The 104,466-nt window shown below is 62.5% G+C and carries 100 protein-coding genes, 2 pseudogenes and 1 riboswitch; of the genes and pseudogenes, 53 read left to right on the top strand and 49 right to left on the bottom strand.

Going from position 1 to position 104,466, the window contains the following annotated elements; genetic code table 11:
• On the top strand, positions 1 to 1,443 hold a 1,443-nt coding region (gene ftsH / locus AC3WLP_RS15140; RefSeq protein ID WP_103340198.1), incomplete at its 5' end, for an ATP-dependent zinc metalloprotease FtsH.
• A gap of 28 nt (positions 1,444 to 1,471) precedes the next feature.
• Positions 1,472 to 1,897 carry a potassium channel family protein gene (locus AC3WLP_RS15135; RefSeq protein ID WP_088513168.1) on the top strand — a complete coding sequence of 142 codons (426 nt, stop codon included), beginning with the start codon at positions 1,472 to 1,474 and terminating at the stop codon, positions 1,895 to 1,897.
• Positions 1,898 to 1,904: 7 nt separating this feature from the next.
• Here the strand turns inward: AC3WLP_RS15135 and AC3WLP_RS15130 are convergent, their stop codons facing one another.
• Together AC3WLP_RS15130 and AC3WLP_RS15125 are read right to left on the bottom strand one after the other, a co-directional pair.
• Positions 1,905 to 4,280, bottom strand: a complete 2,376-nt coding sequence (locus tag AC3WLP_RS15130; RefSeq protein WP_088513169.1) for a phosphoketolase family protein — start codon at positions 4,278 to 4,280, stop codon at positions 1,905 to 1,907.
• 329 nt (positions 4,281 to 4,609) lie between these two features.
• A complete protein-coding gene (locus AC3WLP_RS15125; protein WP_012052284.1) occupies positions 4,610 to 5,170 on the bottom strand; it encodes an Hsp20/alpha crystallin family protein in 561 nt (186 codons plus the stop codon).
• A 190-nt stretch (positions 5,171 to 5,360) separates the two neighbouring features.
• On the opposite strand from AC3WLP_RS15125, the gene AC3WLP_RS15120 reads away from it, so the two are divergent.
• The gene (locus tag AC3WLP_RS15120) at positions 5,361 to 6,095 is read left to right on the top strand and encodes a hypothetical protein (protein WP_017148343.1); all 735 of its coding nucleotides are present in this window, start codon (positions 5,361 to 5,363) and stop codon (positions 6,093 to 6,095) included.
• Here the strand turns inward: AC3WLP_RS15120 and AC3WLP_RS15115 are convergent.
• On the bottom strand, positions 6,064 to 6,795 hold the full coding sequence (locus AC3WLP_RS15115) for a cyclic nucleotide-binding domain-containing protein (protein ID WP_029611845.1): 732 nt from the start codon (positions 6,793 to 6,795) through the stop codon (positions 6,064 to 6,066). The two genes, AC3WLP_RS15120 and AC3WLP_RS15115, sit on opposite strands and share 32 nt — an antisense overlap.
• Before the next feature lie 224 nt (positions 6,796 to 7,019).
• Between AC3WLP_RS15115 and AC3WLP_RS15110 the strand changes: the two genes are divergently transcribed.
• Both AC3WLP_RS15110 and AC3WLP_RS15105 read left to right on the top strand, forming a co-directional pair.
• Positions 7,020 to 7,589 (top strand): GNAT family N-acetyltransferase, encoded by a 570-nt coding sequence (locus tag AC3WLP_RS15110; RefSeq protein WP_004374572.1) that lies wholly within the window; start codon positions 7,020 to 7,022, stop codon positions 7,587 to 7,589.
• A 16-nt stretch (positions 7,590 to 7,605) separates the two neighbouring features.
• Positions 7,606 to 7,869 carry an erythromycin esterase family protein gene (locus AC3WLP_RS15105; RefSeq protein WP_371919690.1) on the top strand — a complete coding sequence of 88 codons (264 nt, stop codon included), beginning with the start codon at positions 7,606 to 7,608 and terminating at the stop codon, positions 7,867 to 7,869.
• Positions 7,870 to 8,018: 149 nt separating this feature from the next.
• Here AC3WLP_RS15105 and AC3WLP_RS15100 read toward each other — a convergent pair whose 3' ends face one another.
• From AC3WLP_RS15100 to AC3WLP_RS15085, 4 genes are all read right to left on the bottom strand, one after another.
• On the bottom strand, positions 8,019 to 8,711 hold the full coding sequence (locus tag AC3WLP_RS15100; protein WP_088513170.1) for a phosphoribosyltransferase: 693 nt from the start codon (positions 8,709 to 8,711) through the stop codon (positions 8,019 to 8,021).
• 63 nt (positions 8,712 to 8,774) lie between these two features.
• A complete protein-coding gene (locus AC3WLP_RS15095) occupies positions 8,775 to 9,281 on the bottom strand; it encodes a hypothetical protein (protein ID WP_004577369.1) in 507 nt (168 codons plus the stop codon).
• A gap of 158 nt (positions 9,282 to 9,439) precedes the next feature.
• Entirely contained in the window at positions 9,440 to 10,807 is a 1,368-nt protein-coding gene (locus AC3WLP_RS15090) for an MBL fold metallo-hydrolase RNA specificity domain-containing protein (protein WP_004374564.1), read from the bottom strand.
• Positions 10,798 to 11,724, bottom strand: a complete 927-nt coding sequence (locus AC3WLP_RS15085; protein ID WP_088513171.1) for a universal stress protein — start codon at positions 11,722 to 11,724, stop codon at positions 10,798 to 10,800. The genes AC3WLP_RS15090 and AC3WLP_RS15085 overlap by 10 nt, the downstream gene beginning before the upstream one ends.
• A gap of 182 nt (positions 11,725 to 11,906) precedes the next feature.
• Between AC3WLP_RS15085 and AC3WLP_RS15080 the strand changes: the two genes are divergently transcribed.
• Positions 11,907 to 12,455 (top strand): GNAT family N-acetyltransferase, encoded by a 549-nt coding sequence (locus AC3WLP_RS15080; RefSeq protein ID WP_088513172.1) that lies wholly within the window; start codon positions 11,907 to 11,909, stop codon positions 12,453 to 12,455.
• 29 nt (positions 12,456 to 12,484) lie between these two features.
• Here AC3WLP_RS15080 and AC3WLP_RS15075 read toward each other — a convergent pair whose 3' ends face one another.
• Positions 12,485 to 13,411 (bottom strand): universal stress protein, encoded by a 927-nt coding sequence (locus tag AC3WLP_RS15075; RefSeq protein WP_004577372.1) that lies wholly within the window; start codon positions 13,409 to 13,411, stop codon positions 12,485 to 12,487.
• A 539-nt stretch (positions 13,412 to 13,950) separates the two neighbouring features.
• Here AC3WLP_RS15075 and fnrC point away from each other — a divergent pair.
• Positions 13,951 to 14,772, top strand: coding sequence for a Crp/Fnr family transcriptional regulator FnrC (gene fnrC / locus AC3WLP_RS15070; RefSeq protein WP_088513174.1), 822 nt, complete (start codon positions 13,951 to 13,953; stop codon positions 14,770 to 14,772).
• A complete protein-coding gene (locus AC3WLP_RS15065; protein ID WP_047602804.1) occupies positions 14,757 to 15,995 on the top strand; it encodes an MgtC/SapB family protein in 1,239 nt (412 codons plus the stop codon). Before fnrC ends, AC3WLP_RS15065 begins: the two co-directional genes overlap by 16 nt.
• Before the next feature lie 39 nt (positions 15,996 to 16,034).
• On the opposite strand, the gene paaX is transcribed toward AC3WLP_RS15065, so the two are convergent.
• Entirely contained in the window at positions 16,035 to 16,958 is a 924-nt protein-coding gene (gene paaX / locus AC3WLP_RS15060; protein ID WP_004374548.1) for a phenylacetic acid degradation operon negative regulatory protein PaaX, read from the bottom strand.
• 77 nt (positions 16,959 to 17,035) lie between these two features.
• The gene (gene paaY / locus AC3WLP_RS15055; protein WP_004374546.1) at positions 17,036 to 17,635 is read right to left on the bottom strand and encodes a phenylacetic acid degradation protein PaaY; all 600 of its coding nucleotides are present in this window, start codon (positions 17,633 to 17,635) and stop codon (positions 17,036 to 17,038) included.
• Positions 17,636 to 17,981: 346 nt separating this feature from the next.
• Between paaY and paaF the strand changes: the two genes are divergently transcribed.
• The 16 genes and pseudogenes from paaF (at position 17,982) to AC3WLP_RS14975 (ending at position 33,890) form a co-directional block, all read left to right on the top strand.
• Positions 17,982 to 18,755 carry a 2,3-dehydroadipyl-CoA hydratase PaaF gene (gene paaF, locus AC3WLP_RS15050; protein ID WP_019751537.1) on the top strand — a complete coding sequence of 258 codons (774 nt, stop codon included), beginning with the start codon at positions 17,982 to 17,984 and terminating at the stop codon, positions 18,753 to 18,755.
• A 34-nt stretch (positions 18,756 to 18,789) separates the two neighbouring features.
• Complete coding sequence (gene paaG / locus AC3WLP_RS15045; RefSeq protein ID WP_088513176.1) at positions 18,790 to 19,581, top strand: 2-(1,2-epoxy-1,2-dihydrophenyl)acetyl-CoA isomerase PaaG; 792 nt, start codon at positions 18,790 to 18,792, stop codon at positions 19,579 to 19,581.
• Positions 19,582 to 19,583: 2 nt separating this feature from the next.
• Entirely contained in the window at positions 19,584 to 21,101 is a 1,518-nt protein-coding gene (gene paaH / locus AC3WLP_RS15040; RefSeq protein WP_088513177.1) for a 3-hydroxyacyl-CoA dehydrogenase PaaH, read from the top strand.
• On the top strand, positions 21,094 to 21,534 hold the full coding sequence (gene paaI / locus AC3WLP_RS15035; RefSeq protein ID WP_012052299.1) for a hydroxyphenylacetyl-CoA thioesterase PaaI: 441 nt from the start codon (positions 21,094 to 21,096) through the stop codon (positions 21,532 to 21,534). Before paaH ends, paaI begins: the two co-directional genes overlap by 8 nt.
• Positions 21,527 to 22,747 (top strand): 3-oxoadipyl-CoA thiolase, encoded by a 1,221-nt coding sequence (gene pcaF, locus AC3WLP_RS15030; protein WP_010954159.1) that lies wholly within the window; start codon positions 21,527 to 21,529, stop codon positions 22,745 to 22,747. The genes paaI and pcaF overlap by 8 nt, the downstream gene beginning before the upstream one ends.
• A gap of 121 nt (positions 22,748 to 22,868) precedes the next feature.
• Complete coding sequence (paaK, locus tag AC3WLP_RS15025) at positions 22,869 to 24,188, top strand: phenylacetate--CoA ligase PaaK (RefSeq protein ID WP_088513232.1); 1,320 nt, start codon at positions 22,869 to 22,871, stop codon at positions 24,186 to 24,188.
• Between the two features lie 226 nt (positions 24,189 to 24,414).
• The gene (gene paaA, locus AC3WLP_RS15020; protein ID WP_004374531.1) at positions 24,415 to 25,404 is read left to right on the top strand and encodes a 1,2-phenylacetyl-CoA epoxidase subunit PaaA; all 990 of its coding nucleotides are present in this window, start codon (positions 24,415 to 24,417) and stop codon (positions 25,402 to 25,404) included.
• A gap of 25 nt (positions 25,405 to 25,429) precedes the next feature.
• Entirely contained in the window at positions 25,430 to 25,711 is a 282-nt protein-coding gene (gene paaB / locus AC3WLP_RS15015; protein ID WP_004374528.1) for a 1,2-phenylacetyl-CoA epoxidase subunit PaaB, read from the top strand.
• 8 nt (positions 25,712 to 25,719) lie between these two features.
• Positions 25,720 to 26,478, top strand: coding sequence for a 1,2-phenylacetyl-CoA epoxidase subunit PaaC (gene paaC / locus AC3WLP_RS15010; protein WP_088513178.1), 759 nt, complete (start codon positions 25,720 to 25,722; stop codon positions 26,476 to 26,478).
• Entirely contained in the window at positions 26,465 to 26,998 is a 534-nt protein-coding gene (paaD, locus tag AC3WLP_RS15005; RefSeq protein WP_004374513.1) for a 1,2-phenylacetyl-CoA epoxidase subunit PaaD, read from the top strand. The genes paaC and paaD overlap by 14 nt, the downstream gene beginning before the upstream one ends.
• Before the next feature lie 15 nt (positions 26,999 to 27,013).
• The gene (paaE, locus tag AC3WLP_RS15000) at positions 27,014 to 28,090 is read left to right on the top strand and encodes a 1,2-phenylacetyl-CoA epoxidase subunit PaaE (protein ID WP_088513179.1); all 1,077 of its coding nucleotides are present in this window, start codon (positions 27,014 to 27,016) and stop codon (positions 28,088 to 28,090) included.
• 152 nt (positions 28,091 to 28,242) lie between these two features.
• Positions 28,243 to 28,551, top strand: a complete 309-nt coding sequence (locus AC3WLP_RS14995; RefSeq protein WP_004374508.1) for a DUF485 domain-containing protein — start codon at positions 28,243 to 28,245, stop codon at positions 28,549 to 28,551.
• Positions 28,542 to 30,110: pseudogene (locus AC3WLP_RS14990) on the top strand (cation acetate symporter); the annotation flags it as partial. The gene AC3WLP_RS14995 and the pseudogene AC3WLP_RS14990, both read left to right, overlap by 10 nt.
• A gap of 39 nt (positions 30,111 to 30,149) precedes the next feature.
• Complete coding sequence (locus AC3WLP_RS14985; RefSeq protein WP_088513180.1) at positions 30,150 to 31,382, top strand: OprD family porin; 1,233 nt, start codon at positions 30,150 to 30,152, stop codon at positions 31,380 to 31,382.
• Between the two features lie 37 nt (positions 31,383 to 31,419).
• Positions 31,420 to 33,474, top strand: coding sequence for a phenylacetic acid degradation bifunctional protein PaaZ (gene paaZ / locus AC3WLP_RS14980; protein ID WP_088513181.1), 2,055 nt, complete (start codon positions 31,420 to 31,422; stop codon positions 33,472 to 33,474).
• Positions 33,475 to 33,719: 245 nt separating this feature from the next.
• Positions 33,720 to 33,890 carry a hypothetical protein gene (locus tag AC3WLP_RS14975; RefSeq protein ID WP_178085904.1) on the top strand — a complete coding sequence of 57 codons (171 nt, stop codon included), beginning with the start codon at positions 33,720 to 33,722 and terminating at the stop codon, positions 33,888 to 33,890.
• Positions 33,891 to 33,968: 78 nt separating this feature from the next.
• Here the strand turns inward: AC3WLP_RS14975 and AC3WLP_RS14970 are convergent, their stop codons facing one another.
• Both AC3WLP_RS14970 and AC3WLP_RS14965 read right to left on the bottom strand, forming a co-directional pair.
• A complete protein-coding gene (locus AC3WLP_RS14970; protein ID WP_004374494.1) occupies positions 33,969 to 34,238 on the bottom strand; it encodes a DUF6555 family protein in 270 nt (89 codons plus the stop codon).
• A gap of 166 nt (positions 34,239 to 34,404) precedes the next feature.
• A complete protein-coding gene (locus AC3WLP_RS14965) occupies positions 34,405 to 34,614 on the bottom strand; it encodes a con-10 family general stress protein (protein WP_012052306.1) in 210 nt (69 codons plus the stop codon).
• Between the two features lie 235 nt (positions 34,615 to 34,849).
• On the opposite strand from AC3WLP_RS14965, the gene AC3WLP_RS14960 reads away from it, so the two are divergent.
• On the top strand, positions 34,850 to 35,248 hold the full coding sequence (locus tag AC3WLP_RS14960) for an NUDIX hydrolase (RefSeq protein WP_012052307.1): 399 nt from the start codon (positions 34,850 to 34,852) through the stop codon (positions 35,246 to 35,248).
• A gap of 1 nt (position 35,249) precedes the next feature.
• Here AC3WLP_RS14960 and AC3WLP_RS14955 read toward each other — a convergent pair whose 3' ends face one another.
• Entirely contained in the window at positions 35,250 to 35,801 is a 552-nt protein-coding gene (locus AC3WLP_RS14955; RefSeq protein WP_012052308.1) for an ATP-dependent Clp protease proteolytic subunit, read from the bottom strand.
• Positions 35,802 to 35,925: 124 nt separating this feature from the next.
• Here AC3WLP_RS14955 and AC3WLP_RS14950 point away from each other — a divergent pair, with 124 nt between their 5' ends.
• The 5 genes from AC3WLP_RS14950 to AC3WLP_RS14930 are packed head-to-tail and all read left to right on the top strand — an operon-like array spanning position 35,926 to position 40,345.
• A complete protein-coding gene (locus tag AC3WLP_RS14950) occupies positions 35,926 to 36,978 on the top strand; it encodes a DUF72 domain-containing protein (protein ID WP_080754545.1) in 1,053 nt (350 codons plus the stop codon).
• The gene (locus AC3WLP_RS14945) at positions 36,975 to 37,748 is read left to right on the top strand and encodes an endonuclease/exonuclease/phosphatase family protein (protein ID WP_088513182.1); all 774 of its coding nucleotides are present in this window, start codon (positions 36,975 to 36,977) and stop codon (positions 37,746 to 37,748) included. Before AC3WLP_RS14950 ends, AC3WLP_RS14945 begins: the two co-directional genes overlap by 4 nt.
• The gene (gene clsB, locus AC3WLP_RS14940) at positions 37,745 to 38,947 is read left to right on the top strand and encodes a cardiolipin synthase ClsB (protein WP_088513183.1); all 1,203 of its coding nucleotides are present in this window, start codon (positions 37,745 to 37,747) and stop codon (positions 38,945 to 38,947) included. Before AC3WLP_RS14945 ends, clsB begins: the two co-directional genes overlap by 4 nt.
• Positions 38,947 to 39,900 carry a lysylphosphatidylglycerol synthase domain-containing protein gene (locus AC3WLP_RS14935; protein ID WP_088513184.1) on the top strand — a complete coding sequence of 318 codons (954 nt, stop codon included), beginning with the start codon at positions 38,947 to 38,949 and terminating at the stop codon, positions 39,898 to 39,900. Before clsB ends, AC3WLP_RS14935 begins: the two co-directional genes overlap by 1 nt.
• 28 nt (positions 39,901 to 39,928) lie before the next feature.
• Positions 39,929 to 40,345 (top strand): hypothetical protein, encoded by a 417-nt coding sequence (locus AC3WLP_RS14930; RefSeq protein ID WP_012052313.1) that lies wholly within the window; start codon positions 39,929 to 39,931, stop codon positions 40,343 to 40,345.
• Between the two features lie 90 nt (positions 40,346 to 40,435).
• On the opposite strand, the gene AC3WLP_RS14925 is transcribed toward AC3WLP_RS14930, so the two are convergent.
• Positions 40,436 to 40,660, bottom strand: a complete 225-nt coding sequence (locus AC3WLP_RS14925; protein WP_017148353.1) for a metallothionein — start codon at positions 40,658 to 40,660, stop codon at positions 40,436 to 40,438.
• Positions 40,657 to 41,121 carry a hypothetical protein gene (locus AC3WLP_RS14920; protein WP_012052314.1) on the bottom strand — a complete coding sequence of 155 codons (465 nt, stop codon included), beginning with the start codon at positions 41,119 to 41,121 and terminating at the stop codon, positions 40,657 to 40,659. The genes AC3WLP_RS14925 and AC3WLP_RS14920 overlap by 4 nt, the downstream gene beginning before the upstream one ends.
• Before the next feature lie 127 nt (positions 41,122 to 41,248).
• Here AC3WLP_RS14920 and ligD point away from each other — a divergent pair, with 127 nt between their 5' ends.
• From ligD to AC3WLP_RS14895, 5 genes are read left to right on the top strand one after another with little or no spacing between them, the layout of a single operon-like run.
• Positions 41,249 to 43,750, top strand: coding sequence for a DNA ligase D (ligD, locus tag AC3WLP_RS14915; protein ID WP_088513185.1), 2,502 nt, complete (start codon positions 41,249 to 41,251; stop codon positions 43,748 to 43,750).
• Between the two features lie 40 nt (positions 43,751 to 43,790).
• Positions 43,791 to 44,834 carry an acyl-CoA dehydrogenase family protein gene (locus tag AC3WLP_RS14910; protein WP_088513186.1) on the top strand — a complete coding sequence of 348 codons (1,044 nt, stop codon included), beginning with the start codon at positions 43,791 to 43,793 and terminating at the stop codon, positions 44,832 to 44,834.
• Complete coding sequence (locus AC3WLP_RS14905; RefSeq protein ID WP_012052317.1) at positions 44,831 to 45,586, top strand: PIG-L deacetylase family protein; 756 nt, start codon at positions 44,831 to 44,833, stop codon at positions 45,584 to 45,586. Before AC3WLP_RS14910 ends, AC3WLP_RS14905 begins: the two co-directional genes overlap by 4 nt.
• Positions 45,587 to 45,597: 11 nt before the next feature.
• Positions 45,598 to 46,197, top strand: a complete 600-nt coding sequence (locus AC3WLP_RS14900; protein ID WP_012052318.1) for a class I SAM-dependent methyltransferase — start codon at positions 45,598 to 45,600, stop codon at positions 46,195 to 46,197.
• A complete protein-coding gene (locus tag AC3WLP_RS14895) occupies positions 46,194 to 46,853 on the top strand; it encodes a glycosyltransferase family 2 protein (protein ID WP_012052319.1) in 660 nt (219 codons plus the stop codon). The genes AC3WLP_RS14900 and AC3WLP_RS14895 overlap by 4 nt, the downstream gene beginning before the upstream one ends.
• A gap of 21 nt (positions 46,854 to 46,874) precedes the next feature.
• On the opposite strand, the gene ku is transcribed toward AC3WLP_RS14895, so the two are convergent.
• The 10 genes and pseudogenes from ku to AC3WLP_RS14845 all read right to left on the bottom strand — a co-directional run bounded on the left by ku (position 46,875) and on the right by AC3WLP_RS14845 (position 55,580).
• Positions 46,875 to 47,696, bottom strand: coding sequence for a non-homologous end joining protein Ku (ku, locus tag AC3WLP_RS14890; RefSeq protein WP_004576232.1), 822 nt, complete (start codon positions 47,694 to 47,696; stop codon positions 46,875 to 46,877).
• A gap of 85 nt (positions 47,697 to 47,781) precedes the next feature.
• On the bottom strand, positions 47,782 to 48,369 hold the full coding sequence (locus tag AC3WLP_RS14885; protein ID WP_012052320.1) for a phosphorylase family protein: 588 nt from the start codon (positions 48,367 to 48,369) through the stop codon (positions 47,782 to 47,784).
• A 56-nt stretch (positions 48,370 to 48,425) separates the two neighbouring features.
• Entirely contained in the window at positions 48,426 to 49,532 is a 1,107-nt protein-coding gene (locus AC3WLP_RS14880) for a carboxylate-amine ligase (protein WP_012052321.1), read from the bottom strand.
• Positions 49,533 to 49,538: 6 nt separating this feature from the next.
• Positions 49,539 to 50,492, bottom strand: a complete 954-nt coding sequence (locus AC3WLP_RS14875) for a methyltransferase (RefSeq protein ID WP_088513187.1) — start codon at positions 50,490 to 50,492, stop codon at positions 49,539 to 49,541.
• Positions 50,492 to 51,823, bottom strand: coding sequence for an iron-containing redox enzyme family protein (locus AC3WLP_RS14870; protein ID WP_088513188.1), 1,332 nt, complete (start codon positions 51,821 to 51,823; stop codon positions 50,492 to 50,494). The genes AC3WLP_RS14875 and AC3WLP_RS14870 overlap by 1 nt, the downstream gene beginning before the upstream one ends.
• A gap of 18 nt (positions 51,824 to 51,841) precedes the next feature.
• Entirely contained in the window at positions 51,842 to 52,039 is a 198-nt protein-coding gene (locus AC3WLP_RS14865) for a hypothetical protein (protein WP_014756700.1), read from the bottom strand.
• A gap of 58 nt (positions 52,040 to 52,097) precedes the next feature.
• Positions 52,098 to 52,223: pseudogene (locus AC3WLP_RS14860) on the bottom strand (con-10 family general stress protein); the annotation flags it as partial.
• Between the two features lie 204 nt (positions 52,224 to 52,427).
• Positions 52,428 to 53,711: an NTP/NDP exchange transporter gene (locus AC3WLP_RS14855; RefSeq protein ID WP_060545164.1), complete on the bottom strand. Its 1,284-nt coding sequence runs from the start codon at positions 53,709 to 53,711 to the stop codon at positions 52,428 to 52,430.
• Between the two features lie 4 nt (positions 53,712 to 53,715).
• Positions 53,716 to 54,627, bottom strand: a complete 912-nt coding sequence (locus tag AC3WLP_RS14850; RefSeq protein WP_088513189.1) for an aldo/keto reductase — start codon at positions 54,625 to 54,627, stop codon at positions 53,716 to 53,718.
• A gap of 89 nt (positions 54,628 to 54,716) precedes the next feature.
• Positions 54,717 to 55,580: a Dyp-type peroxidase gene (locus tag AC3WLP_RS14845; protein ID WP_088513190.1), complete on the bottom strand. Its 864-nt coding sequence runs from the start codon at positions 55,578 to 55,580 to the stop codon at positions 54,717 to 54,719.
• A 184-nt stretch (positions 55,581 to 55,764) separates the two neighbouring features.
• Here AC3WLP_RS14845 and AC3WLP_RS14840 point away from each other — a divergent pair, with 184 nt between their 5' ends.
• The gene (locus tag AC3WLP_RS14840) at positions 55,765 to 56,658 is read left to right on the top strand and encodes a bile acid:sodium symporter family protein (RefSeq protein ID WP_012052327.1); all 894 of its coding nucleotides are present in this window, start codon (positions 55,765 to 55,767) and stop codon (positions 56,656 to 56,658) included.
• Positions 56,659 to 56,692: 34 nt separating this feature from the next.
• On the opposite strand, the gene AC3WLP_RS14835 is transcribed toward AC3WLP_RS14840, so the two are convergent.
• The gene (locus AC3WLP_RS14835) at positions 56,693 to 57,160 is read right to left on the bottom strand and encodes a sterol desaturase family protein (RefSeq protein ID WP_004576241.1); all 468 of its coding nucleotides are present in this window, start codon (positions 57,158 to 57,160) and stop codon (positions 56,693 to 56,695) included.
• Positions 57,161 to 57,557: 397 nt separating this feature from the next.
• On the opposite strand from AC3WLP_RS14835, the gene AC3WLP_RS14830 reads away from it, so the two are divergent.
• Together AC3WLP_RS14830 and AC3WLP_RS14825 are read left to right on the top strand one after the other, a co-directional pair.
• Positions 57,558 to 58,271 carry an MgtC/SapB family protein gene (locus AC3WLP_RS14830; RefSeq protein WP_017148355.1) on the top strand — a complete coding sequence of 238 codons (714 nt, stop codon included), beginning with the start codon at positions 57,558 to 57,560 and terminating at the stop codon, positions 58,269 to 58,271.
• 17 nt (positions 58,272 to 58,288) lie between these two features.
• On the top strand, positions 58,289 to 58,792 hold the full coding sequence (locus AC3WLP_RS14825; protein ID WP_088513191.1) for a GNAT family N-acetyltransferase: 504 nt from the start codon (positions 58,289 to 58,291) through the stop codon (positions 58,790 to 58,792).
• Positions 58,793 to 58,835: 43 nt separating this feature from the next.
• Here AC3WLP_RS14825 and AC3WLP_RS14820 read toward each other — a convergent pair whose 3' ends face one another.
• Positions 58,836 to 60,404, bottom strand: a complete 1,569-nt coding sequence (locus AC3WLP_RS14820) for a sensor domain-containing diguanylate cyclase (RefSeq protein ID WP_088513192.1) — start codon at positions 60,402 to 60,404, stop codon at positions 58,836 to 58,838.
• 152 nt (positions 60,405 to 60,556) lie between these two features.
• On the opposite strand from AC3WLP_RS14820, the gene AC3WLP_RS14815 reads away from it, so the two are divergent.
• Both AC3WLP_RS14815 and AC3WLP_RS14810 read left to right on the top strand, forming a co-directional pair.
• Positions 60,557 to 61,057 carry a DUF4142 domain-containing protein gene (locus AC3WLP_RS14815; protein ID WP_088513193.1) on the top strand — a complete coding sequence of 167 codons (501 nt, stop codon included), beginning with the start codon at positions 60,557 to 60,559 and terminating at the stop codon, positions 61,055 to 61,057.
• A gap of 8 nt (positions 61,058 to 61,065) precedes the next feature.
• A complete protein-coding gene (locus AC3WLP_RS14810) occupies positions 61,066 to 61,317 on the top strand; it encodes a hypothetical protein (RefSeq protein ID WP_004374436.1) in 252 nt (83 codons plus the stop codon).
• A gap of 122 nt (positions 61,318 to 61,439) precedes the next feature.
• Here AC3WLP_RS14810 and AC3WLP_RS14805 read toward each other — a convergent pair whose 3' ends face one another.
• Positions 61,440 to 62,426 (bottom strand): DNA-binding protein, encoded by a 987-nt coding sequence (locus tag AC3WLP_RS14805; protein WP_014756691.1) that lies wholly within the window; start codon positions 62,424 to 62,426, stop codon positions 61,440 to 61,442.
• A 235-nt stretch (positions 62,427 to 62,661) separates the two neighbouring features.
• Here AC3WLP_RS14805 and AC3WLP_RS14800 point away from each other — a divergent pair, with 235 nt between their 5' ends.
• The 4 genes from AC3WLP_RS14800 to AC3WLP_RS14785 all read left to right on the top strand — a co-directional run bounded on the left by AC3WLP_RS14800 (position 62,662) and on the right by AC3WLP_RS14785 (position 66,964).
• Complete coding sequence (locus AC3WLP_RS14800) at positions 62,662 to 64,134, top strand: hypothetical protein (RefSeq protein ID WP_012052332.1); 1,473 nt, start codon at positions 62,662 to 62,664, stop codon at positions 64,132 to 64,134.
• A gap of 159 nt (positions 64,135 to 64,293) precedes the next feature.
• Positions 64,294 to 64,899 (top strand): helix-turn-helix transcriptional regulator, encoded by a 606-nt coding sequence (locus AC3WLP_RS14795; RefSeq protein WP_012052333.1) that lies wholly within the window; start codon positions 64,294 to 64,296, stop codon positions 64,897 to 64,899.
• Positions 64,900 to 65,018: 119 nt separating this feature from the next.
• Entirely contained in the window at positions 65,019 to 66,020 is a 1,002-nt protein-coding gene (locus tag AC3WLP_RS14790; RefSeq protein ID WP_012052334.1) for a threonine/serine dehydratase, read from the top strand.
• Positions 66,017 to 66,964, top strand: a complete 948-nt coding sequence (locus AC3WLP_RS14785; RefSeq protein ID WP_014756687.1) for an ornithine cyclodeaminase family protein — start codon at positions 66,017 to 66,019, stop codon at positions 66,962 to 66,964. The genes AC3WLP_RS14790 and AC3WLP_RS14785 overlap by 4 nt, the downstream gene beginning before the upstream one ends.
• 13 nt (positions 66,965 to 66,977) lie before the next feature.
• Here AC3WLP_RS14785 and codA read toward each other — a convergent pair whose 3' ends face one another.
• From codA to AC3WLP_RS14760, 5 genes are all read right to left on the bottom strand, one after another.
• Positions 66,978 to 68,219: a cytosine deaminase gene (gene codA, locus AC3WLP_RS14780; protein ID WP_012052336.1), complete on the bottom strand. Its 1,242-nt coding sequence runs from the start codon at positions 68,217 to 68,219 to the stop codon at positions 66,978 to 66,980.
• 4 nt (positions 68,220 to 68,223) lie between these two features.
• Entirely contained in the window at positions 68,224 to 69,441 is a 1,218-nt protein-coding gene (locus tag AC3WLP_RS14775) for a PucR family transcriptional regulator (protein ID WP_088513194.1), read from the bottom strand.
• A complete protein-coding gene (codB, locus tag AC3WLP_RS14770; RefSeq protein ID WP_014590990.1) occupies positions 69,438 to 70,703 on the bottom strand; it encodes a cytosine permease in 1,266 nt (421 codons plus the stop codon). The genes AC3WLP_RS14775 and codB overlap by 4 nt, the downstream gene beginning before the upstream one ends.
• 228 nt (positions 70,704 to 70,931) lie before the next feature.
• A complete protein-coding gene (gene tenA, locus AC3WLP_RS14765; protein WP_012052339.1) occupies positions 70,932 to 71,597 on the bottom strand; it encodes a thiaminase II in 666 nt (221 codons plus the stop codon).
• The gene (locus tag AC3WLP_RS14760) at positions 71,594 to 72,241 is read right to left on the bottom strand and encodes a TenA family protein (RefSeq protein ID WP_004374380.1); all 648 of its coding nucleotides are present in this window, start codon (positions 72,239 to 72,241) and stop codon (positions 71,594 to 71,596) included. The genes tenA and AC3WLP_RS14760 overlap by 4 nt, the downstream gene beginning before the upstream one ends.
• Before the next feature lie 78 nt (positions 72,242 to 72,319).
• Positions 72,320 to 72,434, bottom strand: a riboswitch (TPP riboswitch).
• Between the two features lie 241 nt (positions 72,435 to 72,675).
• Between AC3WLP_RS14760 and AC3WLP_RS14755 the strand changes: the two genes are divergently transcribed.
• The 4 genes from AC3WLP_RS14755 to AC3WLP_RS14740 all read left to right on the top strand — a co-directional run bounded on the left by AC3WLP_RS14755 (position 72,676) and on the right by AC3WLP_RS14740 (position 80,560).
• Positions 72,676 to 76,071, top strand: a complete 3,396-nt coding sequence (locus AC3WLP_RS14755) for an Ig-like domain-containing protein (RefSeq protein ID WP_088513195.1) — start codon at positions 72,676 to 72,678, stop codon at positions 76,069 to 76,071.
• Between the two features lie 55 nt (positions 76,072 to 76,126).
• Positions 76,127 to 77,110, top strand: coding sequence for an SCO family protein (locus tag AC3WLP_RS14750; protein WP_019751634.1), 984 nt, complete (start codon positions 76,127 to 76,129; stop codon positions 77,108 to 77,110).
• A gap of 81 nt (positions 77,111 to 77,191) precedes the next feature.
• Positions 77,192 to 79,519: a putative bifunctional diguanylate cyclase/phosphodiesterase gene (locus tag AC3WLP_RS14745; protein ID WP_014756682.1), complete on the top strand. Its 2,328-nt coding sequence runs from the start codon at positions 77,192 to 77,194 to the stop codon at positions 79,517 to 79,519.
• A 60-nt stretch (positions 79,520 to 79,579) separates the two neighbouring features.
• Positions 79,580 to 80,560, top strand: coding sequence for a site-specific integrase (locus tag AC3WLP_RS14740; protein WP_012052344.1), 981 nt, complete (start codon positions 79,580 to 79,582; stop codon positions 80,558 to 80,560).
• On the opposite strand, the gene AC3WLP_RS14735 is transcribed toward AC3WLP_RS14740, so the two are convergent.
• Positions 80,550 to 81,590 carry an SMP-30/gluconolactonase/LRE family protein gene (locus AC3WLP_RS14735; RefSeq protein WP_088513196.1) on the bottom strand — a complete coding sequence of 347 codons (1,041 nt, stop codon included), beginning with the start codon at positions 81,588 to 81,590 and terminating at the stop codon, positions 80,550 to 80,552. The two genes, AC3WLP_RS14740 and AC3WLP_RS14735, sit on opposite strands and share 11 nt — an antisense overlap.
• A 127-nt stretch (positions 81,591 to 81,717) precedes the next feature.
• On the opposite strand from AC3WLP_RS14735, the gene AC3WLP_RS14730 reads away from it, so the two are divergent.
• Positions 81,718 to 82,617: a LysR substrate-binding domain-containing protein gene (locus AC3WLP_RS14730; RefSeq protein WP_088513197.1), complete on the top strand. Its 900-nt coding sequence runs from the start codon at positions 81,718 to 81,720 to the stop codon at positions 82,615 to 82,617.
• Between the two features lie 19 nt (positions 82,618 to 82,636).
• Here AC3WLP_RS14730 and AC3WLP_RS14725 read toward each other — a convergent pair whose 3' ends face one another.
• Entirely contained in the window at positions 82,637 to 83,776 is a 1,140-nt protein-coding gene (locus AC3WLP_RS14725) for a glycerate kinase (protein WP_088513198.1), read from the bottom strand.
• A gap of 141 nt (positions 83,777 to 83,917) precedes the next feature.
• The gene (locus AC3WLP_RS14720; RefSeq protein WP_014756678.1) at positions 83,918 to 85,015 is read right to left on the bottom strand and encodes a sugar diacid recognition domain-containing protein; all 1,098 of its coding nucleotides are present in this window, start codon (positions 85,013 to 85,015) and stop codon (positions 83,918 to 83,920) included.
• A gap of 163 nt (positions 85,016 to 85,178) precedes the next feature.
• On the opposite strand from AC3WLP_RS14720, the gene AC3WLP_RS14715 reads away from it, so the two are divergent.
• The 4 genes from AC3WLP_RS14715 to AC3WLP_RS14700 all read left to right on the top strand — a co-directional run bounded on the left by AC3WLP_RS14715 (position 85,179) and on the right by AC3WLP_RS14700 (position 90,479).
• Positions 85,179 to 86,507 (top strand): MFS transporter, encoded by a 1,329-nt coding sequence (locus tag AC3WLP_RS14715; RefSeq protein ID WP_088513199.1) that lies wholly within the window; start codon positions 85,179 to 85,181, stop codon positions 86,505 to 86,507.
• A 175-nt stretch (positions 86,508 to 86,682) separates the two neighbouring features.
• Positions 86,683 to 88,203, top strand: a complete 1,521-nt coding sequence (locus tag AC3WLP_RS14710; RefSeq protein WP_088513200.1) for an FAD-dependent oxidoreductase — start codon at positions 86,683 to 86,685, stop codon at positions 88,201 to 88,203.
• Positions 88,204 to 88,275: 72 nt separating this feature from the next.
• Positions 88,276 to 89,286, top strand: coding sequence for an aldo/keto reductase (locus tag AC3WLP_RS14705; protein ID WP_088513201.1), 1,011 nt, complete (start codon positions 88,276 to 88,278; stop codon positions 89,284 to 89,286).
• A gap of 95 nt (positions 89,287 to 89,381) precedes the next feature.
• On the top strand, positions 89,382 to 90,479 hold the full coding sequence (locus tag AC3WLP_RS14700) for an alkene reductase (RefSeq protein WP_047602856.1): 1,098 nt from the start codon (positions 89,382 to 89,384) through the stop codon (positions 90,477 to 90,479).
• Positions 90,480 to 90,521: 42 nt separating this feature from the next.
• On the opposite strand, the gene AC3WLP_RS14695 is transcribed toward AC3WLP_RS14700, so the two are convergent.
• The 13 genes from AC3WLP_RS14695 to benR all read right to left on the bottom strand — a co-directional run.
• Positions 90,522 to 91,502 (bottom strand): LLM class flavin-dependent oxidoreductase, encoded by a 981-nt coding sequence (locus tag AC3WLP_RS14695; RefSeq protein ID WP_088513202.1) that lies wholly within the window; start codon positions 91,500 to 91,502, stop codon positions 90,522 to 90,524.
• A gap of 100 nt (positions 91,503 to 91,602) precedes the next feature.
• Positions 91,603 to 92,514, bottom strand: coding sequence for a LysR family transcriptional regulator (locus AC3WLP_RS14690; RefSeq protein ID WP_004374343.1), 912 nt, complete (start codon positions 92,512 to 92,514; stop codon positions 91,603 to 91,605).
• A 68-nt stretch (positions 92,515 to 92,582) separates the two neighbouring features.
• Complete coding sequence (locus AC3WLP_RS14685) at positions 92,583 to 93,662, bottom strand: metal-dependent hydrolase (RefSeq protein ID WP_088513203.1); 1,080 nt, start codon at positions 93,660 to 93,662, stop codon at positions 92,583 to 92,585.
• Between the two features lie 74 nt (positions 93,663 to 93,736).
• Positions 93,737 to 94,987: an OprD family porin gene (locus AC3WLP_RS14680; RefSeq protein WP_088513204.1), complete on the bottom strand. Its 1,251-nt coding sequence runs from the start codon at positions 94,985 to 94,987 to the stop codon at positions 93,737 to 93,739.
• Positions 94,988 to 95,041: 54 nt separating this feature from the next.
• Positions 95,042 to 96,241, bottom strand: coding sequence for a benzoate/H(+) symporter BenE family transporter (locus AC3WLP_RS14675; RefSeq protein WP_088513205.1), 1,200 nt, complete (start codon positions 96,239 to 96,241; stop codon positions 95,042 to 95,044).
• 145 nt (positions 96,242 to 96,386) lie between these two features.
• On the bottom strand, positions 96,387 to 97,301 hold the full coding sequence (gene catA, locus AC3WLP_RS14670) for a catechol 1,2-dioxygenase (protein WP_004576272.1): 915 nt from the start codon (positions 97,299 to 97,301) through the stop codon (positions 96,387 to 96,389).
• Between the two features lie 29 nt (positions 97,302 to 97,330).
• Positions 97,331 to 98,659, bottom strand: coding sequence for an MFS transporter (locus AC3WLP_RS14665; protein ID WP_004576273.1), 1,329 nt, complete (start codon positions 98,657 to 98,659; stop codon positions 97,331 to 97,333).
• Between the two features lie 57 nt (positions 98,660 to 98,716).
• On the bottom strand, positions 98,717 to 99,478 hold the full coding sequence (locus tag AC3WLP_RS14660) for a 1,6-dihydroxycyclohexa-2,4-diene-1-carboxylate dehydrogenase (protein WP_012052358.1): 762 nt from the start codon (positions 99,476 to 99,478) through the stop codon (positions 98,717 to 98,719).
• Positions 99,479 to 99,671: 193 nt separating this feature from the next.
• Entirely contained in the window at positions 99,672 to 100,682 is a 1,011-nt protein-coding gene (gene benC / locus AC3WLP_RS14655) for a benzoate 1,2-dioxygenase electron transfer component BenC (protein WP_012052359.1), read from the bottom strand.
• A gap of 72 nt (positions 100,683 to 100,754) precedes the next feature.
• Positions 100,755 to 101,240 carry a benzoate 1,2-dioxygenase small subunit gene (benB, locus tag AC3WLP_RS14650; RefSeq protein ID WP_004374327.1) on the bottom strand — a complete coding sequence of 162 codons (486 nt, stop codon included), beginning with the start codon at positions 101,238 to 101,240 and terminating at the stop codon, positions 100,755 to 100,757.
• Positions 101,237 to 102,595 carry a benzoate 1,2-dioxygenase large subunit gene (gene benA / locus AC3WLP_RS14645; RefSeq protein ID WP_004374325.1) on the bottom strand — a complete coding sequence of 453 codons (1,359 nt, stop codon included), beginning with the start codon at positions 102,593 to 102,595 and terminating at the stop codon, positions 101,237 to 101,239. The genes benB and benA overlap by 4 nt, the downstream gene beginning before the upstream one ends.
• Positions 102,596 to 102,720: 125 nt before the next feature.
• Entirely contained in the window at positions 102,721 to 103,533 is an 813-nt protein-coding gene (locus AC3WLP_RS14640) for an RHS repeat-associated core domain-containing protein (RefSeq protein WP_088513206.1), read from the bottom strand.
• A 93-nt stretch (positions 103,534 to 103,626) separates the two neighbouring features.
• Positions 103,627 to 104,466: benABC operon transcriptional activator BenR (gene benR, locus AC3WLP_RS14635; RefSeq protein ID WP_103340201.1), on the bottom strand; the 840-nt coding region annotated here is incomplete at its 5' end.

Below are 104,466 nucleotides of genomic sequence, written 5' to 3'. Positions count from 1 at the left end.
GGGTTGATGGGGGTGGGCAAGTCGCGTGCGCGGGTCTATGTCGAACACGACACCCAGGTGACTTTCGCCGACGTGGCCGGTATCGACGACGTCAAGGGCGAGCTGACAGAGATCGTGTCCTTCCTGAAAAACAAGGCGTGGTATGCGCGCCTTGGCGCCCATGTGCCCAAGGGCACGCTGCTGGTAGGCCCACCCGGCACCGGCAAGACCCTGGTCGCCAAGGCCATCGCCGGGGAAGCGGCGGTGCCATTTTTCTCGATCTCCGGCTCGGAGTTCGTGGAGATGTTCGTGGGCGTGGGTGCCGCCCGGGTGCGTGACCTGTTCGACCAGGCCCGCCAAGCGGCGCCTTGCATCATCTTCATCGATGAGCTGGATGCCCTGGGCAAGATGCGCGGCGTCGGCAGCTTTGGTGGCAATGACGAGAAAGAGCAAACCCTCAATCAGTTGCTCGCCGAGCTTGACGGCTTCGACCCACGGGAAGGCGTGGTGCTATTGGCAGCGACCAATCGCCCGGAAGTGCTGGACCCGGCGCTGCTGCGTGCCGGGCGCTTCGACCGGCAGATTCTCATCGACCGGCCCGACCGCAAGGGCCGCCTGGCGATCCTGAAAGTCCACCTGCACAAGATCATCTACAAGAACGACCTGGACTGCGAGCGGATTGCCGAGATCACCCCGGGCCTGACGGGCGCCGACCTGGCCAACCTGGTCAACGAGGCTGCCATCGTTGCCACCCGGCGGTCCAGCCAGTGGGTCGAGTTGCAGGACTTCACCGCTGCGGTCGAGCGACTGGTGGCGGGCATCGAGCGCAAAGGCAGCGTATTGCGCAGCGACGAGCGCCAGGTGGTGGCGTACCACGAAATGGGCCATGCCCTGGCCGCCAGTAGCCTGCCGGCGATGGACCCGGTGCACAAGGTGTCGATCATTCCCCGCGCCGCGGGTTCACTGGGCTACACCCTGCAACGGCCGACCGATGACCGCTACCTGATCAGCACGCAGATGCTGCGTGACCGCCTTGTCGTGCTGATGGCCGGGCGCGCCGCCGAGCACCTTGTGTTCGGCCAGGTCTCCACGGGGGCCGCCGACGACCTCGGGCGCGCCACCGATATCGCCCGCCAGCTGGTCACCCGCTTCGGCATGAGCCCGGTACTGGGCCAGGCGGTCCTTGAGCGCCAGCAAGCCGGCTATCTGGGTGACTCGCTGTTGCGTCAGGAGCGCAAGGACTACTCGGAGCAAACCGCGCGCGAAATCGACCTCGCTGTCCGCGGCTTGCTCGAAGAAGCCTATGGCCGCGCCCGGGCTTTGCTGGAGCAGCGCCGCGACGACCTGGATGCAGGCGCGCGTCTGTTGCTGGCCAAGGAGACCATCACCCCCGAAGAATTCCCGGCGTTGCAATCACAAGCCAATGAGCCCGCCACCTATGTGCTGGTCGATGCCACGAAATGAACCGCCGATCCTGGCCAGGGTACCTGCGATGCTCTTTGTCACGCTGATCAATATGCTGGTGGTGATCCTGGTGGTGATCATTCATTACGAATGCCTGCTGCGCCTGAATGACTGGCTACCTCGGCTCAAGCTCTGGAGCCGCTTTCGCATCGTCGCAGGCGTGTTCGGCGCGCTGCTGGCCCATGCCCTGGAGGTGTGGTGTTTTGCCTTGGCCTATTACCTGATGGCCCATGCCCCAGGCTGGGGTACGCTCAGCGGCAATTTCGACGGCAGTTTCCTGGACTGCGTGTATTTTTCCTTCACCACCTACACCACCATAGGCTTCGGCGATATCGCCCCCACTGGCCACCTCAAGTACCTCACCGGCCTGCAGGCGCTGACGGGCCTGGTGCTGATCACCTGGACCGCCTCGTTCCTGTTCCTGGAAATGCAGAAGTACTGGAAGGCCAAGTAAGGCGGGCTCAGGCTCGCGACGCTGATGTCCAGCGCCATTGCGCAACTTCAGGCATGTCTTCGCCATGTTCGATGAGGTAGAGCTTGTGCTTCTCCATCGTGGCCCAATAGCGGGCGCGGGCCTGTTCGAGCTGGGGCTGCAAACGTGGCACGCGCTCGAACACATCGAGCAGCAGCTGGTAGCGGTCCAGATTGTTGATGACTGCCATGTCGAACGGCGTGGTCGTTGCGCCCTCTTCGCGAAATCCCCGGACATGAAACCGTTGCGGATTGGCGCGTTTGTAGATTAGGCGGTGGATGAGCGCCGGATAGCCGTGGAAGGCAAAGATGACCGGTCGATCTTCGGTAAACAGCCCTTTGAAATCGCTGTCGGACAGCCCGTGAGGGTGCTGTTGCGACAGTTGCAGCGCCATGAGGTCAACGACATTCACCACCCTCACACGCACGTCTGGAGCCTGCTTTTGCAGCAGTGTAACCGCCGCCAGTACCTCCAGTGTCGGCACATCGCCCGCGCAGGCAAGCACCACCTCGGGCATCTCGTCATCATGGCAGGCCCAGCCCCAGCGCCCTATACCTGATTGGCAGTGCACGGCGGCCGCTTCGCAATCGAGCCATTGCCACTCCATCTGCTTACCGGCAACGATCACATTGATGTACCCACGGCTGCGCAGGCAATGCTCAGCCACCGACAACAGGCAGTTGGCGTCAGGTGGCAGATAGATCCGCGCAAGGTTGGCCTTCTTGTTTGCCAGCAGGTCGAGCAAGCCCGGGTCCTGGTGCGAGAAACCATTATGGTCCTGCCGCCAGACATGCGAAGTCAGGAGGATATTCAATGAGGCGATCGGCTTGCGCCAAGGCACCTCGGCAGCTGTCTTGAGCCATTTGGCATGTTGGTTGATCATCGAATCGACGATATGGATGAAAGCTTCGTAACAGGAAAACAGGCCATGGCGGCCCGTCAGCAGGTACCCCTCAAGCCAGCCCTCGCAGATGTGCTCACTGAGGATCTCCATGACCCGCCCCTGTGCCGAAAGGTGTCTATCATCGCTGGCCCGAGCATCCAGCCACACCTTGTCGGTCACCTCAAATACCGCATCCAGACGGTTGGACGCCGTTTCGTCAGGGCCGAACAGGCGGAAATTCTGCGACGCAATGCTGTTCTTCATGACATCGCGTACATAACCACCCAGCACTCTGGTCGCCTCGGCCCGCACCTGACCAGGGCCCGGCATCGGCACGCAGTAATCGGCGTAGTGCGGCAAATCCAGGGCCCGCAATAAGAGACCGCCGTTGGCATGGGGGTTCGCGCTCATGCGTCGCCGGCCAGTTGGGGTCAGCGCGGCCAGCTCAGGCAACAACGTACCCTGTGCGTCAAAAAGCTCATGGGGACGGTAACTTTCCAGCCATTGTTGCAGCTGCATCAGGTGCGGCGGTTTGTCAAGGTCCGCCAACGGCAACTGATGGGACCGCCAGGTGCCCTCTACGCGTTGCCCATCCACGTACCTGGGCCCCGTCCACCCTTTGGGGGTACGAAGAATCAGCACCGGCCACAAGGGCCTGTCGACGACCTGCGGGTCTTCGGCATGCCGCGCGAGGCGCTGGATCTGGCTGATCTTCTCGTAGATGACATCCAGCGTCCTGGCCAACGCGCGATGGACCTCCATCGGCTCGTCACCCTCGACAAAATACGGATCATAGCCATAGCCATACATGAGGCTGGTCAGCTCCTCCTCGCTGATCATCGACAGCACGCTGGGGTTGGCGATCTTGTAACCGTTCAGATGCAAGATGGGCAGCACCGCGCCGTCGCGGGCGGGGTTGAGGAACTTGTTGCAGTGCCAGCTGGCAGCCAGTGGCCCGGTTTCGGCCTCACCATCACCAATGACGCACGCCACGATCAGTTGCGGATTGTCCAGGGCGGCACCATAGGCATGGGCCAGCGAATAGCCCAGTTCGCCCCCTTCGTGAATGGAGCCAGGCACATGGGGGCCGACATGGCTGCCAATGCCATAAGGCCAGGAAAACTGCCGAAAGAGCCGGGCCATTCCAAGTGCGTTGCGCTCGACCGATGGGTTGAGCTCGGTGTAGGTACCGTCGAGGTATGCCTGAGCGACCAGGGCAGGACCGCCGTGGCCAGGCCCCGTGACGAACAGCACATTGAGGCTGTACTGGCGAATCAACCGGTTCAGATGGGTATAGACGAGGTTGAGCCCCGGGGAAGTCCCCCAGTGGCCCAGCAGCCGAGGTTTGACATCGGCCAAGGTCAAGGGCCTGGTCAACAAGGCATTGCCCTGCAGATAGATCTGGCCAACGGTGAGGTAGTTCGCCGCCCGCCAATAGGCATCCAGGCTTTCGAGCTCTTCAGTACCGGGGAAATCACTCATGCCAGCCTCCTTTCATAATCGCGCACGGGGCGCTCAAAGGTCTTCGCCGCGAAGATCTTCCTCCCGCCGGCTCTGTTGACGGATCAGCAGTCACAGTTCGTACAGGTGGTCCGACAGCAGGCCCATCAGGTCGTCCGCCGTGGCGATTCCGACCAGCAGACCGAGATCATCGACGACCGGAATGCGTCGGACAGTGGCGCGCCGCGGCATAGATGGAGATACCGGGTAATGCGGTGACCACGTCCCGTTTGCAGTATTTGCCAATGGACATCATGGGCTACCTCCACAGGCGGAGCCTCCTTGCTCCTCGATGCAGTGAGGGTGGGTGATCATTTACCGCTCTTGATCGGAATCACCTTTTCCGGATGGATGGCTTCGGCACGTTTGGGCAGGTGCACCAGCAGCACGCCCTTGTTGAACTGGGCGTCGATTTTCTCGGCGTCGACTCCACGGGGCAGCTGGAAAACCCGTTCGAAGCTGCCGTAATGGCGCTCGGACAGGTGATATTCCTTGCGTTTTTCGTCCACTTCTTCCTTTTTCTCGCCCCGGATCAACAGGTTGCCATTGACGAGCTTGATCTCGATATCCTTGGCATCCACGCCAGGCAACTCGGCGCTGATGCGGTACTCCTCGGCCAGCTCGCTGATGTCCATGGCCGGCATGCCGTGGGTGAACAGGTCACGCCGCCAGAAAGGTTCGACATCGAACGGTGTGTGGCTGAACGGCATGCGCATCGGCCGCCGTCCAAAATCCTCGAACAGGCTGTCGATCTGATGGCGCAATTGCTGGAAGGGCCGCCACAGCTCCGAAGGTTCGACGCTGGGCGGCGAAGCTTTGGTTGGCTGGGGGGCGGCGGGGGTAACAGGCACTTTCTTGGCAACTTCTGACATGGCGACCTCCTCGAATGAGTAATGCCTCCCAGGGAGACGCTTCGATCATGCGCCGTGGGGCAGCAGCCCATTTGACCTTTATCAACAACGTGAAGTCCCTGCCGCCCGCTGGTTTGATCCTGATCAAAGTGCCGGATTGCCCACGGTCTAGGCTGATTACAGCAAGTCATCCTTACAGTGCGAGGCAGTCATGGACCGCGAGGGTGCCAGCGTTCGCTTGCTCCAGACATTGCCCGGCCTGGGTATCCAGCAATTCGTGCGCCTGGCCCTTTGCAGCCAGCCATGCGGCGAGGCAATGGCTGGCCAGTACTGCGTGCTCAGTGGTCGTACCGAGTGCTGGCCGTGCAGTTACGTGACCCTACCTGGCGTGGCCGGGCAATTTATCGTCAGCACCCAGAGCGCGCAGCCCGTGGGCCGTGCGGGGGAGCTGCTCGACTATTCCGGGCCGCTTGGCAGCGCTTGGCCGTTGCCCCTGCAAAGCACAAGGTTGCTGGCCATCAGTCGCGCCGACGGCCTGCTGCCGTTGTTGGGTGCGCTGGATGAGATTCGCTGCTGGCTGCCCTGGTTACAATTGCAGCTGTCACATGACGGCATTGCGGCCGAACTGCTGCCAGACGATTGTCGAACCTGGCTGTCGGCACTGTCGCCATTGTCGCGTGACTACAGCAGTGGCTGGTGGCAGACCAGGCATTTGCTGACCACTTTCCGCCCGGACACGGTGTACTGTTGCGCGCCGCCACAGGTGGCGCGCCAAGTGGCACGGTTGTGCTGGCAAACTGGCGTAGCCGCGCAGCGTATCTGGATACGCACAGACCATGTGTCACGCCCGATCTGGGTGGGGCACTCCCCCGAAAGCTGGCCTGTGCAACGCTATGACCGGGTGCTTGCCGCGCTCAAGTGGGCTCCTCCAGGCGGGTCAGGTTGACCAGGCCTTGCATGTCGATGAGCCTGACCTCACGCCCGGCGCACAGCATGAAACCTGCATGGACGAAACGGCTGAACAGTCGGCTGACCGTTTCCTGCGTGAGGTCCAGGTAGTTGGCGATATCACCACGGGACATGGGCAGGTTGAACACATCAGCCTGCAAGCCTCGCGCCTGGTAACGCGCGGACATGCCCAGCAGGAAGATCGCCAACCGCTGTTCGGCACGCCCATGGCAGCAGCGCAGGTGCTCGTCCTTGCCCTGGATCCCCAGGCTGAGCATGTGCAGCAACTGATAGCGCAGCCCTGAAATCTGGCCGGACAGGTCCACCAGTTGGTCCAGCCTGATGGCGCAGACCAGCGAGACTTCCAGGGCAACGGCAAAGCTTCGGTAACAACTGGCACCAATAGCGTCCAGCCCGAGCATTTCCCCCGGCAGGAGAAAGCCAATCACCCGCTCGGTGCCCTCGGCATCGAGCAGAAAATTCTTGATCGCCCCGGAGCGCAAGGTATACACGTGCTCCATGGGTTCATTGGCCTTGAACAGGTACTCACCCCGCTTCAACGGCCGGTTACGGCGGACAATTCGCTCCAGCTTGGCCACTTCGTCGGCACTGAGGCTGGCTGCCAGGCAAAGCCGGCTCAACGAGCACGCAAGGCACTTGACCTGGAGCTTTGCTCCCATTTCCGCAGGGCCTGACATGAGGATGCCTCTGCTTTTTTGCAGGCGTGTATCTATTGAAGTTAGCGGTTCCACTAAACGTTAGCGGTCTGTCCGACCAAGGGTTGGACGCTACCCCCGGCTATACCCGCTTTTTTCTATCGGTTTGACAAGTCATGTGGGAAGCAATTGACAACTGTCAAGTCAGCGATGGGCCCGCTGCCGAAACTGAACTTCCTTGTTCATTCGACATAGAGGACATTGCCATGGCGCCCGCCGAGACTTCCCGTGAGCATAAAACGCCTTCGTTCCCAAAACCTTCGGGTGAATACTGGATCGAAGCCCTTGAAAACGGCGTTCACGTATTGATCAGGCCCTTGCAAGCCCAGGACCGAGAACGCGAAAAAGCCTTCATCGAACGGCTGTCGCCCGAATCGCGGCATTTCCGCTTCCTGTGCCAGCTCAGGGAGCCCGGTGAAGCCATGCTCGACCAGCTGATGAAGGTCGACCAGGATCGCCAGGCGGCTTACGTCGCCCTTGCCCACGTGGATGGCGAATTGCAGGAAGTGGGCATTTCCCGCTACGCCACTGCTAGCGGCAAGGACGAGTGTGAGTGTGCCGTTACCGTCATGGACAGCTGGCAGCACCATGGCTTGGGTCGCCTGCTGCTCAAGCACCTGGTCGACCATGCCCGGGCCAAGGGCTTGCGGCAGATGTATTCGGTTGATGCAGCAGCCAACCAAGCGATGCGCGAGCTGGCCAAAGCGGCGGGGTTCACCACCGTCGCTGACCCGGATGATCCCAGCCAGGTCATCCACCGGCTCTCCCTGATCTGAACCCTGGGCCGTCGCACTGACGGGTCAATGCGCGGCGGCCCGATTACGGGAGGCTCTCCATGAGCGGCCCTTCGAAGACATTGATGGAAAAACTCTAACTCGAACGCGCCATCGGCGTCGCCCCGAGAGCGAACGGCTGAGCCACTACTTCGAGGCGGTGCTGGCCGAGCAGTTCGATGCGCTGCTCTGGTTCGAACAGACCCAGCCAGTGACTGCCCTGCCCTTGCCGAAACAACAGCACCTTGAGCCTGAGGACGAAACCTATCCATTTGGTGTATGAGCCTCGGCGAAGCGCTATCAGGCGGATACGCGCTGCAGGGACTTCACAAACCCGTCGCCGGCAAGCGCAGTGGCCCCCGTGCCTGCACCGAACAAGCCGATGCGCAACTTGCCAGCTTCATCGTCTGCGTGCGAACTTCACCCCTGCGCTCAGTCATGGGGGGCACTCCGGCAAAGTGCTTGCTGATCAGCTTGCGCCATGAGCGTCATGACTTCCTCGTCCGACGTCTGCGGGAAATCCTGGTACCAATAGCCAACCGAGACCATCCGCTCAGGCACGCGCGGGCACACCAGCTCATCCACTTCACCGTACAGCGCTTCGAGCGTTTCTGGCGGTGCGACCGGGACGGCGACGACGATTCGCGCCGGTGACTGGGCTCGTGCAGCCTGTATCGCCGCCCTCATCGTGGCACCGGTCGCCAGGCCGTCATCAACGAGAATCACCACCTGATCCTTGAGTTGCTGGGCTGGCCGCCCTCCCCGGTAAGCCCGCTCGCGCCGCGCCAGTTCCTCGGTTTCCCTGGCAACCACGGCGTCGAACACCGCGCGATCTACCGGATAGGCCCGCAACATGTCGTCATTGAGGAAGGTTACTCCGCCGCTGGCTATCGCCCCCATGGCGAACTCGGGTTGAAACGGCATACCGAGCTTGCGCACCATCAGCAGGTCCAGGCGAACGTTGAGGGCAGTCGCGACTTCATAGGCCACCGGAACACCACCACGCGGCAGTGCAAGCACGATCACGTCGGGCCTGCCGGCATACCGGGCCAGTGGCTCTACCAGGCAACGTCCAGCCTGGGTACGGTCGACAAACACAGTTGGCAAGGCAAGATCATGGGACATGAACACCTCCCGCGCCGCGATGGGCGCCGGTCATTTCAGCTGCCGATGGAGCCGTTGATGGCTTCAAGGCGTGGCTGCACGCCCCGCCTCGGGCAGCAGGTCGAACTGCGCGAGGCAACGCTGCTCATCAGCAGGAGTCAGCGCCTTCAGACCGCTCACTTCCTGCATGGGCGTTTCGAACAGGGCCAGGCGCAGCACCCCATTGCGCTCCAGAAAGGTCTGTGCCAGGCACGTGCACACGGGTTTGCCGACCAGCGCAGCAAGCTTGTCATCCTCAGGCACCTCCACCTGGGCCTGCAGGTTGGCCGTGCAATTTTCTACAATCTGCGCCACGGAGCGCCCCGCCAGCCACACGGTGCCAGCACCGAGTAGGACCAGGAGCAGCAACACGCTTATCAACGTGTTCGATTCCCGGGTGATTGAACGCAGCAACGCCAGCCTGGCCTGCCAACCCGTCTGCTGGCCATTGAAAATGGCCTTGCCGACCGTGCGCTTGACGCCCCGCTGCACCGCCCATCCCAGCGCGACACTCAACGCCAGCAGGCCAAGGAGTACCGCCGGATCACGCATGGGCATGCGCCAGCTAGCGCTTAAGGCGCGATAGACGGACGCGGCGACGAGTAAAGCGACGATAGTCACGATCCAACCCAGGCTGCCCCTGGGCCTATGCAACCAGGCCCGCAGTTTCGCCCTTGCTTGTGTACTCATGATTCACCTCCCACGCCCGGCTAGCGCACAGGGTCGATGGCAACCGTTTCCTGATACTCAGGTACGCACACCTGCCAGCCGAGTTCAAGGCTGATTCGCCGCCGCAAGGTGTCGGCAGCGTGTGGCTCGCCATGAATGACATAGGTCTGACGGGGGGGCCGGGTGAACCCGCGCAACCATTCCATGATTTCATCGGCATCGGCGTGCGCAGAAAGATTCTCCATCGCATGCACCTGTGCACGGATGGGCACATCCTCGCCGTGCAACCGCACACTGTGGGCGCCCGCGACGATATCGGCACCCCGCGTCCCCCCGGCTTGAAAGCCCGAGAACAGAATGCTGTTGCGTGGGTTGGGGGCCAGCGCCTTCAGGTGGTGAAGCACCCGTCCGCCGGTCGCCATGCCACTGGCGGCGATGATCACTGCGGGCTCGCGCAGCTGGTCCAGGTGCCTGGACTCATCGACTGTCCGGACGATGTGCGTGCCTCTGCACATGGCGGCGCACTCGGCTGCGGTCAGCCGATGTTCACTGCGGTACTGCTGGTACAAGGCGGTGGCGTCGGTGGCCATCGGGCTGTTCAGGTAGACCGGGACATCAGGGATCAACCGGTCGCGCTTGAGCGTGTACAGGTAATACATGAGCAGTTGGGCACGGCCGACGGCGAACGAGGGTACCAGGGTAATGCCGTGGCGCAGGAGCGTTTCGTTGATGACCTTGGCCAGGTACTGCTCGGTCGATTCGGCGGGATGCTGGCGGTCCCCATAGGTAGACTCGATCAACAGCACGTCCGCCGTCCTGACCAGCTCAGGCGCACGCATGATCGGATCCTGAGGGCGGCCGAGGTCACCCGAAAACAGCACGGTCTGCCCTTCGGCGCTGATCTGGACCGTGGCTGCCCCCAGAATATGTCCGGCGGTACGCAACAGTAACTCCATGCCCTCGGCGATCATGGTCACCTGATGTAACGCCACGGGCCGAAACAGTGCCAGGGCACGTTTGGCATCCTGCTCGGTATAGAGCGGTTGCGCCGGCGCATGCTTGGAGTAACCGTGGCGATTGGCATGTTCGGCCTGCTCTTCCTGCAGCCGTGCACTGTCGAGCAGGAGGATTTCCGCCAAGGCGCACGTCGCCGGCGTGGCGTAGATCGGCCCGCGGTAGCCTTCCCGAACCAGCACCGGTAGATAACCGCTGTGGTCAAGGTGGGCGTGGGTCAGCACCACCGCATCAAGCGCCCGCAGCGCCGGGGGCAGTGGCTGCCAGTTGCGCAGGCGCAGTTGCTTGAAACCCTGGAAGAGTCCGCAGTCGACCAATACCCGCGTGCTGTCACGGGTCAACAGGAATTTGCTGCCGGTCACGGTGCCGGTGCCGCCAAGAAATGTCAGTTGCATGGCCAAGGCTCCCAACTTTCGGCTATTTGGGGATGAACGGCGAGCACGCTGCACGGTGGGCGGCTGACGATACGCTCGGTGGTGTCTCCCAACAGTTTGTCCAGGCCTTTGGGTTGCACCACGCCCATCACCACCGCGTCGATGTCCAGGGCCGCGACCTGTTCACGGATCACCTGTACCGGGCCTCCTTCCATGAAATGTCGGCGGTCAGGTGCGACGCCTTCGGCATCGGCCAGCGCTTCGAAAGGTTCCTGCAGTGCCTCGCGCATCTCGTCGATCCACGCCTGGGTGACATTCATGTCCGAGGCAAATACCCCTGCCAGATTGTAGGCCGATAGCAGATGCAGGTGCGCGTCACACTGCAACGCCAGCGCCTGGGCAGCACGAACCAGACCACGATTGAAGCACGCCTGAACGGCAGGCGTCTCACTGAACGCCGTATCCACTGCGACCAGCACACGCCGCGGCAATGAGATGGCCCCCGCCGGCACGAAATGGCTGACGCCTTTGAAACCTCGCATCAGCGCACAATCCAGTGGGGTGCCGAACACGCGCACCAGGGCCGACGCGGCTTCGCTGTCCTTGATGACCATATCGGGCTGCAGTTCACTGATGTAATCGATCGCCTGGCTGCGGATATCCTCCGCATTCAGGCTGTCGACCGTCAGCGTTATACCGCTGCCGCGATGCCGCTCGACCAATCCCGTCAACTGAACGCGATAGTGCTCGTACTGGCGCTTGATATCGGCCTCGTTCAGCCGCTCTTCGCGCAGAAGGTGCTCCTCGCTTGGCTCGAACAAGCCCAGTACATGCACGCTGGCGCCGCTGACATGCGCCAAGGCAAGGGCTCTGCGCAAAGCGGCGGAATGCGGTTCTACCTCGGTCAGCAGCACCAGCAATTGTCGATATTGCCCCATGGTGAACCTCCGCGCTTTCGTGAGTGGGTGTGATGCTGACGATATTCCGCGCACAGGACCGCTGCTGCTTGATGCAGATCAGAAAACCGCTACCCAGGCTGAACTTGATGATTGTCAGAACCGAAACGGCCCGCCACGTTAAAACGGCTGCACCAGGTACTGATCAAGCAACGGGAGGCGTCATGAACGGGCAGCAAACAGCACAGCCACAGACCTGCGAACACTGGGTCGAAAACCTCGAGGACGGTTCGGCGGTGCTGATCCGCCCACTGCGCGAAGAAGACCGCGAACGGGACAAGCGTTTTCTGAGCACCATCGCTTACGAATCACGGCGTTTTCGTTTCATTGCCGGGCTCAGCGGCGGCTTGCCTAGCTTGGACACGCAAGACATGCCCGTGGACTATCACCAGCGCATGGCCTATGTCGCCTTGGTTCATGTAGACGGTCAATTGCAACAAATCGGCGTCAGCCGCTATGCAGGCATACCTGGCAGTCAGCGGTGCGAATGTGCTGTGGCGGTCAGCGAAGACTGGCAGCGCAAGGGGTTGGGCAAGCGCCTGATGCAACACCTGATTGAAGCCGCACGACGCAATGGCTTTCAGTGCATGGTCTCCAGGGATCTGGCCAGCAACTATGGCATGCACCGGCTGGTCAAGGCACTGGGCTTCACCTCAAGATACCCTGGCGGGGATTTGAGCGAGATCCTGCACGAACTTGACCTGCGGCCTTGAAAAAACAAGGCCCTTGCGGGCCTTGTGCTTCAGCCTTTGGAGCGTTCTGGAGAAATCACCAGCACACTGCTGGACAACCGATGCAAAACGCGCTCGGCAGTACTGCCGATGAACCAGCCGATGCCATGGTGGTGATAACTGCCCATGACCAATACGTCGATATCATTGTTATCCATGAACATGGCCAGGGCCTTTGCCGGGTCGCCGATGCGCATATGGCGGTGTTCGACGGCGATCCCGTTGCGTTCGGCAAGCTCTTGGAAGGCAGCGCTCTGAACGTCATGCAACGTCTGGGCACGGTTCGAATCGAACAGGAACGAATGTTCCCGGCTGCCGCCGGCGTCCAGGTACATGGAACCCAAGTCGTAGGTGTACAGCAATTCGATCTGGGCATTGCACTGCAATGTCAGCTTCAGCGCTTCGCTGATGATCTGGTCGTTGAAACCTTCAAACTGATCCTCAGGCCTGGACAGGTCCACCGCCGCCAGAATCCTGCGTGGCAACGCATGGCTCGCCTTGTGTACCAAGTGTAAGGGTATTCGCGTTTCGCGCAGCAACTGGATATCCAGCGAGGTGAACATTGCGCGCATCCACCAAGGTTCATGCTCAAGCTCTTTGATCAGCATGGCAAACGGTTGCTCACGCAAGTGTATCAGGATCTCATTCAAGGGCTGCTGCACCCACACCACTTCGGTTGTGACGGTGACGCCATTGCGCCGCATCGGCAACGCCTGGGTTTCCAGCCATGCGCGGTGCTGCTGCACGTAACCCTCGCGCATGACTGCGAGCGCTTGATCATTCACCAAGCCCGCCGTGGCAAGCCCTTCCACGTAGTCGAAAGCGACGATGTGCAGCGCCATCCCCTTGGCCTTGGCCAGCGCAGCGGCCCGGTCATAGGCCGGGGTTCGGCGCATCAGGGGGGAGGCGATCAGCAGCAATCTTTGCGGAGTTTCCATGGCACACCTCTGAGGTTGCGATACGTACGTAAAGCATCTGTCACCTACGTGTTGCGAACTTGATGTTTATCAACTGGAGGCACCTACCGACCAGTGGCATTGCCCATGGCGCAAGAACTTGACGCGGATCAATACCTCGGGACTTCGCCGGCGCACCCTGTACCCAGATCACAGCCACTTCAGGCCCCGCAGGCGTGCCATGGCGACACCGCCCTGAGTTTCACCTGCACTGCCGGCAGGGACGCCTTCATTCTGCATTGTCTACCGATACATGCTTTGGAGGCCCTGATGAACGTTTACGTCGAGAAGCACACAGAGCAGGGACGCTGTTGGGTACACATGGATGACTGGCGGGTGGGTTTCAGGACGGCTGCCGAAGCCGAGCGGTTTGTTGAACGGCTTACAAGCCGCCTCAATGCCCCCCACTCGCGTGACATGCTTGCAGATTGGTCGCCCCATACCGGGGTGACCGTCGGGCTCGGTGCGCGTCATGGCGCAGGGGCCCAAAGCGGCCTCCAAAATGCGAAGGAGGCCTGAAAATGCCTGGCCAGCTGAAGGTCACCCTGCTCGACTCACCCAACGCATTGTCCAAGGCAAACCCTATTCACCTGAAACCGCTGGTGAACCACTGCATGGATTGCCGGGTCAGCGGCCTGTGCCTCCCCACGGGTCTGCCGGTTGACGACAACAGCTGCCTGGGCGCGTTGATAGGCCCACGCATGCGCATTCGCAAGGGTGCCGCGCTGTTCAATGCCAACGATCCGCTGACCATGCTCTATGCCGTACGTTGCGGCAGTTTCAAGACCAGCCTGAACACCGCCGAGGGGCAAGGCGTGGTGATCAACTTCTGGATGCCGGGGGATGTACTCGGCCTCGATGCCATTGCCACAGAGCACCATGTCTGTGACGCCATTGCCCTGGAAGACAGCGAAGTCTGCCCCGTCCCCTATCGTCGCTTGCAAACCCTGGCGCGTGAGTTTCCGGAGCTGCAGCAGAGCCTTAATCGCTTGATGAGCCGCGAGATCGTGCGTGAGCACGGGCGCGTGCTGATGCTGTGCAACCTGACAGCAGAGCAGCGGCTGGCCAGCTTCCTGGTGGGGCTCTCCAGACGCTTCGTCAGCCGCGGTTACTCTGCCCATGGCTTCATGTTGCGCATGTCTCGTGAAGACATGGCTTCGTACCTGGGGTTACGCCTGGAAACCGTGTGCCGATCCGTCGCCCGTCTGCGCGCGCTGGGTATCGTCGACCTGCATGGCAGGTTGGTAGAAATTCTCGATATGCCTGCACTCATGGCACTGGAACAAGGTGGCGGGGAATGTGAGGTCAAGGTCCCGCTAAAGGCACCATGCTCGACGCCTTGAATGTTGGCCACGGCGCTGTGGCGCTGGGTATCGGCATGCTGGTGGGGCTGGAGCGCGAGCGTAAGAAGGGGCGTAACGAAGACCACGCGGCCGCCGGACTCAGGACCTTCGCCATCACTGCATTGCTGGGCTACGTCAGCATGTTGCTGGCCGGTGCGGTGCTGGTCGCGGTTTCGAGTCTGGGCCTGGTGCTGATGCTCTGCATGCACTACCGCAGACATGCCGATAAAGACCCTGAAGTGACCAGTGAAATTGCCCTGCTGCTGGTGCTGACACTCGGAGCGCTCAGCCACCATGAGCCTGAGCTCGCCGCAGCGGTGGGCGTGGTGCTCACCGTGCTGTTGGCGCTGCGACGCGAACTGCATCATTTCGTGCTGCAACAATTGAGCGAGGAAGAGCTGCGCGATGGCCTGATGTTGTCCACGGTGGCCTTGGTGGTACTGCCGCTGACACCGGACCAGTTTCTAGGCCCCTACAACATACTCAACCCGCGCACGATTTGTAACCTGGTGGTCTTGCTGATGGCCGTGGGTGCTTTAGGACACATCGTCATGCGCCTGATGGGACCTCGCTATGGCCTGCCCTTGAGCGCGATCGCATCGGGCTTTGCTTCAAGTTCTGCCACCATTGCCCTGCTTGCGCACCGCGTCAGACAGCAAGGCGCTGCTGCCAGGCCATTTGCCGGCGCTGCCGTATTGTCCAATCTCGCCAGCATCACCCAATTTGCACTGGTGCTGAGCATCGTCGACCGTCGCTTGCTCGACCCTTTCTGGTCATCGATCGCGCTGGGGGCACTGGTCACACTCGTGTATGGCGTGCTTCTGCTAGCCCCTTGGCGTGCTGCTCATGGAGGATCCGCCACACATCCGGGTGATGGCGCGTTCAGTCTCTGGACAGCACTGGCGATCACCGCTGCAATAACCGGCATCGCCTTGTTCTCGGCATTTCTGCTTCAGCTTCTGGGCCCCAATGGCGTCAATCTCGCGGCTTTCGTCGGCGGCCTGGCCGATGCTCATGCGGCCACGGCCTCGATCGCCTCGTTGGTCGCTGCCGGACGAATCAGTGCGAATGAAATCGTCATACCGGGGTTGCTCGCATTGACGGGGAACACATTGAGCAAATGTGTTCTGGCCTTGAGCAACGGAGGTTTCAGCTTTTCGCGATACCTCATTCCAGGGCAACTGCTCATCCTGGGGGCAATGTGGTTGGGGTTGCTCCTGTAAGGACACAAGAACTGCCTGCTGGTAGTAGGTGACTTACCCTCAAGCCAACCCGCCAAAACGCTTGTAGAAACTCTCACTCACATCCGGCAATGGGCCATCTGCTGTTTCCAGTGCTGCATTCAACCATTCTTCGGCTTTGGCAAACACCAGTCGGTAGAGGTTACGGCACAACTGCCGCGCAGCCCTTCCCTCCCAGTCCCCTGGCAGCAGCTCGTCGGGCAGTTGCGGGTCGCGCAGCAGCAGGCGGCGGTACTCGTGAATCAGCAGCGTGCGTGCCAGGAAGCAATCTTGAGCATCCAGCAACGGCTGCTCTTTCAAACCTTGCCACAGCGGCCTGAACAGCTGGATAAACTCGCTGTATTGCTGCCCCAGTTCGTCGATACGCCAGCTTTCCCGCACCTGGGCGCGCATCGCCTTGGACGCGAGCACCTCCTGGGTGTGGGTGTCGAAGACGATACTGTCGTCGCCGGCCTCAAGGTCACGCAACGTGGCCACCAGGTCGGCACGGTCTGCCCGTGGGCAACCCAGCAGGTTCGGCGCCATGACACCAAACCCCTGCCACTCCAGCTCTTCACGCACGGCCTTGCGTTTACCCGCCTCGAGTTGCGACAGCAACACCAGCGTCCAGGCCCCGTCCCAGGCTGGCTGGCTTGGGCTATAGACGCGCTTGAAAGCTTTTTCGAAACGCCGACGGCCAGTGCCTGTCAGGCTGTAATAACTGCGTCGACCCACCTTTTCTGCAGTGAGCCAACCTTCTTTGGTCAGGCGAAAGATCGACGTGCGAATCAGCCGTTCATTGATGCCGATCGGTTCCAGCAGGTTGATCAGGCTACCGAGCCAGACTGTACCGCCGTGCGGTTCGATGGCATCGCCGTACAACGTGATGATCAGGGAACTGGCACGGATCGGCGTCTGTTCCTGAAAACGGGTGATCAAGTGGTTCAGTGGGGCAAGAGTGCTCATGGGCGAACTGTGCGCGGATAAAGCACCGACTATACCTGTGCGGCGGGCCGCCTGGCCATTGCGTGTCGCTGCCAGGCTCATGCGCTCGCCTGGCCCTTGGGCCTGACCCCGGTGTCTTCCATGCGCGGGCGTCCCGGCTCTGCCTCGGCCAGCGGCGGGCATTCGACCATGCTGTTCATGCAGCGCTGCGCCAGGTGCTGGTACTCCGCCGTCCCGCGCTGTTTCCAGGCCAGCTCCTGATCGGTCAGTGGGCGTTTGACCTGGGCTGGCGACCCCATCACCAGGCTCTGCGCCGCGCATTCGAAGCCTGCCTTGACGAAGGCAGTGGCCGCGACAATGCAACGTGGTGCTACATGGGCGCCATCCATCACCACGGCGTTCATACCGACCAACGCGTCTTCGCCCACTCGGCAGCCGTGCAGCACGGCGCCATGGCCGATGTGCCCGTTACGCTCTACTACGGTGTCGCCACCCGGGAAACCGTGCATCACGCAGGTGTCCTGCAAGTTGGCGCCCTCCTCCAGCACGATGCGGCCGAAATCGCCCCTGAGCGATGCCAGTGGGCCGATGTAGCAGCGGGGGCCAACGATGACGTCGCCGATCAGGACTGCACTGGGGTGCACGTAGGCTGTCGGGTGAACCACGGGCGTCAGGCCGTCCAGTCGATAGCAAGGCATGGCATCACTCCTGAAATGATTTGAAATTTCTTTCGATCTTGTATCAGAAGCTGTTTGGTCGTCAATCGTGTATCACTTATGTTGATTTGATTCTGCCAGGCAAAAACCAGCCTTAAATACCAGAAAATAACGAGATGAACCGATTCTTCTGCAGGCATTGCTCTGCGGCTTTGGCCGCTGGAAAATAAAAAAGAGATACGCGAATGCGTTTTGAACCTTGCATTGATGTATCACATAGAGCATATACTGATCTCACCTGGTCGTGATCCCGCATTACGCCCCTGCAAACAATTCCAAAAAATGCCGGCCACGCGATGTGCCGTGCGTACAGCCAGAGGAACCCGACATGCCGCGATATATCGATGTGCAGGCGCCCGAACACGGCGTTCAGCTCATTACCCTGCAACGGCCCGAGGCCTTGAATGCCCTGTGCACCGAGCTACTGGCAGAACTGGCTGCTGCGCTGCAGGCTGCCGGGGACGACGAGCATGTCCGGGCCGCAGTGATTACCGGCAGTGCCAAAGCATTCGCCGCAGGCGCCGACATCCGCGAGATGGCTGATCGCGACCTGGTCGGCATCCTCAATGACCCGCGCGTAGCGCATTGGCAAAGCATCGCCGCATTCGCCAAACCGCTGATTGCCGCAGTCAACGGCTATGCCCTGGGTGGCGGCTGTGAACTGGCAATGTGCGCCGACATCGTCATCGCCGGTACCGACGCCCGTTTCGGCCAGCCGGAAATCAACCTTGGCATCATCCCCGGTGCTGGCGGCACCCAGCGCCTGTTGCGTGCCGTCGGTAAGCCGTTGGCCATGCAGATGGTGCTGACGGGGGAAGCCATCACTGCCCACCGCGCCCAGCAGGCCGGCCTGGTCAGCGAAATCACCCAGCCCGAACTCACCGTAGAACGCGCCATGCAGGTTGCCCGCAGCATCGCCGCCAAAGCGCCGCTGGCCGTGCGCCTGGCCAAGGAGGCGTTACTGAAGGCCGGTGATACCGACCTGGCCAGCGGCCTGCGCTTCGAGCGCCATGCCTTCACCCTGCTGGCTGGCACCGCCGACCGCGATGAAGGCATCCGCGCCTTCCAGGAAAAGCGCCAAGCCCGTTTCCAGGGGCGCTGATCATCATTCTCTCGACTGACGGAGCGAGTCTGTCATGACTTTCCAGCACATCCTGTTTTCCATCGAGGACGGCGTTGCCTTCCTTTCATTGAACCGCCCCGAGCAGCTGAACAGCTTCAATACGGCCATGCATCTGGAGGTGCGCGAAGCGCTCAAGCAAGTGCGCCAAAGCAGTGACGCGCGGGTGCTGCTGCTGACGGCTGAAGGCCGCGGCTTCTGCGCCGGGCAGGACCTGTCCGACCGCAACGTTGCCCCAGGCGCCGAAATGCCGGACCTGGGCCAATCGATCGACACGTTTTACAACCCGCTGGTACGCACCCTGCACGACCTGCCTTTGCCGGTGATCTGTGCGGTCAACGGCGTGGCGGCCGGTGCTGGTGCCAACATTCCCTTGGCCTGCGACCTGGTGCTGGCCGCCCGCTCGGCCAGTTTCATCCAGGCCTTCTGCAAGATCGGCCTGGTGCCGGACTCCGGCGGTACCTGGCTGCTGCCGCGCTTGGTCGGTATGGCCCGGGCCAAGGCGCTGGCCATGCTGGGCGAGCGCCTTGGCGCCGAACAGGCCGAGCAATGGGGGTTGATCCACCGCGTGGTGGATGATGCCGCGCTGCGTGACGAAGCCCTCACCCTCGCCCGCCAGCTCGCCGCCCAGCCCACCTACGGCCTGGCACTGATCAAGCGCAGCCTCAATGCCAGTTTCGACAACGGTTTTGAGGCGCAGCTGGAGCTGGAGCGCGACCTGCAGCGCCTGGCCGGGCGCAGCGAGGACTACCGCGAAGGCGTAAGCGCCTTCATGAACAAACGCACGCCAGCCTTCAAGGGGCGCTGAACATGGGCGCACTCGCAAGCAATGTGCAGGTGGCGGTGATCGGTGCCGGCGCCATGGGCGCCGGTATCGCCCAGGTTGCGGCCCAGGCCGGCCACCCCGTCAAGCTCTACGACAACCGCCCGGGTGCGGCCGCCCAGGCGGTGACGGGTATCGATCGCCAACTGGCCCGGCTGGTGGACAAAGGAACGTTGCTGGCCGCTGAACGTGAAGCGATCAATGCCCGCCTGTGCCCGGTCGATACACTCGACGCCTTGGCAGATGCCGGCCTGGTCATTGAAGCCATCGTCGAAAACCTGCAGGTGAAGCAGGCGTTGTTCGGCCAGCTCGAAACCCTGTGCGCAGCCGACTGTATCCTTGCCAGCAACACTTCGTCACTGTCCATCACCAGCCTCGCCGCTGGCCTTGAACGCCCGCAGCACGTGGTGGGTATGCACTTCTTCAACCCGGCACCGCTGATGGCGCTTGTCGAGGTGGTGTCGGGCCTGGCAACCGACCCGGCAGTGGCCGCATGCATCTACGCCACTGCCCAGGCCTGGGGCAAGCAGCCGGTCCACGCACGCTCTACACCGGGTTTCATCGTCAACCGTGTAGCGCGGCCGTTCTATGCCGAAAGCCTGCGCCTGCTACAGGAAGGTGCCGCCGATTGCGCCAGCTTGGATGCGCTGATGCGTGACGCTGGCGGCTTTCGCATGGGGGCGTTCGAGCTGACCGACCTGATTGGTCATGACGTCAATTACGCTGTCACGTGTTCAGTATTCGATGCTTTCTATGGCGATTTCCGCTTCCAGCCTTCGCTGGTGCAGAAGGAACTGGTGGACGCCGGTCGCCTGGGGCGCAAGACCGGCCAAGGCTTCTATCGCTATGCCGAAGGCGTCGAGCGTCCGCAGGCGGCCGAACTGCACAGCTTCGCCGGCGCAGAGGCCTGCGTTGTCGAGGGCAACCTGGGGGTGATGCAGCCGCTGGTCGAGCGGCTTCGCCAAAGCGGCATTGCCGTGACCCAACGCGCCGGTAGTGGCTTGATTCAGGTGGGCGATGCCACCCTGGCCCTGTCCGATGGCCGCCTGGCCAGCCAGCGTGCCCGCGAAGACGGCCTGCGCAACCTTGTGCTGCTCGACCTGGCGCTGGACTACAGCAGCGCCACCCGCCTTGCCATCAGTTGGTCCGCCGATACCACTGACAGCGCCCGCGACCAAGCCGTAGCCTTGCTGCAGCGTGCCGGCCTGAAAGTGACCGGTGTCGCCGACCTGCCCGGCCTGGTGGTACTGCGCACCGTGGCAATGCTCGCCAACGAGGCCGCCGATGCGGTGCTTCAGGGCGTCGGCAGCGCCGCCGACATCGACCTGGCCATGCGCGCCGGCGTCAATTACCCGTGCGGCCCGCTGGCCTGGGCGGCGAACATCGGTATTGCCCATACCCTGCGCGTGCTCGACAACCTGCAGCGCAGCTACGGCGAAAGCCGCTACCGCCCTTCCCTGCTGTTACGTCGCTGCGAAGCCAAAGGAGGCACCCTGCATGACTGAAGTGGAACTGGCACAAGCCTGTGCCGACGCCATGTACGCCCGCGACCCGGCCACTCAGGGCCTGGGCATCAGCCTGCTGGATGCTGGCCCAGGCCGGGCCAGCTTGCGCATGGCGGTACGTGCCGACATGATCCAGGGGCATGGCACCTGCCATGGCGGTTTCCTGTTCGCGTTGGCCGATTCGGCGTTCGCCTTCGCCTGCAATAGCTACGACCAGGCCACGGTGGCGCTGGGCTGCACCATCGACTACCTGGCCCCGGCGCTGCGCGATGACGTGCTCACCGCCCACGCCAGCGAAGTCAGCCGCAAAGGCCGCACCGGCCTGTACGACGTGCGTATCGACAACCAGCGTGGTGAGCTGGTGGCGATGTTCCATGGCAAATCCTACAAAGTGCGCGGCACCGTGCTGGCGCAGGAGACGCAAGATGAATGAACCGACCCACGCCGATGCCTTGATCATCGACGCCGTGCGTACCCCCATTGGCCGCTATGCCGGGGCCCTGAGCAGTGTGCGCGCCGACGACCTGGCGGCCATCCCGCTCAAAGCCTTGATCCAGCGCCACCCCGAACTGGACTGGAAAGCCATTGATGACGTCATCTTCGGCTGCGCCAACCAGGCCGGCGAGGACAACCGCAACGTGGCCCACATGGCGAGCCTGCTGGCCGGGCTGCCACTCGAAGTACCAGGGACCACGATCAACCGCCTGTGCGGTTCCGGCCTGGATGCCATCGGCAATGCGGCACGTGCCCTGCGCTGTGGTGAAGCGGGGCTCATGCTGGCCGGTGGTGTGGAATCCATGTCGCGTGCGCCGTTTGTGATGGGTAAGTCGGAACAGGCATTCGGGCGTGCGGCCGAGCTGTTCGACACCACCATCGGCTGGCGTTTCGTCAACCCGCTGATGAAGGCCGCCTACGGCATCGATTCGATGCCGGAAACGGCTGAAAACGTGGCCGAACAGTTCGGCATCTCGCGCGCCGACCAGGATGCCTTTGCCCTGCGCAGCCAGCACAAAGCCGCAGCAGCTCAGGCCCGCGGCCGCCTGGCGCGGGAAATCGTGCCGGTCGAAATCCCGCAACGCAAAGGCCCAGCCAAAGTGGTCGAGCATGACGAGCACCCGCGCGGCGACACGACCCTGGAGCAGCTGGCTCGGCTCGGGACGCCGTTTCGTGAAGGCGGCAGCGTAACGGCGGGTAATGCCTCCGGCGTGAATGACGGCGCTTGCGCCCTGCTGCTGGCCAGCAGCGCCGCGGCCCGCCGCCATGGGCTGAAGGCCCGCGGTCGCATCGTCGGCATGGCGGTGGCCGGGGTTGAGCCCAGGCTGATGGGCATTGGTCCGGTGCCTGCGACCCGCAAGGTGCTGGCGCTCACCGGCCTGGCACTGGCTGACCTGGATGTCATCGAACTCAATGAGGCCTTTGCCGCCCAAGGGCTGGCCGTGTTGCGCGAGCTGGGCCTGGCCGACGACGACCCGCGAGTCAACCGCAACGGCGGCGCCATCGCCCTGGGCCATCCACTGGGCATGAGCGGTGCTCGATTGGTGACCACTGCCTTGCACGAGCTTGAAGAAACGGCCGGCCGCTACGCCCTGTGCACCATGTGCATCGGTGTAGGTCAAGGCATCGCCATGATCATCGAGCGCCTCTGAGCGGTTCGGGCCCTGCGCTTGTTACCGAACTGAACGCAGCCGTATATGCTGCCTCTATGACACTCACCGCGTGGCCTGCAACCGCTGGCGCGCGGCGTACAAGAACAATTCGAGTGAAGCCATGAACATGTACCATGATGCCGATCGTGCCCTGCTGGACCCGATGGAAACCGCCAGCGTCGACGCCCTGCGCCAGCACCAGCTGGAGCGTCTGCGTTGGAGCCTGAAGCACGCCTACGACAATGTGCCGCTGTACCGCCAACGCTTTGCCGAGTGCGGCGCCCACCCCGATGACCTCAAGTGCCTGGAAGACCTGGCGAAGTTCCCCTTCACCGGCAAGAACGACCTGCGCGACAACTACCCCTACGGCATGTTCGCCGTGCCCCAGGAAGAAGTGGTGCGCCTGCATGCCTCCAGTGGCACCACCGGCAAGCCGACGGTGGTCGGCTACACCCAGAACGATATCGACACCTGGGCCAATGTGGTTGCCCGTTCGATTCGTGCGGCCGGCGGGCGCAAAGGTGACAAGGTGCATGTGTCCTACGGCTACGGGCTGTTCACCGGCGGGCTCGGCGCGCACTACGGCGCCGAGCGCCTGGGCTGCACCGTGATCCCCATGTCCGGTGGCCAGACCGAAAAGCAGGTGCAGCTGATTCGCGACTTCCAGCCCGACATCATCATGGTCACCCCGTCCTACATGCTCAACCTGGCTGATGAAATCGAGCGCCAGGGCATCGACCCCCACCACCTCAAGCTGCGCCTGGGCATTTTTGGTGCCGAGCCGTGGACCGACGAGCTGCGCCGTTCAATTGAGCAGCGTCTGGGCATCAATGCCCTCGATATCTATGGCCTGTCGGAGATCATGGGCCCCGGCGTGGCGATGGAGTGCATCGAGACCAAAGACGGCCCGACCATCTGGGAAGACCACTTCTATCCCGAGATCATCGACCCTGCCACCGGCGAGGTACTGCCGGATGGCCAGCTGGGCGAGCTGGTATTCACCTCGCTGAGCAAAGAGGCATTGCCGATGGTGCGCTACCGCACCCGCGACCTCACCCGGCTGCTGCCCGGCACCGCTCGGCCAATGCGGCGGATCGGCAAGATCACCGGCCGCAGTGACGACATGCTGATCATTCGCGGGGTCAACGTGTTCCCGACCCAGATCGAGGAACAGGTCCTAAAAATAAAACAGCTTTCAGAGCTGTATGAGATCCATCTGTATCGCAATGGAAACCTGGACAGTGTCCAAGTGCATGTGGAACTGCGCGCAGAGTGCCAGCACCTTGACGAAGGCCAGCGCAGGTTGGTTGTCGGGGAGTTGACCAAACAGATCAAGACTTACATCGGCATCAGCACCCAGGTGCACCTGCAACCCTGCGGCACGCTCAAGCGCTCCGAGGGCAAGGCGTGCCATGTGTTCGACAAACGGTTGGCCAGCTGACCCAATCGGCTGCCATTTCGGCCCCGGCATTGCCCGGGGCCTTTTTTTTGCCTGCGTTCCCTCGGGCACGCGCTGATGCAGGCGCAGCCTTGTGCCGAGAGTGGGCTGCAACAGCCCCTTGGCCGGCAATGCGATACACAAATCTTACTTGATACACATAAATGTGTTTGACGTTGTGTTTTGTATCGCTTACAAATGACTCATGCCTTAGCAGGAGTCGCAGCACATGTACGCACAGCTAGTGGAAACCGGAGTCAAGCGCGTCAAGACGCTGGAAGAAATGTCCCCCGAGGAACGCAACTTCCAGGAAAAGATCGACGCCGAAATCAAGATCGAAGCCAAGAACTGGATGCCCGAGGCCTACCGCCAGACCCTCATCCGGCAGATCTCCCAGCACGCCCACTCGGAAATCGTCGGCATGCTGCCCGAAGGCAACTGGGTCACCCGTGCCCCCAGCCTCAAGCGCAAACTGCAGCTGATGGCCAAGATTCAGGACGAAGCCGGTCACGGCCTGTACCTGTACAGTGCCATGGAAACCCTGGGGGCTGACCGCGACGAAGAGATCGACAAACTGCACAGCGGCAAGGCCAAGTACTCGAGCATCTTCAACTACCCCACCCTCAGCTGGGCCGACATGGGCGCTGTGGGCTGGCTGGTGGATGGCGCCGCCATCGTCAATCAGGTGGTGCTGCAGCGCACCTCTTACGGCCCCTACTCCCGCGCGATGATCCGTATCTGCAAGGAAGAGAGCTTCCACCAGCGCCAGGGCTACGAAATGCTCCTGACCATGATGCGCCAGGGCACCCAAGCCCAGCGCGACATGGTTCAGGACGCCATCAACCGCCTGTGGTGGCCGGCGCTGATGATGTTCGGCCCGAGCGATGAACACTCGCCCAACAGCGCCCAGTCGATGGCCTGGAAGATCAAGCGCCAGACCAACGACGAACTGCGCCAGCGCTTCATCGACCAGACCGTGCCGCAGCTGGAACTGCTTGGCTGCACTGCGCCTGACCCTGAGCTGAAGTGGAACGCCGAGCGCGGCCACTACGACTTTGGCGAAATCCAGTGGGACGAGTTCTACGAAGTGATCAAGGGCAATGGCCCGTGCAACCTGGAACGTGTCGCCACCCGGCGCAAGGCCATCGAGGATGGCGCCTGGGTACGCGAGGCCGCTGTGGCCTATGCGCGCAAGCAACAGAACAAGAACGCCGCCTGAGCGGCGATTGATGCGGAGATCGAAAATGTCTGTCTGGACCCTCTACGAAGTGTTCGTGCGCAGCAAGCACGGCCTTAACCACAAGCATGTCGGCAGCGTGCACGCCGCCGATGCCGCCATGGCCATCGAGAACGCCCGCGAGCTCTACACCCGCCGTAGCGAAGGTGTGAGCCTGTGGGTGGTGCCTTCGGCGCTGATCACCGCCTCCTCCCCCGACGAGAAAGACCCGCTGTTCGCCCCCTCGGACGACAAGGTCTATCGCCATGCCAGCTTCTACGAGCTGCCCGACGAAGTCGGACACATGTGAGGTGGGCCATGCATAAAGAAGCCCTTATCCCCTATCTGCTGTTGCTCGGCGACAGCGCCCTGGTCCAGGGCCAGCGCCTCTGTGAATGGTGTGGCCGCGCCCCGGCCATCGAGGAAGAGCTGGCCCTGATGAACGTCGGCCTCGATCTGGTCGGCCAGGCTCGCAACTGGCTGGAGTATGCCGCCGAGCTGCTCGACGATGGCCGAGATGCCGATGCCCTGGCGTTCCGCCGTGACGAGCGCGCCTACCGCAACCTGCTGCTGGTCGAGCAACCCAACGGTGATTTTGCCGTGACCATGACCAAGCAGTTCCTTTACGACGCGTGGCACTTCGCTGTGCTGCAGGGGCTGGTCGAGTCCAGCGACGCGCGAATTGCCGGTATTGCCGCCAAGGCCCTGAAAGAAGTCACCTACCACCTGCGCCGGTCCAGCGAATGGGTACAACGCCTGGGCGGTGGTACCGATGCCAGCCGCCAGCGCATGCTCGCCGCTATCCCGACACTGTGGCGCTTCACCGTTGAACTCACCGCTGGCAGCGACAACGAAGTCCGTCTGGCCGAATGCGGTATCGGCGCCGATCCAGCTACCGTCGGCGCCACCTGGCTGAAGCAGGTCACCGCGACGTTTGCTTCGGTCGAACTGCCGCTGCCCAAGGCCGCCAGCCACTTCTACCTGGATGGCCGCAAAGGCCTGCACACCGAGCATCTGGGCCTGCTGCTGGCCGAAATGCAGTTCCTGCCAAGGGCCTACCCCGATGCAACCTGGTGAACTGATTGCCGGCGACCGCGGCGCGCGGGCACAGCAAGGCGACGACCTGGCTCGCGCCTGGGCGGTATTGGGCCAGGTCATGGACCCTGAAGTGCCGGTGGTCAGCGTGGTCGACCTGGGGATCGTGCGCGATGTCGATTGGCGCGCCGGCCACCTGCACCTGGTGGTCACCCCGACCTACTCTGGCTGCCCGGCCACCGAAGTCATCGAAGGGGATATCCGCCAGGCGCTGGAACAGGCCGGTTTCACCGCGCCAGAGCTAGAGCGCCGGCTGACCCCGGCCTGGAGCACTGACTGGATCAGCGAACTGGGCCGCGAGCGCCTGCGCGCTTATGGCATTGCGCCGCCGCAAGGCAGTGCCAGCAAGCGCAGCCTGCTCGGCGAAGCCCCCCAGGTGTGCTGCCCGCAATGCGGCAGCGCCCATACCGAATTGCTCAGCCAGTTCGGCTCCACGGCCTGCAAGGCGCTGTACCGCTGCCGCGAGTGCCTGGAGCCATTCGACTATTTCAAATGCATTTGAGCCGTGGAGACCACCATGAGCCAGTTTCACAGCCTGACCATCAAGCAAGTGCGCAATGAGACCCGTGATGCGGTATCGATTGCCTTCGATGTGCCCGAGCACCTGCAGGACCAGTTCCGCTTCACTCAGGGCCAGTACCTGGTCATGCGCACCCAGCTGGATAACGAAGAAGTCCGCCGCTCCTACTCCATCTGCAGCGCCGTACAGGACGGCGAACTGCGCGTGGCCGTCAAGCGCGTACCGGGCGGGCGCTTCTCGGCGTTTGCCAATGAAGTGCTCAAGGAAGGCCAGCAGCTGGAAGTAATGCCGCCATCGGGCAGCTTCTTCGTGCCGCTGGACCCGGCTCGCCAGGGCAACTATCTGGGGGTGGCCGCCGGCAGCGGCATCACCCCGATACTGTCGATCATCGCCACTACGCTGGCCAGCGAGCCGCACAGCCGTTTCACCTTGCTGTACGGCAACCGCTCCAGTTCGGGGGCGCTGTTCCGCGACAAGCTCGAAGACCTGAAAAACCGTTACCTCGACCGCTTGAACCTGATTTTCGTGTTCAGCCGCGAACAGCAGGATGTTGACCTGTACAACGGCCGCATCGACGCCGACAAATGCGGCCAGCTGTTTTCGCGCTGGCTGGACGTTGCCGGCCTGGACGCGGCGTTCATCTGCGGCCCGCAGGCGATGACCGAGACCGTGCGTGACAGCCTGCAGGCCAACGGCATGGCCAAGGAACGCATTCACTTCGAGCTGTTCGCTGCCGCCGGCAGCGAGGCCCGCCGCGAAGCCCGTGAGGCGGCACGTCAGGTGGATTCGGCGCTTAGCCATATCACCGTGATCAGCGACGGCCGGGCACTGAGCTTCGACCTGCCGCGCAACACCCAGAACGTGCTGCACGCCGGTAACGCCATTGGCGCCGAGCTGCCCTACTCGTGCAAGGCCGGCGTGTGCTCCACCTGCAAGTGCCGGGTGATCGAGGGCGAAGTGGAGATGGACAGCAACCATGCCCTCGAAGATTACGAAGTGGCGGCCGGGTATGTGCTGTCGTGCCAGACCTACCCGGTGAGCGACAGGGTGGTGCTTGACTTCGACCAGTTGTAGACCGAGTCGACTGCTTCGCGGGTAAACCCGCTCCTACAGGGCCTGCGCAGGGCCTTAGGGCAGCATCCTTACCTGCGAAGAGGGCCTAAGCAACAACGCAATACCCCGCGTGACCTCAACACAACAATTACAACACCAAGAGATCGCTTGCCATGACACCCGAACGCATAGAAAGCATCGCCAACCACCCCGACTTCCAGCACCTGGTGCGGCGCAAGCGCCGCCTCAACGGCAGCCTGACCCTGGCCATGCTGGTGGTCTACTACGGCTTTGTCCTGCTGGTTGCGTTTTCGCCCAGCACCCTCGGCCAGTCCCTCAGCGGCGGCGTGACCACTGTCGGCATGCTGGTGGGCGTGTTGATGGTGCTGCTGTCCTTTGCCCTGACCGGCATCTATGTGCACCGCGCCAACAACGTGCTCGACCCGCTCAACGACAAGGTCAAGCAGGAGTGCGCACAATGAACTGGACCGCCATTTCGATGTTCATGGTGTTTGTCTGCTTCACCCTGCTGGTCACCCGCTGGGCTGCCCTGCGCACCCGCTCGGCCAGTGACTTCTACACCGCCGGCGGCGGCTTGACCGGTATGCAGAACGGCCTGGCGATCGCTGGCGACATGATCAGTGCCGCTTCGTTCCTGGGCATTTCCGCGATGATGTTCATGAACGGCTACGACGGCCTGTTGTATGCCCTCGGTGTCCTGGCGGGCTGGCCGATCATCCTGTTCCTGATTGCCGAGCGCCTGCGTAACCTAGGCAAGTACACCTTCGCCGACGTGGTCAGCTACCGGCTGGCGCAAACCCCGGTGCGCTTGACCTCGGCTTTCGGCACCCTGGTGGTGGCGCTGATGTACCTGGTGGCGCAAATGGTCGGCGCCGGCAAGCTGATCGAGCTGCTGTTCGGCATCAACTACCTCTACGCGGTCATGCTGGTCGGTGTGCTGATGGTTGCCTATGTCACCTTCGGTGGCATGCTCGCCACCACCTGGGTGCAGATCATCAAGGCGGTAATGCTGCTCTCTGGCACCAGCTTCATGGCCTTCATGGTGCTCAAGCACTTCGGCTTCAGCACCGAGGCCATGTTTGCCAGTGCGGTGGCCGTGCATGCCAAGGGCCAGGCGATCATGGCCCCAGGCGGCTTGTTATCCAACCCGGTGGACGCCATTTCCCTCGGTTTGGGCATGATGTTCGGCACCGCTGGCCTGCCGCATATCCTGATGCGCTTTTTCACTGTCAGTGATGCCAAGGAAGCACGCAAGAGCGTGTTCTATGCCACCGGTTTCATTGGTTACTTCTACCTGCTGCTGATCGTTGTCGGCTTTGGCGCCATCGTCATGGTCGGCACCGAGCCGTCCTACCGCGACGCCACCGGCGCCATCATCGGTGGCGGCAACATGGTCGCCGTGCACCTGGCCCAGGCCGTGGGTGGCAACCTGTTCCTGGGCTTCATCTCTGCCGTCGCCTTCGCCACCATTCTGGCTGTGGTCGCCGGCCTGGCGCTGTCCGGGGCATCGGCCGTGTCCCACGACCTGTATGCCTGCGTAATGCGCAAAGGCAAGGCTACCGAGCAAGAGGAAATGCGCGTGTCACGCATTGCCACGTTGCTCATCGGCCTGCTGGCGGTGATCCTGGGCCTGATGTTCGAGTCGCAGAACATTGCCTTCCTTTCCGGCCTGGTGCTGGCGGTGGCCGCTTCGGTCAACTTCCCGGTGCTGCTCCTTTCCATGTTCTGGAAAGGCCTGACCACCCGCGGCGCGGTGTGCGGCAGCATGGCCGGGCTGGTCTCGGCGGTGCTGTTGGTAGTACTGGGCCCGGCGGTGTGGGTCAACGTGCTGCACAACGAAACGGCGCTGTTCCCCTACAGCAACCCTGCGCTGTTCTCCATGAGCCTGGCCTTCCTCAGTGCCTGGGTGTTCTCGGTTACCGACAGCTCCGAACGTGCCGTTGAAGAGCGTGGTCGCTACCTGGGCCAGTTCATCCGCTCCATGACCGGTATCGGTGCGGCTGGCGCCAGCAAACACTGACTTCAAGGACGAACAGACATGTCGGGTAAAACAACAACAATGAACCGCACACACTTCCTGTCAGCCGCCTGGCTGGCCACCTTCGCCCTGCCGATGCCCGCGCTGGCCGACTTCATCGGCGACAGCCATGCACGCCTGGAGCTGCGCAACCACTACATCAACCGTGATTTTCGCCAGAGCAACGCCCCGCAGGCCAAGGCCGAGGAATGGGGCCAAGGCTTTACCGCCAAGCTGGAGTCGGGCTTTACCGAGGGCCCGGTCGGCTTTGGCGTGGACGCGCTGGGCCAGTTGGGCATCAAGCTCGACTCCAGCCGCGACCGCCGCAACACCGGCCTGCTGCCTTTTGGCCCGAACAGCCACGAACCGGTCGATGACTACAGCGAGCTAGGCCTGACCGGCAAGGTACGCGTGTCCAAGAGCACCTTGCGGCTGGGCACCTTGCAGCCGATCCTGCCGGTGGTGGTGTACAACGACACCCGCCTGCTGGCGTCCACCTTCCAGGGTGGCCTGCTCACCAGTCAGGACCTCGATGGCCTCACCTTCAATGCCGGACGCCTGACCAAGGCCAACCTGCGGGATTCGTCTGGCCGCGACGACATCGGCTATGGCGCTGCCAGCAGTGACCACCTGGACTTTGGTGGTGGCAGCTACGCCATCACCCCGCAAACCACGGTCAGCTATTACTACGCCAAGCTCCAGGACATCTACCGTCAGCAGTTCGTCGGTCTGATCGACACCCGCCCACTGGCAGAAGGACTGAGCCTGCGCAGTGACCTGCGCTACTTCGACAGCCGCAACGACGGTGCCGAGCGTGCCGGCAACATCGACAACCGTAACTTCAACGCCATGTTCACCCTGGGCGTGCGGGCGCACAAGTTCACCGCCACCTGGCAGCAGATGTCCGGTGACAGCGCCTTCCCGTTCGTCAACGGCGGCGACCCGTTCACCGTCAACCTGGTCACCTACAACACCTTCACCCGCGCCGGGCTGGACGCTTGGCAAGTGCGTTACGACTACGACTTCGTTGCCGTGGGCATCCCAGGCCTGAGTTTCATGACCCGCTACACCGACGGTCGCCACGCGGAAACTGCCACCGTGACCAATGGCCGTGAGCGCGAGCGCGACACCGACATCACGTATGTCATCCAGAGTGGCCCGTTCAAGGACGTCAGCCTGCGCTGGCGCAATGTCACCTTCCGCTCCGGCAACGGCCTGACCAACGCCGTGGACGAAAACCGCCTGATCATCGGCTACACCCTGGCGCTGTGGTAACAGCGCCCCTCACATTTTGAACAGCATGGAGAACAGCATGTCTGCCGCCCCTACTCTGCAAAGTTTCATCGCCGGCCGTTGGCTCGGCCAGCACGGCGCCCAGGCCCTGCGCAGCGCCCTCGACGGCCACGTCCTGGCCTACAGCCATGAAGAGCGCCCGGACTTCGCCGAAGCTGTGGACTACGCGCGTGCACGCGGTATTGCCTCGCTGATGGGCATGGATTTCCAACAACGTGCCCACCGCCTCAAAGCCCTGGCCCTGTACCTGGCCGAGCACAAGGAGCAGCTCTACGCCCTGTCGCACCACAGCGGCGCCACCCGGGCCGACAGCTGGATCGACATCGAAGGCGGCAACGCCACGCTGTTCTCCTATGCCGGCATCGGCAGCCGCGAGCTGCCGTCGGGTAACCTGGTGCACGAAGGGCCTGCCATACCGCTGGGCAAACAAGGCCATTTCGCCGGTAGTCACATCCTGGTGCCACGGGCAGGCGTTGCGGTGCACATCAACGCGTTCAACTTCCCTATCTGGGGCATGCTGGAAAAGTTTGCCCCGACGTTCCTGGCCGGTATGCCCTGCATCGTCAAGCCGGCGACCTCGACCAGCTATTTGACCGAGGCCGTGGTACGCCTGATGAATGCCTCCGGCCTGCTGCCCGAAGGCAGCCTGCAGCTTGTTATCGGCAGCACCGGCGACCTGCTCGACCGCCTGCAGGGGCAGGACGTGGTGACCTTCACCGGGTCCGCCGATACCGCTGCCAAATTGCGCGTGACGCCCAACCTGATTCGCAACTCGGTGCCGTTCACTGCCGAGGCCGACTCGCTCAACTGCGCCATCCTCGGCCCGGACGTGACACCGGACAGCGAAGAGTTTGACCTGTACATCAAGGAAGTGGTGCGTGAAATGACCACTAAAGCCGGGCAGAAGTGTACCGCCATCCGCCGCGCGATCGTCCCGGCCAGGCACCTGGATGCCGTTGCCACGCGCCTGCGCGAGCGCCTGAGCAAGGTCGTGGTTGGCGACCCGTCGCTTGAAGGTGTGCGCATGGGGGCCCTGGCCTCCCATGACCAGCAGCGCGACGTTGGCGAGCGGGTGCGCAGCCTGCTGCAGAGTTGTGATCAGCTGTTCGGCGCCAGCGATGGCTTTGCCCCGCGTGGCGAAGGCGTGGCTGAAGGCGCGTTCTTTGCGCCAACCTTGTTGCAGGCCCGCGACCCACATGCCGAGGGCGGCGCCCACGATATCGAAGCGTTCGGCCCGGTCAGTACGCTGATGGCCTATGACGACCTCGACGAAGCCTTGGCACTGGCTGCCCGTGGCAAAGGCAGCCTGGTGGCGACCCTGGTCACCGCCGACCGCAGCGTGGCCGCCAAGGCTATCCCGGTGGCGGCTGCCTGGCATGGCCGACTGCTGGTGCTCGATAGCCAGGCTGCCAAGGAGTCCACTGGGCACGGCTCGCCGCTGCCGCAGCTCAAGCACGGTGGCCCGGGCCGCGCCGGTGGTGGTGAAGAGCTGGGTGGCCTGCGTGCGGTCAAGCACTACCTGCAGCGCGCCGCCGTGCAAGGCTCGCCGAGCATGCTCACGGCGGTCACCGGCGAGTACGTGCGCGGCGGCGAAGTGATCGAAACCGACGTGCACCCGTTCCGTCGCTACTTCGAGCAGCTGCGTATCGGCGAGTCGCTGCTCACCCATCGCCGCACCGTGACAGAAGCTGACCTGGTCAATTTCGGCTGCCTGTCAGGCGACCATTTCTACATGCACTTCGACGAAATCGCCGCCAAGGCGTCGCAGTTCGGTAAACGCATTGCTCACGGTTACTTCGTACTGTCGGCAGCGGCCGGGCTGTTCGTGTCGCCCGGTGCCGGACCGGTGCTGGCCAACTATGGGCTGGACACCCTGCGGTTCATCAACCCGGTGGGCATTGGCGATACCATCCAGGCGCGGCTGACCTGCAAGCGCAAGATCGACCAGGGCAAGACCAGCCCGCTGGGGCAGCCGCAGGGGGTGGTGGCGTGGGATGTGGAGGTGACCAATCAGCTGGGTGAGCTAGTGGCCAGCTATGACATCCTGACCTTGGTGCTGAAAAAGCCAGCATGATGGGTTGAAGCTACTGGCCTCTTATCGGGCACGCCGCCTCTGATCGGCACAGCGCCCTTGTAGGAGCGGGTTCACCCGCGAAGAGGTCGGTAGCGGTTCAAGGCACTTGGGATCAGTACACGTACGTGGCTGCAGTGAAGCATGCAGGCATCTAAACCGTTGGTCAGCGACTGCCAATGCTCAGTGAACCTCTGGCGTACACCTGTAGCTCTCAATTCATGAGGACCATCAACGAGGACTGCGCAATGGATTCCCGACTGCGAGTGGGTGGCGGCAATGTTGAAGATGACTGGCCGGAGCTGGAGCCGGATCGACGCAATGATCGGGCAGACGACCCGGATACCGACCCCAATGTGACTGATGATGAGGAAAACCGGCCCGGCGTCCCGGCCAGCGACCCTGAGTCTGGCGCCTGACACGGTGAGTATCAGCGTATCCTGCAGGAGCGGGCACGTCCGTTCCTGCAGTTTCTTTTACCGGTTGCAGGCGAGCTATTAAACCATCGCTGCCGGATCGCCCACCGACTGGTTGGGTTTGCTTCCCGAAATCCGCCAGCTCACGGCGGTAATGCCGTAACGCTCGGCCATCGGCCGACTGACCTTCCTGATTTTCTCGCGACCGAACTTGGGAATGATGCCGATGCCCGCATCACAACTTGCCCAATGCCAAGCCTCGGCATTGTCCAGGCGTTCCAGACGAATGATGAAACTGCGCGGCTGGTCATGCAGTTTGTAATCGATTATGTACAGCTGTGGACTAGGCATCGCAGGGGGCCTCCTCTTCTCCATGGATGACATTTTGATTGATCGGGCGGTGGCCAGAAGATTCAAAATTTTGTCCAACAAAATGTCATGGCGCGATTCCGGGGCGGTTACCCCGAAATCGCTGCTGGGCACCTATGGGGAGCTGGCGTTCAGCGAAAGCTCCCTCTCACTGGCTGCGGCCTGCGCCGTGGCTGTTGCGCCCCCCCTTGCGTCCGGCTTCCGATGCCCGTTGGCGGTCGTTGGCAAAGTTGCCGCCAGATGCCTGGCCACCCTTGTGGCCAGCGCGCGATGCCCTCTCGCGGTCATTGGCAAAGTTACCTGGGTTGGTTTCCTTGGTGCCGCCGCGCTGGCGGGTTCGCTCTTGGTCCTGCGCCATGTCGTTTCTCCTTGCGATGGATTGGCTGATCACATCAATCGATGCCATGCCTAGCTTCCGAGCCCCCGATCGGTCGCTGTGCTCAATGGTTTTACAGTCAGCTGACCGGTGGCACTAAAAACATGCAGGCAGGCTGTTTGCGTAATGGAAGTGACCGTTCGTCAGCTTCAACGCAACGTTTATTGCCAGCCAGGGCCGAAACTTCATGCAATAAAGGAATCGCCCAGGAGCCGGAATGAAACCAGTCAAGCATCGCGCCACCATCATTTGCCGGCATGGCAAGCAGCGCCACAAGTGGTTGTGGGTGAGAAAGCCGAAGGCGCCCTGGACCCTTCCAGGCGGCAAGATCGAACCCGGCGAGACGCCGATGCAGGCCGCGCAGCGGGAGTTGCTGGAAGAGACTGGGCTACAGGCTGAATCGCTGGTGTTGTTGATGCGCCACGAAACGTCAGAGCGTGTGCATTACGTGTTCGCAGCGGAGTTTGCCGAAGCACCGCAGCCCAAGGCCCGGCACGAAATTGCCGACTGCCGCTTTGCCCACCTGGATCAGGTGGCTGTGGTGAAGGGCGAGATCAAGGCCCTGATCCGCTCCTTGCTGGCTTGTGACGCGGGCACGGCGGCGTCCGTTCGGTAAGCTAGGCGTGCACACTCCACTGAACGGCATCTGACGCGATCGGCATCTCGTCGATTGCATGGATCATTCCGTTTTCCAGCGCCTCCCGCGGCGCCAGTATCCTTGGATAAGCCATTAGATAGCGCGGTACATCCAGGACCTCGGCCGCGCCTTTCGTGCGCTCGGCCACGATCTGCGCATACAGGCGCAGGTCGTAATCCAGGCTCATCGCATACTCGGACATCCGCGAATGGTCCACCGAACCATGCAAGGTCCAATGAAACGGGTGGAAAAGAAACTTGCTGAAACTGCAAGCCGTGCGTCGCTCTCCGGCAAGGAAGAGGATATTGCCCATGGATTCCACCGTACCCAGGTTGTGGGTATGCACCTCCACGGGTAACCCCCGGAGAAAGTTGTACAGGGTAAAGCCATAGCTGCATTCGCCGCCCATGGTGGCGATGTTCAGTTGCAGAAGCTCGGCACCCTGTTGCAATGCCCGTGAGCAGGTCGTGATCAGGTTGCCGCAGGTAGACGAATTGATCGGCCCGGTGAAGTGGATGATATGTCTGGCCATGCTTGCCTCCGCGGGTGGCAGGTCATTGCTTGTGCTTTTGCACATCGTTGCCCAGCCCGGCCATCTGGCAGTGGGAGAAAGGCTCGAATGTCATCCGGGCACCCTGCCAGGAAACGGGTATGCGGTGGAGACGCCAGCTGCCGCAAAGTTCAACTCGGCGTCAGCATTTCCGTTGGTCAAGCGTTGTGAACCCTCGCCGGCCTTTGCCGGTCGCACTTTCAGAGCGACCGAACAAGGAACCGGCAGTGAGGACGGCAGCGTGAGCGATATTCGCATCGGTATCTCCGGGTGGCGCTATGGCCCCTGGCGCAAGGACTTCTACCCCAAAGGCCTGAAGCAGGACGATGAACTGGCATTCGCTTCACGGGCGGTGAACAGCATCGAGATCAATGGCTCGTTCTACAGCCTGCAAACGCCCCAGCGGTATCTGGGCTGGCGTGAAGAAACGCCGGACGGCTTCGTGTTCGCGGTCAAGGGGCCGCGCTATATCACCCATGTCCGGCGGCTGAAGGACATCGAAGAGCCAATGGCCAATTTTTTCGCCTCCGGGCCGCTGTTGTTGGGCGAAAAGCTCGGGCCGTTCCTGTGGCAGTTCCCCCCCAACATGAAGTTCGATGAAGACCGTTTTTCCCGGTTTCTGGCGCTGCTGCCACACACCCGCAAAGCGGCCCTTGAACGCGCCCAAGGCTGCGCCGAGCGCCTGAAGGGTAATGGCAGCCTTGCCATCAAAGGCGATGCTCGCTTGCGTCACGCCGTGGAAATCCGCCACGAGAGTTTCCTCTGCGAAGCCTTCATCAAGCTCTTACGCAAGCATCGCGTAGCGCTGGTAGTCGCCGACAGCGCAGGCAAATGGCCCTGTGTCGAAGACGTGACCGCCGACTTCGTCTACATGCGCCTGCACGGGGATGTGGAGCTGTACAGCAGCGGATATACCGCACGCGCGCTGCGGCGTTGGAAGCAGCGTATCCAGCTATGGAGCGAAGGTAACCAGGCGGACGATGCCCGCCTGGTCGTGCCGGGGCCGCCGCCTCGGCGTGCCGCACGGGATGTGTACTGCTATTTCGACAACGACCAGAAGGTTCACGCGCCATACGACGCCAGGCGCTTGCTGCAAAAGCTGTCGTTGGACCATGAGTTGATGACCGAGCCAGGCGTGGTGCCGGAGGTGGCCTTGTGAACAAGCCCCTGCCCGCCCCACGCGGCATCATCGACAAGGTGACCGCTGTACGCCGGCTCAATGTGTTGACGCTGAACGTGCACAAAGGCTTCACCTTCTTCAACCGGCGCTTCATCTTGCCCGAGTTGCGCGAGGCCGTACGGGCCACCGGCGCCGACCTGGTGTTTTTGCAAGAGGTGCACGGCAGTCACCAGCAGCACGCCTTGCGCCACCCTGCCTGGCCCGAAACACCGCAGTACGAGTTTCTGGCCGACAGCATGTGGCCGCAGTTCGCCTATGGCCGCAATGCGGTGTATCCCCATGGCGACCACGGCAACGCGCTGTTGTCGAAATTCCCCATCAGCCGCTTCAACAACCTGGATGTGTCGGTGCAGGGCAATGAACAACGTGGCCTGCTGCATTGCCAGTTGGAGGTGCCGGGCCATGACGAGGTGCATGCGGTATGCGTACACCTGGGCCTGCGCGAAGCACACCGGCAGCGCCAGGTGAAGCTGATGCTGGACCTGCTGGCCAGCCTGCCGCCCAACGCGCCGGTCATCATCGCCGGCGATTTCAACGACTGGCGGCTGAAGGCGGACGCGGTGCTCAGCGAACACCTGACAGAAGTCTTCGGCACTCCGGCGCGCAGTTTTCCCGCGCGCCTGCCGTTGTTGCGCCTGGACCGCATCTACTTGCGAAACGCGGTGCCGGGCGCTGCCCAGGTGTTGTCCAAATACCCGTGGTCGCATCTGTCCGACCACGTACCACTGGCTGCGGAGATCAACCTGTGAACCGACCCTGGGTAGACGGCAATGGCGTGCAGTTGCTGATCAATGGCGAGCAGTACTACCCCCGCGTATTCGAGGCCATGGCCCAGGCGCGGGAAGAAATATTGCTGGAAACCTTTATCATCTTCGACGACAAGGTGGGCAAGCAATTGCAGCAGGTGTTGATCGAGGCGGCCCGGCGCGGTGTACGCGTGGAAGTGGCGGCGGATGGCTACGGCACAGCCGAGCTGCCGGCTGAGTTCATTTCAGCGATGACCGACGCGGGTGTAAGCTTTCATGCGTTCGATCCGCAACCGCGCTTGTTGGGCATGCGCACCAACCTGTTTCGCCGTTTGCACCGCAAGATCGTGGTGGTTGATGGTGAACGGGCCTTCATCGGCGGTATCAACTACAGCGCCGACCATTTAGGCGACTTTGGTGCCATGGCCAAGCAGGACTATGCCGTGGAGGTCACTGGGCCGGTAGTGGCGCAGGTACATGCAGCCAGTAAGCGCCTGATGTCTCCTGTTCTGCAGCCACCCAGTGCGGTACGCCCGGTTACCGAGCCCGCCGGAAGCACCAGTGCTGTATTGATCGAGCGCGACAACGGCATGCGCAGCACTGATATCGAGGCGCACTACCTTCAGGCGTTTCGTAAAGCCAGGCAACGCATTGTCGTCGCCAACGCCTACTTCTTCCCAGGCTACCGATTGATGCGCGAGCTGCGCAATGCGGCCCGGCGTGGCGTAGAGGTTCAGTTGATCTTGCAGGGCCAACCCGACATGCGCTGGGTACGCGCATTGTCGCGCCTGCTGTACAACTACCTGCTGCGCGACGGGGTGAAGATCCATGAGTACTGCCAGCGGCCGTTGCACGGCAAGGTGGCACTGGTGGACGACCAATGGGCCACCGTCGGCTCCAGCAACCTCGACCCCCTGAGCCTGTCGTTCAACCTGGAGGCCAACCTGTTCATTCGTGATCGGGCCTTCAACCAGCAACTGCACCAGCATCTGCAGGCACTGGCCAGCGAGCAATGCAAACCGGTCACCTTGGAGCGCATGATTCGCGGCTACTGGTGGCGAGCACCGTTGATCTTCGTGTGCTTCCACGTGATCCGCCACTTCCCGCGCATTGCGGGCTGGTTCCCAGCGCACCGGCAGCGTTTGCGCTCGGTGCAGCCGGAAGCCGAACCTCATGGCAACTTGCACGAGGGCAACTCCTGATGGCGCGCAAAAGCTGGCAAACGTGGGGCAAACGTCTGCTCACACTCGCGTTTCTGATCCTGATCCCTGTGCTGTTGTACCTGCTGGCGCGCAACCTGGACTGGAACGAAGTGCGCCAGTCTTTGCTGGCCTACAAGCCTGGCATCCTTGCCATCGGCTTGGCGATCGCGTTGAGCAGCTACCTCGCGTTTGCCAGTTACGACCTGTTGGCCCGGGCTTACACCGGCCACACGCTACCTGCCCGGCAGGTATTGCCCGTCGCGTTCGTGTGCTACGCGTTCAACCTCAATTTCACGACCTGGGTAGGCGGGGTTGCCTTGCGCTACCGCCTTTATGGCCGGCTGGGCCTGGATACCGCGACCATTACACGAATCCTCACCTTGGGGCTGTTGACCAACTGGATGGGCTATATGCTGCTGGCCGGCACCGTATTCGCCCTGGGCCTGGTGGAGATGCCCGGTAACTGGGCGGTGGGCACTACAGGCCTGCGCCTGATCGGCCTGCTGCTGCTGGCGATTGCGGGCGGCTACCTGCTGGCCTGTGGTTTCGCCAAGAAGCGCACCTGGTGCTGGCGCGACCACGAGGTGACGCTGCCCTCGCTGCGTCTGGCGCTGTGCCAGGTGGCGCTGGGTGCCAGCAACTGGGCACTGATGGCGCTGCTGATCTTCTGGCTGCTGCCGGGCGAAGCGTTCTACCCATCGATTCTCGGCATCCTGCTGATCAGTTGCGTGGCCGGTGTGGTGGCGCATATCCCTGCGGGGCTGGGCGTGCTGGAAGCGGTGTTTCTGGCCCTGCTGCATGGGCAGATGGCCCAGGGCACGCTGGTGGCTGCCCTGCTCGGCTACCGCACGTTGTACTACCTGATTCCGCTGCTGTTGGCAGTGGTGACCTACCTGATCCTGGAAAAGCGCGCCAAAGCCATGCGCCGGCGCGACAAGCCTGCTCAGACCTGACGTGGGCCTTGTGCCCTGGAGGTGGAAAATGCGTGTTCCTGCCTTGATGATGATGGTTGCCAGCCTGGCCAGCGGCCAGGCCTGGGCCGAAGCTTGCAATGTGCTGACTCGCTCCTCCAGCGACGCCGTGACGCCGGTGGAGCGGCACACCTGTTACAGCTACAGCAACATGCCCGCCGAAGCGATCAACTGGTCATGCAGCAACGAAAGCAAGGACATGCTCAATAGCGAAAAGAGCAAAGTAGCGCGGTGTGCCGATGGGAGTGTCGGCAGCTGCATCGCTCCCCTGACCCCAGAGGCATTGGCCAATCCCAAGGCAATCGGTGGCGAGAAGCCGGCGTTACCCAAGGATGCGCGGGTGATCACTTACTATTACGACACCCCGAGCCTCGGCCAGGCCCGTAGCGACTGTGAGCGAAATAACGGGGTCTGGCAGACCCACTAGTACAAAAGGCTGGGAGCCAGCGCAAGCCCGCTCCCAGAATAAGATCAAAGGGCGGGGCGATCGCCTGCAAGGGCAGCCCGCCTATCTGCTTCAGGGCGAGATCGGATCACTCGCTGGAAAGGTTTCATCCAGCGCATTGTCTACCGCGCTCTCGCCCGGCTTATCACCACAATGGCAGTCCTGCATCCGGCATGGCTCACCCTTGCGGTGGCCGCTGGCGCAGGCCTCGCAGCAATAGGCCTTGCCGTCGCGCTGCAAGGCATTGGCATCCACCGTGCAGGAGCAGTGCGTACACGCGCAGCGTTGATCGTTCATGGCTTGCTCTCCTCGTCGTCAATCACTTCATCGGTCCAGGGCACCCCATCCAGCGGAGCGGATCGGGCCAATTCGGCCTCGTCCAGGCCAATGCCGCCACCGATCTCGTCGGCATCCACCTGGCGCAAACGCTGGTCTGCCGGGCCGCCACTGCCGCCCGGCTCGTGGGGGTCGCGTGCGCCGGTTTCGTCCAGCAGGGTGTCCGGGCTCAAATCGTCATAGGTGACATTGTCCTCATGCAGGCTGTCACTCAGCGTTTCGCCGCCGGTCATGCCACTTTGTGCCACGCGCTGGGGTGGGAACTCACGGGCGACCTCGGCGGCGGGTCGCTCGTCGCCCACACGCCCTTCGCGTTCGTCCAGGCGTTCATCGAAATCCAGTTCATGCACGCTGCCCATGCGGTCCTCAGTGTCATCGACTTCGGTGGGGGTGTATGGCTTAGGTGCATCGGGTCGGGTCATGTGCGTTCTCCATCAGGTGGCTTCATTCGGTCGACTACGCCAGCTCACGGAAGATTCAGAGTTTTTTGAACTACCGCCTCGGCCGGCACCTCCCACCTTAGAGACTGTGATTTGCCCGGAGCCCGCCATGGCCAAGCCCTTGCAGGAATATGCGCGCAAGCGCGACTTCAACGCTACACCCGAGCCCAGCGGCGAACGCAAACGTGGCAAGCGGGCTCATGCGCTGCAGTTCTGCATCCAGAAACACGACGCCAGTCACCTGCACTACGACTTCCGCCTCGAGCTCGACGGCACCCTGAAAAGCTGGGCGATCCCCAAAGGCCCATCTCTGGACCCCAAGGTGCGCCGCCTGGCAGTGCATGTGGAGGACCATCCGTTGGACTACGCCGATTTCGAGGGCCATATCCCTGAAGGCCACTATGGTGCAGGCGATGTGATCGTCTGGGACCGCGGTATCTGGGAGCCTGAAGGCGATGCCCATGAAGCCTATGTCAAAGGCAAGCTGCGTTTCCGCCTGCAAGGCGAGAAGCTAGCCGGCGTGTGGAACCTGTTTCGCACCCACCTGGCCGGCAAGAAAGAACAATGGATGCTGGTCAAGTCGCACGACGCCCAGGCGCGCAGCGAAACCGAGTACAGCATTGTCGAGGCCCTGCCCGACAGCGTGCTCAGCGAGCGCACGCTGGTGCCACGCAAATCCGCTGCAAAAAAAGCCACTGCCCCGCGCAGCAGCCGTAAACGCGCCGACAAAGTTCAGGCTGCACCCTTGCCAGCACAGCTACAGCCACAGCTGGCAACGTTGGTGGATTCTCCACCCAGCGGCGACTGGCGCTACGAAGTCAAGTTCGATGGCTACCGTATCCTGGCCCGAATCGAGGGCCAGGACATCCGCCTGTTCACCCGCAACGGCCATGACTGGAGCAGCAAGATGCCCCGGCAGGTGGCTGCCCTGCGCGCGCTCGGTATCGACTCGGCCTGGCTCGATGGCGAAATGGTGGTGGCTGATGAGAATGGCATGGCTGACTTCCAGGCGTTGCAGAACGCCTTCGATACCGAGCACGACGAACGCATCACCTATTACCTGTTCGACCTGCCATTTCTGGGCGGTCAGGACCTGCGACAGCTACCGCTGCAGCACCGCCGCGATACGTTGCGCCAACTGCTTGAGCACAACCATTCCGACTTCATCAAGTATTCCGCCGACTTCGACGAACCTGTCGAATCGCTACTCGACAGTGCCTGCCGGCTGAAGCTGGAAGGCCTGATCGGCAAGCGTGCTGACAGTGTTTACAGCGGCCGCCGTAGCCCAGACTGGATCAAGCTCAAGTGCAAGCAACGCCAGGAATTCGTGATCGTCGGCTACACCGACCCCAAAGGCAGTCGCAGCGGCTTCGGTGCCCTGCTGCTGGCCCTGCACGACAATGAGCGTGGCGAGCTGCGCTATGCCGGCAAGGTTGGTACCGGCTTCAACACCACGACACTGGCCAGCATCCACACGCGGCTCAAGCCCTTGGAAATCGCCAGCCCTGCCCTGCCCTCGCCACCTGCCGGAGCCGAAGCGCGTGGTGTGCACTGGCTGCGGCCGCAGTTGTTGGCTGAAGTCGCCTTTGCCCAGATGACCCGTGACGGCATCGTGCGGCATTCGGTGTTCCACGGCCTGCGCGATGACAAGGCGGCCACCGCCATTGACCTGGAGCGCGCCATGCCCGCAAAAACTGTATCCAACCGCAACAAGCAGGCCAAGGCGTCTGAGAACCTGGGTGAACTGCGGCTGACCCACCCCGACCGGGTCATCGACCCCACCACGGGTGTGACCAAGCGCGAAGTCGCCGAGTATTACGCTGGCATCAGCCAGTGGATCCTGCCACAGCTCAAGCACCGCCCGGTGGCATTGGTGCGCGCCCCGGACGGCCTGGGTGGCGAGCTGTTCTTCCAGAAAAACGCGGGCCAGCTGCACATACCCAACGTGCTCAGTTATGAAAAGGCCGAGGCAGGCCAGGCGGCGATGGTCATCAATCGCCCGGACACGCTGTTGGGCGCGGTGCAGATGAATACGCTGGAACTGCACACCTGGAACGCCACGGACAAGGATTTCGACAAGCCGGACCGTTTTGTCCTCGACCTGGACCCTGATCCTGCGCTGCCCTGGAAGGCGATGGTGGAGGCGACCCAACTGGCCCTCACCCTGCTGGATGAACTGGGCCTGAAGGTGTTCCTGAAAACCAGTGGTGGCAAGGGTATTCACGTGGTTGTGCCCTTGACCCGACGTGCCGGCTGGGACGAAGTCAAGGACTTCAGCCACGCCATCGTCAATTACCTGGCCAAGCTGTTTCCGGAGCGCCTGAGCGCGGTGTCGGGGCCGAAAAATCGCGTGGGACGCATCTTCATCGACTACCTGCGCAATGGCAAGGGCGCTACCACGGCGTGCGCCTATTCACTGCGAGCCCGTGACGGGCTGCCAGTATCGGTACCTATCTGGCGTGAGGAACTGGCGCACATCAAAGCCGCCAACCAATGGAACATCACCAACCTGCGCGAGCGCCTGGCGGAGGTCGACGACCCTTGGGCCGACATGGGCAAGGTACGCCAGTCGATCACCGCGCGCATGCGCAAGCAGCTAGGGCTCGAATGATGACGCCCCTGCGATTGGACACGACCCGGGAGCCACGCCCATGAGCATCGTTCAGGACTTCAACCTGACCACCCTTGACCGCCTTTTACGCGCCTTTGGCGAACGCCAGCTACCGCTCAACCTCGATACCCAATTGCCGCAACTGATCCAGGCGCTGCAAGCTGATCACCTCGACCTGCTACCGTTGCCGGGGCAAGGCAACACCTTGCGTCGCTGGCAGACCTTGGCACGGGTGGCCGGCTGTGACCTGGCACTGGCCAAGCTCTATGAGGGCCATACCGATGCCTTGGCGATCCTGGCGGAATGCGGCGCAGCGCACCACGCCAACGACGGCATCTGGGGCGTGTGGGCGGCAGAGCCGCCCGATGCGCGGGTCCGCATCACTGCGCGTGAAGGCGACCAGGTGCGCCTGAGTGGCACCAAGGCCTGGTGTTCCGGTGCCTTGCAGATCGATCGCGCGCTGATTACTGCCTGGGATGAGGCCGAGCAGCCGCAATTGGTGGCAATCGAGCTGTCGCAGCCGAGCCAGGGCCTGAACATCGAGCACTGGCAGGCCGTTGGCATGGCCACTACCGCCAGTGTCGAGGTGGCGTTCAACGATACCCCAGGCACGCTCATCGGCACGCCGGGCCAATACCTCTCGCGCCCTGGCTTCTGGCAAGGCGGTGCAGGTATCGCTGCCTGCTGGTACGGCGCGGCCGAGGCGCTGGCGGATTACCTGCGTGAACAGTGCCGCAAACCCCGCCCAGACCCGCATGCCGATGCGCATCTGGGCGCTGTGGATGCTGCGTTGCATGGCGCCCGTGCGTCATTGCGTGAATGTGCTGCCTGGATCGATCAGCAGCCCGGTGTGGATGCCAGTTTCGAAGTTCGCCGCACCCGCGCCCAGGTAGAACAGGCCGTAGAGCAGGTTATCAGTCACGTCGGGCGTGCCTTGGGGGCCACGCCGTTCTGTCGCAGCAGTCATTTTGCCCGGCTGAGCGCCGACCTGCCGGTGTTCCTGCGTCAGAGCCACGCCGAGCGCGATCTGGCGATGCTGGGCCAGCAGTTGGCCCAGTTGCCAGCCGGGGTGTGGCAACTATGAGCCAGAACCTGATCCAGGCCGCGGGTGGCACGCCTTGGGCAGCCTGGCAGCAAAGCGCGCACCTGGCGCGTGCGACCTGGCTCGACTCACGCCAACTGTGCCCGCCGGGGCGCCGGCTGGTATTAATTGCGCCGCACCCGGATGACGAGATTCTCATGGCCGGCGGCCTGTTGGCAGGCTTCAAGGGGCGTGAGGATGAGCTCGTGCTGATCTCCGCCACCGACGGCGAAGGCAGCCACCCCGGCTCCAGTCACTGGACCGAACATCGATTGCGCCGCCAGCGCCCCCAGGAAAGCCGACTGGCCCTGCAGCAGCTCGACCTGGACCTTGAACGCCTGGACTGGCGCAGGCTTCATCTGAAGGACGGCCAGTTGCCGCGCGAAGAAGCGTTTCTGACCCGTCACCTCACCCAGTTACTGCGCGCCGATGACCTGCTGATGGCCACCTGGCGCAGTGATGGCCATTGCGATCACGAGGCCGTCGGCCGCGCCGCTGCGCAGGCGGCGGCAACCCGTGGGGTGCACTTGGCTGAGGTACCGGTCTGGGCCTGGCACTGGGCCGAGCCTGACGACCCGCGCCTGCCATGGCCCCGTGCGCACCGCGTGCAGCTCGATGAAAGCCGTCTGGCACGCAAGCGCAAGGCCTTGGCCGCCCACGTCAGCCAGCTGCAGCCGGACGGCGAGCAGCCGCCGGTGCTACCGCCGCACCTGCTGGATTGCCTTCTGCAACCTTTCGAACTGGTGTTTCTTTGAATGGAGCTGTCATGAGCCTCGATCCACAGTATTTTGCCGAGCTATACGCCACCAATGAAGACCCTTGGGCCTTTCGCACCCGCTGGTACGAGAGGCGCAAACGCGAGCTGGTGATGGCCAGCCTGCCACGCCAGTGCTATCAGCGCGTGTTCGAGCCAGCTTGCGCAAATGGCGAGCTCAGCGCGCTGCTGGCCGAGCGTTGCGCCGAACTGCTGTGCCAGGACCTGGACCCGACGGCCGTAGGCCTGGCCCGTGAACGCCTGGCTCACGTGCACAATGCTTCGGTCGAACGGGCCCGGTTACCGGGGGACTGGCCCGGCGGCCGCTTTGACCTGATCGTGCTCAGCGAGGTGGGTTACTACCTTGATCCCACCGACTGGCTGCAGGTGATCGAACAATCGGTGGCCAGCCTTACCTACGACGGCGCGTTACTGGCCTGCCACTGGAAGCACCCTATCGCGGGTTGCCCGCAGGACGGTCGCGACGTGCACCGCCTGTTGACCCGGCATTTGCCGTTGCATCAGCAGTTCCGCCATGAGGAGGCGGACTTTTTGCTGGAGTACTGGTCATGCCAGCCAAGCGTTGTCGATCTCGACGAGACGTGCCCATGATTGCCGTTGTCATCCCTGCACATAATGAAGCCCGCCGCCTTGGGCGATGCCTGCGGGCAGTGCTGATCGCTGCCCAGCAGGCGCAGCATGCGGGAATGCACGTGGAAGTGCTGGTGGTACTGGACCGCTGCAGTGACGGCAGCGCCGCCGTGGCGCGGCGTTTCGGCGTACACCTACTGGAGGTGGATGCCGGTAATGTCGGCATGGCACGTCGCGTGGGCGCGGCGCACATGGTCGAGCGGGGCGCCACATGGTTGGCGTGCACCGATGCGGACAGCCGGGTCCCGGCGCACTGGCTGCTGTCGCAGCTGGCCTGCAGCGCCGAGGTGGTTTGCGGCACCGTGCATGTCGAGTACTGGCATCCCTGGCAGACAGCCGCGCTGCGCAAGCTGTACCAGAGCCGCTACCAGGCGTGTGAAGGGCATCGGCATGTGCACGGCGCAAACCTGGGGGTATGTGCCAATGCCTATGAGCGTGTGGGTGGCTTTCAGCCCCTGGCGGCGCATGAAGATGTGCAGCTGGTCAGCGACCTGCAGGCCAGCGGCGCCCAGATCGTCTGGACCGCCAGGCATAGTGTGGCCACCAGCAGTCGACGTGACAGCCGCGCCCGCGAGGGGTTTGGTGATTACCTGGCGGGGTTGCAGGCGCAGTCTTGAACTCAATGGCATTGGCCGTGTTCATGAAGCCTTTCGCGTCTTCTTCACCGGTTTCTTGCCACCCAGGCTGCGCTTGAGCAGTTCGGTCAGGTCGAGGATGTCCGCACCTTTCTCGGCCCCTCCTGCGTCGCCCTTCTCCACCGCCTCGATCTTGCCCTTGCTGGCCTTCTCTTCCACCAGGTCCATGATCGTCTGGCGGAAGGCGTCATGATAATCCTCAGGCTTCCAGGGCCCGCTCATGTCCTCTACCAGGCGCTTGGCCATCTCCAGCTCACGCTTCTCCACCTTGCTGTCGGTCACGCTGGCATCCAGCTCCAGCGTTTCCAGCCCGCGCACCTCTTCAGGCCAGCGCAAGGTGATCATCACCAGCGCATGGTCCAGAGGCCGCAGCAGCGCCAAGTGCTGCCGGGTATGCAATACCACGGTGGCCAGTGCCACCTTGCCGGTCTTTTCCAGCGTCTCGCGCAGCAAGGCGTACACCTTGCCGCCACGGCGGTCCGGGGTCAGGTAGTACGGCGTATCGAAATGCTGCAGCGGAATATCGCCCGCTTCCACAAAGGAAAAGATATCGATCGTCTGAGTCGCTTCGGGCCGGGCCTTGCGGATCTCCTCTTCACTGATCACCACATAGCGGCCCTTCTCGAACTCTACGCCCTTGACGATATTGTCCTTGTCGATTTCCTTGCCGGTCACTTTGTTCACCCGCTTGTAGCCGACCGGCTCCATGCTGCGCTTGTCCAGCCAGTCGAAGTCCACGCGCTCGGTGCGCACGGCGGTATTGAGTGCCACGGGGATGTGCACAAGGCCAAAACTGATGGCGCCTTTCCAGATTGCCCGAGCCATGAGGGTGCTCCCAGGGTTGCCTGCTGATACCAGAAGTGACTGCGCCGGGCGACAAAGGTTTAGCTGCCCTGCCCTGCGGCAACCGTCACGCCTGGCTGAACAGCACCCGCTTGAACGCTTCGGCCGCCAGGTGCACTTGTACCGCCCAATCCCCTGCGGCTTCACTGCCTGCATCATCGGAAATGTATTTCAAGCACACGAACGGGATACCTTCGCCCCGCGCGATCAATGCCAGTACGTAGGCTTCCATGTCGACCACGTCGTAAGGCGCGTCGCCATGGTTGATCTCGAAGCTGTCACCGCTGCCACAGGTTTCCACAGCCAGGCCGGGTATTGCCGCCCCGTGTTCGAGTACCACCGGGGTGTCGGACAAGGGTGTTTCATAACGGGCAAAGCCCAGCGCGGTCACATCCATGTCGCGTTGTACGAAGCGGTTACAGCACACGACTTCGCCCTTGCCATGACGCTGGCTGCCAGCCGAGCCCAGGTTGACGATAAGCTTGGGCCTGCGCGTTGCGATCGCCTTGGTCAGGGCGATCGCGGCATTGACCTTGCCAATGCCGGTGAACACGGTGTTCACCTCGGTAAAGACATCGCCAGCCTCGGCCTCAAGCGCAAAGACGAACAGCGTGTCATTCAGGGAAATGTCGGGGAATTGCTTGATCAGCATCATGGAGCAGGTGTTTCCGAGTGGTTGCAAAGGGCGCGGCCATTGTCGGTCAACCCGGGCTAAATGCAAGTCCCGGCAGCCACCACGGCGCGTAGCGCCTGCCCTTTGCCAAGCCCGTCTGCCCTGGCCTGTGCCAGGCAGCGCAATTGCTGGTCGGCATGGGTGCCATGGCGCAGCACGTGCAGGGCGTGCCGGCAGGCGCGCTCGGCGTCCGCGCTGTCTATGGGTATCTGGGCCTGCAGTTGGGCGAGCCAGCCTTGCGCCGTGACCGGCTGCTGCTCGTGACAACCTATGAAGTGTGCGTGGCGCCCATGGCGCATGGCACGCCAGTAGTTCTCCTGGGCGATCCAGCGCAATTCGCGGCTGCAGGGTAGCGGGTCATGGCGGTAGGCAATGCTGTGTTCAACCAGGTGGCGAAACAGTGCTGCAATGCACAGAACGTCTTCCAGATTCGGGCAGCCATCGCAGATGCGCAACTCCACTGTCGGATAGCGCCGCGAAGGCCGGAGTGCCCACCAAAGGTCGCCATCGGCAGCCAGTGCACCGGTGCGCTGCAACAGGGTACGGTAGCGTTGATAGGCGGCCCAATCCGGCAACGCTTCGGGCAAGCCCATGTGCGGCCACTCACCACAGATCACACGGCGATAGCTCATGTACCCGGTAGCCTGGCCAGCCCACAGGGGCGACGAAGTGCTCAACACCAGCAACAACGGTAACCAGGGCAAAAGGCGGTTGATCAGTTGCATGCGGTCACACGCTGGCGGCACGCCAACGTGCACATGCAGGCCATTGAGCAGGCTACGCCTTGCCACATGGCGGTAGTCATCGAACAGCTGCTGATAGTGCCCTTGTGCCGCGGGCTTCTGCCGCAGCCACGCGGCGCAGGGGTGGCTGGCCGCAGCGTATGGCCCCATCCCCTCTTCGGCCAATGCCACGCGCAGCCGCTGACGGCTGCGCTGGAAGAATTCACGCGCTTCATGCAGGTTGGTGAACACCGGCGACGCCAGCTCGATCTGGCTGCGGAACATTTCCTGGGCGAAATAGCGGCCAAGTGCTTCACGGCAGCGCCCGATCACCGCGAGTGACGGTGTGGCCGGAACCTGACCCGAGCCCAGGTTCACCAGCAGGTACTCTTCCTCGATGCCGAACGTACAGGGCCGGATCATGCTGCCTCAGCGGCTGCGGGTAACGGTGAGCGCCACGGCGGCGATGCGTTCGACCTGTTCGTAGCCTGGCTCAGCCAGTTGCTCGCCAAATACGTCGGGGTCGATTTCCCGATACACCCAGGCCCAATCCGGACCGGCCAGGCGCAGGCGGATGGCTTCGAGCAGGGCGTCGCGGCCTTCGACAATGGCCACGCCGGTGTACAGCAGCAATGTACCGTGGCGGCTCAGCCGTTCGCGAGCCTGCTCCACGATACGCAGTGACAGGTCGGCGCCTAGCACGCCGCCACCGTGACGGTAGATGCGGGCGTTGGGGTCAAGCATGTAGGGCGGGTTGGCAACGATCAGGTCGAACGTACCGCTGATACCGTCCAGCAAGTCACTGGGCTCGACCGACAGATTACTCACGCCCGCCAGGGCTGCATTGATTGCCGTATAGCGCAGCGCCAGGGGGTTGATGTCAACGGCGCTGACCTGTGCGTGCTGGGCGGCGCGGGCAATCAGCAAGGCGCCCACCCCGCTACCACAGCCGATATCCACTGCATGCTCGACCCGCTCGGGGCAGTGCTGGAGGTGATCGCGAATGACCTGGGCAAAGCGGTAACTGTCCGGGCCGAAGAACACGGCATCGCTGGCGTCGGTTGGATACGCCGAATGCAGCAACAGTAAATCATCCAGGCTGGACCAGCGTACCGTGCTGATCAGCCGTTCACCCTGTGCACCCAACGCCTGCGCACGTTCGAGCAACAGTAACTGATCTGCCGACAGCAAACCTGGCTCGAAAGGTCGGCTCCAGCCGAATATATCGCGCAGGGTGCTGGCCTGCCCGCAGCCCTCGCGGGCATTGACGCGCGCGTGGGTAGCGGGTGTCACGCAGGTAAAGCGGTATCCATCGGCGCGCAGGCGCTGTCCCAGTTGTAGCAACGCCTGGTCTGCCTCCATTTGCCTGTGAGTGAGCATCATCAACGCGGTTCCTCCTGGCGCAGCCCGGTTACGCGCATGTAGGCGCGCGTGGCACACAAGCCGTCCGGCGTGGCGTGGCGATTGCCGGCCATCCTCTGGATCAAGGCCTTGGCGGCCACATTCAAGGTGTCATTGGGTATGTCTTCAGGTTCGTCGGGCAGCCCCCAACTGCCAGGTGACACACGGCGGATGGACGGCTGCCAATCGTCGGCGATCCAGTCATGCCATAGCTGTTTTTCATAGGCGTTGAACACCCCGAACATCGCCGCGGTCGGCCCGTCGATCAGCGTCCACCAGCGGCTGTTCGCTGGCGGCTGCCCTCTGCGGATCCAACCCTGAGCCTGCAATGCGGCAACGAATGCGGGCATGGCGCCGGGTTCGGCCAGCCATTGATTGATCGTACGCTGCTGCAGGCGGCAATGATCGGCATGCATCAACTGGCCATAAACCCGCTTGCGCTCAAGGGCTGCAAACAGTTCGCCTTGCAGATCGAACTGGCGGATGAGGTCTGGCGTGGCGATACCCCGGTCATTCAGGCGGTAGCCTAAGCGCGCTCTGGCGTAGAACGCCTGCGGATCATGCGCGGGGCTTAGCTGGTTCAGCGCCTGAATTGCCAGGCGGGCGTGGCCACTGGCGGCATTGTCGATGGTCACATGCAGCTGAAAATACTGCCCGTCGATGCCCAGTTCGGCCAGCTCGTACGTGGTGATCAGCAGATGCAGCGGTGGCTGCTCATAACCGAGGTTGTAGCCAACCACCTCTGGCAGGTGAGTATCGCAGTGCTGCCCCAGGGCAAGTTGCAGGGCCCCTTGCAGATACCGCGTGTCATCCAGGGGCATGGCCTCTACGCAACCCAGGCGACCAAGCAGGCGCTGATAGATCAGCACATGGTTGCAGCGTGGATCACCGTTGCCGAGCTCTTCCAGATAGGTGCGAATCAGCCCGTGATAACGTGGATCGCGCCAGTGATGCAGGGTGCCCTGTAGCCAGGCGCCATCCACGGCCTTGGTCGGCGCAACCTGTTGCAGGAACCACAATGCGTGGGCGCGGTTGGAAAAGTAACGCCGGGGCATGCCTTGACGGCGTTGTGCCCGGTAAACGGTGTAGGCCTTGGCGACCTCGGCGGTATGCTTCTTACTCCAGGCCGGCAACTCGGACGGTGTGTCGGGCAAGTCGTCCGGCATGCTCGCAGCCCCCGACAGTTGTTCCTCGAGCCATGAGCCGCTGCCAGCATCCTGGCCTGCGAGCATTGCTTGGTAGCGTTGTCGCAGGCTGGTCGATTCGGTGACCACTTGCGCAGTTCTTGCAGTATTGCGGTTCATCACCGTCATGCCGTGCTCCTTGTCTTCTTACTGGCTCGGCTTTTGGCCAGGCATCGGCTCGGGGTCGGGCGCAGGCTGCGGTGCAGGCTTGGAATCAGGTTGCTGCATCTGCAGCGAAGGCTTGCTGGGGTCGGAATCTTTACCAGGGTGGTCATTGTCGCGGTCGAAACAGCCGCCGACCAAGCTCAGCGCGGCCATCAGGATGATCAGTGGAGTCAGTCGCATGGAGTACCTCCTTGGATAATTGCAGTGCCAGGTCGCCCCGGCACTGCGCCTTGGTCAGTTACGAACGGCCGCCCTTGTGGCCCGACTCGCGGTCGTGGGGCATGTTGCCGCCCGAGGACTGGCCGCCCTTGCGACCGGCTTCGGAAGCTTTTTCACGGTCATTGGCGAAATTGCCCGGGTTCTTGTTACCGCCTTGGCTGCCTTGTTGATTGCCGGTGCGGCTGTTGTCTTTAGTGGCCATGGTGTTCAAACCTCATATGACTTCGGAATGCACGGCAAGATGCCGTACACAGATTCGGAGTTCGGCGATATCGGCAGATTCGCTTTATTACGAGAGGTTCGGACCGGTGGCGTTAAATAAGCGGCATCGCCGTATTTGGTGCGCGTGTCAGTGGTGCGGCGGGCGATCCATGCGCGCCTGGCGCCGGCCCAGCCAGCCACCCGTCGCGGCCCAACCCACGGCAAGCAGCGCGCCGATCAGCATCGCCAATTGCGGGTGCTCGCCCATCACGTCCAACCCACGCTTGACCCAGCCGCTCAGCGCATCGCCGCCACGGTAGACCACCGTGTCGATGAAGTTCTTGGCTTTGTACTTGTCCTCGGCGGGCAGCACGGTGAACAGCATCTCCCGCCCTGGCCGTACCAGTGCGTATTCACCTGCCCGGCGCACCACCATCACCACCACGAACAGGGCAAACACAGGGGCCAGTGCCAGCCACAAGAAGCCGGCAGCCATGACCAGCGGCACTGCAACCAGCAACACACCGACACCCAGCCGACGGGCCAGGCGCCCGGTAAGAAAGACCTGGGTGAGGATGGCCAGGGCCTGCACAACCGTGTCGATCAGGCCGAACACCTGTGTCTGTCGGGTGCGGTCCGTGAAGGTTTCGCTGACAATACGCGCCTGCTCGAAGTACAGGAATGTGCTAACGCTGGCCAGCAATACCACGAACAAAGCGATGCCTAGCAGATAGGGCGAGCGCAGGACGGCGGTGGCGCCGGTAAACGGGTTGCCACCCAGTGGCCGCGCGTCCTGATGTTCGGTTTGCATCGCAATGGGTTGACGGGCTCGCCAGCGTTGCAGGAACAGTGTCGCGCCGATACTGCCCAGCAGAAATACCGCCGCCAGCACCAGTAACCCGGCATGGCCGAGCGGCGCCACCAGCAGGGTGCCAAGCAGGGGGCCACTGAGCCCACCCAGGCTGGCCCCGGCTGCCAGCAGGCCGAACAGCCGCTTGCCTTGGGCGGTAGAAAACAGATCGGCAAGCACGCTCCAGGCCAGCGAGATCGTCAGCAAATTGAACACTGACAGCCAGACATAGAACGCCCGGGCGGTCCAGAGATCGTCAGGGTTACCGGCCAACAGTGCCGCGAACAGCAACAGGTTGCTGGCGAAAAAACCATAAGTCCAAGGCAGGATATGCCTGCGCTGCACCCTGGATGCCAGCCAGCCAAACAGCGGCAGGCACGCCAACGTGGCGATGAAGGTGCCGGTGAACAGCCACTGCAGGTTTTCCACGCCACCGGCAACGCCCAGGGTTTCGCGCACCGGGCGCAGCATGAAGTAACCGGTGAACAGCAGGTAGAACAGCAGCAAGCCGGCGATGACCGCCGGCCCCTCACCAGGCTGGATGTTCAGCCCTTGGTCCAGGCGCCGCCGCCAGGCTTGCATCATCTCAGGCAAACTGCGTGATCAGCGCCTGTTGCTGCGCCGGGGTGAGCATTGGCTCATGCCCGGCCTTGAGCTGATCGAGCTGGCGGTCAGGCCGACTGGTAGCGGGGATGACCGTGGTCACTGCCGGGTGGCTGATGGCGAACTTGAGAAACAGCTGTGCCCAGCTGCCGATGCCTGCCTCGGCGGCCCAGCCCGGCAAGGCCTGGCCCTTGACCCGAGCGAACAGCCGACCATCGTCGAAGGCCCGATTGATCAACACCGCAACGCCCTTGTCCTGGCACAGCGGTAGCAATTCACGGGCAGCGTCAGGGGCGTTGACCGAGTAGTTGATCTGGATGAAGTCCAGCGGCTCGCTTCGCACGATACGCGCGACGTCGTCGTGGCCACTGTTCAGGTAATGGGTGATGCCGACATAACGCGTGCCGCCCTGCTGCTTCAGCTCGCGGGCATAAGGCAGCTGGGTCTGCCAGTCGCGCAGGTTGTGAATCTGCAGCAAGTCGACCTTGTCGGTACGCAGGCTCTTGAGGCTGCCGGCCCACTGCGCTTGGGCTTCAGCCCGGCTATTGGCGGCGATCTTGGTGGCCAGGAAGCACTGGCGGTGCCAGCCGCCCTCTTCCAGCAACTGGCCGAGAATGCTGTCGGCGCCCCCGTAGTTGGGCGAGGTGTCGATCACCCGGCCGCCGCCTTCAAAAAATGCCTTCAGCACCGTTTTGAGCTGAAGGTATTGGGGCGAACCGCTTTCTACTTCGAAACTGCCCGAAGTACCGGCACCGATCACCGGCAACGCTTCACCGGTGGACGGGACTTTACGGACCAGCAAACCCGCCGGCACGGCAGCGTGCAGCCAAGGGCTGGCGGCGGCCAGCAACCCCAATGTTGCAGCGGCGCGTAGGACTTCACGACGTGCGTACATGGAAAATCTCCCGTCATGAATCGGAAATTTTCAAGCCTAGCCGCTCTGTCCCTCGCCTGCGGGTGTTTCTGTATCTGGATGTTTAGAGATCAGGCCCGCAGCAAGGGGCTCAGATCGACACCCGTCTCGTTCATTGGCGGGCACCAGTAGTAGCCCCCCGTCAGCGGGCGGCTAAAGCGGTACAGCCCGTCGATGATGCCGTCTTCCAGGCCACTCATGCGCCGCAGCTGCACTTCGAATGCCTCGAAACTCTTGCCCAGCGCGACAAAGGCCAGGCCGGCGCCGCGTTGGTCGGCCCAGGCTACCGAGCGACGGACCATGAACGCCTCGGGTTCAAAGCTTTCCTGGGCGGTGCGCTTGACGTGCGCGGACTCGGGGGCGTCGTCGAGTTCTTCGTTATCGCTCAGGCGACGGCCGATGATGTTGTCCTGGTCTGCCTGGGGCAGCGACTTGAAGTATTGCAGGTCGTGCTTCCACAGCTGGAACGCGGCAAAGCTGGCGCCATCTGCGGCAATGGCCGCTTGCACCGCCTCTTCGTCTACCGGGTTTTCGGTGCCGTCTTCATAACCGGTAAGGTCATGGCCGCCCCGGTGCAGGAAGCCATCAACGCTGTCGGCCAGGCCCAGCGCGGGAGCCAGCGCCTGCTCCAGGGCCTGGGCGCGCAGCAGCAGGTCGCCACGTTCGTCGCCACGCAGCCACAGCCACAGGGCGTGTTGGGTGCTGGGGTTCTCCACCGCAGCATCCAGCAGCGGGAACGGGCGCAGGCCTGGTATTTCCCGGCCCAGGGCCTTGGCCAGGGGGGCGCCTACGCCCAGCAGCAACTGTTTGCCATCGACCTGCGGCAGCAAGGCATCCAGCGCGGCAGGCAACGCCTCGGGCGACTGCAGGGTGAAGAACAGGTGACGGGCGTGGGCCGGCACCGGGGTGGCAAGCAGACCTTGCTGGAACGGCATATCAGGCTAATCCTAAGGTAAAAACGGAATGCTACTTCGCCTGCATGCCTGCTGCAATGCGGCATGCAGCCTCGCCAGCCGCTGCGCGTAGTAACAAACGGTTACCAAGAGCTGGCCCTTTGCAATTAGCTATCAATCAAGGCCGACCTACACTGCTTCAGATCCTTCGCCCGAGATCTCCCTCATGACCGCCTCGCCCCTGCTCACTGCGTTTCTGCCGCTTGCACTGGGCATCATCATGCTTGGCCTTGGGTTGTCGCTGACCCTGGCTGACTTCGCTCGCGTGGTGAAATACCCAAAGCCCGTGGTGGTGGGCCTGGTGTGCCAGATCCTGCTGTTGCCGCTGGTGTGCTTCCTGATCGCCAACGGCTTTGGCCTGGAATCTGCCCTGGCAGTGGGGTTGATGCTGCTGGCGGCTTCGCCGGGCGGTACCACGGCCAACCTGTTCAGCCATCTGGCCCACGGTGACGTGGCGTTGAACATCACCCTGACGGCGGTCAACTCACTGATCGCGATCCTGACCATGCCGTTGCTGGTGAACCTGTCGCTGAGCTGGTTCATGGCCTCGGACCAGGCTATTCCACTGCAGTTCGCCAAGGTCATGCAGGTGTTCGCCATCGTCTTGCTGCCGGTGGCGCTGGGCATGCTGATTCGCCATTTTGCCCCGGCATTCGCTGCGCGTATGGAGAAACCGATGAAGCTGGTGGCTGCGCTGTTCCTGGCCTTCACCATCGTCCTGGCACTGGCCAAGGACTGGCAGACAGTGGTCGAGTACGCACCGGTGGTGGGCCTGGCGGCGCTGCTGTTCAACCTGCTGAGCCTGACGGTGGGCTATTGGGTGCCGCGGTTGTTGAACATTCCCAAGCGCCAGGCGATTGCCATTGGTATGGAAATTGGCATCCATAACGGGACCTTGGCGATTGCCCTGGCGTTGAGCCCTTCGCTGCTGAACAACGCGACCATGGCGGTGCCGGCTGCGTTGTACAGCTTGATCATGTTCTTTACTGCGGCCGGGTTTGGCTGGTGGGTGAGCCGCGGGCATGTGGCGGCAGAGCCCAAAGGTGAAACCGTGAACTGACGTCACCCAATGCCCGGCAGGTGCCGGGGATGCGTCACGATTGGCTGCGCCTGCTGCGCAGTTGCTGCTTCAACACCTTCAGCGGCGGCGCATAGAAAAACCCGAACGACACGCTCCCTGTGCGCCCCTTCACCGCATGGTGCAGGCGGTGCGCGCGGTGCAAGCGTTTCAGGTAGCGGTTGACCGGCCGCGGCTTGCGCGGCCAGTGCCGGTGAAAGAAGCCGTCGTGGGCCAGTACATACAGTGCCCCATACCCTGCCACACCACCGCCCACCCACTGCAAAGGCGCATAACCACTTTTGCCCAGCGCCACCAGCGCCGTGGCGATCAGCCCCAGGGCCACCAGGTACAGGTCGTTGGTTTCGAGCATACCCAGGTGTGGCTCATGGTGCGATCGGTGCAGCCACCAGCCCCAGCCATGCATGATGTACTTGTGAGCCAGCGTACCAACGCCCTCCATGGCCACCAGGGTGCCGAACAATACGGCGAGATTGAACAGCATGGAACGGTCCGGGTGATGGCAAAGGGAGGCGCAAGGTTACCGGCTGCCCAGGTTTTTTTCCATGTGGGCGTGACCGGCTGCAGGCCGTTCACGGATGAAGCCATTGTCATGTGTTTGCCCTTGACCTGCTCTGCCCTGCGGCGTATGGTCCGCGACGCAATTTTGCCTTCCTCAACAGGAGACCTGCCTTGGACAGTAGCCCCAGTCGCTTGCGACAGGCCCGCGTGGCGCGCTAGCCCGGCAGTGTTCTGCACTGTCTGGCCGTGCTGGCAAGACGGTGGTTTCCTGTAACCCCCGCTTCACATTCCCTCCGCGTGGTCCTGCGCAATTTCTGGTTATTTCAACCGCGCCAACTGATGGCGTTCATGCGGGCGTGTGCCTGCGGAAGAGGTTTGCTATGGATTGGAAAGTATTTCTGCTGCGCGTCAGCATTGCCCTGGTGCTGGGGGCGCTGATCGGTGCCGAGCGGCAATTGCGCCAACGCCTGACCGGGCTGCGCACCAATGCGCTGGTCAGTACCGGTGCCTGCCTGTTCGTATTGATGACCCAGGCGGTGCCAGGCATGGCGCCTGCCGATGCGTCGCGCGTCGCAGCCTATGTGGTGTCGGGCATCGGCTTTCTCGGCGGTGGTGTCATCATGCGCGATGGTTTCAATGTACGTGGCCTGAACACCGCGGCCACCTTGTGGTGCACGGCTGCGGTCGGCGTGCTGTGCAGCCTCGGGCTGATGATGGAGGCGGCGCTGGGTAGCCTGGTGGTGCTCTGCGCCAACATCTTGTTGCGTGACATCGCCCAGCGCCTCGACCGTCAGGACGTGGTGCCGGCCAACGAGGTGGAACAGCACTTCGAAGTCCGTATCGTCTGCCGCGGCGAGGATGAGATCCAGGTGCGTAGCCTGATGTTACATAGCCTGGGCGACCCACAACTGCGCCTGCAGTCGTTGCAGAGCCAGGACCTGGACAACCCTGCGCGCCTGGAAGTGCGCGCCGAGCTGTTGGGCACCGCGCAGGCGCCGGCGCAATTGGAGCGCCTGGTCAGCAGGGTCAGCCTGGAGAAAGGTGTAAGCTCGGTGCGCTGGCAATTACAGCCGCAGGTGCTGGCGACGGATTAGAACGACAGGAGTGACTCATGCTTATCCGCCCTACCCTAGACCGGGACATCACGTGGCTGCCGGACGTCGAGCGCTCGGCAGCCCAGGCTTTTGTCAGTTGGCCGGCACTGGCCTGGCTGGCGCGAGGCGAAATCATGGATTGCGCGGCGCACAGGGCTTTCGTCGAGGAAGGTGGTAGTTGGGTGGCGCAGGACCCGGCTGGGCGCATTGTGGGTTTTGCCTGCGCCCGGCTGGCGCATCAGGCATTGCACCTTCATGAGATATCGGTGCGCCAGGAGGCCCAGGGGAAAGGTGTCGGGCGCCGGTTGCTGCAGCAAGTGGTCGATGCAGGCCGCTGCGCCGGTGTACGCGAGCTGACGCTGACTACCTTTGTGGATGTGCCTTGGAATGCGCCGTTCTATGCACGTTTCGGGTTCGAGATGCTTCAGGAAAGCCGGCTTTGCGAACGACTCCAGAGCATCCTCGCAAGCGAGCATGCTCACGGTCTCAGCGGGCGTTGTGCAATGCGTCTGGGGCTTTAGCGTTTCATCGCGACGCATGGCGCCCCCGCGCGCTCCAGCCAGGTCAGCAACCCTGCCCCGCCGCCACACTACCCGCCACGCAATACCCGTCCCGCCCCTGCTGTTTGGCCTGGTACAACGCCCTGTCCGCCGCCGCGACCAGCGCCTCAGCAGTGACGCCCTCCCGCGCCAGGTCGACCACCGCGATCCCGGCACTGAACGACACCCTTCCCAACGGGCTCGCGGCATGTTCCAGCGCCTGTCGGCGCAACAGCTGCTGTAACTCCTGCACCAGCAGTTCCGCGCCGCGGCCATCGGTATCGGGCAGCAACAGCGTAAATTCCTCCCCACCATAGCGCACCGCCAGATCGGCCGGCCGTTTCAAGGCCTGCTGCAGCACTTCGGCAAAGCGTCGCAAGCACTGGTCACCAGCTGGGTGACCGTAGCGGTCGTTGTAGGCCTTGAAGTAATCCAGGTCTAGCATCACCAGCGCCAGGGGGTAGCCTTGGCGCCGTGCACGGCGCAGCTCAGGTTCGAACACCCCATCCAGCCGCCGACGGTTACCCAGCCCGGTAAGGCTGTCGGTCAAGGCCAACGCTTTCAGCGTCTGGTGCGCCTGGAGCAGCGCCCGCTCGATGGCGATCCGCTCGCGCAGTTGGCGCAGCACCACTCCGCCAAACGCTGCCAGCCCGACCAACAACAGCAGCAATACCGCCACCGACTTGATCGCATCGTACCGCCAGGGCGCGACAATGGACTCACGCGACAGCCCCGCCTCCACGACCAATGGGTAGCTGGACAACGCGCGGTAGCCATACAGCCGAGGTGTACCATCGACGACCGCTACCGCCTCCGCTACCCCTTCTGTGGCATACGGCAAGTGGTTGCGGAAGATCTCACTGTTGGCAAGACTTCGGCCTATCACCTGTTCCACGAACGGGCGCCGTACCAGGAGGGTGCCGTCGCGCTTGGCCAGCACCAGCGCACCGCGTTCGTCAATCTTGAAGTCGCCGTAGTAACGCACGAACCACGCCACTTTGATGGTGCCGAGCAATACGCCGGCGAAGCGGCCGTCGGCATACTCCAGGCGCCTGGAAATAGGAATGATCAGGTCGCCGGTGGAGCGGCTGCGCACCACCGAACCGATACGTACACCGGGGTCGGTATGGCTGCGGTGATAGACGAAGTAGTCCCGGTCGGCGTTATTGGCGTTGGGCGGGATGGCCGCCTGATCAGTGACGATCCAGCTGCCGTCCGGGCCGTAAACGAAAAGCCCGTGCAACTGCGGCATGATGCTTTTTTGCTGCGCCAGCAAGGCATGCAGGCGCGGCCGGTCGATGTGATCGAAACCGTCGCCTTCCAGGCGCTCGGCCAAGGCCGCGGTAATGACGTCGACCTGGCGGATAGCGTCCTCGGCGTGCTGTGCCGTGGCCCGAGCCAGGTTGCTGACCATGTTCTCGGCGTTGTTATAGGCAAAACGGTAGTCACGCCAGATGCGCCAGCCCTCCACCAGCACGAATGCCAGCATCACCACCAGCATGAACGCCAGTACCAGGCGGAACAGCGGCACCGCGCGCCCCTCGCCACTGATGGCGAAAACCCCATCGTTATCCTGTTTCCGGGCTGCGCACATTGGAATCCCTGGCCATACCGCGTTCGCCGCCTTTCACTATAGTTCAGCGTCGAATATCGGACCCGGCGGCAAAAAAGATTAAACCTTTGCCATGCCTTCACCCTCAACCGTACGCGACACTGAGGTCGCGCCACGGTTAAAAGGAGTGAAGCATGAATAGCCTCTTCATCAGACGCATCGGTTTTTCCATGGTGCTGGGCCTCGCATCGGTGCACGCAATGGCCGCGACTTCCGATGATTTCGTCGAAGCGGCCACCGAGGCCGGCATTGCCGAAGTGGTGACCGGCAATCTGGCTCAGGAGAAAAGCCAGAACGCCGAGATCAAGGCATTTGCCCAGCAAATGGTCACCGACCACACCCAGGCCAACCAGAAACTCGGCGACATTGCCCGCAAGCTGGACATTTCCGTGCCGGATGAGGCCGCCATGACCGACAAGGTCAAGAAAATGATCCTGGAATGGCGCGATGAGTCCTTCGACAAGTCGTACCTCAACAACCAGGTAGACGCTCACGAAAAAGCGGTGGAACTGTTCAAGAAGGAGGCTGCATCGTCCGACAAGGCTGAACTGAAGGCCTTTGCCAGCGAAACGTTGCCCAAACTCGAACAGCACCTGGAGCATGCCAAGGCACTTCAGTCCAAGCACGGCAAGTGAGGCCCCACATGAGTAACGATGCATTGAAGACCGAAGTACTTACCCGTCTGCTGCATGCGCACCCCGAAGGGCTAGGCAAGGAAGTGCTGGACAACTACCGCGGCGAAAAGGCGGTGGCCGGCATGCTCAAGACATTGCAGGAAGCCGGTTTGATTCACGACGGTAGCGTGGCGGTAAGCAGTGATCACCAGATCAGCGTGCACTACCCGATCAAGCTGTCGGCAGCAGGCGTAGAGGCCGCCAGGCGCGCCGAAGGCTGACCGTTGCCTGTTGTGGCCGTCGCCGGCAAGCCCGCTCCCAAGGGATAGCACATGGCTTGCCGGCGATAAAGGCCAGCAATCAGGAAAGACAGGGAAGAAACCACCCGCCAGGAAACGTCTGATTAATCTGCGACCGGGGCCAACTGCGCGCGACACTGCGCCAGCGCCTCGTCGCGTGCCTTCAATTGTTCCTCAAGCCACTGCAACTGCCGCGCCTGCTCGGCGCACACGTCGCGCCTGGTTTCAAGGTTCTGGGCTTGCACATCCAGCTGCCGGCGCATCTCTTCGCTGGCGCCTTGTGCCTGGGCCAGGATCGTGCGCAGGCCCTGGATCTGCGCATCGCGTTGTTCCAGCAACTCATCCTGCGCCCGGCATTCACTGGCCGCCTGACGATGCTCTCCCAGCAAACGCTCATTGTCACGGTGCAAGCGGGTAAGCTCGTCCTGCTTGATGATCATGCCCTGCTGCAACTGGCGTAATTCCACCTGCATCTGCTGCAACTGCGCTTCGTGGCGGCGCTGTTCCTGCTCACGCTGTTCACCGCTGGCATTGCGGTAGTGCTCCAAGGCGTCGCGGGCATGGCGGTGCTTGTCTTCCAACGATCTGACCTGCTCGTCCTTGTCAGCCAGGCGCACCTGCAACTCACCCAGCGACTGGTTGAGGCTGGCACTGCGCAGCTGTTCAGCTTGCAGCGTGCTTTGCGTGGACAACAGTTTTTCGGTCTCTGCAGCCAATGCCGCTGCATCGATCTTGTGTTGCTGGTGCGCTGCAGCCAGTGCCTGCTGGGCGATTTCCAGCTGCGCCTCAAGCGTCTCGCGCTGTTGCGTGAAGGTGCTCTCGGCCTGCTCGATCTTCAGGTCGGCCTCGTCCTGCAGCTGGGTTGCCAATTGCCCAACCAGGCGGCTCAGCACATCGCTCAGCGCGGCGCCCCCTTCGGAAGCCATCGGCTGCTGGCCGTTCAGTTCCTTCAGGTAGCGGTGAATCGTGGTTTTGGAACCGGTATTGCCCAATTCGATACGTATGGCATCAATGCTGGGGTTCTCGCCCCGGGCAATCAGCGCCTGACGCGCTTGCTGCACTACCACCTTGTTGATACCGCCCCGGGCCATGCGTGCTCCTAAAAATTCGTACTATGTTATGTACCACGTAATGACATGCCAATTATGGAGATAACGCATGGCACCTGCAAATAATTCCTACCGCCTCATAATCACCTTTTTGCATGTGCGCGCCTGGTGCATTGGTCGCAAATATGCCCCCAGGTCAACTGTCATTTCTAACAGTTTACTGCAATCCACTTTCGGAGGTTAATCGCCTACAAGTCCCCAGCATTGGTGAATCGCGATGCCCCCCAGAGACCTGAGTCAACCCTCGATCATGACGATATTGTCCAAACCAGATTTAAACGAGTACTGGGACCACCATGCGTCACGCAAACGCAACACCCTTAGCGAAAAAATCATCTATGACGAGGAGGCAGACTTCGGCGTTTACAAGTTTGGGGCGCTCGATCTAGGCACCGCCTTCATGCGCTTCGGCGAGAACCAGTTACTGGTCGTTCAGCGCGTTTTGAGGTACATGGGGTTTCGCACAAGAATACGCTCAGGCACCATCACCCAGCGCATTTATGAAATCAATCAGGCTTGGTATTCTGACGCCGACGTTGTCGTGATGATGACCTTGTCAGCGCCACTCAAGTATACAATCGACAATGAAGGAAGCCTTACGCTCAGGCTACCCGCTGGGGCTACAATTCACCATAACGGCAGTGGTTACCCTAAAGAAATGGTGGACGACCTCATACAAGAGCGCGGTATTAAGCTACCCTCTGCCGTGCCACCCACCGGGATACTATTGGGCGATACCATCGGCCAGTTCACAGACGGCGATCCCCTCATGCTGTTCCAGGTTCCAGCGCCCTCGACGCCCTCAAGCCCGGACACCTTGAGCGTTAACGGCGAACGACTAACCGGACCTGTGGGGTTTGGGATTATCTATCAGGACACCGCCTTCCCCGAGCTGAAGCAGGGTCACCCACCCCGAGACAGGGACACGGCTGTGTCATTGTTCGCGCCGAAGGAAATGATAGATTTCATGAATGGCGCCTACTATCCAGCGAGCGGTGCTTATTCTGCCGAATTCGCGCTGAATAGCGCGTTCGAGGCTACAGATAGCGCCTCTGAACCTGCAGTGCCTGCGTCAATCTACCCACTACTGAAGGAAGTGTATGCGGGTGCTGAAAAGCAGGCGCTCACGTTGGAGCCTGCAACCCCCAATAGCCAATTCACCTTTGACGGTGAGGCACTGGGTGAGCTGAAACAAGAGAGCGGAAGCTGGTTTTACTACCCGCCCGCCCCTCTTGACCCTGCTGTCATACTTGAGGTAAACAACAAAACCAATGTCCCCGCAGCGTTGTCGGCGACAGTGCCTGAATACCCATTGGTCGCCGATGTAATCAAGGCCCAAGTTGGCAGTCAATACGCGACGTCGACGTTCTTGACACCCTTGTTCGGGGAGACCCACTTTTTTAAAGCATCCCTTTCTTCAGGAAAAGTCAAACTCACCCTGTTCTACTCAAGTTTCGAACACGATGAACCGATTGAAGTCAGTGCGGAAAATACCCAATGGGTCAGAATCACAGGAAATGGCAATATCGATAAAAGTGGCGTTTTCACCCCTGCCGCTGACCAACCTAGCCCTTTTACCGTCTGGCTGGCGAGAGATATTGAGGACGATCATTATTATTATTGGGCGTCGGTCGTTTTGCCGCTGCCGATACTCGAGCCCGCTAAAGTGCTACAACTCATCAATGGTTGAAGTCAGCGCCATACCCACACTCCGATGATTCCGTCGATGCAGCCACCGAAACCGGCATTGCTGAAGTGGTGACCGGCAACGGAAGCTGCAGGCTCGCCACCTTGTGTCGGTAACGCTTTGCCGCCACCATGGAAGTCCAGCACCGATCACCGACAGAAAATGACCCTGGAAAACTACAAGGCAATCGCCGACAGCATCGCCCTGCTGCTGTATCCGCACGCTGAAGTCATCGTCCATGAGCTGCACAGCCAGACGGTCGTGCACATCGCCAACAACTTCTCCCGGCGCAAGCTGGGCGATGATTCGGCGATCGATCACGAACTGGACGATGTGCTTGCCGGTGCCAACCTTGGCCCTTACGAGAAGCTCAACTGGAACGGCCAGAAGATCCGCTCCATCAGTACCGTACTGCGCGACTCGCAGGGCGACCCCGAATACCTGATGTGCATCAATCTGAACGTGTCAGTACTGGAGCAAGCCCGCGTGGCACTCGATGCGTTCTTCCAGATGAGCCGGCTGGTACCGCAACCTGACTCGCTGTTCCGCAACGACTGGCAGGAACGCATCAACACGTTTCTGCATGCCTGGCTGCAAGCGCGCGGCTTATCGCTGCAGACGCTACAGATGAAAGACAAGCGCAGCCTGGTGCAGGCGCTGTACGCTGAAGGCGCGTTCGAAGGGCGAAGTGGTGCTGACTATGTCGCCAACGTTCTGAGCATGGGGCGGGCCACCGTGTACAAGTACCTGAAAGAGCTCAAGGGCTAACTCCCCTCCGCTTGGCCGAACTGGGAGCCTGTCAGGGTGTTGCCAGCGCTTGCGCTCGCCCACTTGCGGTGAATGGATGGATATTCTACTGTAGACAAATATTCCACAAGGAGCGCAGCATGCCAGTCGCTACTGTTTCACCGACCATTGTCGATACCCGATACCTCGACGCACTATTTGCGTCCATAAAAGAAGCCCACAGCGCGCTTCGCCCTGTCGTCAGCATCACACCGCTGACTCGCAGCCCCCGTTTGTCGGCACTGACCGGCTGTGAAGTGCTGCTCAAATGCGAACACCTGCAGCACACCGGTTCATTCAAGTTTCGCGGTGCCAGCAACAAGATGCGCCTGCTGCCGGCCGAGGCGCGCAAGCAGGGGGTGATAGCTGCCTCTTCCGGTAACCATGGGCAGGCACTGGCCCTGGCCGGCAAGATGGCTGGCGTGCCAGTGAAGGTCTACACCACCACCGGCGCATCGGCATACAAAACAGAGGCAATGCGCGCGCTGGGCGCCGAAGTGGTCTGCCTGCCCACCGACCCGCTGAGTGCAGAGCTGGAAGCCGCCAGGCAAGCCAAGGCCCACGGCGTACCCTTCGTGTCCCCCTACAACGACCTGCAAGTCATTGCCGGCCAGGGCACCATAGGCATGGAGTTGTTCGAGCAGGCGCCAGACCTGGACGCGGTGTTCGTTGCCGTGGGCGGTGGCGGGATGATTTCCGGCATCGGCGCCGCCCTGCGCGTCCTCAAGCCGGGTACTGAGATCATCGGCTGCTGGCCGGCAAATGACCCAACGCTGCAGCAATCACTCAAGGCTGGTGAAATCATCGAATTGGATGCCTGCGAAACGCTGTCGGACGGCACGGCTGGCGGCGTCGAGCCAGGCTCCATCACCTTCCCGCTTTGCCAGGCGCTGCTCACCGATACCGTGCTGGTCAGCGAGGACGAAATCCGCTGCGCCATGCGCGATATCGCCAACAGTGAGCGCTGGATCATCGAAGGCGCTGCAGCGGTTGCGGTCGCCGGCATGCAGAAGCTCGCCGAACGCTATCAGGGCAAGCGTGTCGCGGTGATCCTGTGTGGCCGTAACATCCTGCTGGAAAAGTTCCTCGAGGCCGTTCAATGAGGGTTTTCAGCAAGGCGCAGATCATCGCCCGCTTCAACCCCGAGCTCGCGGTCAGCCAACTGGAGGAAGGCTTCATCGCCTATTCCGAAGGCAAGGTGCAGGTGCCGCCCGTGCAGGGCTTCGCATTCAAGGGCGCGAACGGTGACTGTTGCGTGAAGTCGGCCTACATCGAAGGCAGCCCGACCTTCACCGTAAAGCTTTCGACAGGCTTCTACGACAACCCGTCCAAGGGCCTGCCGAGCAATGACGGCCTGATGCTTGTGTTGTCTGCACACACCGGTCAGCCGCTGGCACTGCTGCAGGACCAAGGCTGGCTGACTGCCATGCGCACCGCGTTGGCCGGGCGTATCGCCGCCCGGCTGCTGGCGCCGGCCCAGGTCAAGGCCATTGGTATCCTCGGCACCGGCATGCAGGCGCAGATGCAGCTTGAGCAGCTTCGCGCGGTGACCGATTGCCGCCAGGTCATTCTCTGGGGCCGGCATGAACGCGGGCTTGCGGCCTATACCGCATTTGCCCGCGAACTGGGCTTCGGGGTGCACAGCACGCAGGATGCTGCCGAGGTTGCGGGCGCTGCAAACCTGATCGTCTGCACCACCCCTTCTCGCCAGGCGCTGTTGCACAGTGATTGGGTCCAGCCGGGTACGCATATCACCGCCGTCGGTGCCGATGCGCCCGGCAAGCAGGAACTGGACCCGGCACTGGTGGCCAGGGCAGACCGTATCATCGTCGACGCCATCGCCCAGTGCAGCCAGTACGGCGAAGTGGCCCATGCCCTCGGCAGTGGCCAGATCAACGCTCACCAGCTGATCGAGCTGGGTACGCTGCTGGCTGGCCGCGCCAAGGGGCGTGAGCACGACGGCCAGATTACCTTGGCGGACCTGACCGGTGTGGCAGTGCAGGATGCACAAATCGCAAGCTACGCCTTGGCAGCCCTGTGCACCTGAGGCGACAACAGCGTCAGCGCAAACGTTGCACCTGCGCTGGCGTGCGCTGCATCAGCACCTTGCCATTGCGTACCGATACCAATGCGTGCCCCTGGCTGCGCACCATCTCGTAATCATCCGGCGCCGACAGCAGCAACAGGTTCGCCGGCCGCCCTACCTCTATGCCATAGCGCTCGCCCAGGTTCAGGGTGCGGGCGCTGTTGTCGGTAATCAGGTCCAGGCAGCGCTGCAGGTCTTCATAGCCGAGCATGTGACAGATATGCAGGCCGGCTTCGAGAATGCGCAGGATATTGCCATTGCCCAGTGGGTACCACGGGTCGACGATGGAGTCCTGGCCGAAGCACACGTTCATGCCGGCGCGGTCGATCTCGGCCACGCGGGTAACGCCACGACGTTTCGGGTAGTTGTCAAAGCGCCCTTGCAGGTGAATGCTCTCGGTCGGGCATGACACAAAGTTGATGCCCGACAGCTTGAGCAGGCGGAACAGCTTGTAGCAATACGCATTGTCATACGAGCCCATGGCCACGGTGTGGCTGGCCGTGACCCGGGGCCCCATGCCGCGTACCCGTGCTTCTTCGGCCAACACTTCGAGGAAACGTGATTGCGGGTCGTCAGTCTCGTCGCAGTGCACGTCTACCAGACAGCCGGTACGCTCGGCCAGGTCCATCAGGAACTTCACCGACGATACCCCCTGGTCGCGGGTATTTTCGAAATGCGGAATGCCGCCGACGACGTCGGCGCCAATCGCCACGGCTTCAGTCATCAGCGCCCGGCCGTTGGCGTACGACTCGATGCCCTCCTGCGGGAAGGCGACAATCTGCAGGTCGATCAGCTCACGCACCTCGTCACGTACCTCGACCATGGCCTTGAGCGCGGTGAGTTTTGGGTCGGTCACATCGACATGGGTGCGCACATGCTGGATACCGTGGTCCACCAGCATGCCGATGGTTTTTTTCGCACGGGTCTTGATGTCGTCGTGGGTGGTGATTTCCTTGCGCTCCGACCAGCGCTCAATGCCTTCGAACAACGTGCCGCTCATGTTCCACTTCGGCTCACCCGCGGTCAGCGTGGCATCAAGATGAATGTGCGGCTCGACAAAGGGCGCGACCACCAGGTTTTGCCCGGCGTCCAGGTCATTGACCGTAGCGGGCGCCACGCCGTCGGTCTGGGGCACGATGGCGGCAATGCGCTCGCCGTTCAGTTCGACGCGGAAAAGGCCAGGCTTGCCGCGCAGGCGTGCGTTGATAATGTTCATGCTGTTACTCCTTGCCGTGGGCTTCGCTCATGCGCCATACCAGCATGGCGACCGAAGCATTCATGCGAAAAAGCGGGTCGTCCAGCGACTGCCCGCTCAGTTGTTCGATGCGCTGGATGCGCTGATTGATCGTGTTGCGGTGCAGCCCCAGACGCTGTGCGGCCTTGAGCCCGTTGCCATTTTCCATGAGCAAGGCGTCGAGGGTATGCACCAAAGCATGGGCGTGTTTGCGCCCAGGGGCGATCAGCGGGCCGAGGGTGCGGCTGACGAAATCGTCGACCAGCGAGCGGTCGACAATACCTTGCAGCAGGCGCAATACGCCGAGCTCGCTGAAGTTGCAATAGCCGTTGGCCGGGCGCAGGTGCTGCGCCACATCCAGCGCCTGGCGTGCCTCGTTGAGGGCCTGGCGATAGTGCGCGCAATCGTCAGCGAGGCTCGACAGGCCCATGTAAAGGCCCAGTTCATCAGTCGCGGCTTGCAACTGCCGGTACAGTGCGCCCAACGTCTCGGGTAAGTCCTGTGTATCGGCCAGCAGCACCACGAACAGGTCGCCCGGCAACTGCGCCGTCACACTGCCGGGCCGCTGACGGCACCAGGCTTCGAGCTGGTCTTCCAGGGCCTGCCGGGTGGCTTGCCAGGTACGCTCGCCGTGGGCCAGCCCTTGGCGCTCGAACAAGGCGTCCACGCCCGTCAGGCGCAACGCCAGCAGGCGCCGCGGTTTATCCAGGGCCAGTTGCAGGTGTGCTGCCCGCTGCCGGGCAATCGCCAGGCTCGGGTAGTCGCCTGTGAGCAGTTGCCCAAGGATGTCGTTACGCGAGCGGCGCGCCTGACTCATCTGTACCAGTGCAGTGCCGATCAGGTGGGTGACCACCACCATCTTCAGCGCGTAGGGCTGTTCGATCAGCGGCAAGCCCAGTAGCTCGGCGCGCGCGATAACGGGCGCCGGGATGCTCTGGATGAAACTGCCGCCGGTGAGAATCACCATGCCGGCAATGCCCACGGCGTCGCCATCCTCCACCAGGCTCAGCAGGTTGGCTTCGCCGCGCGGGTGATTGATGCCGGTGACGAATACCAGTTCACCGCCCATCACCCATTCGGCGATACCCTCGTTCTCCGCCACGTAAGGCCAGCGTACCCGCCGCTGCAGGTTGCGCGCGCCGGCCCGCACCTGCATTTCGTGCAGACCGGGCAAATGCAGGAGCTCGTCCAGCGCCAGGCTCATGGCTCGACGCCTGCCTGGCCGGGCGCCCGGCGGCGTGCGCCCAGCTCTAGAATGACGATGTAGCACACTGCCGAGGCGGCGATGCCCACCAGCGGCGCGACCCACGGTGAGGCATAGGCCAGTACTGCGCCCACGGCATAGGCAAACAGCCCGGTGAGGTTGTAGCGTGGCAGGTTTGCCGTACCCAGTGCCGGGTATTTGCCGCGGTGGCGGTACCAGAAATCAGCCATGATCACCCCACCCACCGGCGGAATGATCGACCCCAGCAGCACCAGGAACGGGATCAGCATTTCGTACATGCCACCCATCGCCAGCACAATGCCAACCCCGGCCGCCACCAGCGTTGCCGTGCGCCGGCGCTCGCTGCGCAACAAGTGGCAGGCGGCGGCCGACACGTTGTAGATGGTCGGACCCTGAATGGTCCACAGGTTCAGGCACAGCATCACCACGGCCGCGAACGACAGGCCCTGCAGCATCATCACGTCGACGATATCGGCCTGCTGGTAAACCATCGCGCACCACGCCCCGGCCACCACCATCAGGCCGTTGCCAAGGAGGAATGCCACCACGCTGGCGATCACCGCTACCCGGCCACTGCGTGCCAGCCGTGTCCAGTTGGTGGCTTGGGTGGCGCCACTGGCGAAGGTGCCGAAGACCATGGTCACTGCCGCCGAAAAGGTCATGGTTTCATGCGGGACGACTGCAGCCAGGCCGGCAAAGCCACCGGCATCGCGGGTGGCGATGTACATGGACACCAACAGCAGCACGAACATCAATGGCACCGACACCCGCGACAACAGGTCCAGCCCCTTGAACCCAATGATGGCCGTAATGCTGAAACCCAGCCCGAACAGCACCATCAACGGCATGCCGAAGCCATCCGCCAGCCCCAGCAGCTTGACCAGCACGATGGCCACCGTGGCCGTACCCCAGGCATACCAGCCCAGTTCGGCAAAACCCAGCAGAAAGTCCGAGAGCCGGCTCCCCGCTTCACCGAAACAGAAGCGTCCCATCAACACGGTATTCAGCCCGCTGCGTGAGGCGATGAAGGCCAGCACTGCGGCATACAAGGCAAGCAAACTGTTGCCGAGGGTAGCCACCCACAGCATGTCGACAAAACTGAATGCCATGCCCAGCTTGCCGCCGGCGAACATCGTGCCGGTAAAGAAGGTGAAGCTGAACAAGACCATCGCGATCGGCAGCAGGCCCTTGCGGGCGGACTGGGGGGCTTCGCTGAGCGGAAATTCGCTGGGTGAGCTCATTGCACGGGGCTCCGGGTGAGTAGTTGGGAGCGGAAAGAGCAATATGCGGGCCGCTTTTTCCTGCGCCGCCACCCGGAAGAAATCGGGCTGCTCGCCCAGAATTCCCTATGCACTGTGCACATTAAAGCTGCGATTTGACGATCTGGAGTGTGCGTGACGACTTATTTTGAGGCGCTCATGCACCAAAGCGGGCCTGGGCTGGGTAGTAATCACCCAGCCCACGGCGGTTTACACGGTCCCGTCCAACCCCATTTGCCAGAAATCAGCCTCCAGGCTGGAGGCCTGGCCAAAAATCCCTGCCAGTTCGGCGAACCGCTGCTCGGTCATGCTGCGCGCCGCCAGTTCATCCAGGTGCTTGCGCGCTGCTGCGGCCACCCCTTGGTAGCCCTCCCCGGCATACTCGCCAATCCACTCGCGGTAGGGGTGATTGCTCAAGTCGCCAATACGCTCGGCCAGGGTCCGGCCGATTTCGGCATAGCCGATCACGCAAGGTGCCAGTGCCACGTGCAGCTCCAGCAGGTCGCCGGCTGCGCCGCAGTCCAGCACATAACGGGTGTATGCCACCGTGGCCTGATGCTCTGGTGCGGCCTCGATGTCTGCCTGGGTCAAGCCCCAGCGCGCGCACAGGCGCAAGTGCAGCTCGGTTTCATCCAGGATCGCCGCCAGCCCGGCCTGCGCCGCGCGAATGTCGGCCGGGCGGCGGCTTTTGTAGGCAGCCAACGCCCAGGCGCGGGCGAACTGGATCAGGAACAGGTAATCCTGCACAAGGTAGGTCCGGAACGCTTCCTCGCTTAGCGTGCCCTCGCCCATTTGACGCACGAAGTCATGGTCTACGTAGCGGTTCCATTGTGGCGAGGCAGCTGTCTTGAGGCGCTCGAAGATATCCATGCTCATTTGCCCTCCGGGTACACTGCATCGAAGAAAGCCAGCTCCAGCGCCACGGTGCGCTGGTAGAAGTCACTTGCCAATGCGGCCTCCTGCGGGCCGACGCGGTCCAGTTCGGCCTGCAGGAAAGCGACGAATGCCTGGAATGCCGGGTTGTCATGCAGGGTAATCCACTCGGCATGGACGAAGTTGTCCGGCATCGGTTTCGGCGCCTTGAGCGCCCAGTCCAGGTACAGGCCTTCGGCAACGTTCAGCACCGCCAGTGCCGCTGCGTAGGAACGGGTGGCTGCCGCTTCGCGCATGATCGCCTTGAAACCTGCGGTAGGCGCGGTATCGGCCGGTTCACTGCGTTGCGCCGGGCTGACACCCAAGGCCTCGAAGGCACGCAGGAAGTAGGTGTTCTCGTCACTGCAGATCATCCCGGCAAAGCGGCCGAAGCGCAGGCGGGCTTCAAACGTGTCAGCGGTGGCGATGGCCGCGCCTAGCAGGGTCACGAAGCTGTCGAGGAAACGGTGGTCCTGGACCAGGTAGTCGACCATGATCGGGTCCGGCAGGCTGCCGTCGCACAATCGGGTCACGAAACGGTGGCCAACGGCCGCCGACCAGGTCGGCTCGCTCTGGCGGCGCAGGGACTGGCTGAAACGTTCGGTCATGTTGCTGTCCTTGATGAGGGTGACAGCGAGACCTTGAAAGTTGGCATGGACTGGCCTCGCAGTGAGGCCGGCAAAAAGGCAGGTTACAAGCCCCATCCCTTCGCCGGCATGATCCGGATCAGGTTCGAAGGGTCACCGCGCTGCAGCGTTCAGCGGTTTCTCAGCCCATTGCCGGGCTCCCCTTGGTAGCGCTCAGGTATACCCGAGGGCGCCGCGGCTGTCACGCCCCAAACTGTGGGCAATGGTGACCCGCTAATGGGTATCTGTCCCCATTCTTGACGCGCCATCTTTGAGTGCACGCCAGTCGCTGCAAGGTTATGTATGTCAAAGCATTACTGAAATATCTATTGGCATAGCTGTTGCTGATGGCCATTTAACGGGCAAAACGCCATTGATGGCTTAAGGCCCTAAGGCCGCAAAAGAGGCTTAAGCCAATGAAAACACCTGCTGCGAGTCACGCGTCCAGACGCGTGTTCCATCTGTCCTCCGTCACGGCACTGATGATCAGCCTCGGGTTGATCACGGCCATGGCAGCCCCCCTCGACGACAACAGCATGCCACCGCCGACCGACCCTTCGGCCTACACCGACCAGCCGGATGACCCGACCGCTGCCTTGCTTGAGCTGAACACCATGCCGGAGGCCAACGAAGGCTCGCTGGAGCTGACCGATGGCGCGTATGGCGACCGCAACACGGTAGGCACCGACAACGTGCTGCCGCCGGCCCTGCAAACATCGGACAAGTACCCTACCAACGGCAAACCCAGCCCGTTGTTCGGTGCACAACCTTTCACCCAGCAACTGTTGCTGTTCGAAGAATTCGGGCCAGAGAAGCTCGACCCGACCACGCCGGCGCCCGATCTGACCTTCCCGGTACCGACCCTCGGCGCGGCCCCCGCGCAAGACCCCAACGTGGTGGCACGCAGCGGACCCAGTGGCAGCGCTTTGGAAGCGTTTCTCAAGCAACCCGGCCTGTACCCGTTCCCGACCCAGTACGCCAACGTGCTGGACCGCAATCCATGGAAGGCGCAGATCGAGATGTTCCTCAACCGCCAGCCGGTCGGCTCGCCCGCTGAAGGCCGGCCACCAGGAAAAGGCTGGTCGCACCAGCGCTGGACCGAGTTCTACCCGCAGGCAGCGTTCAAGACCGCCCAGGCCGGTGCGCGCATCAACCTCGGTCTGCGCGACCGCAAGCAAATGCACAACTATGCCGTCGGCGAATTTGCCCCGGGCGGCCTGTACTACCAGACCTCCGACATTCCGACCACGCTGGGCACCACCAAGGGCATCGACACACGCTTCCATCCGAACATGCCGCTGCAAAACCACAAATCGCTCTGGACCTTCGACGGCACTTTCCCGCCCAAGCTGCTGATGGTGCGCTACGGCCAGCCAATTCTGATGCGCCATTACAACGCCCTGCCGATTGACCCCTCGGCCAACGGTGGCTTTGGCCTGCATACCATCTCGACCCACGAGCACAACGGCCACTCGCCGGCCGAAAGCGACGGCTTTGCCAACGCGTACTTCTTCCCCGGCCAGTACTACGACTACCGCTGGCCGGTGCAGCTGGCCGGCTACGACACCATCAACACCCGTGCCCAGGACCCGCGTGCAGCTTTCCCCTGCTCGCCGGGTGAAACCTTGTTCGTCAACGATGGTTCACCGGGCCTGAAAACCTGCGAGAACGGCAGTATCAAGATTCGTGGCGACTGGCGCGAAACCATGAGTACCCACTGGTTCCACGACCACATGATGGATTTCACGGCGCAGAACGTCTACAAGGGCAACGCCGTGATGATGAACTACTACAGCGCCCTGGACCGCGGCAACGAGGCCCTGCAGGACGGGGTCAACCTGCGCTTCCCAAGCGGGTCAGCCATGCCTTGGGGGAACCGTGACTATGACGTCAACCTGGTGATTGCCGACAAAGCCTGGGATGCCAATGGCCAGCTGTGGTTCAACCCGTTCAACACGGACGGCTTCCTCGCTGACCAGATTCTGGTCAACTGGCAGTACAAGCCCAAGCTCAAGGTGCGTGCGCGCAGTTACCGCTTCCGTCTCCTCAACGGCTCGGTGTCGCGCTACTTCAAGTTCGCCGTGGTGCGGGAGATTGCCGGTACCAGTGGTGAGTTCAAAGGCCCGTCCGGCTCCAACCTGTCGTATGCGCGGGTGCCGTTCCACATGATCGCCAACGACGGCAATATCATGGAACACGCGGTGCCATTCGACGGCACGATGGACCTCAATGGTGACGGCAACCTGCAAGACAACAACGGCGTCTTGCCGTTGCAGGCCATTGCCGAGCGCTACGACATCATCATCAACTTCGCCAAGAACGGTATCAAGGCGGGCGACAAGCTGTACTTCGTCAACCTGATGGAGCACGACTCCGGCAAAGGTCCGAATCAAGCTATCCCGTTGGCCGACGTGCTGTCGGAAAAATACAAGGCGGTAATCAAGCAGACCAGCAAAGGCCCGCAGTGGGACAACGGCGACCCGGCTGTCGGCAAGTTTCTGCAACTGTGGGTGCAACCGTACACCGGCCAGGACCTGAGCATGGACCCGGTAGCCTATGAGCCGGCCAAGCCAGGCAAAGCTGCTGGCCTGAAAATGCTGCCCCTGCCCATTGACCGCGACGCCGCAGCCGACCAGGCCAAACTCAAGGATGCCCGCCACCGCGAGTTCATCTTTGGCCGCTCTGACGGTACGGACACCACCCCGTGGACCATCAAGACCGACGGCGGCTTTGGCTACAGCATGGACCCGCGCCGCATCAGTGCCTCGCCGCAATTGGCCAACCAATCCACCGACGGTGGTTTTAGCGGCGACGGCACCCTGGAAGTGTGGAAGATCGTCAACGGCGGCAATGGCTGGAGCCACCCGGTACACGTGCACTTCGAGGAAGGCGTGATTCTTAGCCGCGACGGCAAGGCCCCGCCAGAATGGGAAAAATGGGCGCGCAAGGATGTGTACCGTATCGGGTCGGAACCTGATTCGTCCGAAGAGGTGGAAATGGCCATCCGCTTCCGCGAGTTCGCCGGCACCTACATGGAGCACTGCCACAACACCCAGCACGAGGACTCTTCGATGCTGCTGCGCTGGGACCTTGAACACCCGGGGCAGTTCCAGGTGATGCCCACCCCGCTGCCAGGATGGGATGGCGTGCGTTACATGGCCTCGGTAGGCCTGCCAACGTTCCGCACCAAAATCGATGACGACAATGACGACCCGGCCAACAAACCACCTGTCGTGGCCAATGACAGTGCCGCAACGACTGCAGGCAAGGCGATCACCCTGAACGTGCTGGCCAACGACAGCGACCCGGACGGCAACGTACCGCTCACGGTCACCGGCCTCAGCCAGCCAGACTCCGGCCAGGGAGCCGTCAGCACAGACGGCACCACCGTGACGTACAACCCACCCGCTACGGTCGCCACGCCGTTCACGGCCAGCTTCAATTACACGGCGCGTGATACCAAGGGAGCCGAGTCGGTGACCCCGGCCACGGTCAGCATCGCCGTAACCGCAGCAGCGGCGGCCGACGAGCTCAAGGTCACCAGTGCCACGGTGCAGGTACGCAGCGGCAACCGTTTCACCTGGGATGTGCAGGGGACTACCACGGTCGCCACGGGCAACAGCATCAGCGTGACTGCAGCAACCACTGGTGGTCCGGTAAGCCTGGGGAACGCGACGCTGACTGCCACGACCACGGGGGCCCGTTGGCGGGTAGCGGTGACCACCACCGGCTTTGGCCCGGCCACGCCAGCGACGGTCACGGTGAAATCGACGCTGGGCCAGATGGTGACAGCGCCAGTCACATACAAGTGAGTGCAAAGCGGGGCCGCTATGCGGCCCCCATCAGCCAACCCACGAGGACCGCATCATGCCCAGCTCATGGCGTTTCCTGCTGGTACTCGCGTTGTTCGCCGCCAGCATTCCGTTCTGGCCGCTGCAACCCCAACGAACGGTGGCCGAAGCAGCGGCCTCTCCCTGGGGGGCCAGCTATTTCCCCAACATCCCCTTGCTCACTCAGGACGGCGAAAAAGTGCATTTCTTCGACGACCTGATCAAGGACAAGGTGGTCGCCATCAACTTCATCTTTACCGGCTGCTCCGACTCCTGCCCAGTAGAAACCGCTCGCCTGCGCCAGGTACAGAAAATCCTCGGTGACCGGGTCGGCAAAGACATCTTCCTCTACTCCATCAGCATCGACCCCTATAACGACACCCCAGCCACCCTCAAGCGCTATGCCGAAAAGTTCGGCATCGGCCCAGGCTGGACCTTGCTGACCGGCGAACCCGACGACATCGAGCAACTACGCCGCAGCCTGGGGTTGTGGATCGATGGCCTGGAAAACGGCCGCTCAAAAGACCACAACCTGAGCCTCATCATCGGCAACCAGGCCACCGGCCGCTGGATGAAAGCCTCACCTTTCGAAAGCCCGTACATCCTTGCCGACCGCCTGGGCAACAGCCTGCACAACTGGAAGCAGGCCAGCGCCATGAGCAATGACTACGCTCAGGCTCCGCAAATTCGCTCACCCAGCAGCGGCGAGCAGATATTCCGTACCCGCTGCTCGTCCTGCCATACCGTGGGCAACACCGAGCCAGGCCAGCCAGGCATCGGCCCCGACCTGCTGGGCGTGACCCGTCAGCGTGACGCCAACTGGCTGGCCCGCTGGCTCAAGGTGCCCGACCAGATGCTGGCCGAAAAAGACCCCTTGGCCATGCTGCTGTTCGAACAATACAACCGCCTGGCCATGCCCAACATGCGCTTGGGCGATGCCGAAGTCAGCGCAGTGATGAGCTACCTCGAAGAGGAAACGGCTCGCTTGCAAACACCCATGGCTAATAGGGAAATCCCCTAAAGGCTATTGGCCACCAGTCATCAGGCTGTCATCTTATTGTCGTATTTTCCGAGCATTACCCAGGGTCGGGAACTATCAGCAGTGATTCGCCGTTCGCTTTCCTCCTCCAGCCTTCTGCGACTGCTGATCCTGATGCTCTGTGCAGCGACCCTGGCCTTTCTCTGGGGGCTGCACGTCACGCAGAAAGCCACCGCCCGACAGGGTGCACTGTCGGCCAAGGCCATCGAGCACCTGAACCTGGCCAGCATCCTGGGCGAAAACCTGCGACAGCTTGTCGACCGCGCCCAGGCGGTGGGTCGTGTTACCCAGGACGACATGAAAGCGCTGCGCCAAGGCAACTTCAGCCTGGTACCCAGCCTGGCCGCAGACCCAGTGTTCAAGCGCTTGAGCCTGTACGACCGACAAGGCCGGCTGCTAGCGGCCAGCCACGCCGATGAGGCCGCCGAGTTGCCGGCAGACTGGTTGCACCAACTGCTGCGGCACATTGACCGCTACGGTTTCAAACCTTTCCTGCCGAGCATTCAGCCTGTCAGCCAAAACGCTGCCCCGCCCACTGGGCGCCTGCCCTTCCTGCTGCCGTTGACCAATTCGACCGGCCGGGAAATCGACAACCTTTTGGTGGTGCAATTGGACGTCGGCTACCTGGCGGTGCTGTTCCAGCCTATCGACCTGGGCAACAGTGGCCTGGTGCGTCTGCTGCAGGATGACGGCCTGGAGCGGCTGCGCCTCGACAACAGCGGCGTGGTGACTGCGGGCGACCTATTGCAGCCACCGCTGCCGGCACTAAACACCGAAGCGGGCATGCTGACCCAATACGTAGCGGGTGATGCCTACCAAAGCTTGTACCGCCATGTACCCGAGCACGGCTTCAGCGTGGTGGTCAGCCAGCGCCAGGCAGAAATCCTCGCACCCTCGACGCTGGCCTATTCCCGGCAGTTCTGGTTGAACCTGAGCATGACCCTGATGATCCTGGCCAGCCTGCTATGGACCTTGCGCCTGCTGCGCAAGCGCCAGGAGGCCTTCGACGCGCTCGAACATGCCCAGCAGGTCAATCAGCAACTGATCGTGCGCCTGGAGGACGAACACCGGCGCAGCAGCCACGCCGCCGCCACCGACCACCTCAGCGGCCTGCACAACCGCCGCCAGTTCGTCGAAGTGGCCAGCCAGGCGCTGACTCGGCAACGTGGCAAGCGCCGACTGATGGCGATCCTGTTCATCGACATGGACCGCTTCAAGTCGATCAACGACTCGCTCGGACACAAGATTGGCGACCTGCTGCTACAGGCTGTGGCCGGGCGTATCCAGCGCCTGCTGGAGCCCGGCGACGAGGCTTCGCGCTTTGGCGGCGACGAATTCGTGGTGCTGCTGGCCGGCGAGCGCAGCGAGGAGCAGATCAACGCCTGGGTCCACGAACTGGTGCAGAAACTGTCGGCCGCGTACGCCCTGGATGGCCAAGAGGTCAACACCAGCCCCAGCGTAGGGGTGAGTATCTGCCCGCGTGATGGCCAGGACATCGACAGCCTGATACGCAGTGCCGATGCTGCAATGTACTCGGCCAAGCAGGCAGGACGCGCGCAGTATCGCTTTTTCGACCCCTCGCTCAACCTGGCCGATGTCCAGGCTTTCACCCTTGAGCAAGCGTTCGGCAGTGCCTTGGCCGAACGCCAGTTCGTGCTGCACTACCAGCCACAGATGCGCCTGGACACCCACCAGGTACTGGCCTACGAGGCGCTGGTGCGCTGGGACCACCCTGATTTCGGCCTGTTGTACCCGGACCGCTTCATCGGCCTGGCCGAGCGCAGTGGTTTCATTGTCGAACTGGGTTGGGAGGTGCTGCGGCTGGCCTGTGAAGCCTTGTCGAGCTGGAATGCCCAAGGCCGCAAGACACGGCTGGCAGTCAATGTCTCCGCCCTGCAGCTGCGTCAAGCCGATTTCGCTGACCGGCTGCTGAGCAAATTGCAGCATCACGGCATCGCGCCCCAGCAGCTGGAGCTGGAAATTACCGAAACCACCATCCTCGACCCCGAAGGCATGGCGGTGGCGCACCTGCATACGTTGCGCGGCGCAGGTTTGGGTATCAGTCTGGACGATTTTGGCCGTGGCTACGCCGGCTTTGCCCACCTGCATTCACTGCCCCTGAGCAAGCTGAAGATTGATCGTTCGCTGATCGCGGCGCTGTCCAACAGCCATGACGACAGCCCTATCGTGTCCTCCACCATCATCCTGGCCAAGCGCCTGGGCCTGGAAGTGGTGGCCGAGGGGGTGGAAACCCGTGAGCAGGTGGTGTACCTGAAGCTTGCCGGCTGCGATATCGCCCAGGGCTACCACTTCAGCCGGCCACTGTCGCTGCCACAGCTGTGGGTTTACCCGCCCTTCAACGGTATCGAGGACAAGGCATGCGTGTACTGAGCGCAACGGCAGGCTTGCCGATGGCGTTGGGCAAGGACAGGCAACGCATTTCGGTTTATCGTGTACCGATCACACACCGACACCCGCACCATGACCGATATCGAGCGCTACCTTCGCGCCGCCACCCGTGACAACACCCGGCGCAGCTACCAGGCCGCCATCGAGCACTTCGAAAGCCATTGGGGCGGCTTTCTCCCGGCCACCGCCGAGAGTATCGCCCGCTACCTAGCCGATCATGCCGACCAGCATGCAGTCAGCACCCTGCGTCAACGCCTGGCCGCGCTCAGCCAATGGCACGTCGCCCAAGGTTTCCCCGATCCGACCAAGGCGCCGTTGGTACGTCAGGTGCTACGCGGCATCCGCACCCTGCACCCGACGCCGCCCAAGCAGGCTGCCCCGCTGTTGTTGCAACATCTGCAAACCGCTGTAGCGTGTTTTGAAGAAGAAGCCCGACAAGCCCGCGAGCACCATGACTTGGCAGCCCTGCGCCGGGCTCATCGTGACAGCGCATTGCTGCTGCTGGGTTTCTGGCGTGGTTTTCGCGGCGATGAGCTGGCACGCCTGCGCATCGAACACATCCAGGCGCAAGCCGGTGTCGGCATCACGCTTTTCCTGCCGCGCAGCAAGGGCGACCGCGAAGCCTTGGGCGTACAGCACCGCACCCCTGCCCTCAAGGCCTTATGCCCTGTCACTGCCTACCTGCAATGGCTTGAAGTCGCCGGTATTGCCCATGGGCCGGTGTTCCGCAAACTCGACCGCTGGGGCAACCTTGGCGACAACGCGCTCAACAGCAACAGCCTGGTGGGCCTGCTGCGGCGCATGCTGGAACGCGCCGGGGTGCCGGCGGCACTGTATACCGGCCACTCACTACGGCGTGGCTTCGCCACTTGGGCCACGGCCAATGGTTGGGAACTGAAGTCGCTGATGAGCTATGTGGGCTGGAAAGACGCCAAGTCGGCGCTGCGCTACATCGACTCGGCGCAGCGTTTTGGCGATCTGGCCGTGCTACCGGCCAGTCAGGTGCAACCGCTTATTCCTTGAAGCTGTACCTGGCGACGCCGCCAATTTCCGGGCGAATGGCATACAGGTCGCCAGCGTCCGGATAATGGTGCAGGTCTTCTGGCGTCATGTCGTAACGCGCGGTACTGATGTACAAGGTGTTCATCCCGGGCCCGCCAAAGCAGCAGCTGGTGGGGCACGGTACTGGCATCAACACCTGGTCGGTCAGGTGCCCGTGGCGGTCGTAGCGCAGCAGGCAGCTGCCATGGTACTGGCACACCCACAGCCCGCCGTCGCGGTCCAGCGCCAGGCCATCCGGCCGGCCCAGTTCGGCGGGGGTTTCGGCAAACAGCGTAACAGCGCCCAGCCGGCCTTCGATGAGGTATTCTGCGCGGTAGATCGCACGCGCCGCCGAGTCGACGAAGTACACCGTGTGGCCGTCCTGAGACCAGGCAAGGCCGGTGGGCAAAGCCATGTCATCGTGGATCACCTGGTCGCTCAATTGCCAGTCAAAACGAAAGAGCGCCCCGGTATTGCCGCTGAGGGCCTCGTCCATCAGGCCGGTGACGAAGCGTCCCTGCGGGTCGCAGGCGCCGTCGTTGAAGCGGTAAGTCGAGCGCGGATGCACTGATGCCGAATGCTGGCTGACCTTGCGTGCTGGCACATCGAAGATGGCCACGCTGGCATCCTCGGTGAAAATCAGGTTACCCCGGTCGGTCAGCGCCAGGGCGCCAATACGCGCGGCAGACTCGTAAAGGCAATCGACTTCGCCATCGGGTGTCAGGCCGTTGATGCGCCCGCCAGAGATATCGACAAAGTACAGCACGCCACTGCGTTCATCCCAGACCAGGCTTTCACCAAGGTCCGCGCGCGTGTTGGCCACTTTGACCGGCACGTAATTGCATTCCTTGATGCGGCGCCAGCGCTCGGCCACCTGCACACGGCCGAGGTCCCGAGGGTAGCTGACACTGCTGTATTCGTTGAAGCGCGTGGCGATGTGCTGGCTAATGCTGGTGCGCAAGGTGCAATCAGTGGGATGGCACAGCGCACCGGCCAGATGAGTAACGGGCATTTCTGGCTACCTTCAATTCTCCTTTCTTACGATATCAACAAAAAAATCAATGACTTAATATTAAAAGCATGCAACTTTGATATCCCATGGATATCACCGCTGAGTCGCCGCGCTGCAGGAATGCTGGATGATCGAAACACGTTTGCTCAGGCAGTTCATCGCCGTGGCCGAAGAGCTGCACTTTCACAAGGCCGCCCAGCGCCTGCACATGGCGCAACCGCCGCTGAGCCAGGCGATCAACCGGCTTGAGGAAAAGCTCGGCTTCGGCCTGCTTCTGCGCAACAAGCGCGGGGTGCGCCTGACCGCAGCGGGTGCAGCGTTTCTCGACACCGCCTACCGCACGCTTGCTGAACTGGAACAAGGGATCGAGTACGCGCGCAGCGTTTCGGCGGGGGTCAGCGGCAAATTGACCATCACGGCCATTTCCATCGCCTATTACGACTCGCTGCTCAACCGCTTGCGCCGCTTTCGGGAGACTTATCCGAACGTGCAGCTGACCATCCGCGAGATGCCATCCGCCTCCCAGGCCAAGGCCTTGCTGGCTGGTGAGGCGGATATCGGCTTCATGCGCAGGCTACCACTGCCGGCCGGCACCCTGGAGGCACGCTTGCTGCTTGACGAGCAGATCGTCATGGCGCTGCCCGCCAGCCATCCCAAGGCGCGGCACGAGGCCGTCGACTTGCGCGAATTTGCCGATGAGGACTTCGTGTTCACCCCGCAAGCGCTGGGCGGCGGCTACCACGCACAGTTGGTTGCGTTGTGCGAATCGGCCGGGTTCTACCCCAAGGTCGTGCAGGAGGCGGCGCAGATCCACACCCTGCTGGGTCTGGTGGCCTGCTGCTTTGGCGTGGCCCTGGTGCCGGCGTCCTTCGTCCGCTCAACCCCGCGCGAACGCGTGCAGTTTTGCCCCATCCGCCCTATCGATGACCAGCCACCCCCAGGGCTTGGGCTGTACATGAAATGGAACGCCCAGAATGCTTCGCCAGCGCTGGCCAACTTCATTGCCATGTTCGAGACACAGCAATAAGGCCATTTCTACAGGGTGTTCAGCCTCGCTTCGCGCAGCGCCACAGCCGACCGATATCACAAGCCCTGGCCTGCAACAGCTCGGCAGCATTTGCACACGCCTGCTCCAGGCTCATCGGTCCATTGGCCAGTGCAAATGCAGCGTCGACCCCATGGGCATACAACTGCTGATACCCCTCCCCCAAGGTCCCGGCCAGTACCACCACCGGCACGCCATGGCGCTTGGCAACCCGCGCCACCCCCATCGGCGTCTTGCCGCGCAGTGTCTGGGCATCGAAACGCCCCTCGCCCGTCACCACCAGATCTGCCCCTTGTGCCAGGGCGTCAAGGCCAGCCAGCTCAGCCACGACTTCCACCCCAGGGCGGAACTGCGCGTCCATGAATGCCCGGGCAGCGAAGCCCATGCCACCGGCCGCACCACAACCAGGGTAATCGCGCACATCCGCGCCCAACAGCAGCGCACAATGGTCGGCAAAATGATTCAGCGCGTGGTCCAGCGCCTCCACTTGCTGCGGGTTGGCACCTTTCTGCGGGCCGAAGATCGCCGATGCGCCGTTGGCGCCACACAATGGGTTGTCGACATCCGCCGCGACTTCAAACTGCACCCCGGCCAGGCGCGGGTCGAGACCGCTGGCGTCGATACGGGCCAGCTTGGCCAAGGCCAGGCCGCCCTCTTCCAGCGCTTGCCCGTCAGCATCCAGCAGGCGCAGGCCAAGCGCTCGCAACATGCCACTGCCGGCATCGTTGGTGGCGCTGCCACCGATGGCCAGCACCACACGCTGAGCGCCGGCGTCGAGGGCTGCGGCAATCAGCTCACCGGTCCCCCAGGTGCTGCTGCGGCAAGCATCGCGCTGGCCGGTTGGCACCCGTTGCAAGCCACTGGCCTGGGCCATTTCGATGATTGCGGTGCGACTTTGCGGCAACCAGCCCCAGCCGGCCTCGACGTGCTGCCCCAATGGCCCGCGCACGGCCTGGCGGCGCAGTTCACCCTGGCTGGCGGCCAGGATCGCCTCCATGGTGCCTTCGCCACCGTCGGCCATTGGGCACTCGACCAGTTCAGCCTCGGGCCACGCTTCGCTCAGGCCCGCAGCGATGGCGCGGGCGACACCGGCAGCGTCGAGGCTGTCCTTGAACGAGTCGGGGGCAATCACGATTTTCATGGGGTTTCTCCTGTCCTGATGAGCGGCATGCTGACAGGTGGCTGCCCAGGTGGCCTCGGTCAAATGCACAAAACGCCGGCCGGGTTGTTTGGGCAGATGCCTTTTTGCCTGTACTGGCCCAATCGCCGGCAAGTGAATACTTCAGTCAGCTGGCAACAGCTGCAACCCCAGATACAAGCTAAGCATCCCTTCCAGGCGCAGCGGGTCGACCTCACCCAGCTCGGCTATTCGCTCCAGTCGATAGCGCAGACTGTTGCGGTGGATGCCCAGGGCATCGGCACAGGACTGGCTTTGGCCGTCATGTGCACACCAGGCGCGCAGGGTGGTGAGTAACTGCCCACTGCTGTCCTTGGCGCGGATGCGTTGCAACGGCTCCAGCAGCTCGTCCAGCGCATCGTCGTTACGGTGGCGCCACAGCAGCGCCGGCAGCCGGTAGCGCTGCAGGCTGAGCAATCGTTCGCGGGGCAATACTTCGCGGCCATAGGCCAGCAAGTCACGCACCCGGCGGTAACCACGGCGTAACTGCTCCAGGCTCTGCGCTGCACTGCCCAGGGCCAGTCGCTCAATGTCCCAGCCGTGGCGTTGCAGGCGTTCCAGCAGGCGCAGTTCATCCAGTGCCACGCCTGCCGGGCGGCACCACAGCAACGACTGGCGGGCCGGGCTGACGCACCAGCTATCCGGATAACGGCTCATCAACCATGCGGCCAGCGCCTCGGCAGGTGGCCCCGACGTAATCTCGAACAGGCACGGTATCCGCGCCAGCTGAGGTTTCAAGCCCAACTGACGGGCTTCGTCCAGCAAGCGCGGGGCGTTACCGCTGCCGCCGAGCAACAGCGCCAGCAGGTCGTCACAGCGCTGCCTTCGCCATTGCTGGTCAGCCTGTAAATTGCGTTGGGCCAGCAGCATTTCGGCGGTCATGCGCACCAGCTCGCCATACGTGCGCACCTGCTGCGGGTCGCCGGTCAGGCCTAACACGCCCATCAGCCGCCCATCGAGCATCAATGGCAGGTTCACTCCGGGCTGCACGCCCTTCAGGCACTTGGCCGCGTCGGTATCCAGCTCGACGATCCGGCCATTGGCCAAGACCAGCTGCGCGCCCTCGTGACGGGTGTTGATGCGCTCAGGCTCACCACTGCCCAGGATCAACCCTTGGCTGTCCATGACATTGACGTTGCAAGGCAAGATGGCCATTGCCCGGTCAACGATATCCTGCGCCAGGTCATGGTCGAGTTCGAACATTGCGGGGTCCTTTAGGTGTTTGGCTTTTGGGCTCGGGCACAGCAGCCTGGGCCAAGCGCTGTGCAAAAGCACAAAGACAGGCTAGCCGCAGTCCCCGAGACTCGTCAGGGCGAGCGCCGGAACAGGCGACGCGGCGAAAACCATAACAACAGAGAACCCGATCATGGCACACAGCCCCGCCCCTGACCAAGGCACGGACACCACCCGCAACGCGCTGTACCGGCGCATCACCTTGCGGCTGATTCCGTTCATTTTCATCTGCTACCTGTTCAACTACCTGGACCGCGTCAACGTCGGCTTTGCCAAGCTGCAGATGCTCGACGCCCTTAAATTCAGCGAAACGGTGTACGGCCTTGGCGCCGGCATCTTCTTCATCGGCTATGTACTGTGTGGCCTGCCAAGCAACCTGGCCCTCAATCGCTTCGGCCCACGGCGCTGGATCGCGCTGATGATGATCGCCTGGGGCAGCCTGTCCACCTGCCTGCTGTTCGTCACCACCCCTACCGAGTTCTACACCCTGCGCCTGCTCACCGGCGCTGCCGAAGCCGGCTTCTTCCCGGGTGTGGTGCTGTACCTCTCGCGCTGGTTCCCGGCGGCCCGGCGCGGCCGCATCATGGCCCTTTTCATGTCGGCGATCCCGGTATCGGGCCTGCTTGGCGGGCCGTTCTCCGGCTGGATCCTCGAACACTTCGCCGCCGGCCAGCACGGCCTGGCCGGCTGGCAGTGGATGTTCCTGATCCAGGGCCTGCCGACCGTGGCGTTGGGCGTACTGGCGGTGTTCCTGCTCAGTGACGGCTACCAGAAAGCCGCCTGGCTGAGCCCGGCTGAACGTCAACTGATCGCTGCCGACCTGCAGGCCGATGCTGCAAGCAAACCGAGCACCACCAGCGACAGCGTGCTGGCCGTGTTGACCAACCCGCTGATCTGGACCTTCGGCTTCGTCTACTTCTGCATCCAAAGCGGCGTATACGCGATCAACTTCTGGCTACCCTCGATCATCAAGAGCATGGGCTTCGACAACCCGCTGCTGATCGGCTGGCTCAGCGCCATCCCGTACCTGCTGGCAGGTGTGTTCATGATCCTTTGCGGGCGCTCGGCCGACCTGCGCAACGAGCGCCGCTGGCACCTGGTGGTGCCAATGCTGATGGGCGCCGTCGGCCTGCTGATTGCGGTGAACTTCGCCGGCAACCCGAGCATTGCCATTCTTGGCTTGTCGATCGCCACCATGGGTGCGCTTACCGGCCTGCCGATGTTCTGGCCAATGCCGACTGCGCTGCTCAGTGCCAGTGCCGCCGTGGCAGGTCTGGCGATCATCAACTCGGTGGGCCAGATGGCAGGGTTCCTCAGCCCGTACCTGGTCGGGTTCATCAAGGACCAGACCGGTTCAACCGATGCCGCACTGTATTCGCTCGCCGCGTTGATCGTACTGGGTAGCCTGGTGGCCTTGCGTGTAATGCGAGCGGGTTCGCTGAGTACTGCACGGGTGAGTTGAGGCATTCGCAGGCTTGCCCACGCCCACAAGTTTCAAGCCTGTGGGCGCGGGCAAGCCTGCAATGAGGCCCACCCAAGCCGCACCAAATCCACACCCGCCACCGATCGTCAGCTCAACGCATCCCCTTCCCGCCCCAGGCGTCAAATGGTTCCAAAGGCCCCTTTGGAGAAGCCCCATGACCCAGTACGCCGTGGCCCGCCTGGCCCAGCTCGACGAACACCGCCCCCTGCGCGTCCAGGCCGGCAACGAAGAACTCATCCTCATCCGCCAAGGCGATCAGGTACACGCCTACCAGGGCAACTGCCCCCACGCAGGCGCCCCCCTTGATGAAGGCGTAGTTTGCGGTGGTTTGCTGGTCTGCCCTTGGCACAAAGCTGCGTTCGCCGTTGACGACGGCGTGGTCTGTGAGCCGCCTGCACTCGCCGACCTGCGCCGCTACAAGGCATGGATCAAGGGCGATGAAATCTGGGTCGATGACCAGCCCCTGCCGGCAAGCGAACCGCCCAGGCACAGCGATGCCCGCTGTTTCGTGGTGGTCGGCGCCGGTGCCGCCGGCAGCGCCGCCGTCGCCACCCTGCTGGCTCATGGCTTCGCGGGCAGGCTGGTATGGATCGATCAGGAGCGCCAGCCGGCCTACGATCGCACAGCACTGAGCAAATTCGTGATTGCCGGGCAGATGCCGCCCGATGAGGTCCCCGCGCTGCTCGAAGCCGACGCCCTGCGCAAGGGCCAACTGCAGCGCAAGCACGGCGAGGTGCGCACCCTGAACAGCCAGAAGCGCCAGGTCACCCTCGCCGATGGTCAGCAGATCGATTACGACGCCTGCCTGCTGGCAACCGGCGGTCAAGCACTGCGCCCAGACATTCCCGGTGCCGACCTGCCCGGGGTGTTCACCCTCCGCTCACTGGAAGATGCTGCACAGTTGCTCGACGCAGCCGAGCCTGGCCAACCGGTGGTCATTGTCGGTGACGGCTTCATCGGCCTGGAGGCAGCCTCGGCATTGCGCAAGTATGGCGTGCAGGTGCACGTGGTCTCGCGCCACGAAGTCCCTCTGGTCCGACAGTTGGGCGAGCGTATCGGGCGCTGCATTCGCGCGCTGCATGAACGAAAAGGCATCACCTTCCACGGCCCCACCGAGGTCGAGCGGATCGAAGGCCAGGACAAGGTCGAAGTGGTGCAACTGGCCAATGGTGAACGGCTGCAGACCCCCTTGGTGCTGTTCGGCACCGGGGTAAAACCCGCCACCGCGTTCCTTCAAGGGGTGCCGCTTGGCGAAGACAAATCGGTGAGGGTCGACGCCGAAATGCGCGCAGCTGACGGTTTGTGGGCCGCCGGTGACATTGCCACGTTCCCGCTCTCGGGGCGCCCGGTGCGCATCGAGCACTGGCGCCTGGCCCAGCAACACGGGGTGATCGCCGCCGCCAACATGCTTGGCGAACAACGCCGTTATGCCGATGTACCGTTCTTTTGGACCTACCAGCATGGCCGTACCTATGAAGTGCTAGGCCATGCCAGAGACTGGAACCGGATCGATTTCGTCGGTGACCCGGAAAACGGCGATTTTGTTGCCCTGCAGTGTGTGGATGAACGCGTCGAGGCCGTTATCGCCAAGGGTTACTCCGATGCCATGGCGACGCTGTCGCAACGCCTGAAGCGCCCCTTGAGCCTGCAGGAGGCTTTGGCGCTCATTGGCTGAGGGGTGCCTTTCAATGCTTCCCGGTTGTGTGTAAAACAGGTAGGTCAGCCGACTGCATAAGGACCCACGCGCATGATCTACCGCCCCCTCGGCCACAGTGGCCTGCAGGTTTCCGCCCTTACCCTGGGCAGCATGATGTTCGGCGAGCAGACCCGTACCGAGGATGCCCTGCGCATCATCGACAAGGCCTGGGACCAAGGCATCAACTTCATCGACACCGCCGACGTTTACAACGCCGGGCGCTCGGAAGAAATCGTCGGTGAAGCCGTGGCGCGCCATCGCCATGACTGGGTCGTCGCCAGCAAGGTCGGCTTCGGCCCGGCCGACGGCCTGCCTAACCGCAGCGGGTTGTCGCGCAAGCACATCTTCAATGCCGTGGATGCCACGCTGACCCGCATGGGTATGGACTATCTGGACATCTATTACCTGCACCGCGAAGACCACAAGGTACCGCTGGAGGAGACCGTGCAGGCCATTGGCGACTTGTTGCGCCAGGGCAAGATCCGCTACTGGGGGGTGTCCAATTTCCGTGGCTGGCGCATTGCCGAGGTCTGCCATGTTGCCGAGCGCCTTGGTGTGCCCAGGCCGGTAGTCAGCCAGCCGCTGTACAACATCGTCAACCGCCAGGCCGAGCCCGAACAGCTCACGGCCGCCGCCGCCCATGGTCTGGGCGTCGTACCCTTCAGCCCGCTGGCCCGGGGCGTGCTCAGTGGCAAGTATGCGCCGGGCGCGGTGCCGGATGCCGGCAGCCGCGCAGGGCGGCAGGACAAACGCATCATGGAAGTGGAGTGGCGCCAGGAGTCGCTGACCATTGCCCGGCAGATTCAGACGTATGCAGAGTCCAAGGGGGTGGGCATTGTCGAATTCGCCATTGCCTGGGTGTTGAATAACCAATGGGTCAGTTCGGCGATTGTCGGGCCGCGGACCGAGGAACAGTGGGATACCTATGGCGGCGCATTGGCGGTGAAGATTACCGCGGAGGATGAGGCGTTCATCGATTCGTTGGTAACGCCAGGGCATGCGTCCACGCCGGGCTTCAATGACGTGGCGCATTATGTGAGTGGGCGGCTGGCGCGCAGCTGACGCATTGGGGAGCCCTGAGCCGGGCTCCCGGTCCCCCCTTTCCCCAATCACCTCGGTATCGTGCGCACCATTGGTTTTCCACCTCTGGAGCTGCAATGAAACTCTTGCAACCGCTGCAAATCGGCCCACTGACCCTACCCAACCGCGTATTCATGGCCCCCCTCACCCGCCTGCGCAGCCTGGAGCCGGGTGATGTACCCACCGCGCTGATGGCCGAGTACTACCGTCAGCGCGCCAGTGCTGGCCTGATCATCACTGAAGCCACGCAAATCTCCTTCCAGGCCAAGGGCTATTCTGGCTCGCCCGGCATTCACAGCGCCGAACAGATCGCTGCCTGGAAGCACATCAACCAAGGCATCCATGCCGATGGCGGCCACAGCGCCGTGCAGGTGTGGCACACCGGGCGGGTGTCGCATACCTCGCTGCAACCTGGCGGCGAGGCACCCGTGGCCCCTTCGGCGCTGCCGGCGGACGCACGCACCACCCTGCGTGACGCGCAAGGCAACCTGACGCGCGTGGAAACCTCCGCACCCCGGGCGCTCAGCGAAGCGGAGATCGCTGACATCGTCGCTGACTTTGGCCAGGCCGCGATCAATGCCTGTGAAGCCGGTTTCGACTTCATCGAGTTGCACGCCGCCCACGGTTACCTGCTGCACCAGTTCCTCACCCCCAGTGCCAACCAGCGCGAAGACCGCTACGGCGGCAGCGTTGAAAACCGTGCGCGCATTGTGCTGGAGGCGGTGGATGCGGCCATTGCCAACTGGAGCGCCGACCGGGTCGGTATTCGCGTGTTCCCGCTGGGTGGTTTCAATGGTGTGGACAATGGCGAAGACCAGGAAGCCGCCGGCCTGTACCTGATCCGCGAACTGGCCAAGCGAAACCTCGCCTACCTGCACCTGTCCGAGCCGGACTGGGCCGGTGGCAAGCCACTGCGTGACGAGTTCCGCCAGGCCATTCGCGCCGCCTACCCCGGGGTGATCATCGCGGCCGGTGCCTATACCGCCGAGAAAGGCGAAGACCTCATCGGGCGGGGTTTGATCGATGCCGTGGCGTTCGGGCGCGCCTACATTGCCAACCCCGACCTGGTGGAGCGTCTGCGGCTGCAAGCGCCGCTGAATGAGCACCGGGCGAAGTTCGATTACGCCAATGGGCCTGAAGGGTATACGGATTATCCGTTCCTGAAGCAGGCTTGATGCAAAAACGGGCGCTCTTGCGGGCGCCCGGTTTTTGTCGTGTCAGCCCAGTTCAGCCAGCGCCTGCGCGGCATAGGCATGTGACCGCTGCCGCGCCAGCGGGTCATGGATGCGGCAGTCGATCATCAGCTCGTCCGCCCCGGTCTGCTCGATCAGCGAGCGCAGCCCTTCCCTCACCCGTTCAGGCCCTCCGGCTACGGTGCAGGCCATCACCTGCTCGAGCACGGCGCGCTCGTGGTCCGGCAAGCGTTCGATGTAACCCTCTTGCGGCTTGGGCAGCAAGCCAAAGCGCCCGACATGCAGGTCCAGCATACACTTGCGGTGGGAGCTGGCCAGGTAGTGCGCCTCAGCATCGCTGGCAGCGGCGAACAGGTTCATGCCAACCATCACATAGGGTTTGGCCAGTTGCGCGGAAGGCTGGAAGTTGGCGCGGTAATGGGCAATGGCCTGCAGCAGGTAACGCGGGGCAAAGTGCGAGGCGAAGGCATAAGGCAGGCCCAGCTTCGCCGCCAGGTCAGCACCGAACAGGCTGGAACCGAGGATCCACACCGGCACATCGTGCGCACCCGGTACGCCGCGCACCCGGCGTTTGCCGTTGTCCGCCAGGTAATCACGCAGCTCGGCGATGTCCTGGCTGAAATCTCGCTCTGGCGCGGCGCCGCGCAATGCACGCACGGTCGGCCCGGACGTGCCTGGCGCACGGCCCAGGCCCAGGTCGATACGGCCCGGGTGCAATGTATCGAGGGTGCCAAACTGTTCGGCCACCACCAACGGCGCATGGTTGGGCAACATGATGCCGCCAGCACCCACACGAATGTGTCGGGTGGCGTTGGCGATTTCGTTGATCACCAGCGACGTGGCAGCCGAGCCAATGCCCGGCATGTCATGGTGCTCGGCGATCCAGTAGCGGCTGTAGTGCTGTTGCTCGACATGCCGCGCCAGCTGGCGGGATTCTTCGATCGCATCGGCGAAGGTCTTGCCTTCGCCGATCATGACCAGATCCAGTACGGACAGTGCAGTCATGGGGTCTCCAGAGGGATTATCAGTGGCTGCCAGTTTCCATGCTGCGCCGCCAGCGATAAACCCGGTTTCAGGCCCGGCATAGGGGCCTGGCATTCCCCAATCAGTATTCCCAAGGCACGCCCGGCTCCCAGCTGGCCACCAACAAGTCGATGAAGCCGCGTACCCGAGGGGACAGGTGGCGCTTGCTTGGGTAGACGATGCGAATGGGGTCTGCCGGGGGTCGGTAGGCGTGCAGTACCTCCACCAGATTGCCAGCGCGCAGGTCGTCACCGGTGATATAGGTCGGCAGGTGAATCAGGCCGAAACCGGCCCGGGCGCCGTCAAGCATGGCCTCGGAACTGTCGATGTTCAGCCGCCCGGGATCTTCGCACAGGTGCAGCCCCGCTTCTGTGTGAAAGCGCCAGGGCATGGCCTTCTCGCCCGCCAGGAAGGCAATCTTGTCATGGCCGTAGAGGTCGCCGGGCATCTGCGGCACACCGCGCTTCTCCAGATACGCAGGCGATGCACAGGTCACGAACTGCTGCCAGGCGACGGTGCGCGTCAGCAATTGCGAGTCTTCCTTAGGTGCACCGATGCGCACGGCGACGTCCACGCCCTCTTCGACCAGATCAACGAAACGGTCGGTGAAGCGGATATCCGCCCGCAGTTCGGGCCATTGCTTGAGGTACTGGTCGAGGATAGGCAATACATGGCGCTGCCCGAGCGACAGCGGTGCGGTCAGGCGCAGGGTGCCGGTGGGCTTGCCGCGGCGCAGGGCCATGGTGCTTTCGACCTCGTCCAGGTCATCCAGAATCTGCCGCCAGCGCTCGAACGCCACCAGGCCTTCATCGGTCAGGCTCAGCTTGCGCGTAGTGCGGTTGAGCAGGCGCACCGCCATGCGGGCTTCCAGGCGGGCGATGCTCTTGCCCACCGCTGAACGCGTCAGGCCCAGGCTGGCAGCCGCAGCGGTGAAGCTACCGGCCTTCGCGGCGCTGACGAAAGCGGCGATGTCGCCGAAGCGGTTGGGTTCCATGGTGTTTTCCTGACGCTGATCGAACCGCCATAGATGGGTGCGATTTCAGGCAATGCAAGGTTCCTGATCTAGTGGGGCTGCCTTGCAGCTTCCGTCTGCCCGAGGTAGCGATCGGTCCAGTTAGCCAGCGGCAGTGGCGGCTGCTGGTCGACAATGCGTCGCCAGATAAGCATCAGCTCTTGAGCGTTGAACAGCGAGCCAGGCCCGCTGCCTCGCCACGGCGAAGGTACACCGACCCTCCACTGCCCTTGATGATCGCGCTGAGCCATGTTGAAGCGAAAGGTATAATTCCCCGGGATCCCCATGCGCAGGTCGGTGACCACCAGTGCGTCGCCAATCTGGTCATAACGCAGCCAGTCATCGGTGAACCAGCGCAAGCGCTGGTGCAACGGGTCATCGTTCAGTGCTTGCGCCAGTTCCAGGTTGCGCGACAAGCGTTGCATTTCGGGTGGTTGCTGGTCGAGCACGCTGCTGATGCCTTCGTAGTAATCGCCATCCGGGGTCTTGGCCAGCACCCGCCAGACCAGGCTGTTGAATGCCATTGGCACGGCACGTACCTCGCTCACGACGACACCTTGCTGGTCCAGTGCCGACTGGAAACGCTGCTCGGCAGCCATGCGCCCCGCCAGGCCGAAACCCAGGTAGCAGGTACTGAACACCAGGGCCATGGTCAGCAGGCGGGTAGCCCTGCGGGTCACGCCCTTCATGAGGGTGAAAACCACCGCAGCCAGCAGCGGCACGGTGTAGACCGGGTCGATAATGAACACCGCCGCCCAGCTTTCCGGGGTGGCGTGCAAAGGCCAGAACAACTGCGTGCCGTAAACCGTGAAGGCGTCGAGTACCGGATGGGTTACCAATACCAGCCAGAACGCCAAAAAAAGCCTGGGCAAGGTATACCCCTTGCCGGGCCAGCGCTTGTTGACCAGCCAGGCCAACAGCAAGGCCAGGCCGGTGAGCACGAACAACGAGTGGGAGAAGCCGCGATGATAAGTCATCTGCGACACCGGGTCGGCATAGCGAATGATCACATCCAGGTCCGGTAGCGTGCCCAGTGCTGCACCATACAGCAGCGAGCGTCGGCCCTGGATGCGCCCGAGCACGGTCCCTTGCAGCGCCGCGCCGAGTACGGCTTGGGTGATGGAGTCCAAGGTGGGGATTCCTGAAAGAGTCGTTTCCGCACGCTACCCTCATACACCCCTGATGCGCAATTCTCCTGAAAGGCTCAGAACAACTGCCAGGTGTACACCAGCGTCAGGCGGTTCTCGTCGATATCACTGCGGTAGTTGGAGCGCGCCATGGCGTTCCTCACCCGAATCCCCAACCCTTTCAGTGCCCCGCTCTGCACCGCATAGCCGATATCCAGGTCACGCTCGCGGTCACGCCCCTCGTAACCCAGCCCGGTGTCGACATTGTTGCCGGTTATGTAGCGCACGGTCGCTGTCAGGCCCGGCACGCCCATGGCGGCGAAGTTGTAGTCGTAACGCACCTGGTACGAGCGTTCGTCGGTGTAGGCAAACTCATAGGTCGGCACCTCGTTGCCCAACGGCGAGATGTTGGCGAATACCCGTGGGAACGGACTATCGCCATAAATGCCCTGGTAGCCGGCATGGAAGCTGTGCCCGCCGTGCCGGGCAGTGAACAGCGAGAAGAACGCCTGGTTGTCGATGTTGCCCAGCAGCGCATCGCCTTGCTCACGCGCGGTGAAATAACCCAGGTTGGCGCTGAGTACCCAGTCCCCGACGGGTTTGCTGTGCTTCAGGCCAACGAAACCTTGTTGGTAGATGTCCTCCAGCTGACCGTACCAAAGGCTGACGCTGCTCTGATTGGCATTGAACGCATAGTCCCCACCCACATAGTTGAACGCGTCGCTTTCGGCCTGTCGCATCGGCACATGGCCGAGCATCGCGTTCATCTTGCCGTCGCCACCTTCGTTGCGCAGGTGGGTGCTTTTCAAGTGCCCGGCCTGCATAGTCAGCCCGTCGATTTCCGACGAACTCAAACTCAGGCCCTGATAGGTGGGTGGCAACAGGCGAATATCACTGAAAGTCAGCACCGGCAGGTTCGGTTGCAGTTCACCTGCACGCAGTTCGGTTTTTGATATCCGCGCCTTGAAGGTCGGCGCCAGGCGGCTGTACTCGTCGGCAGCACGGCCGTCGCCATGCACCGGCAACAGGCCGGTGTTGGTGCGGTCTGGACTGCTGTCCAGCTTGATGCCCAGCAAGCCCAGGGCGTCCACGCCAAAGCCGACCGGGCCCGGGGTGTAGCCACTTTTGAAGTCGAGGATGAAACCCTGGGCCCACTCCTCGGCCTTGGACTGTTTGTTGGCCCCGACAATGTCGGAAAAATCGCGGCTGAAGTAGTAGTTACGGGCACTCAGGGTGGCCTTCGAGTCCTCGAAGAAGCCGCCTTCGGCAGCCAGCAGTGACTGGCTGAGCAGTGTCAGGCCCAGGGCAACGCAAGGGGTGTGGTTCATTCCGAAGCTCTCTTGATCTTGTTTTTATGGGTAAAGCGTTGGAAACACGGCAGTTCATGGAGTACGGCGCAGCACCTCCCGGGCACGTGGCTGGCGCAGCCTCAGCAGCGCGTGCGCCAGCAGGCCGAACAGCAGCCCCCAGAACGCTGCCGACAGGCCCAGAAAAGCCACCCCCGAAGCGGTGACCAGGAAGGTGAACAGCCCGGCGTCGCGCTCGGCCGGTTCTGCCAGGCTGCGGACCAGGGCTTCGCTGATGGCGCCATACAGGGCCAAACCGGCCAGGGCCGCGATCAGTACGGCGGGAAAGGCGGCGAACAGCGACATCAAGGTGGCCCCGGCAATGCCCAGTAGCAGGTACAACGCACTGCCAGCCACCGCCGCCACATAACGCCGTTGCGGGTTTTCATGGGCTTCATGGCCGGTGCACAGGCTGGCGGTAACCGCCGCCAGGTTCAGCCCGTGGCAACCGAACGGCGCCAGTAGCGCTCCGATCAGGGCACTGGCGCTGATCAGCGGGCTGGCCGGCGTGGCATAGCCAGCGTTGCGCAGTACCGCCATACCCGGCATGAATTGCCCGGTCAGTGCCACCAGCACCATCGGCAGCGCCAGGCTGAATACCGCCGACAGGCTGAACTGGGGGGTGACCCACTGGGGTGAGGCCAGTTCCAGCACCAGTGCCTCGCTGCGCAACGTACCGCTGGCCACGGTCACCAGCATGCCCACGCCCAGCACCGCAGCCACGGCATAGCGCGGCTGCACCCGACGCATCAGCACGTAGGTGACGAACATCGCCAGTACCAGCAGCGGTTGCACCGGCAAGGCGCGGAACACCTCAATGCCAAAGCTGAACAGGATCCCGGCCTGCATACCGGCAGCGATAGAGCCCGGCAGGCGCGCGATGATGCGGTCGAAGGCCCCGCTGATGCCGATCAGCAGCAGGACCAGGTTGGCCACCAGGTAGGCGCCCACGGCCTGCGCCAGGCCCAGTTGCGGCAAGGCGGTGACCAACAGCGCCGACCCCGGGATCGACCAGGCGATCACTACCGGCACGCGGTAGCGCAGGCTGAGCAGCGCACCGAGCACCGCACTGCCCATGGACACGGCCCAGACCCAGGATGACAACTGCTGGTGCGACAGGCCGGCCGCTTCGGCGGCATGGAAAATGATCACCAACGGGCCGGCGTAAGAGATCGTCGTGGCAATGCTGCCGGCGACGATGGCCGACACAGAGCAGTCCTTGATCAGCGTTTTCATGAAGCTTCTCGCAAGCCAGCGGCCGGCCTTTGTGGCGGGCTCTTGTTTGGGTGTTGGCTGCTTCGCGGGCTTGCCCGCTCCCACAACGACTACACAGGCTTCACCTGTGGGAGCGGGCATGCCCGCGAAAAGCCCACTCGGTGGATCAGGCCTCCTGCAAAGCCCGCGGCCGCCCGCTGCGCTGCTCATCGGCACCGCCCTGGGCCTGCTGCAACTGGAAGTCGAACTTCAGCTCGGCATGCCGACCCTCCGGCCCTTCGACGAACACCACCTCCCCGACCAGCCCGTCCCGTGTGGCATAGGCAAAGTCATCCCACAGGTACTTGTCCCCCGACAGGTTTATCTGCGTGGTCAGGTGCCGGTACCCGGGCGCCGAGATAAAGAAGTGCACATGGGCCGGGCGCTGGCCATGACGGCCCAGCAGGTCCAGGCATTCCTGGGTTGGCCCCTGCGGGTCGCAGCCATAGCCCGATGGCACGATGGAGCGCGCGCGGTAACGCCCTTGGGCATCGGTAACGATGCGCCGACGCAGGTTGTACGCCGACTGGCTTGGGTCGAAGAACGAATAGGTACCACGGGTATTGGCATGCCACAGGTCGACCGTGGCACCCGGCAGCGGGTGTCCGTGCGGGTCCAGCACCTGGCCTTCCAGGAACATCACCGTGGCCACGCCCTCCTCGCTGCCGTCGTCCATGCGCACTTCACCTTGCGCAATCGGTGCGCCAGCCACGTACAACGGGCCTTCGATGGTGCGTGGGGTACCGCCAACGCGCCCCGCCTCCTGGTCCTTGGCATCCTGCAGCAGGTCGAGGAAGTGTTCGATGCCCAGCCCCGCCACCAGCAGCCCGGCCTCGCCACGACCGCCCAGGCGGTTGAGGTAGTCGACGGCGTGCCAGAACTCGTCTTCGCTGATGTCCAGGTCTTCGATCAGCCGCGCGGTATCCTGCAGCAGGCGCTGCACGATGCGTTTGAGGCGTGGGTTGCCGGCCGCATTACCAAAGCCTGCGGCCTCCTCGAAGAACTGCTGTACCTCGGCAGTATGGGAAATGTTCACGGTCATGGGGGTTACCTCGTCTTGTTCTGTTCGGTTCAGGCCTGCGCCGCCAGGGCCTGGGCGTGGCGCCGACCACTGGCCAGGTGCACGGCCATGGCCAGCGCGGCGATGGCGCCAGGAATGGCGAAGGCGATGAAATTGAGTTGAAGTGGCAGGTTGATGCCCATCAGCGCACCGCCCAGCAGCGGGCCGACGATGGCGCCATTACGGCCGATGCCCGAGGCCCAGCCCAGGCCGGTAGAGCGCACCGACAGGCCGTACATCTGCGCCGCGCCGGCATACAGCAGAATCTGCGTACCAATGGTGGTGGCGCCGGCAATGAAGATCAGCAGGTACAGCACCGGCATCGGGCTGTTCACCCCCAGCAGGCTGATCGACAGTGCGGCGGCAATGAAGAACGCCACCTTCACCTTGACCAGGTTGTAGCGGTCGCCCAGCCAGCCGCCGAGGATTGCCCCGGCCATGCCGCCAAAGTTCAGGGCCAGCAGGAATGACAGGCTTGAGCCCAGGCTGTAGCCGGCGTTGGCCATCAGCTTTGGCAGCCAGGAACTCAGGGCGTAGACCATCAGCAGGCAGCAGAAGAACGCAACCCACAGTGCCAGGGTGCGAATCGCCAGGCCATTGCGGAACAGTTCCAGCACCGAAGCACCGCTGCCTTTGCGGTCGGCCGCCTGAAGCACATCATCGGCCTGGACATCGCAGTCCGGGTCCAGCCGTTTGAGCAGTGAGCGTGCTTCCTCGATACGGCCTTGGCGCACCAGGAAACCGATGGATTCAGGCAGGTAGTAAAGAATCACCGGTAACAGCAGCAGAGGCACCGCTGCGGCGAAGAACATCGACTCCCAGCCAAAACGCGGCAGCATGAAAATGCCGACACCTGCCGACAGCATGCCGCCCAGTGAATAGCCACTGAACATGATCGCCACCAGCGTGCTGCGCAGGCGCTTGGGCGCGTATTCGTTCATCAGTGCCACGGCGTTGGGCATCAGGCCACCACAGCCCAGGCCGGCGATGAAGCGGTAGATGCCAAACTCGCTCGGGCTGCTGGCAAAGCCGTTGAGGATGGTCGCCCCCGAGAACAAGGCGAAACAGATGGCAATGCCCTTCTTGCGCCCAATGCGGTCGGCCAGGCTGCCGAAGGCCAGGGCGCCGAACATCATGCCGAACAGCGCATAGCTGCCCAGTGCACCGGCCTGCAACGGGGTCAGGCCCCACTCTTTCATGATGACCGGCAGTACCACACCGTAGATGAACAGGTCATAGCCGTCGAAAATCAGCAGCAGGCCGCACCAGGCCATGACCATCCAGTGAAACGGGGAAAAGCGCGCATTGTCGATGATCGGGTGTACATCAAGGGTTCGCATGGCATCTGTCGCTCTTGTTTTTGTTTTGGAAGAAAACTTTTGCCTTGAGGTTGCAGTTCAGCCCAGGTCGCCGCCCCCAACCGGCAGGGTCACGCCGGTGATGTACGAGGCTTCGTCGGACGCGAGGAACAGAATGGCCCCCACCTGCTCGTCGATACTGCCGTAGCGGTGCATCAGGCTGCTGTCGAGGGTCTGGTCGACGATCTGCTGGTACCAGTGCTTTTCCTGCTCGGTTTGCGCTGCACTGTTGCGGGGTACGCGCCGGGGCGGCGCTTCGGTGCCACCCGGCGCGGTGGCGTTGACGCGGATCCCACGGCCAGCCGTTTCGAAGGCCAGGCAGGCGGTGAGCGCATTGACGCCGCCTTTGGCCGCGCCATAGGGCACACGGTTGACGCCACGGGTGGCGATGGAAGAAACGTTGACGATGACGCCGTTGCCACGTTCAAGCATGTAGGGCAGCGCGGCATGGCAGCACCACAGTGTCGGGAATAGCGAACGGCGCACTTCGGCCTCGATCTGCTCGACATCGTAGTGCTCGAAAGGCTTGGCCCAGATGGTGCCGCCGACGTTGTTGACCAAGACGTCGAGGCGGCCGAAGGTTTCCACCGCACTGGCCATGACCCGGGCGCAGTCGGTGTGTTGCTCCAGGTCGGCGGTGAGGGTGAGCATGCCTTCGCCGGCCAGCTCGTGGACCAGTTCGGAACGGTCTACGGCCACCACTTGCGCACCTTCGGCCTTGAGCCGCCAGCACACACCCCGGCCGATGCCTTGGGCGGCACCGGTGACCAGGGCGACCTTGCCTTGGAATCTGTTGTTCATATGCAAATCTCCAGTTCGCGAGAGACCCTGTGGCAGCAATTGTCTTGCTCAAAGCCGGAAAGGCTGCGCGATCACTGTGGGAGCGGGCATGCCCGCGAACACGGGCGAAACCCGTGCCATCCACCGCGCTGCCTGCTTCGCGGGCTCGCCCGCTCCCACAGGGTCGGCGTATTGCTTTGAATCAGAGGGGCTGTCAGGCCGCAGCCGCAAACTTCTCGTAGTAGAAGTTGGCCGGGGTAATGCCCTGTTCGCGCACGTACTGGCTGACCGCTTCCACCATGGGGGGCGGCCCGCACAGGTATACGTCCACATCGCCGTCATTGAGGTGGCGTGGCTCGATGTGCTGGGTGACATAGCCCTTCTGCGGGTACTGGCTGTCCGGGTTGGCGACGCAGGCGCTGTAGGTAAAGTTGGGGATGCGTGCCGCCAGCGCTTGCAGGCGGTCGAGCTCGACCAGGTCGAAGTCGTTGGTCACGCCGTAGATCAGGTGCAACGGGTGCTCACTGCCCTGCTCGGCGATCTTCTCCAGCATCGCGGTGAAGGGTGCCAGCCCGGTACCACCCGCCAGCAGCAACAGCGGGCGCTGGATCGGCCGCAGATAGAAGCTGCCCAACGGCCCGGCCAGGCTCAGGCTGTCGCCAGCCTTGGCAAGGTTGGTCAGGAAGCTGCTCATCAGCCCACCTGGTACGTTGCGGATTAGGAAGCTGACTTCGCCGTCCTTCTGCAGCGAGCTGAACGAGTAGGCCCGGCTCTGCTCGCTGCCCGGCACCTTGAGGTTGACATACTGCCCCGGCAGGAAGGCCAGACGGCTCAGGGCCTCCCCCTTGATCGACAGGGCAATGGTGCTGACTGACAGCTGGCGGACATCGCTGATGGCGGCCTCGAAACTGGCCTGCTCGGTCTTGCACAGCTGCGACGAAGCCGGGATGCGGATGACGCAGTCGCTTTCGGCGCGCATCTGGCACGTCAGCACGTAGCCTTCGGCGATTTCGTCTTCGCTCAAGGCGTCTTCGATGAAGTTGTCGCCAAGGTCATAATGACCGGACTCAGCCTTGCACTTGCAGGTCCCGCAAGCGCCGTCACGGCAGTCCAGCGGAATGTTTATGCCTTGGCGGTAAGCGGCGTCGGCCACGGTTTCCTGACCGGTGGCTTCAATGAAACGGGTAACCCCGTCTTCGAAATTCAGTGCGATCTGGTAGCTCATGTTGCACCTCGCGGGCGAGCCGGGCCACGGCGCGTCACAAGACGCACCGGGCAATGCTCGCAAAACCCTGTATCAGATGTGGTAGATGTCGATGACCTGGCGGACGTAGTCGTTCTTCAGCACCACCTTCTTGGCCTTGATCAGCGGCTGCTCGCCGCGCAAGTCGAGGGTGTAGAAGCTGGTGCCGAAGTAACTGTCGGTGGTCTTGTAGCGGAAGCTCAGGGTGTGCCAGTTGAAGCGCACCTGGCAGCTGCCCTCGCCCTGCTCGACGATCTCGATGTTGCTGATGTTGTGCGAGGTGCGGGTGTCGGGCACGGTCGCACTGGAGCGCTCGGTCTTGATGCGGAACACACGGTCTTCCAGGCCGCCACGGTTGCCGTACCAGATCAGCGAAATTTCGCTTTGTGGGTCTTCGGTGAGGGTGTCGTCATCGTCCCAGCTCGGCATCCAGAAGCTGGCATCGCTGGCGTACAGTTCCAGCCACTGGTCCCACTGGGCATCGTCCAGGTAGCGCGCTTCGCGGTACAGGAAGTCGCGCACGGTTTCATACAGGCTCATTGCACGGCCTCCACGGGGATCAGCTGCTGTTCGTCCTTGAGGGCCTGGATCATGGTGTCCTGCCAGTACTTGTGCTGCAGCACGAACAGGCCTTCGTCCTCGGTGCGCACGCCCGACAGCAGGGGTTCGAGTTCAATCTCCTTGGCTGCCTCATCGGCGCCTTCGACCCAGTGTTTGGCGCCGCGGGACATGTCGTTCCAGCCGGTGCCGCCGCCATAGCCGGTCTGGCACGAGCGGAATTCTTCCAGGTCGTCCGGGGTGGCCATGCCGCTGACGTTGAAGAAGTCTTCGTACTGGCGAATACGCTTGGCACGGGCATCGGCGCTCTCGCCTTTCGGCGCGATGCAGTAGATGGTGATTTCGGTCTTGTTCACCGAAATCGGCCGTGCGACGCGGATCTGCGAGCTGAACTGGTCCATCAGGTACACGTTGGGGTACAGGCACAGGTTGCGCGAATTTTCGATCATCCAGTCGGCACGCGCCTGGCCGAAATCGGCGGCCAGTTGGTCGCGGCGCTCATAGGCCGGGCGGTCTTCCGGGTTGGCCCAGCGGGTCCACAGCAGCAGGTGGCCGTGGTCGAAGGAATAGAAACCGCCGCCCTGCTTGGCCCAGGCGCCAGCACTCATGGTCTTGATCTCGTCACCCGCCTCGCGCTGCTTGCGCTGGTTCTGGGTGGCAGCGTAGTTCCAGTGCACGGAGCTTACGTGGTAGCCGTCAGCGCCGTTTTCGGCGGTGAGCTTCCAGTTGCCTTCGTAGATGTACGAGCTGGCACCGCGCAGCACTTCCAGGCCTTCAGGCGACTGATCGACGATCATGTCGATGATCTTCGCTGACTCGCCCAGGTGCTCGACCAGCGGTTTCACGTCGGCGTTCAGGCTGCCGAACAAAAAGCCCCGGTACGACTCGAAGCGTGCCACCTTGGTCAGGTCGTGGGAGCCGTCGCAGTTGAAGCTGTCGGGGTAGCCGGCGTTGCTGGGGTCTTTCACCTTCAGCAGTTTGCCGCTGTTGTTGAACGTCCAGCCGTGGAACGGGCAGGTGTAGCTGGAACGGTTGCCGCGCTTGTGCCGGCACAGCATGGCACCGCGGTGGCTGCAGGCGTTGAGGAAGGCATTGAGCTCACCGTCCTTGTTGCGCGCGATAAAAATCGGCTGGCGCCCCATGGTCAGGGTGAGGAAGTCATTCTTCTCGGGGATCTGGCTTTCGTGGGCCAGGTAGATCCAGTTGCCCTCGAAGATGTGTTTCATTTCCAGGTCGAACAACCGTGGGTCGGTGAACATCTCCCGCTTGCAGCGGTAGATGCCCTTTTCACGGTCGTCCTCGAGCATGGCATTGAGGTAGTCGAATCCCAGGGACATGGCCAGGGTCTCCCTTGTTATTGTTTAGACCTGGTCAGGTTAGGGAGAAGGCTGGCGGGGGGCTATCCGGATTGTGCAGAGTGCTATCCATTTACCGTAGCGGGCAGCCGTTGGGGCGCTATTTGCTATTGTTTACTGAATACCGCTTGATCGATTATTCCTATGAGTTTAATTTTGTCCGCGTCCGTCAAGCCCGGCACGCTGTACTTCCTCAATGAGAGGGCGACACCGCTAATGAAGTCCACTTGGCCTGGCGTTCTATTGGGATCAAATGTGTATCGATACACTGCTTCACCCACATCGACCCCCATATGAGATGTCCCATCTCTAAAAAGCACTTTAGCATTGTGCTGTGCAAGTCGTTCATGCATTTTTGCAAAAAGATTCTCGCGATCGACGGGAGGCGGTGTGAATGAATTGCGTCTGAAGTACTTGGGAACGCTGATCCGACGGGGTATAAGTTTTCGTAACAAACTCGGAAGGTTTATAAGGAACCACATATGCCCACTTGGATCATCCCTGTTTATCGGATCCCCACCACAGTAGCTATAGGCATTCACGCCTCCCGCTCCAAATGGGCTAATACTGTCAGGCTTGTTGAATCTCATCAAGACAGGGCCAAACCCCCGGTATCCATCCCCCAACAAATAACACCCAAGTCCAGTGTCTTTGCGCTGCCCCTTGAAGCGCAAAAATGGCGCAACGGCGCTGTCAATGTCATGGCCGTAAGCGGTATAGTTCATCCGAGATACTTTATCACCCACACACACCAGCACCGACTTTTGTAAGTCCGTTGCGTAAAGCCCGGCCTGTTCATTACCACTCTGGGCGAGCACCTGTCCGTTGGCGCTCAAAAAACTCAATGACGGTTTATCAGAACATTCGATTGTCGAAAGACCATCGGCCGAGTAGAAAAATAACTGCCGCAATACAGGCATAAGTACCTCCCGTGTATCCACGAAGATCAAGGGTAGGTCGGGGCCAGTGCGCCCGCAACTGGCAGAAATAATAGGTACGACCCATGGGCTCAGTTATGAGCGTCGCTTGAAGGTCTGCGAGGGGAGCTCACCAAACTGCTGTCGATAGACTTCGGAAAAACGCCCCAAATGCAAGAAACCATAATCCAGTGCCAACTCTGTCACACTCCGCACGCCACACGTCGGGTCGCTCAGGCACGCATGCACCCGTTCCAGTTTCCGCTGGCGCACGTAATGCTTGGGCGTGATGCCCAGGTGCTGGTCGAACAACGCATACAGCGAGCGCAAACTCATGCAAGCCTGCTCTGCCAGCACTTCAGCCGACAGTTCCAGTTTCAGGTTGCGTTCGATGTAATCAAGAATGCGCTCTAGCCCGGCCTGCGGGGCACTCAGGCTCTCGCGGCGGATATTGGTGCTCATCAGGGTCAGCAGCTTGCTGGCGACAATCTGGCTGTAATGGCCCTGCACCCTGGGCAGCGAATCGCTCACTTCCGCCTCGTGGCAAACCATGGCCAGCAGGTTGACGAAGCCATCCAGCTCCTCCAGCCGGTAATGATTGCGCAAGAACCGCACGCCCCCATCAGGCCGCTGCCAGCGCTGTTCATCGCAGATCGAATCCAGCAGCCGGGTCGGCACCTTGAGGATGAACTTCTCGCAGTCTTCCGAGTAAGTCAGGTCAACCGGGTCGTCCGGGTTGATCAGCAGCAATTCGCCCGGCACCAGGTGCTGCTCGCGCTTGTGCCCGCGCCACAGGCAGTTGCCATTGAGCAAGACTTGCAGGTGGTAGATGGTTTCCAGCGCGGGCGACGTCACGCGAACACTGCCGCCATAGCTGATACGGCACAGGTCGAGCTCGGCGAACTTGCGATGGCTGAGGCTGGCCTGGGGGTGGGT

The organism is Pseudomonas sp. FW305-E2, assembly GCF_058782925.1.
Note: the sequence above shows the minus strand (reverse complement) of the source record. Positions and strands in the feature narration are given on the sequence as shown.

Bases quoted from the DNA above. Each gene is read 5' to 3' on its own strand.
- AC3WLP_RS14700 (WP_047602856.1), top strand. From the start codon at position 89,382: ATGAAACTCTTGCAACCGCTGCAAATCGGCCCACTGACCCTACCCAAC.
- AC3WLP_RS14680 (WP_088513204.1), bottom strand. From the start codon at position 94,987: ATGAACCACACCCCTTGCGTTGCCCTGGGCCTGACACTGCTCAGCCAG.
- paaF (WP_019751537.1), top strand. From the start codon at position 17,982: ATGCCGCGATATATCGATGTGCAGGCGCCCGAACACGGCGTTCAGCTC.
- AC3WLP_RS14715 (WP_088513199.1), top strand. From the start codon at position 85,179: ATGGCACACAGCCCCGCCCCTGACCAAGGCACGGACACCACCCGCAAC.
- AC3WLP_RS14885 (WP_012052320.1), bottom strand. From the start codon at position 48,369: ATGATGCTGATCAAGCAATTCCCCGACATTTCCCTGAATGACACGCTG.
- fnrC (WP_088513174.1), top strand. From the start codon at position 13,951: ATGCCTGGCCAGCTGAAGGTCACCCTGCTCGACTCACCCAACGCATTG.
- paaZ (WP_088513181.1), top strand. From the start codon at position 31,420: ATGTCTGCCGCCCCTACTCTGCAAAGTTTCATCGCCGGCCGTTGGCTC.
- AC3WLP_RS14720 (WP_014756678.1), bottom strand. From the start codon at position 85,015: ATGTTCGAACTCGACCATGACCTGGCGCAGGATATCGTTGACCGGGCA.
- paaD (WP_004374513.1), top strand. From the start codon at position 26,465: ATGCAACCTGGTGAACTGATTGCCGGCGACCGCGGCGCGCGGGCACAG.
- AC3WLP_RS14775 (WP_088513194.1), bottom strand. From the start codon at position 69,441: ATGAGCCTGGCGCTGGACGAGCTCCTGCATTTGCCCGGTCTGCACGAA.
- AC3WLP_RS14705 (WP_088513201.1), top strand. From the start codon at position 88,276: ATGATCTACCGCCCCCTCGGCCACAGTGGCCTGCAGGTTTCCGCCCTT.
- AC3WLP_RS14850 (WP_088513189.1), bottom strand. From the start codon at position 54,627: ATGTACGCACGTCGTGAAGTCCTACGCGCCGCTGCAACATTGGGGTTG.
- AC3WLP_RS15135 (WP_088513168.1), top strand. From the start codon at position 1,472: ATGCTCTTTGTCACGCTGATCAATATGCTGGTGGTGATCCTGGTGGTG.
- AC3WLP_RS15080 (WP_088513172.1), top strand. From the start codon at position 11,907: ATGAACGGGCAGCAAACAGCACAGCCACAGACCTGCGAACACTGGGTC.
- AC3WLP_RS14675 (WP_088513205.1), bottom strand. From the start codon at position 96,241: ATGAAAACGCTGATCAAGGACTGCTCTGTGTCGGCCATCGTCGCCGGC.
- AC3WLP_RS15110 (WP_004374572.1), top strand. From the start codon at position 7,020: ATGGCGCCCGCCGAGACTTCCCGTGAGCATAAAACGCCTTCGTTCCCA.
- AC3WLP_RS14795 (WP_012052333.1), top strand. From the start codon at position 64,294: ATGACCCTGGAAAACTACAAGGCAATCGCCGACAGCATCGCCCTGCTG.
- AC3WLP_RS14855 (WP_060545164.1), bottom strand. From the start codon at position 53,711: ATGCAAGCCTGGCGGCGGCGCCTGGACCAAGGGCTGAACATCCAGCCT.
- AC3WLP_RS15065 (WP_047602804.1), top strand. From the start codon at position 14,757: ATGCTCGACGCCTTGAATGTTGGCCACGGCGCTGTGGCGCTGGGTATC.
- AC3WLP_RS14825 (WP_088513191.1), top strand. From the start codon at position 58,289: ATGCTTATCCGCCCTACCCTAGACCGGGACATCACGTGGCTGCCGGAC.
- AC3WLP_RS14800 (WP_012052332.1), top strand. From the start codon at position 62,662: ATGCCCCCCAGAGACCTGAGTCAACCCTCGATCATGACGATATTGTCC.
- AC3WLP_RS14985 (WP_088513180.1), top strand. From the start codon at position 30,150: ATGAACCGCACACACTTCCTGTCAGCCGCCTGGCTGGCCACCTTCGCC.
- AC3WLP_RS14870 (WP_088513188.1), bottom strand. From the start codon at position 51,823: ATGACGGTGATGAACCGCAATACTGCAAGAACTGCGCAAGTGGTCACC.
- AC3WLP_RS14730 (WP_088513197.1), top strand. From the start codon at position 81,718: ATGATCGAAACACGTTTGCTCAGGCAGTTCATCGCCGTGGCCGAAGAG.
- AC3WLP_RS15125 (WP_012052284.1), bottom strand. From the start codon at position 5,170: ATGTCAGAAGTTGCCAAGAAAGTGCCTGTTACCCCCGCCGCCCCCCAG.
- AC3WLP_RS14805 (WP_014756691.1), bottom strand. From the start codon at position 62,426: ATGGCCCGGGGCGGTATCAACAAGGTGGTAGTGCAGCAAGCGCGTCAG.
- AC3WLP_RS14710 (WP_088513200.1), top strand. From the start codon at position 86,683: ATGACCCAGTACGCCGTGGCCCGCCTGGCCCAGCTCGACGAACACCGC.
- AC3WLP_RS14815 (WP_088513193.1), top strand. From the start codon at position 60,557: ATGAATAGCCTCTTCATCAGACGCATCGGTTTTTCCATGGTGCTGGGC.
- paaH (WP_088513177.1), top strand. From the start codon at position 19,584: ATGGGCGCACTCGCAAGCAATGTGCAGGTGGCGGTGATCGGTGCCGGC.
- AC3WLP_RS15115 (WP_029611845.1), bottom strand. From the start codon at position 6,795: ATGTCAGGCCCTGCGGAAATGGGAGCAAAGCTCCAGGTCAAGTGCCTT.
- paaK (WP_088513232.1), top strand. From the start codon at position 22,869: ATGAACATGTACCATGATGCCGATCGTGCCCTGCTGGACCCGATGGAA.
- AC3WLP_RS14955 (WP_012052308.1), bottom strand. From the start codon at position 35,801: ATGGCCAGACATATCATCCACTTCACCGGGCCGATCAATTCGTCTACC.
- paaE (WP_088513179.1), top strand. From the start codon at position 27,014: ATGAGCCAGTTTCACAGCCTGACCATCAAGCAAGTGCGCAATGAGACC.
- AC3WLP_RS15130 (WP_088513169.1), bottom strand. From the start codon at position 4,280: ATGAGTGATTTCCCCGGTACTGAAGAGCTCGAAAGCCTGGATGCCTAT.
- AC3WLP_RS14665 (WP_004576273.1), bottom strand. From the start codon at position 98,659: ATGCGAACCCTTGATGTACACCCGATCATCGACAATGCGCGCTTTTCC.
- pcaF (WP_010954159.1), top strand. From the start codon at position 21,527: ATGAATGAACCGACCCACGCCGATGCCTTGATCATCGACGCCGTGCGT.
- AC3WLP_RS14810 (WP_004374436.1), top strand. From the start codon at position 61,066: ATGAGTAACGATGCATTGAAGACCGAAGTACTTACCCGTCTGCTGCAT.
- paaY (WP_004374546.1), bottom strand. From the start codon at position 17,635: ATGCCTTGCTATCGACTGGACGGCCTGACGCCCGTGGTTCACCCGACA.
- AC3WLP_RS14835 (WP_004576241.1), bottom strand. From the start codon at position 57,160: ATGCTGTTCAATCTCGCCGTATTGTTCGGCACCCTGGTGGCCATGGAG.
- AC3WLP_RS14845 (WP_088513190.1), bottom strand. From the start codon at position 55,580: ATGCCGTTCCAGCAAGGTCTGCTTGCCACCCCGGTGCCGGCCCACGCC.
- paaG (WP_088513176.1), top strand. From the start codon at position 18,790: ATGACTTTCCAGCACATCCTGTTTTCCATCGAGGACGGCGTTGCCTTC.
- AC3WLP_RS14895 (WP_012052319.1), top strand. From the start codon at position 46,194: ATGATTGCCGTTGTCATCCCTGCACATAATGAAGCCCGCCGCCTTGGG.
- AC3WLP_RS14900 (WP_012052318.1), top strand. From the start codon at position 45,598: ATGAGCCTCGATCCACAGTATTTTGCCGAGCTATACGCCACCAATGAA.
- AC3WLP_RS14905 (WP_012052317.1), top strand. From the start codon at position 44,831: ATGAGCCAGAACCTGATCCAGGCCGCGGGTGGCACGCCTTGGGCAGCC.
- AC3WLP_RS14750 (WP_019751634.1), top strand. From the start codon at position 76,127: ATGCCCAGCTCATGGCGTTTCCTGCTGGTACTCGCGTTGTTCGCCGCC.
- AC3WLP_RS14995 (WP_004374508.1), top strand. From the start codon at position 28,243: ATGACACCCGAACGCATAGAAAGCATCGCCAACCACCCCGACTTCCAG.
- AC3WLP_RS14725 (WP_088513198.1), bottom strand. From the start codon at position 83,776: ATGAAAATCGTGATTGCCCCCGACTCGTTCAAGGACAGCCTCGACGCT.
- AC3WLP_RS14970 (WP_004374494.1), bottom strand. From the start codon at position 34,238: ATGCCTAGTCCACAGCTGTACATAATCGATTACAAACTGCATGACCAG.
- catA (WP_004576272.1), bottom strand. From the start codon at position 97,301: ATGACCGTGAACATTTCCCATACTGCCGAGGTACAGCAGTTCTTCGAG.
- codA (WP_012052336.1), bottom strand. From the start codon at position 68,219: ATGAACATTATCAACGCACGCCTGCGCGGCAAGCCTGGCCTTTTCCGC.
- AC3WLP_RS14975 (WP_178085904.1), top strand. From the start codon at position 33,720: ATGGATTCCCGACTGCGAGTGGGTGGCGGCAATGTTGAAGATGACTGG.
- benB (WP_004374327.1), bottom strand. From the start codon at position 101,240: ATGAGCCTGTATGAAACCGTGCGCGACTTCCTGTACCGCGAAGCGCGC.
- benA (WP_004374325.1), bottom strand. From the start codon at position 102,595: ATGTCCCTGGGATTCGACTACCTCAATGCCATGCTCGAGGACGACCGT.
- ligD (WP_088513185.1), top strand. From the start codon at position 41,249: ATGGCCAAGCCCTTGCAGGAATATGCGCGCAAGCGCGACTTCAACGCT.
- AC3WLP_RS14735 (WP_088513196.1), bottom strand. From the start codon at position 81,590: ATGCCCGTTACTCATCTGGCCGGTGCGCTGTGCCATCCCACTGATTGC.
- paaA (WP_004374531.1), top strand. From the start codon at position 24,415: ATGTACGCACAGCTAGTGGAAACCGGAGTCAAGCGCGTCAAGACGCTG.
- paaC (WP_088513178.1), top strand. From the start codon at position 25,720: ATGCATAAAGAAGCCCTTATCCCCTATCTGCTGTTGCTCGGCGACAGC.
- AC3WLP_RS14820 (WP_088513192.1), bottom strand. From the start codon at position 60,404: ATGTGCGCAGCCCGGAAACAGGATAACGATGGGGTTTTCGCCATCAGT.
- AC3WLP_RS14960 (WP_012052307.1), top strand. From the start codon at position 34,850: ATGAAACCAGTCAAGCATCGCGCCACCATCATTTGCCGGCATGGCAAG.
- AC3WLP_RS15075 (WP_004577372.1), bottom strand. From the start codon at position 13,411: ATGGAAACTCCGCAAAGATTGCTGCTGATCGCCTCCCCCCTGATGCGC.
- AC3WLP_RS14865 (WP_014756700.1), bottom strand. From the start codon at position 52,039: ATGCGACTGACTCCACTGATCATCCTGATGGCCGCGCTGAGCTTGGTC.
- paaX (WP_004374548.1), bottom strand. From the start codon at position 16,958: ATGAGCACTCTTGCCCCACTGAACCACTTGATCACCCGTTTTCAGGAA.
- AC3WLP_RS14690 (WP_004374343.1), bottom strand. From the start codon at position 92,514: ATGGAACCCAACCGCTTCGGCGACATCGCCGCTTTCGTCAGCGCCGCG.
- AC3WLP_RS15120 (WP_017148343.1), top strand. From the start codon at position 5,361: ATGGACCGCGAGGGTGCCAGCGTTCGCTTGCTCCAGACATTGCCCGGC.
- AC3WLP_RS15085 (WP_088513171.1), bottom strand. From the start codon at position 11,724: ATGGGGCAATATCGACAATTGCTGGTGCTGCTGACCGAGGTAGAACCG.
- tenA (WP_012052339.1), bottom strand. From the start codon at position 71,597: ATGAGCATGGATATCTTCGAGCGCCTCAAGACAGCTGCCTCGCCACAA.
- benC (WP_012052359.1), bottom strand. From the start codon at position 100,682: ATGAGCTACCAGATCGCACTGAATTTCGAAGACGGGGTTACCCGTTTC.
- AC3WLP_RS14640 (WP_088513206.1), bottom strand. From the start codon at position 103,533: ATGCCTGTATTGCGGCAGTTATTTTTCTACTCGGCCGATGGTCTTTCG.
- AC3WLP_RS14880 (WP_012052321.1), bottom strand. From the start codon at position 49,532: ATGATCCGGCCCTGTACGTTCGGCATCGAGGAAGAGTACCTGCTGGTG.
- AC3WLP_RS14695 (WP_088513202.1), bottom strand. From the start codon at position 91,502: ATGACTGCACTGTCCGTACTGGATCTGGTCATGATCGGCGAAGGCAAG.
- AC3WLP_RS14920 (WP_012052314.1), bottom strand. From the start codon at position 41,121: ATGACCCGACCCGATGCACCTAAGCCATACACCCCCACCGAAGTCGAT.
- AC3WLP_RS14790 (WP_012052334.1), top strand. From the start codon at position 65,019: ATGCCAGTCGCTACTGTTTCACCGACCATTGTCGATACCCGATACCTC.
- AC3WLP_RS14840 (WP_012052327.1), top strand. From the start codon at position 55,765: ATGACCGCCTCGCCCCTGCTCACTGCGTTTCTGCCGCTTGCACTGGGC.
- AC3WLP_RS14910 (WP_088513186.1), top strand. From the start codon at position 43,791: ATGAGCATCGTTCAGGACTTCAACCTGACCACCCTTGACCGCCTTTTA.
- AC3WLP_RS15090 (WP_004374564.1), bottom strand. From the start codon at position 10,807: ATGCAACTGACATTTCTTGGCGGCACCGGCACCGTGACCGGCAGCAAA.
- AC3WLP_RS14930 (WP_012052313.1), top strand. From the start codon at position 39,929: ATGCGTGTTCCTGCCTTGATGATGATGGTTGCCAGCCTGGCCAGCGGC.
- paaI (WP_012052299.1), top strand. From the start codon at position 21,094: ATGACTGAAGTGGAACTGGCACAAGCCTGTGCCGACGCCATGTACGCC.
- AC3WLP_RS14965 (WP_012052306.1), bottom strand. From the start codon at position 34,614: ATGGCGCAGGACCAAGAGCGAACCCGCCAGCGCGGCGGCACCAAGGAA.
- ku (WP_004576232.1), bottom strand. From the start codon at position 47,696: ATGGCTCGGGCAATCTGGAAAGGCGCCATCAGTTTTGGCCTTGTGCAC.
- AC3WLP_RS14830 (WP_017148355.1), top strand. From the start codon at position 57,558: ATGGATTGGAAAGTATTTCTGCTGCGCGTCAGCATTGCCCTGGTGCTG.
- AC3WLP_RS15095 (WP_004577369.1), bottom strand. From the start codon at position 9,281: ATGCGTGATCCGGCGGTACTCCTTGGCCTGCTGGCGTTGAGTGTCGCG.
- codB (WP_014590990.1), bottom strand. From the start codon at position 70,703: ATGAGCTCACCCAGCGAATTTCCGCTCAGCGAAGCCCCCCAGTCCGCC.
- paaB (WP_004374528.1), top strand. From the start codon at position 25,430: ATGTCTGTCTGGACCCTCTACGAAGTGTTCGTGCGCAGCAAGCACGGC.
- AC3WLP_RS14935 (WP_088513184.1), top strand. From the start codon at position 38,947: ATGGCGCGCAAAAGCTGGCAAACGTGGGGCAAACGTCTGCTCACACTC.
- AC3WLP_RS14925 (WP_017148353.1), bottom strand. From the start codon at position 40,660: ATGAACGATCAACGCTGCGCGTGTACGCACTGCTCCTGCACGGTGGAT.
- AC3WLP_RS14755 (WP_088513195.1), top strand. From the start codon at position 72,676: ATGAAAACACCTGCTGCGAGTCACGCGTCCAGACGCGTGTTCCATCTG.
- AC3WLP_RS14785 (WP_014756687.1), top strand. From the start codon at position 66,017: ATGAGGGTTTTCAGCAAGGCGCAGATCATCGCCCGCTTCAACCCCGAG.
- AC3WLP_RS15100 (WP_088513170.1), bottom strand. From the start codon at position 8,711: ATGTCCCATGATCTTGCCTTGCCAACTGTGTTTGTCGACCGTACCCAG.
- AC3WLP_RS14875 (WP_088513187.1), bottom strand. From the start codon at position 50,492: ATGATGCTCACTCACAGGCAAATGGAGGCAGACCAGGCGTTGCTACAA.
- AC3WLP_RS14660 (WP_012052358.1), bottom strand. From the start codon at position 99,478: ATGAACAACAGATTCCAAGGCAAGGTCGCCCTGGTCACCGGTGCCGCC.
- AC3WLP_RS14760 (WP_004374380.1), bottom strand. From the start codon at position 72,241: ATGACCGAACGTTTCAGCCAGTCCCTGCGCCGCCAGAGCGAGCCGACC.